This window comes from Apibacter sp. B3935 (genome assembly GCF_009827705.1).
GTDB lineage: Bacteria > Bacteroidota > Bacteroidia > Flavobacteriales > Weeksellaceae > Apibacter.
On the sequence record NZ_WINL01000002.1, the window covers coordinates 1 to 115343 of the forward strand.

Annotated in this window: 94 protein-coding genes, 4 tRNA genes, 1 pseudogene, 1 CRISPR repeat array and 1 riboswitch (1 of these 101 running past the window's edge); of the genes and pseudogenes, 39 read left to right on the plus strand and 60 right to left on the minus strand. The window is 31.0% G+C overall.

Annotation, left to right across the window (positions count from 1 at the left end; all coding sequences use genetic code 11):
* A partial coding sequence (locus GFV00_RS09760) for a hypothetical protein (protein ID WP_255450636.1) occupies positions 1–286 on the minus strand: 286 nt, incomplete at its 3' end.
* 64 nt (positions 287–350) lie between these two features.
* On the opposite strand from GFV00_RS09760, the gene GFV00_RS09765 reads away from it, so the two are divergent.
* The gene (locus GFV00_RS09765) at positions 351–545 is read left to right on the plus strand and encodes a hypothetical protein (RefSeq protein ID WP_255450637.1); all 195 of its coding nucleotides are present in this window, start codon (positions 351–353) and stop codon (positions 543–545) included.
* Positions 546–635: 90 nt separating this feature from the next.
* On the plus strand, positions 636–896 hold the full coding sequence (locus GFV00_RS09770; protein WP_255448791.1) for a hypothetical protein: 261 nt from the start codon (positions 636–638) through the stop codon (positions 894–896).
* An 8-nt stretch (positions 897–904) separates the two neighbouring features.
* Here GFV00_RS09770 and GFV00_RS09880 read toward each other — a convergent pair.
* Positions 905–1186: pseudogene (locus tag GFV00_RS09880) on the minus strand (PAAR-like protein); the annotation flags it as partial.
* Between the two features lie 605 nt (positions 1187–1791).
* Between GFV00_RS09880 and thiL the strand changes: the two are divergent.
* From thiL to GFV00_RS02965, 5 genes are all read left to right on the plus strand, one after another.
* Positions 1792–2847, plus strand: a complete 1056-nt coding sequence (thiL, locus tag GFV00_RS02945) for a thiamine-phosphate kinase (RefSeq protein WP_160557286.1) — start codon at positions 1792–1794, stop codon at positions 2845–2847.
* 106 nt (positions 2848–2953) lie between these two features.
* The gene (locus tag GFV00_RS02950) at positions 2954–3511 is read left to right on the plus strand and encodes a 30S ribosomal protein S16 (protein WP_160557285.1); all 558 of its coding nucleotides are present in this window, start codon (positions 2954–2956) and stop codon (positions 3509–3511) included.
* 8 nt (positions 3512–3519) lie between these two features.
* The gene (gene rimM, locus GFV00_RS02955; protein WP_160543366.1) at positions 3520–4038 is read left to right on the plus strand and encodes a ribosome maturation factor RimM; all 519 of its coding nucleotides are present in this window, start codon (positions 3520–3522) and stop codon (positions 4036–4038) included.
* A gap of 108 nt (positions 4039–4146) precedes the next feature.
* The gene (locus GFV00_RS02960; protein ID WP_160557284.1) at positions 4147–5100 is read left to right on the plus strand and encodes an acetyl-CoA carboxylase carboxyltransferase subunit alpha; all 954 of its coding nucleotides are present in this window, start codon (positions 4147–4149) and stop codon (positions 5098–5100) included.
* Between the two features lie 208 nt (positions 5101–5308).
* Entirely contained in the window at positions 5309–5956 is a 648-nt protein-coding gene (locus GFV00_RS02965) for an HD domain-containing protein (RefSeq protein WP_160557283.1), read from the plus strand.
* Between the two features lie 162 nt (positions 5957–6118).
* On the opposite strand, the gene purB is transcribed toward GFV00_RS02965, so the two are convergent.
* The 6 genes from purB to GFV00_RS02995 all read right to left on the minus strand — a co-directional run bounded on the left by purB (position 6119) and on the right by GFV00_RS02995 (position 15376).
* Entirely contained in the window at positions 6119–7546 is a 1428-nt protein-coding gene (gene purB, locus GFV00_RS02970) for an adenylosuccinate lyase (RefSeq protein ID WP_160557282.1), read from the minus strand.
* Positions 7547–7811: 265 nt separating this feature from the next.
* Positions 7812–9176 (minus strand): HAMP domain-containing sensor histidine kinase, encoded by a 1365-nt coding sequence (locus GFV00_RS02975; RefSeq protein WP_160557281.1) that lies wholly within the window; start codon positions 9174–9176, stop codon positions 7812–7814.
* Positions 9176–9865, minus strand: a complete 690-nt coding sequence (locus GFV00_RS02980; protein WP_160557280.1) for a response regulator transcription factor — start codon at positions 9863–9865, stop codon at positions 9176–9178. The genes GFV00_RS02975 and GFV00_RS02980 overlap by 1 nt, the downstream gene beginning before the upstream one ends.
* Before the next feature lie 31 nt (positions 9866–9896).
* Complete coding sequence (locus tag GFV00_RS02985) at positions 9897–12995, minus strand: efflux RND transporter permease subunit (protein WP_160557279.1); 3099 nt, start codon at positions 12993–12995, stop codon at positions 9897–9899.
* A 6-nt stretch (positions 12996–13001) separates the two neighbouring features.
* Positions 13002–14084: an efflux RND transporter periplasmic adaptor subunit gene (locus GFV00_RS02990; protein ID WP_160557278.1), complete on the minus strand. Its 1083-nt coding sequence runs from the start codon at positions 14082–14084 to the stop codon at positions 13002–13004.
* A gap of 5 nt (positions 14085–14089) precedes the next feature.
* Positions 14090–15376 carry a TolC family protein gene (locus tag GFV00_RS02995; protein WP_160557277.1) on the minus strand — a complete coding sequence of 429 codons (1287 nt, stop codon included), beginning with the start codon at positions 15374–15376 and terminating at the stop codon, positions 14090–14092.
* Positions 15377–15870: 494 nt separating this feature from the next.
* On the opposite strand from GFV00_RS02995, the gene GFV00_RS09675 reads away from it, so the two are divergent.
* Positions 15871–17175 carry a hypothetical protein gene (locus tag GFV00_RS09675; protein ID WP_185149978.1) on the plus strand — a complete coding sequence of 435 codons (1305 nt, stop codon included), beginning with the start codon at positions 15871–15873 and terminating at the stop codon, positions 17173–17175.
* 116 nt (positions 17176–17291) lie between these two features.
* Here GFV00_RS09675 and eco read toward each other — a convergent pair whose 3' ends face one another.
* The gene (gene eco, locus GFV00_RS03005) at positions 17292–17801 is read right to left on the minus strand and encodes a serine protease inhibitor ecotin (protein WP_160557276.1); all 510 of its coding nucleotides are present in this window, start codon (positions 17799–17801) and stop codon (positions 17292–17294) included.
* Positions 17802–18221: 420 nt separating this feature from the next.
* On the opposite strand from eco, the gene GFV00_RS03010 reads away from it, so the two are divergent.
* The 6 genes from GFV00_RS03010 to GFV00_RS03035 all read left to right on the plus strand — a co-directional run bounded on the left by GFV00_RS03010 (position 18222) and on the right by GFV00_RS03035 (position 26332).
* Positions 18222–18650, plus strand: coding sequence for a hypothetical protein (locus tag GFV00_RS03010; protein ID WP_160557275.1), 429 nt, complete (start codon positions 18222–18224; stop codon positions 18648–18650).
* 403 nt (positions 18651–19053) lie between these two features.
* Positions 19054–21504, plus strand: a complete 2451-nt coding sequence (locus GFV00_RS03015; protein ID WP_160557312.1) for a thiamine pyrophosphate-dependent enzyme — start codon at positions 19054–19056, stop codon at positions 21502–21504.
* 7 nt (positions 21505–21511) lie between these two features.
* On the plus strand, positions 21512–22591 hold the full coding sequence (locus GFV00_RS03020; RefSeq protein WP_160557274.1) for a DNA replication/repair protein RecF: 1080 nt from the start codon (positions 21512–21514) through the stop codon (positions 22589–22591).
* A 25-nt stretch (positions 22592–22616) separates the two neighbouring features.
* Positions 22617–22910, plus strand: coding sequence for a DUF721 domain-containing protein (locus GFV00_RS03025; protein ID WP_160557273.1), 294 nt, complete (start codon positions 22617–22619; stop codon positions 22908–22910).
* A gap of 364 nt (positions 22911–23274) precedes the next feature.
* Complete coding sequence (locus tag GFV00_RS03030; RefSeq protein ID WP_160557272.1) at positions 23275–25749, plus strand: M1 family aminopeptidase; 2475 nt, start codon at positions 23275–23277, stop codon at positions 25747–25749.
* A 91-nt stretch (positions 25750–25840) separates the two neighbouring features.
* On the plus strand, positions 25841–26332 hold the full coding sequence (locus GFV00_RS03035; protein ID WP_160557271.1) for a dihydrofolate reductase: 492 nt from the start codon (positions 25841–25843) through the stop codon (positions 26330–26332).
* A 1-nt stretch (position 26333) separates the two neighbouring features.
* Here GFV00_RS03035 and GFV00_RS03040 read toward each other — a convergent pair whose 3' ends face one another.
* From GFV00_RS03040 to pdxS, 10 genes are all read right to left on the minus strand, one after another.
* Positions 26334–26930 carry a hypothetical protein gene (locus tag GFV00_RS03040; RefSeq protein WP_160557270.1) on the minus strand — a complete coding sequence of 199 codons (597 nt, stop codon included), beginning with the start codon at positions 26928–26930 and terminating at the stop codon, positions 26334–26336.
* Positions 26931–26992: 62 nt separating this feature from the next.
* Positions 26993–27295, minus strand: coding sequence for a CD225/dispanin family protein (locus GFV00_RS03045; RefSeq protein ID WP_160557269.1), 303 nt, complete (start codon positions 27293–27295; stop codon positions 26993–26995).
* Between the two features lie 96 nt (positions 27296–27391).
* On the minus strand, positions 27392–28363 hold the full coding sequence (locus tag GFV00_RS03050; protein WP_160557268.1) for a Gfo/Idh/MocA family protein: 972 nt from the start codon (positions 28361–28363) through the stop codon (positions 27392–27394).
* A gap of 551 nt (positions 28364–28914) precedes the next feature.
* The gene (locus GFV00_RS03055) at positions 28915–29673 is read right to left on the minus strand and encodes a carboxymuconolactone decarboxylase family protein (RefSeq protein WP_160557267.1); all 759 of its coding nucleotides are present in this window, start codon (positions 29671–29673) and stop codon (positions 28915–28917) included.
* Between the two features lie 35 nt (positions 29674–29708).
* Positions 29709–30566: an aldo/keto reductase gene (locus GFV00_RS03060; RefSeq protein WP_160557266.1), complete on the minus strand. Its 858-nt coding sequence runs from the start codon at positions 30564–30566 to the stop codon at positions 29709–29711.
* Positions 30567–30603: 37 nt separating this feature from the next.
* A complete protein-coding gene (locus GFV00_RS03065) occupies positions 30604–31041 on the minus strand; it encodes a cupin domain-containing protein (protein WP_160557265.1) in 438 nt (145 codons plus the stop codon).
* Positions 31042–31322: 281 nt separating this feature from the next.
* Positions 31323–32057, minus strand: coding sequence for an SDR family oxidoreductase (locus GFV00_RS03070; RefSeq protein ID WP_160543345.1), 735 nt, complete (start codon positions 32055–32057; stop codon positions 31323–31325).
* Positions 32058–32169: 112 nt separating this feature from the next.
* The gene (locus GFV00_RS03075; RefSeq protein ID WP_160557264.1) at positions 32170–32991 is read right to left on the minus strand and encodes an AraC family transcriptional regulator; all 822 of its coding nucleotides are present in this window, start codon (positions 32989–32991) and stop codon (positions 32170–32172) included.
* 125 nt (positions 32992–33116) lie between these two features.
* Positions 33117–33686, minus strand: coding sequence for a pyridoxal 5'-phosphate synthase glutaminase subunit PdxT (pdxT, locus tag GFV00_RS03080; RefSeq protein WP_160557263.1), 570 nt, complete (start codon positions 33684–33686; stop codon positions 33117–33119).
* An 85-nt stretch (positions 33687–33771) separates the two neighbouring features.
* Positions 33772–34647: a pyridoxal 5'-phosphate synthase lyase subunit PdxS gene (gene pdxS, locus GFV00_RS03085; RefSeq protein WP_160557262.1), complete on the minus strand. Its 876-nt coding sequence runs from the start codon at positions 34645–34647 to the stop codon at positions 33772–33774.
* A 264-nt stretch (positions 34648–34911) separates the two neighbouring features.
* On the opposite strand from pdxS, the gene GFV00_RS03090 reads away from it, so the two are divergent.
* From GFV00_RS03090 to GFV00_RS03105, 4 genes are all read left to right on the plus strand, one after another.
* Positions 34912–35625 carry a TIGR00730 family Rossman fold protein gene (locus tag GFV00_RS03090; protein WP_160557261.1) on the plus strand — a complete coding sequence of 238 codons (714 nt, stop codon included), beginning with the start codon at positions 34912–34914 and terminating at the stop codon, positions 35623–35625.
* A 62-nt stretch (positions 35626–35687) separates the two neighbouring features.
* Positions 35688–36161, plus strand: a complete 474-nt coding sequence (locus GFV00_RS03095; RefSeq protein ID WP_146105600.1) for a DUF6702 family protein — start codon at positions 35688–35690, stop codon at positions 36159–36161.
* Positions 36162–36219: 58 nt separating this feature from the next.
* Positions 36220–36696, plus strand: coding sequence for a lipocalin family protein (locus tag GFV00_RS03100; RefSeq protein ID WP_160557260.1), 477 nt, complete (start codon positions 36220–36222; stop codon positions 36694–36696).
* Between the two features lie 30 nt (positions 36697–36726).
* On the plus strand, positions 36727–37404 hold the full coding sequence (locus tag GFV00_RS03105) for an OmpA family protein (RefSeq protein ID WP_160557259.1): 678 nt from the start codon (positions 36727–36729) through the stop codon (positions 37402–37404).
* Between the two features lie 66 nt (positions 37405–37470).
* Here GFV00_RS03105 and GFV00_RS03110 read toward each other — a convergent pair whose 3' ends face one another.
* The 3 genes from GFV00_RS03110 to GFV00_RS09860 all read right to left on the minus strand — a co-directional run bounded on the left by GFV00_RS03110 (position 37471) and on the right by GFV00_RS09860 (position 39038).
* The gene (locus GFV00_RS03110; protein WP_160557258.1) at positions 37471–37818 is read right to left on the minus strand and encodes a hypothetical protein; all 348 of its coding nucleotides are present in this window, start codon (positions 37816–37818) and stop codon (positions 37471–37473) included.
* Positions 37819–37964: 146 nt separating this feature from the next.
* A tRNA-Leu gene (locus GFV00_RS03115) sits at positions 37965–38047 on the minus strand.
* Positions 38048–38171: 124 nt separating this feature from the next.
* On the minus strand, positions 38172–39038 hold the full coding sequence (locus GFV00_RS09860; protein WP_160557257.1) for an AraC family transcriptional regulator: 867 nt from the start codon (positions 39036–39038) through the stop codon (positions 38172–38174).
* A 120-nt stretch (positions 39039–39158) separates the two neighbouring features.
* On the opposite strand from GFV00_RS09860, the gene GFV00_RS03125 reads away from it, so the two are divergent.
* From GFV00_RS03125 to GFV00_RS03135, 3 genes are all read left to right on the plus strand, one after another.
* On the plus strand, positions 39159–40298 hold the full coding sequence (locus GFV00_RS03125) for an acyltransferase (protein ID WP_306434001.1): 1140 nt from the start codon (positions 39159–39161) through the stop codon (positions 40296–40298).
* Positions 40299–40423: 125 nt separating this feature from the next.
* Positions 40424–41266 (plus strand): AraC family transcriptional regulator, encoded by an 843-nt coding sequence (locus tag GFV00_RS03130; RefSeq protein ID WP_160557256.1) that lies wholly within the window; start codon positions 40424–40426, stop codon positions 41264–41266.
* A gap of 178 nt (positions 41267–41444) precedes the next feature.
* Complete coding sequence (locus tag GFV00_RS03135) at positions 41445–42353, plus strand: nuclear transport factor 2 family protein (protein WP_221411016.1); 909 nt, start codon at positions 41445–41447, stop codon at positions 42351–42353.
* A gap of 122 nt (positions 42354–42475) precedes the next feature.
* Here the strand turns inward: GFV00_RS03135 and GFV00_RS03140 are convergent, their stop codons facing one another.
* The 9 genes from GFV00_RS03140 to GFV00_RS03180 form a co-directional block, all read right to left on the minus strand.
* Complete coding sequence (locus tag GFV00_RS03140) at positions 42476–44146, minus strand: T9SS type A sorting domain-containing protein (protein ID WP_160557255.1); 1671 nt, start codon at positions 44144–44146, stop codon at positions 42476–42478.
* 333 nt (positions 44147–44479) lie between these two features.
* Positions 44480–46264: a leucine-rich repeat domain-containing protein gene (locus tag GFV00_RS03145; RefSeq protein ID WP_160557254.1), complete on the minus strand. Its 1785-nt coding sequence runs from the start codon at positions 46262–46264 to the stop codon at positions 44480–44482.
* 214 nt (positions 46265–46478) lie between these two features.
* Positions 46479–48083, minus strand: a complete 1605-nt coding sequence (locus tag GFV00_RS03150) for a T9SS type A sorting domain-containing protein (protein ID WP_160557253.1) — start codon at positions 48081–48083, stop codon at positions 46479–46481.
* A 304-nt stretch (positions 48084–48387) separates the two neighbouring features.
* Positions 48388–49056, minus strand: a complete 669-nt coding sequence (locus GFV00_RS03155; protein WP_160562687.1) for a T9SS type A sorting domain-containing protein — start codon at positions 49054–49056, stop codon at positions 48388–48390.
* Positions 49057–49093: 37 nt separating this feature from the next.
* A CRISPR array of direct repeats spans positions 49094–49748; the repeat unit is 19 nt; unit sequence AAATTAACATTTTTAGAGA.
* Positions 49749–50393: 645 nt separating this feature from the next.
* The gene (locus tag GFV00_RS03160; RefSeq protein ID WP_160557251.1) at positions 50394–52178 is read right to left on the minus strand and encodes a T9SS type A sorting domain-containing protein; all 1785 of its coding nucleotides are present in this window, start codon (positions 52176–52178) and stop codon (positions 50394–50396) included.
* Positions 52179–52399: 221 nt separating this feature from the next.
* Positions 52400–54121, minus strand: coding sequence for a T9SS type A sorting domain-containing protein (locus tag GFV00_RS03165; protein WP_160557250.1), 1722 nt, complete (start codon positions 54119–54121; stop codon positions 52400–52402).
* A gap of 828 nt (positions 54122–54949) precedes the next feature.
* Positions 54950–55022 (minus strand) — tRNA-Lys (locus GFV00_RS03170).
* A gap of 46 nt (positions 55023–55068) precedes the next feature.
* Positions 55069–55141, minus strand: a tRNA-Lys gene (locus tag GFV00_RS03175).
* A 39-nt stretch (positions 55142–55180) separates the two neighbouring features.
* Positions 55181–55253 (minus strand) — tRNA-Lys (locus GFV00_RS03180).
* 114 nt (positions 55254–55367) lie between these two features.
* Here GFV00_RS03180 and GFV00_RS03185 point away from each other — a divergent pair.
* Positions 55368–55886: a shikimate kinase gene (locus GFV00_RS03185; protein ID WP_160557249.1), complete on the plus strand. Its 519-nt coding sequence runs from the start codon at positions 55368–55370 to the stop codon at positions 55884–55886.
* Positions 55887–55899: 13 nt separating this feature from the next.
* Here the strand turns inward: GFV00_RS03185 and GFV00_RS03190 are convergent, their stop codons facing one another.
* The gene (locus GFV00_RS03190) at positions 55900–56277 is read right to left on the minus strand and encodes an RNA-binding S4 domain-containing protein (RefSeq protein WP_160557248.1); all 378 of its coding nucleotides are present in this window, start codon (positions 56275–56277) and stop codon (positions 55900–55902) included.
* A gap of 72 nt (positions 56278–56349) precedes the next feature.
* Between GFV00_RS03190 and GFV00_RS03195 the strand changes: the two genes are divergently transcribed.
* Positions 56350–57048 (plus strand): hypothetical protein, encoded by a 699-nt coding sequence (locus tag GFV00_RS03195; protein ID WP_160557247.1) that lies wholly within the window; start codon positions 56350–56352, stop codon positions 57046–57048.
* A gap of 408 nt (positions 57049–57456) precedes the next feature.
* On the opposite strand, the gene GFV00_RS03200 is transcribed toward GFV00_RS03195, so the two are convergent.
* Complete coding sequence (locus GFV00_RS03200) at positions 57457–58017, minus strand: 1-acyl-sn-glycerol-3-phosphate acyltransferase (RefSeq protein ID WP_160557246.1); 561 nt, start codon at positions 58015–58017, stop codon at positions 57457–57459.
* Between the two features lie 505 nt (positions 58018–58522).
* Between GFV00_RS03200 and GFV00_RS03205 the strand changes: the two genes are divergently transcribed.
* Positions 58523–59476: a glycosyltransferase family 2 protein gene (locus tag GFV00_RS03205; RefSeq protein WP_160557245.1), complete on the plus strand. Its 954-nt coding sequence runs from the start codon at positions 58523–58525 to the stop codon at positions 59474–59476.
* 3 nt (positions 59477–59479) lie between these two features.
* Positions 59480–60511 carry a glycosyltransferase family 2 protein gene (locus GFV00_RS03210; RefSeq protein WP_160557244.1) on the plus strand — a complete coding sequence of 344 codons (1032 nt, stop codon included), beginning with the start codon at positions 59480–59482 and terminating at the stop codon, positions 60509–60511.
* An 84-nt stretch (positions 60512–60595) separates the two neighbouring features.
* Here GFV00_RS03210 and GFV00_RS03215 read toward each other — a convergent pair whose 3' ends face one another.
* Positions 60596–60832 carry a hypothetical protein gene (locus GFV00_RS03215; protein WP_160557243.1) on the minus strand — a complete coding sequence of 79 codons (237 nt, stop codon included), beginning with the start codon at positions 60830–60832 and terminating at the stop codon, positions 60596–60598.
* A 19-nt stretch (positions 60833–60851) separates the two neighbouring features.
* Entirely contained in the window at positions 60852–61184 is a 333-nt protein-coding gene (locus tag GFV00_RS03220; protein WP_160557310.1) for a MerR family transcriptional regulator, read from the minus strand.
* Positions 61185–61303: 119 nt separating this feature from the next.
* A riboswitch (cobalamin riboswitch) is annotated at positions 61304–61503 on the plus strand.
* A gap of 112 nt (positions 61504–61615) precedes the next feature.
* On the opposite strand from GFV00_RS03220, the gene GFV00_RS03225 reads away from it, so the two are divergent.
* The 3 genes from GFV00_RS03225 (at position 61616) to GFV00_RS03235 (ending at position 66519) form a co-directional block, all read left to right on the plus strand.
* Positions 61616–63652 (plus strand): TonB-dependent receptor, encoded by a 2037-nt coding sequence (locus tag GFV00_RS03225; RefSeq protein WP_221411015.1) that lies wholly within the window; start codon positions 61616–61618, stop codon positions 63650–63652.
* Positions 63649–64779 carry a YncE family protein gene (locus GFV00_RS03230; protein WP_160557242.1) on the plus strand — a complete coding sequence of 377 codons (1131 nt, stop codon included), beginning with the start codon at positions 63649–63651 and terminating at the stop codon, positions 64777–64779. The genes GFV00_RS03225 and GFV00_RS03230 overlap by 4 nt, the downstream gene beginning before the upstream one ends.
* A 345-nt stretch (positions 64780–65124) precedes the next feature.
* Positions 65125–66519: an NADH-quinone oxidoreductase subunit N gene (locus GFV00_RS03235; protein WP_160557241.1), complete on the plus strand. Its 1395-nt coding sequence runs from the start codon at positions 65125–65127 to the stop codon at positions 66517–66519.
* A gap of 255 nt (positions 66520–66774) precedes the next feature.
* Here GFV00_RS03235 and GFV00_RS03240 read toward each other — a convergent pair whose 3' ends face one another.
* Positions 66775–67863: an agmatine/peptidylarginine deiminase gene (locus tag GFV00_RS03240; RefSeq protein WP_160557240.1), complete on the minus strand. Its 1089-nt coding sequence runs from the start codon at positions 67861–67863 to the stop codon at positions 66775–66777.
* Positions 67864–67962: 99 nt separating this feature from the next.
* Here GFV00_RS03240 and GFV00_RS03245 point away from each other — a divergent pair, with 99 nt between their 5' ends.
* A complete protein-coding gene (locus tag GFV00_RS03245) occupies positions 67963–68421 on the plus strand; it encodes a GtrA family protein (protein ID WP_368733470.1) in 459 nt (152 codons plus the stop codon).
* A gap of 170 nt (positions 68422–68591) precedes the next feature.
* On the opposite strand, the gene GFV00_RS03250 is transcribed toward GFV00_RS03245, so the two are convergent.
* The 9 genes from GFV00_RS03250 to GFV00_RS03290 form a co-directional block, all read right to left on the minus strand.
* Entirely contained in the window at positions 68592–69512 is a 921-nt protein-coding gene (locus GFV00_RS03250) for an LD-carboxypeptidase (protein WP_160557238.1), read from the minus strand.
* Positions 69513–69612: 100 nt separating this feature from the next.
* Positions 69613–70059 carry a heme-binding domain-containing protein gene (locus GFV00_RS03255; RefSeq protein WP_160557237.1) on the minus strand — a complete coding sequence of 149 codons (447 nt, stop codon included), beginning with the start codon at positions 70057–70059 and terminating at the stop codon, positions 69613–69615.
* 43 nt (positions 70060–70102) lie between these two features.
* The gene (locus tag GFV00_RS03260; RefSeq protein WP_160557236.1) at positions 70103–71710 is read right to left on the minus strand and encodes an Ig-like domain-containing protein; all 1608 of its coding nucleotides are present in this window, start codon (positions 71708–71710) and stop codon (positions 70103–70105) included.
* Between the two features lie 286 nt (positions 71711–71996).
* Complete coding sequence (locus tag GFV00_RS03265; RefSeq protein WP_160557235.1) at positions 71997–73103, minus strand: DUF3810 family protein; 1107 nt, start codon at positions 73101–73103, stop codon at positions 71997–71999.
* 2 nt (positions 73104–73105) lie between these two features.
* Positions 73106–74335, minus strand: coding sequence for an FtsX-like permease family protein (locus GFV00_RS03270; RefSeq protein WP_160557308.1), 1230 nt, complete (start codon positions 74333–74335; stop codon positions 73106–73108).
* Between the two features lie 270 nt (positions 74336–74605).
* A complete protein-coding gene (locus tag GFV00_RS03275) occupies positions 74606–75310 on the minus strand; it encodes a VIT family protein (protein ID WP_160557234.1) in 705 nt (234 codons plus the stop codon).
* Positions 75311–75350: 40 nt separating this feature from the next.
* On the minus strand, positions 75351–76004 hold the full coding sequence (locus GFV00_RS03280) for a DUF2461 domain-containing protein (protein WP_160557233.1): 654 nt from the start codon (positions 76002–76004) through the stop codon (positions 75351–75353).
* A gap of 155 nt (positions 76005–76159) precedes the next feature.
* The gene (gene guaA / locus GFV00_RS03285; protein ID WP_160557232.1) at positions 76160–77692 is read right to left on the minus strand and encodes a glutamine-hydrolyzing GMP synthase; all 1533 of its coding nucleotides are present in this window, start codon (positions 77690–77692) and stop codon (positions 76160–76162) included.
* Between the two features lie 497 nt (positions 77693–78189).
* On the minus strand, positions 78190–79368 hold the full coding sequence (locus GFV00_RS03290) for a sigma-54 dependent transcriptional regulator (RefSeq protein ID WP_105297927.1): 1179 nt from the start codon (positions 79366–79368) through the stop codon (positions 78190–78192).
* Between the two features lie 157 nt (positions 79369–79525).
* Here GFV00_RS03290 and ribA point away from each other — a divergent pair, with 157 nt between their 5' ends.
* From ribA to GFV00_RS03305, 3 genes are all read left to right on the plus strand, one after another.
* The gene (gene ribA, locus GFV00_RS03295; RefSeq protein ID WP_160557307.1) at positions 79526–80116 is read left to right on the plus strand and encodes a GTP cyclohydrolase II; all 591 of its coding nucleotides are present in this window, start codon (positions 79526–79528) and stop codon (positions 80114–80116) included.
* Between the two features lie 267 nt (positions 80117–80383).
* A complete protein-coding gene (pepT, locus tag GFV00_RS03300) occupies positions 80384–81631 on the plus strand; it encodes a peptidase T (RefSeq protein WP_160557231.1) in 1248 nt (415 codons plus the stop codon).
* Positions 81632–81650: 19 nt separating this feature from the next.
* Positions 81651–83207 carry a S8 family serine peptidase gene (locus GFV00_RS03305; protein WP_160557230.1) on the plus strand — a complete coding sequence of 519 codons (1557 nt, stop codon included), beginning with the start codon at positions 81651–81653 and terminating at the stop codon, positions 83205–83207.
* A gap of 59 nt (positions 83208–83266) precedes the next feature.
* Here the strand turns inward: GFV00_RS03305 and GFV00_RS03310 are convergent, their stop codons facing one another.
* The 9 genes from GFV00_RS03310 to GFV00_RS03350 form a co-directional block, all read right to left on the minus strand.
* The gene (locus GFV00_RS03310; RefSeq protein ID WP_160557229.1) at positions 83267–85198 is read right to left on the minus strand and encodes a site-specific recombinase; all 1932 of its coding nucleotides are present in this window, start codon (positions 85196–85198) and stop codon (positions 83267–83269) included.
* Positions 85199–85334: 136 nt separating this feature from the next.
* Positions 85335–85814, minus strand: coding sequence for an ankyrin repeat domain-containing protein (locus GFV00_RS03315; RefSeq protein ID WP_105297932.1), 480 nt, complete (start codon positions 85812–85814; stop codon positions 85335–85337).
* 85 nt (positions 85815–85899) lie between these two features.
* The gene (locus GFV00_RS03320; RefSeq protein ID WP_160557228.1) at positions 85900–87339 is read right to left on the minus strand and encodes a catalase; all 1440 of its coding nucleotides are present in this window, start codon (positions 87337–87339) and stop codon (positions 85900–85902) included.
* 680 nt (positions 87340–88019) lie between these two features.
* Entirely contained in the window at positions 88020–90341 is a 2322-nt protein-coding gene (locus GFV00_RS03325) for an ATP-dependent helicase (protein WP_160557227.1), read from the minus strand.
* Positions 90342–90505: 164 nt separating this feature from the next.
* On the minus strand, positions 90506–92098 hold the full coding sequence (gene pckA, locus GFV00_RS03330; RefSeq protein WP_160557226.1) for a phosphoenolpyruvate carboxykinase (ATP): 1593 nt from the start codon (positions 92096–92098) through the stop codon (positions 90506–90508).
* 209 nt (positions 92099–92307) lie between these two features.
* Positions 92308–93498 (minus strand): ABC transporter permease, encoded by a 1191-nt coding sequence (locus GFV00_RS03335; RefSeq protein ID WP_160557225.1) that lies wholly within the window; start codon positions 93496–93498, stop codon positions 92308–92310.
* Complete coding sequence (locus GFV00_RS03340) at positions 93491–94657, minus strand: ABC transporter permease (protein WP_160542024.1); 1167 nt, start codon at positions 94655–94657, stop codon at positions 93491–93493. The genes GFV00_RS03335 and GFV00_RS03340 overlap by 8 nt, the downstream gene beginning before the upstream one ends.
* On the minus strand, positions 94657–95649 hold the full coding sequence (locus tag GFV00_RS03345) for an HlyD family secretion protein (RefSeq protein ID WP_160542023.1): 993 nt from the start codon (positions 95647–95649) through the stop codon (positions 94657–94659). Before GFV00_RS03345 ends, GFV00_RS03340 begins: the two co-directional genes overlap by 1 nt.
* Before the next feature lie 9 nt (positions 95650–95658).
* Complete coding sequence (locus GFV00_RS03350; RefSeq protein ID WP_160557224.1) at positions 95659–97032, minus strand: TolC family protein; 1374 nt, start codon at positions 97030–97032, stop codon at positions 95659–95661.
* Positions 97033–97198: 166 nt separating this feature from the next.
* Here GFV00_RS03350 and GFV00_RS03355 point away from each other — a divergent pair, with 166 nt between their 5' ends.
* The 7 genes from GFV00_RS03355 (at position 97199) to GFV00_RS03385 (ending at position 104778) form a co-directional block, all read left to right on the plus strand.
* Positions 97199–98266, plus strand: a complete 1068-nt coding sequence (locus GFV00_RS03355) for an NADH:flavin oxidoreductase/NADH oxidase (RefSeq protein WP_160557223.1) — start codon at positions 97199–97201, stop codon at positions 98264–98266.
* Positions 98267–98385: 119 nt separating this feature from the next.
* A complete protein-coding gene (locus GFV00_RS03360) occupies positions 98386–98748 on the plus strand; it encodes a DUF1573 domain-containing protein (RefSeq protein WP_105297941.1) in 363 nt (120 codons plus the stop codon).
* A gap of 29 nt (positions 98749–98777) precedes the next feature.
* Complete coding sequence (locus GFV00_RS03365) at positions 98778–99182, plus strand: DUF1573 domain-containing protein (RefSeq protein ID WP_160557222.1); 405 nt, start codon at positions 98778–98780, stop codon at positions 99180–99182.
* A gap of 158 nt (positions 99183–99340) precedes the next feature.
* Positions 99341–100381: a hypothetical protein gene (locus GFV00_RS03370; RefSeq protein WP_160557221.1), complete on the plus strand. Its 1041-nt coding sequence runs from the start codon at positions 99341–99343 to the stop codon at positions 100379–100381.
* Positions 100382–100397: 16 nt separating this feature from the next.
* Positions 100398–101906 (plus strand): bifunctional phosphoribosylaminoimidazolecarboxamide formyltransferase/IMP cyclohydrolase, encoded by a 1509-nt coding sequence (purH, locus tag GFV00_RS03375; RefSeq protein WP_160557220.1) that lies wholly within the window; start codon positions 100398–100400, stop codon positions 101904–101906.
* 71 nt (positions 101907–101977) lie between these two features.
* Positions 101978–102385, plus strand: a complete 408-nt coding sequence (locus tag GFV00_RS03380; protein WP_160557219.1) for a hypothetical protein — start codon at positions 101978–101980, stop codon at positions 102383–102385.
* 143 nt (positions 102386–102528) lie between these two features.
* Positions 102529–104778: a TonB-dependent receptor plug domain-containing protein gene (locus tag GFV00_RS03385; RefSeq protein ID WP_160557218.1), complete on the plus strand. Its 2250-nt coding sequence runs from the start codon at positions 102529–102531 to the stop codon at positions 104776–104778.
* Positions 104779–104865: 87 nt separating this feature from the next.
* Here the strand turns inward: GFV00_RS03385 and GFV00_RS03390 are convergent, their stop codons facing one another.
* The 6 genes from GFV00_RS03390 to GFV00_RS03415 all read right to left on the minus strand — a co-directional run.
* Complete coding sequence (locus GFV00_RS03390) at positions 104866–105141, minus strand: RNA-binding protein (protein ID WP_160557217.1); 276 nt, start codon at positions 105139–105141, stop codon at positions 104866–104868.
* 396 nt (positions 105142–105537) lie between these two features.
* Positions 105538–105921 (minus strand): VanZ family protein, encoded by a 384-nt coding sequence (locus GFV00_RS03395; RefSeq protein ID WP_160557216.1) that lies wholly within the window; start codon positions 105919–105921, stop codon positions 105538–105540.
* On the minus strand, positions 105890–106267 hold the full coding sequence (gene gcvH / locus GFV00_RS03400) for a glycine cleavage system protein GcvH (RefSeq protein WP_160557215.1): 378 nt from the start codon (positions 106265–106267) through the stop codon (positions 105890–105892). Before gcvH ends, GFV00_RS03395 begins: the two co-directional genes overlap by 32 nt.
* Before the next feature lie 27 nt (positions 106268–106294).
* Positions 106295–113383 (minus strand): cell surface protein SprA, encoded by a 7089-nt coding sequence (gene sprA, locus GFV00_RS03405; RefSeq protein WP_368733473.1) that lies wholly within the window; start codon positions 113381–113383, stop codon positions 106295–106297.
* Positions 113384–113392: 9 nt separating this feature from the next.
* On the minus strand, positions 113393–113974 hold the full coding sequence (ruvA, locus tag GFV00_RS03410) for a Holliday junction branch migration protein RuvA (protein ID WP_105297951.1): 582 nt from the start codon (positions 113972–113974) through the stop codon (positions 113393–113395).
* Positions 113975–114000: 26 nt separating this feature from the next.
* Positions 114001–115343: the 3' portion of an NADP-dependent malic enzyme gene (locus tag GFV00_RS03415; protein WP_160557213.1), read on the minus strand. 937 nt of this gene lie beyond the right edge of the window; only the last 1343 of its 2280 coding nucleotides appear in the window; its start codon lies beyond the right edge, outside the window; it ends in the stop codon at positions 114001–114003.

Genomic DNA, 115343 nt, shown 5'->3' on the forward strand with positions numbered 1-115343 from the left:
CTTTTCGTATCTTGTCGCTTCCCAGGTTTTTTATATTTTCTGCCGATCGGTTTTTTATTTTTACGGTCAACACACGCCGATTAGGCGACGTTCCCATCGGGATAAGATTATGGTCTTCCAATTCTATAACATAAGAGCCGCTATTGCGAAAAGAAGCCAGCAGGCTTCCCGAGAGAACCTGTGCTCCCAAAGGGCTGTTTTTATGATCGGCAGAAAATCCCGGAGCATTGGTATATAAGATCGTTCCGTTCAAATATTTGATGCGCCATCGCATGCCTTGCAACATAAAAAACTTGGTTTTTTCCGAATCGGGAAAGGTATAGCGAGGGGTAAAATAGGCGGGGGTATTTTTGGGAAGTTCCACGATTTTCTCTTTGGAAACCTGCTTTGCGTTGACAACAATTTCCTCGAGTTTGTTTGCTTTGCGATGGATGATTATTTTGGTAGAATCGCCGATGGGAACCTTTCCGTATCCGAAGATGGTGGTCTTGCCTTCAGGTAACTCTTCCAGATTTACTTGGTGTGTGCTTCCGTATTCCAGATAGGTTTTTATTCGGTCTTTTTGAGTATCTCCTTTGTAGTAGGCCCAATTGACCAGGCTGGCATCGTCTTTTTCCCTTACCGTGGCCTGAAGGGTGATTGTTTTAACCGCTCCGCCTATTTCAAAGCACACTTCTCGATGGGAGGGAATCGTTTGCTTGGGAACGCTTGAAGAAACCAAATCTATTTTGCTTACCGAAGGAATGGTATTTCCTAATGAAGCCGCAACCTTCGGACTTATCATAAAAATATCATACGATTCCCTGAGGTGTTTTTTAAAAATTTTAGCCGAGAGTTTGACCCTTTGGCCGTGGTTTTTTATGGTGATTTTCCCCTTATACTTACACTCCCCGTAGGAAGCTTCCGTTAGTGGTTTTTGTTTGCCGAATTCGGCGTTTTGATAATAATCTTTCCATGAAATTTGCGGGGTGCAGGCCGGCTGAGGGCTGCTTCGGTTACACAATCCAAAATTCATGTGGTCTTGGTCATCTTCCAGCCAGGTGGCTATTTTCTTTTGGTTGGCCAGGTACTTGTCATCGTCCTTATGCTTTACTTTTAAAATACATTCGGGAAGGCTTCCTCGGTTGCAGCTTACGCAAGCTCCTTCTACTACTAAGGCTAAATGATCGGGTTTTTTATCGGGCATGGAGTTAGTTTTTTTTAAGGTTGAGTTAGTGGGGGAGTAAAGGAATTAAAAATTTCCTTTACTTTTTTATTTTTTAAGCTTTACAAGCGGAAAAATTCCATAAGAATTAGATTCCGACTTACACTAGATAAACTATACACGAAACAACGAGACGTTATATTCATAAGTTAGGCTTTGTGAAAAATTATTCGGCTAAGATAAAGATTTTTTTATCAGAATTTGTAACTTTTACGGTTATTTTTACTTTAACTTATTGATCATCACAAAGATGCTGTTGGGTTGTCTGAACAAAGTTATGGATTGGTTTCAGGGTTTCTTTGAAAATATGTATGGGCTATCTGTTTGTAGTTTATTGAATTACGGGGATTGGAATGTTGTTATTGTTATGGGTAACCGCCTTAAAAATTAATCTTTGAATCTGTATGGATTTTTTTTCTAAAAAAACTTTATATTATTCAATCCTTGTAAAATATTTTAATTACACTCCTACTATTTAGTAAAAAATCGAAAAAATTACGGATCGCAATACAAATAATAAGGCATATACCCGAAAAAGCCGTAAATTCGAAAATCGAATTCAAAATAAATTAATAGATATCCGCAGTATGCTTGATAATAAGAATCCATATAAAACTTCAATTTCAGAATATGGTGAATTTGGACTGATCGAACATCTTACTCAAAATTTCAAACCCAAACATCCCTCTACTCTACAAGGAGTTGGAGACGATGCCGCCGTGTTGGATCCAAAAGATAAAAAGGTGTTAGTTTCTACCGATATGCTATTGGAAAATATTCATTTCAATTTGGCTTATACCCCTTTAAAACATCTAGGTTATAAGTCAGTAGTTATCGGACTCAGCGATTTGGTTGCCATGAACGCCGTTCCGGAACAAATACTGATTTCCATAGCCGTTTCTAATCGTTTTCCGGTAGAAGCATTGGAAGAAATATATACCGGAATTCACCTGGCGTGTAAACACTACTCTATAGATTTAGTCGGAGGAGATACCACTTCATCCAACCTGGGATTGGTAATAAATATTTCTACCGTGGGTTATGCTCATAAAGACGAGATTGTCTACCGAAAAGGAGCAAAACCCAATGACCTTTTGGTTGTCAGCGGTGATTTGGGCGGTGCTTACTTCGGATTACAAGTATTGGAACGTGAAAATTCTGTTTTTAAAGTAAACCCAAACCTTCAACCGGATTTATCGGGGTATACTTATATTTTGGAAAGGCAATTAAAACCTGAAGCACGTACGGAAATTAAAGCGTTACTTAAAGAAATGAACGTACATCCTACTTCTATGATCGATATTTCCGACGGGTTGGCCTCTGAAATCATTCATCTTTCCCAACAAAGTAACGTTGGCTTCTCCATTTATGAAGAAAAAATCCCGATGGACAGCCAGGTAATTACCACGGCGGAAGAATTCGGTATCAATCCCGTAACAGGGGTACTAAACGGAGGAGAAGATTATGAAATTTTATTTACCATCCCTATTGAAGATCATGATAAGATCAAACATAATCCTAACTTCACCATTATCGGTCATGCTACCGAAACGGTTGAAAATGTTTTGATAACCAAAGGAAATACACAGCGCATTCCGTTGAATGCTCAAGGCTGGGATGCTCATTTTTCCAAGAAAAACTAAGAGTATAAAACATTAATTTGTATACAAAAATTTGCAGCAATAGTAAAACAAGTAGTATATTTGCAAACTTAACTAATAACGGGACGGGATCCCAAAATAAAAAATTATGGCAGTAAAAATTAGATTACAAAGACACGGTAAAAAAGGAAAACCGGTTTTTCACATTGTTGTAGCAGATTCTAGAGCTAAAAGAGATGGTAAAAACATCGAAAAATTAGGAATTTACGTTCCTACTACCAACCCTGCAACCATTGAATTAAATGTTGACAGAGCAGTGAACTGGTTAGAAAAAGGAGCTCAACCATCAGATACAGCAAAATCTATCCTTTCTTACAAAGGTGCTTTATTAAAAAAGCATTTGAACGGAGGGGTTAAAAAAGGAGCTTTTTCGGCTGAAGAAGCAGAGAAAAAATTCCAAGCTTGGTTGGAAGACAAAGAAAAAGCTATTCAAGCGAAAAAAGACAAATTGGCCTCTTCTAAGCAACAAGCGAAAAAAGAAAAGCTTGAAGCTGAAAGAAAAGTAAATGAAAGCCGTATCGCTGCTCAACAAAAAGCAGAAGAAGCAGAAGCTAATGATGCAGAGGAAGTAGTAGAAGCAATCATCGCAGAAGATGAAGCAGCTACTGATGCTCAGGCTGAAATTAATGAAGAACCTAAAGCCTAATTAGATTCATGCAATTGGAAGATTGTTACTACCTAGGCACAATCACTAAAACTCATGGTCTGAAAGGTCATCTGATTGTTAAACTAGACACAGATGAACCGGAGGCTTACAATAATTTGGAATCGGTATTTATTAATATCAATGAAATGCCGGTTCCTTTTTTTCTAAATGAATGTCAACTCTATAATAAAGATTCATTACGTGTAAAATTTGAAGATACTTCTATCAATTCACAAGACTTAATAGGGACGCAGCTGTACCTTCCTTTAAATACATTACCTAAATTAAAAGGAAAACAATTTTATTATCATGAAGTTATACACTTTTCTTTAGTAGACGAAAACCTACAAAAGATTGGAGAAATTACTGAAATAAATGATAACAGCGCACAAGCTCTTTTTATTATAAAACTATCGAAAAATGATAAATTTATTTACATTCCTATTATTAATGATTGGATTATTGAAGTAAACAGAAATGATCATTACATTTCAATGACTTTACCTGAAGGAATTTTGGATTTATAATTCATTGGAAATTTATTTTTGAAAATACCATTTCTAAGTAGTTTCAAAAATGAGAATTTAATTTGATTTATTTAAAAGTTAGTATATTTAGTCACTAATACTCATAAAATGGAATATTTAGATTTTGAATTGCCTATAAAAGAATTAGAAGACCAGCTTAAAAAATGGATCGAGCTTGGTAATGAAAGTGGAGTAGATATCAATTCTACTTGCAAAGAAATCGAAAAGAAAATCGAACAAACCAAACATCAAATATACGATAACCTTACCCCTTGGCAAACCGTACAATTATCCAGACATCCCTCTCGTCCTTATTCGTTAGACTATTGCAGTGCCATCACTGATAATACGTTTATTGAATTACACGGAGACCGCAACTATGGCGATGATAAAGCCATGATTGGAGGATTGGGAAGAATTGACGGTAAAACTTTTATGATTATCGGTCAACAAAAAGGTAAAAATACCAAAGAAAGACAATACCGTCGTTTTGGTATGCCCAATCCTGATGGCTACCGAAAAGCGTTACGCTTGATGAGAGTTGCTGAAAAGTTTAACATTCCTATTCTAACCTTAATAGACACTCCGGGAGCCTATCCGGGACTTGATGCCGAAGAAAGAGGACAAGGAGAAGCCATCGCGTATAACATCGCTCAGATGTGCCAAATTAAAGTTCCGATTATTTGCGTAGTTATTGGTGAAGGTGCCAGTGGCGGTGCGTTGGGAATCGGTGTAGGAAATAAGGTTTACATGATGGAAAATACTTGGTATTCCGTAATTTCCCCGGAAAGTTGTTCCTCAATTTTATTCAGAAGCTGGGAATACAAAGAAGTTGCTGCCGAAAATCTTCGTTTAACTCCTAAAAATTCTTTGGAATTAGGCATTATTGACGGAATAATTAAGGAGCCGCTTGGCGGTGCTCATTACAACCCGGAAGGAGCTTTTATGTCTTTAAAAAATCAAGTTTTAGAGGCCTATAATGAGCTTTCTAAAATGTCTCCTGATGAGTTGGTGGAACACAGACAAAATAAATTTATAAATATGGGTGTATATAGCGAATAGTTATCTACATACATTTTCCATATTAAAAATAATACAAGCCCCTCTTTTTAAAGGGGCTTTTTTCTTTTTTATTTTTCATTTCAATACTTTCAATTGAAGTGGAAAAGTCCTATTCAATATCTTTATACCTCTCTAATATAATAAAAGGGCTGTTAAATTTTTGAACTTATATTTACCTATAATTTTTATTAAAATTCTATATTTAAGCATGGAATTAGACCAATCAATATTAATCATTAGTGGTTATATAAAAAATAAACATTCTTCGGATAAAAGTGGACATGATTATTGGCATATTGAGCGAGTAGTAACCAACGCCCAAAATATTCTCCTTCACGAAAAGGCTGATCGTTCTAAAGTTTTATTGGCAGCCTGGCTTCACGATGTCGGAGATTATAAACTCCATAATGGAACGGACCGTACTGAAGAACTTGTATTTCCATTACTGTCTTCTTTATCATATTCGAAAAGTTTCGTTGAAGATATCATTAAGATTATTAACGAAGTTTCGTATAAGGGCGGACATAATCTCCCTCCTACTTCACTTGAAGCAAAAATTGTTCAGGATGCCGATCGATTGGATGCAATAGGTGCTGTAGGAATAGCCCGAGCATTTGCTTATGGTGGTACCAAAGGTCGAGAATTGTTTGATCCGAACGAAAAACCGACCGAATATACGGAAAGTACTTCTTATCAAAAAAGTACCTCATGTACGATCAATCATTTTTATGAAAAGCTATTGAAGCTGAAAGACTTGATGAATACCAATATTGCTAAAGAAATGGCTGAAGAAAGGCATTTATTTATGCTGAAATTTTTGGAAGAATTTTATAAAGAAATCGGATACCCTAGATAAAAAAACCGAATTAAAAATAAACTCTATACTGAAAACCACCGGGCACGAAGATCGTTACTTTGCCATATAATCGGCGAATAGAATAAATATTTAGTTTATGTTTAGTTTAAATTAGTTTAAACAATCAGAACTGCCACAGTGGTTATTTCAGTATATATATTTTTAGACTCTAAGATCGGAATTTATTCCTAGTAGATGTTCATATTTTAGTAAAATAGGATTTACTTCCTGATCTAAAAACTCTTCTGTTTGTTCCGGAGCAAAGCCAATAAAATTGGATGGATTGATCAATTTCATCAATTTTTCTTTGTCAATATTTATTTTTTCATCCTTGATAATTCGCTCGATTAAATCATTCGGCTTTCCTTCCATTTTTACTTTCTTGGCTGCTTCCATAGAATGTTGACGAATGATTTCATGAAGTTCCTGTCGGTCTCCTCCGTTTTTAACTCCTTCCATAATGATGTATTCGGTTGCCATAAAGGGCAGTTCTTCATTAATATGCTTTTCAATCATTTTAGGATATACGACCAATCCGTCCAGGATATTATTCCAGATTAATAAGATGGCATCTATGGCTAAAAATGCTTGAGGTATGCTCAATCTTTTATTTGCGGAATCGTCTAATGTTCTTTCAAACCATTGAGTGGACGCAACCATTGCTGGAGAAGTTGCTAAAGAGATCACGAATTTAGCTAATGAAGCAATTCTTTCAGATCGCATCGGATTACGCTTATAAGCCATGGCGCTGGAACCTATCTGATTCTTTTCAAACGGTTCTTCTATTTCTTTTAAGCTTTGCAACAAACGCAAATCATTCGTAAACTTATGTGCAGATTGTGCAATATTGGAAAGTACTTCTAGTGCCTGAGCATCTATCTTTCGGTCATAGGTTTGTCCACTTACTTTAAAAACTTTTTTAAAGCCGAAACGTTCTGATAATTTCCGGTCCAATTCTTTGACTTTTGAAAAGTCCCCGTCAAACAATTCTTTAAAACTGGCAGCCGTTCCGGTAGTACCTTTTACACCTCTGAAACGCAATGTTTCCAAACGATATTCTAAATCTTCCAAATCTAATAAAACCGATTGCAGCCAAAGAGTAGCTCGTTTACCAATCGTTGTTAATTGTGCCGGTTGAAAATGAGTAAACCCTAAGGTAGGATGGTCTTTATACTTAAGTGCAAACGAATGCAATCCTTTAATAACATTAATCAATTTTATCTTCACCAGTTCGAAACCGTCACGTATTTGGATAAGATCCGTATTATCCCCTACAAAGGCAGAAGTTGCCCCTAAATGAATAATGGGACGTGCTGCCGGTGCTGCATCTCCATATGCATGTACATGGGCCATAACATCATGACGAAATTTTTTTTCGTATTCGTCTGCTTTCTTAAAATCTATTTTCGATACTTGCTCTCTAAGCTCTTTTATTTGCTCGTCCGAAATATCTAAACCAAGCTCTTTTTGTATTTCTGCCAGGGCTAACCATAATTTTCTCCAAGTAGTAAATTTTTTTTCAGGAGAAAAATTGTACAACATTTCATCACTGCAATAGCGGCTTTCCAACGGATTTTGATACGTATTCATTTTATCTTCTTGGTTATATGGATTAAATCAGCTCAAAAATAAGGATTTAATTAAGATGCTCCTTTAAAAATTTTAAATTATAAAAGTTTACTAACTCACATTGTTTTTTGTAATTATTAAAAATATCTTTTTTGGAAAGATTCTATTGTTAAAAAATGAAAAGGTGAATTACTTAAAATTCACCTTTTCCAGCTAAGTGAATTAGTATTTAATTGATACTAATTTTACTTAACAATAAACAGCTAAAACAAATATGAGTGTAAATTTACTCCTGATTCATGCCGAAAAAAGTTAAGGTAATTTTAGTTCCTTTGTTTTCTTCGGATTCTATGGTATATTCTATATGGTTTTTTTCTAAAATACGAAGGGCAATGGAAAGCCCTATCCCCGATCCAGATACTTTTTCAGCATTTGGGGCTCGATAAAACGGACGACTTATTTGGCTTAATTGCATTTTGGGAATTCCAATCCCATGATCTTGTATCAAAAGATGTAATTTTCCTTCACGTTCATACAGTTGAATGCGTACTAATTTTCTTTGTGAGAATTTAACGGCATTTTCAATTAAATTGAATAAGGCTATAAATAATTGCGTTTTATCTATATTAATGTAAAGCAACTCTATATTTTCCGAAGTAACATCTAAAGTATAATCTATGATCTCACTACAATCGGAATATTTATCTGAAACCCGTTTAATAATTTCAAATATGAGTTCGTCAATACGTATTTGTTCTGAAATGTCTGTATTTTTTCGCAAATCGGAAACAATGAGCAAAATATCTAATATTTCTTGAAGCCGGTCTATTTCCTCCATCAATGTTTGGGCTAAGGCTTGATATTCTTCAGGTGAACGGTTTTTCATGGAAAATACCTCCAAATTTCCTTGAATCGCTGCCAAAGGTGTCTTGAATTCGTGGGAGACATAGCTCACAAAATTTTGTTGTATTTTAATTGAATCGGAAATTTTTTTTAGCAATTCATTAAAGGTTTCAGTTAGATCGTACAATTCGTCTTTAACTGTATTTCGGCTCGTCTTCAATTCCATGGAATCACCCGGAGTCATTTGTTTTACTTGATTGATTGCTTCTCTTATGGGACGATAGGCTATATGGGCTATCCAACGGTTTAGCAATATGGTAGCCAATAACCCGAAAATAAAGGCGGATACTAATATTCCAATAAGGGGATTGATGTATTGATACACATCCTGTTTATTTTCCTTTGCAATGATTACGAAATTGCCTTCGTTGTCATTATAATACATTCCATAACATAAAAAGTTATCGGTGGTAAAGGACAATTTCTTTTGATAGCGTATTTCATTAATTACCGATTCGGGAACATCTTGTATATTTCCATATTTTAATTGATTCAGATCGTCGTAAATTTCAAAGTAGGGATTGTTTATTTTTTCGTATTGCTTTTTTATTTTTTGAAATTCTTTTGCGCTTATTTCATCTTCTTCAAAAAAGTAATAGCCGATAATTTGAGCAGTCTTTTGTAAATTCCTGTAAACGGAGTTTTCAATGCTCCTTTTGTAGAAGCTGAATATCAGAAGCGCTACGGCAATAAAGACAATTCCCCAAAAACCGGAGCTTAGTAAACTTAATCTTGTCTGTATTTTCATTATTCAGCTAATAAAGATTTAATACGATATCCCCTTCCTTTTATGGTTTCTATGATTTTTGTTTCAAACTCGCCATCAATTTTATTTCGTAAATAAGAAATATATACTTCTACTATATTGGTGTTTATATCATGGTTAATTCCCCATACACTGGTTAGAATTTGGGTTCTTGAAACAACTTTATTTTTATTTTCCATTAAGAATTTTAATAATTTAAATTCAAGATGGGTTAGAACTATTTCTGTATCTCCTCTTAGAATTTTATGCTCATCCAAATACATTTTTAAATCTCCGCATACCAATACATTGGAAGAAGAATCATAATTCATTTTCCTTCTTCTGTCCAATGCATGAATTCGTGCTACCAGTTCTTTAAAATGAAAAGGCTTAGTTAGATAATCATCGGCACCGTAACTAAGGGCTTTTACTTTATCATCGGGATCTCCTAAAGCACTGATTACTAAAACAGGAGTGGTTATTTTTTTATAGCGGATATATTGCAACAACTCCATTCCGTCAATATCAGGCAGCATAATATCCAATAAGATCATATTCCAATTGGTATCATTTAAACGACTTCTTGCATCCACACCATTCTCAACCAAAGTGACTGAAAAACCGCTTTCTTCTAATCCTTTGATCATGAACTCACTGATTTTTTTATTATCTTCTACCAATAACAACTCCATATTTTACTTTTTGCTTTATAAAGTTACTATTTTATGATTTAATTTTTCTTTTCTTGCGGTAAGCAAAATAAAAAACTTGCGGTAAAATAGTAAAAGATAAAAGCATACAAGTGATTATACCCCCAACAATCATAATTGCCAAAGGCTTTTGAACTTCAGAACCCATTCCATCGGACATGGCGGCCGGTAATAATCCCATCGATCCCATAAGGGCTATCATCAACACCGGACGTATCCTGCTTTTAACTGCACTATCTATGGCTAATCTTAAATTTCCGGTTGAATTCATCTTTTTCTTCATCAATGCAATCAACAAAATGCTGTCAATAGCGGTAATTCCAAAGAGTATAATAAATCCTATTCCTGCAGAAATTCCAAAAGTGGTACCGGTTATCCACAGGGAAATAAAACCACCGATAAAGGCATAAGGCATGGCGCTTGCTGCAATTAAAGTGTCTTTGATGGTACTAAAATTCATATAGAGTAAAAATAAGATCAATAATAAGGCACAAGGAACAATAATCATCAATCGTTGTGTTGCTCTTTGTTGGCTTTCAAATTCTCCTGCCCAAACCATGCGATTTCCTCGTCCTAGTTTGACCTCTTTATTTACTTTTTCTTGGGCTTCTTTGATAGTAGACCCTAAATCACGGTCGCGAACACTAAACCCAACTCCGATGTACCTGCTGCTTCCATCTCGATAGATAAACGTCGGACCGGTTACAAATTTGATATCGGCAATTTCTTTTAACGGAACATGCTTTCCATCCATGGTTGGTATTAAAATTTCCCCGATCTTATCTTCATTATCTCTGTATTCTTTTTGAAATCGTACTCTGACATCAAATATTTTTTCGCCTTCATAAAACTGGGTGGCAGCTTTACCTCCTATTGCCATTTCCACTACTGCCTGAGCATCTGCCATGGACACCGCATAACGGGCCATGCGATCTTCGGATAAACGGATTTGTAATTCAGGTAAACCGATGCTTCGGAACACATTCACATCTTCTACTCCTTTCACTTTTTGTATGATAGAAGCTGCATGATCTGCCATTTGTTCCAACTTTTGTAGATCATCTCCGTATATTTTAATTACTAAGGAACTTTTTACTCCTGCTACATATTCTTCTACATTATCCTGTATGGGTTGGCTAAAGCCGAAAACTGTTCCGGGATAAATATCTAAAGAATCTTTCATTTCTCGGATAAGCTCTTCTTTTTTAACTTTTTTCTTCCATTGATTTTCCGGCTTCAACTGGGCATGGAATTCTATGTTAAAAAACCCGGTTGGATCTGTTCCGTCATTCGGACGTCCGGTCTGTGACAATACAAATTGTACTTCATCAAAACTCCTCAACTTCTTTTTCATTTGCTGAGTGATTTTTACTGATTCATCCAAATTAATGCTGTTAGGTAAGGTAGCACGTATATAAATTGCTCCTTCGTTCATACTGGGTATAAATTCCGTACCCCAAAAACTAAATCTTGCGATGCAAAGTACTAACAGTATACAGAAGGTTATAATACTTCCTTTACGATGTCGGGATGCAAATAGATATATTTTATATAAATGGGAGGAAAAGAATTTGCTGATTGCATTTGATTTTTCTTTAACCGGTTTGGTAAGCAAAATTTTACACATAACCGGCACATAGGTAAGAGATAAAATTAATGATCCCATTAATGCATATCCTAAAGTAAATGCCAACGGTGAAAACATTTTACCTTCCACTTTTTGAAATGAAAAGATAGGAAATAAGGCAACGACCAAAATAATCTGAGCAAAAAATATGTGAGAAGCAACTCCTCCGGCACTTTTTTTAATTAATCCCCCTTTAGACGATTTTATAAATCGTTCTACTCCCAACTCTTCCGTTCTCTTTACCATCGAGACAAATATAATTTCAACAATAACCAATGTTCCCTCAAGCAACAATCCAAAGTCTAGCGCTCCCATTGAAATAAGGTTCGCCGGAAGTCCTTGTATTCGAAGCATAATAATGGCAAATAAGAAAGAAAGCGGGATAACCGTAGCCACAATCAAGGTGGTTCTCCAGTTAAACAGGAAAATAAATACTACAATGGAAACCAACACAATACCCTCGATCAGGTTTTTCATTACGGTATGGACAGTAGCATCTACTAGGGTTGTTCGATCTAAAAAAGGTACGATTTTTACGTTTTCTGGTAATATACGATCATTTAAATCAGCTATTTTAACCTTTAAATTTTTAATCACGTCTCCCGGATTTTGTCCTCTCAGCATTACCACAATTCCCTGTACAACATCATCTCTATCATCCAACCCTACTTGTCCCAAACGTGGTTTTGAAGAAACAGAAACGTTGGCAACTTGTTTTACACGTATAGGAGTGCTACCTTTTACTTCAATAAGTATATTTTCAATGTCTTTGATATTGTCCAGTAAGCCAACTCCGCGTACTACATAGGCTTGACTTCCTTTTTGTATGACATCTCCGCCTACATTTATATTACTCTTTGAAATAGCTTCGTAAACCTCCAAAGGTGAAAGTCCGTAATTTGCTAATTCTGTAGGATTTACTTTTATTTCATAGCATTTTTCTTCTCCACCGAAACTTACAATACTGGCTACTCCGGGAACCGATAAGAGCTCACGCTCTACAACCCATTCGTTAAGAGCAGATATTTCGCGAACAGGAAGGTCACTTTTAATAGTATAACGGTATATTTCACCGGTAGCACCGGAAGGCGGTTCTATAGATGGATCGGCTCCTTCCGGAAGATCCATATCCTGCATACGATTTGAAGCATATTGCTGAGCAAAGAAATCATCTACTCCATCTTCAAAAATTACGGTTACCACCGAAAGACCAAAGAGAGAAGTAGAGCGTACTTCCGTTTTTCTGGGAATGGTATTCATTTCCTTCATTATAGGAAGAGTAACAAATTTTTCAATTTCTTCCGCACTTCTTCCCGGCCATTGAGTTATAATTCGTACTCTTGTGTTGGTTACGTCGGGATAGGCCTCAATAGGTGTGTTTAGATAACATACAATTCCGCCGATAAATAAGAGTACGCTAAGAAATAGTATTAGTATGTGATTCCTTAATGAAAAGGCAATACATTTTTCAACAAACTTATGCATGTTTTGTTATTTGTTTTTTAAAGCTGAATAAATTAGTAATTGATTGTTAACCACTACATTTTCTCCTTCGGAAAGACCGGAAAGGATATATGCGGTTTCTTCGTTGTGACCTTGAAGTTGAACTTCTTTAACTTTGAAATTTTCTTTGGATTCTTCAACGATTACATAGTATTTATCGTCATCGAAAATGAGTGCGTTTACCGGAATTGACACATGGGTATTTTCTGTATTGTTTTTTAGTTTGATGGTCATGGACATTTCGGGCTTAAATTTCAAATCTGCATTTTCCATAACTATTCTTGCTTTCAAAACTCTTTCTTCAGAATCAAAAACTTGAGAAATGGATTGTATGGTTCCGTGAAATATTTCACCCGGATAGGATAAAGAACTCATTTCTACGGGCATTCCTACTTTTACAAATTGTAAATTACTCGCGTATACATTGGCTATCACCCATACTTTACTTAGGTCTGCAACCGTAAATATAGGCTCAGCATCCGGAGATATAGTGCTGCCTGATGTTATATTTTTGTTGATAATATACCCGGTCATAGGAGAAACGATGGAAGAGCTGCCGCTTCCGTTGGATCCTACCACAGACATATCCGTATGTACCCTTGCTAATGAGGCCTCAGCTTGTTTAACTTTAGCTCTTGCTTCAACCAATTCGCTTTCGGATAGCATGTTGTCTTTATACATGGATTCCGCACTTTTTAGTTCTCTTCTAGCGACTTCCAATTCAGATTGTAACCCGGATTTTTCGGAATGTAAAGAATTTACTTCTAAACTTCGAACATTTGCCAATACTTGTCCTTGTTTTACTTGGTCTCCTAATGAAAAATAGGTTTTTGTTACCACCCCATTAATTAATGGAACATAATTAACGATCTTATCCGGATCATATTCTACTTTACCTGTAAGTGTTAACTCTTCTTCTTGTGGCTTTAATTCCGCTTTTATGGTTTTTACATGTTTAAAAAACGACCGGTTTATTGCAGCTTCTTCCTGAGTTTTTGATTGGTTGTCTTTTACATTAGTGCAGGATAGGGCAAGTGCCAGAACGGAAAGTATGTATATATTTTTTTTCATGAGATTTATCTTATTTCTTTTCCAACAGTATATTGTAACTCTTCAAATTGTGTATAAAGATTTTTTTGGGTATTTAATAGGGTCTCTTTATTGGTTTTATAGGCATCCATGAAATCTATAAATTCCAACATGCTAATGTTTCTTTTCATCAGGTTTCTGGTATAAGCATCTAACATATAGTCCAAATCTTCGGAAATATTTTCTTTTTGTATATCTTTAAACAGGTGGTAGGTGTCGGAATAGTTAGTATAAGCTTCAGTAATTTCATGCTGTGCGGTAGTTACTACTTGTTTTGCTTGATATTTGCTTTGCTCTTTGTTAACTTGAGCTAACTTTATATTTCCTTGATTTCTATTGAAAAAGGGCAAATCAAAGCTTACGCCGAACCCTATAAAATCTTTCCATGGGGCACTTATACGATCATAATTGACAGCAAAGGTTAAATCAGGAACTTTTTGTGCTTTTTCATATAATAAATCTTTATCAAAATACTCAATTTGAAGGTTAGCAATTTTAATATCAGGTCTGCTTTCAGATGCCTCTTCTAAAATCTTAGGTAATAAGATATCATCCGGATTTTTTACTTCATTGTCTCCTTCGAGTATTTCAACAGTATTCAGGGGAGGAATATTCAATAAAGATTTTATAATTTTCTGTTGTTCGTTATAATTATTTTTAACCTCATATATTTCTCCACTAAGCTCTAGTTGTGAGGATTGCAAACGAATTAAATCTTTTTTTGCTATATTTCCTTCGGCAACCTGATTTTTGTAGGCCGTAATCAGCTTTGAAAGCGCTTCTTGCTGGTGATTTAATATTTTTTGATAGGATTGTAAATAGATAAGCTCTTGCAGCGATTTTCGTACTTCTAGTTTTAAGCCCCGTAATGTCTCCTCAAATTCCTGAACAGCGATTTCTTTTGATACCTTTTCTCTATTTATTAGTTTACCTCTTTTTCTGGCTGTTTTAACCATTTGGCTAAGTTCCATCGTAAACTCCGTATTTTTAGCAAACTTTCCAAAGAGTGCCGGAATTTGCTCTTGTTCTCGTTGAGATTTCGTACTCCATAAATTAACATCACCTAACGAAAAGTTAGGATTGTCCCAGAGTTTTGCTTGTACAACAGCAGCTTCGGCAGCATCTATATTCATTTTTTCTGCCAACAGCTGTAAATTTTGTTTGAGAAACAAACCTTCTGCTTGTTCCTTGGTTAATTGAATTACTTCTGCTTTTTGTGCAAAAACCATACTTGTAAAGAAGGTACAAACCAGTAAAGAAACGTATTTACGCATTATATAAGCATTATTTTTTGTCTTAAGACAAATTTATTTACCTAATATTAGAGTGCTATTTGACCCAAGTTATTTTTATATTAAAGGAACATTAGAATTATATTAGAAAAACTGTACATCTTCAAATAGTATATTTTATATTCTTGTTAGAGATATATATAATTATTAAAACATAATATATAAGTCATACTATTTTATAAATAGAAGGGGTGTGAATTTCGACTAGAAAAATATAGTAAATTATAATAACTTCCAATTATTTTAAAATATTATATAATTATTAAAATTATTATAATAAATATAAAATAAATATTTACATTTGTATTCAATATTATTATAACACATAGATACTACTTTCACTAAAAAACTTATGTAAACGTTTTTTGACAACATACTATCGAAAAAATTTTAAAGCTTGAAATTATTTAATTAAATACTTAATATACTTTTAAATACATATTAATAAAACACAAATCATTAAATGAATCTTATTTATGAAAACTAAATTTATTTTTTTAGGGATGTTATCAATTCCCATACTAGCATTAAGCCAAGTTGGCGTAAATACTAATAATCCACAAGGGATCTTTCATGTTGACGGCGCGAAAGATAATCCGGCCTCTGGTTCCTCTACCCCGTTTCAAGATGCGAACGATTTTATTGTTACTTCAGATGGTAGTGTGGGTATTGGTACTACTTCTCCCGATGCTTCTTCCATCTTGGAATTAAATGTAGACGGACTTAATTCCGGCAGTAAAAAAGGGTTTCTAGGACCTAAAGTGTCTTTAACTTCAAATTCTGATACTTTAACTATTCCTAACCCTGCCAAAGGATTATTAGTATATAATTTGGGTGATAACCCCAATTTTAAATATAATGGATACATTTACTGGAGTGGAACAGATTGGAGAACTTTAGCCGGGAATCCGTTGGTTCCAGGTTCCATTCAAAATTTAACGTGTAATGCAGTAATGGCTTATCCAAGTTTTTATAGTAGCGGAACTCCCTATTCAGGAATTATGACTATACCATATACCGGAGGAGACGGAGGTTTTTTTCCTGAACAAACTATAGGTCCTGTTAATGGCCTCACAGCAAGAATTGAAACTGGTCAATTTAGTATTGGTAATGGTACCTTGAAATACTATGTAACCGGAACTCCTACGGTAAGCACTCCTGATATTACTACATTTAACATTAATATTGCCGGAAAAAATTGTGCAGCTAAAATCGGTGAGGGTGAAGGTATAGCTCCCGGTGAACACATTTACTATAAATCCCCTGGTGTACCAGGAGATATTGGTGAAAATGTTGTAGGTAATCTGACTACCGGTACTGTTGATAATTATTGGTTAAGTTATTATGCTAAAGATCTACCCGTAATTGGTGGAAAATTAAGACTAGATGCATATTTTTCAAAGGGTATTAACGGCTCAAGTTATGCGGTTACTTATAATCCAAGATTAGTAAACATAAGTTCATCTCCAGTGAAATTATGGTTTGCTGCCATTGCTACTATTAACAACAAAAGTAGCTCTAACATAGTAATAAAACCTAATGGGTTTGTTAATTTGGATGATGGTTTATTTGATTCTGTAGGCGAAAATATGGTGATGAGTGAAGGTGGTACTCAGGTTATTGCCAGTTTGGTTACGGTAAATGAAATCATTACCATTGATGTTGCTCTTGATGATAAATGGTATAGAATTTATTATTATGGTTATATTGATAATATGGACACTAAAGATTTTTCGGATAACCAAAGAGTATTTTTTATTTCAGTTCAAAGATTATATTAAATTATATATATTGAATTACCAATAATTTTCAACTAAAGATATTTAAAAGTTAAACTTTTATATAGTAAGGAATTCTTTTCAAATTGAAAAGAATTCCTTTTTTCTAGCCCTATTAATTATTTAACTGATGCTGTTTTTTCTTTTCCGGCTTCCCAAACTTTGTATTTGACAATATATCCTTTTGGGGTATAAATTACTATGGGAAGTTTACTGTTATATGTAATAATGATAGATTCAGAAGAAATAAATTTTTCTTTTTTTACTATCTGTGGACAAGCCATTCGTGTAGAAATAGTCTTTCCTTCTGAAGAAAACTCATAAAAGCTATATCCCCACCCCTCTAACTCTTTTTCTTCTGTTTTCCCTAGTAAAGTATGTTTATTGCAATCCACTTTCATTATTTTTCCGGGAATAAGTTCTACTTTATAAAATTCTTCATTATTTTTCTTATCTAAAATAATCACATGACGCATCATGCCGGGTTTTGCCTCTGGAAAATGTACTAATTCTTTTCCGGGATCATTTTTTACTTTTTTTTGATGCATTGATTCTCCACTTATTTGGGTAAAAGATACTAAAATACTGCCTAAAATAATTCCTGTTAAAATTTTTTTAATTGTTTTCATTATATTACTTTTCAATTTTTTGTTTTATTCTTATAGATGTTTTTCTTACTATTTTTCCATAAAAAATTTTAAATTTTTTTTTTATATATTATCTAATTAAAATTTAAGCACTTTATACTTATATAAAATAGTATTCAATCGTATATACAATAAAAAAATGTAGCCTCAAGTACTATTTCAATCTACAATTTTAAATGAAGTTTTTAGAAAATATTTTTATAGTAAATTTATTAAATACTAATTTTTGGTTGCTTTCTCAAAATTAGATATTTTTATTTCTGTTATATTAAAATTCAATCATTTTAAAACCTCTAAAATTTTTAGATTCCTTCAATATATCTGCTTTATTATTTCATGATTTCTTAGTATTTTTACTTTGTTGGATTTAAATTATATTTCCTCTTTATAAAATTTTATGTAATGAAAAGATTATCTTTATTAGTACTTTTCGAAGCGATAGTATCCGTTTCCATTGGCATATTAATGTCTAAAATGTCTTGGATCGGTCGAATGGGAATTAATTTATTTCGAGGTGAATATAAAATATTAAAAATATGGTGGAAAACCGCTCTTATTGTTTTTATTATTTTACTCATGCTAATGCTTGTTCAATACCTCATCAAGCGTATATGCCATTTGACGGTCTCTCGGCTTTTCTTTTTTTTATTTTTATTACTCGGTTGTTTGGGACTTGCCTATACATATCATGATTTTTCTACAGTTTATGAACATAAAATCATGAAAGAACGTTTTCACTTAGGTGGTTATTTATTTTGGATCGGTTGGATTGCTTCTAATTTATATTTTCTTGTAACTCCCTATCAAAAATCAGTTCAAGTCAGCGAATAATAATATTTATAAATGACTAACTATTCTTCCTAATATTTAACGATTATATTAAATATTTTAATCCACTAATTATTTCGTTTGAAAATTATATACTTAGGCTACAGAAATTTAACTTTACATTGCCTAAATGTTTTATTTTATTTGATTGCTATTTTTTTATTTAAAATGATTTGTGAGATAGCTATTTTGCGAAAATATGTATGTAATAAAATCTCTCCATGATCCTAAAATAAAACCATTTCATTCCATTTATTTTTATAAATACTTGAAATTATATCTGTTAAAAGGCAAGTAATTTTATAACTTAAACTTTTAAATACATTGCTTTTTTCAATAGGTTTAGGTTCGAATAAAATCTGTAACTTTGTTTCTGCTAAAAATATTTATAGGAGTGATTAAAGATATAAATTCTACTATCTCAGATGCTAATTTAAGCTTCCAGGAATTTAAAAAAGAAGTATTAAATGATTATAGATTGTGCTTAATCAGCCGTTATTCCAGTTTATTGGCAAGAAAGGAAGTTCTTTCGGGAAAAGCAAAATTTGCCATTTTAGGAGACGGAAAAGAACTTCCGCAAATAGCCATGTCTAAAGTTTTTAAGAATGGAGATTTTCGTTCCGGGTATTATCGCGATCAAACCCTAGCATTTGCAGTAGGTGAAATTACTATTGAAAATTATTTTGCACAGTTATATGCTGATACCGATGACCAAAGAGAACCGGAATCAGGGGGCAGAATGATGAATTGTCACTATGCCACTCATTTAATTGATGAAGAAGGTAATTGGAAAGTTCTTACGGATCAAAAAAATAATGCTGCAGATTTATCACCCACAGCCGGACAAATTCCACGTTTATTCGGATTAGCTTACGCTTCTAAAATTTACAGAAATTGTCCCGGACTTGAAGATAAAATACAATTTTCCCATCAAGGCAATGAAATAGCCTTTGGTACTATCGGGGATGCGAGTACATCAGAAGGACATTTTTGGGAAGCATTAAATGCTTCTTGTGCTTTGCAAATCCCTATGGTTCTTTCCATCTGGGATGACGGTTATGGCATCTCCGTTGAATCGTCTAAACAGAGAGCCAAAGACGATTTTTCTGAGCTTTTGGAAGGATTTAAAAGAACCAAGGAAAAAAATTCCAGAGGATGTGAAATCATTACGGCGCGTGGATGGGATTATGCCGAATTAATTGAATCCTATGCGCGTGCAGAAAAAATAGCCCGTGAAAAACATATCCCCGTTATTATACACGTAAGTGAACTTACTCAACCTCAAGGACATTCCAGTTCGGGGTCTCATGAAAGATATAAATCTGCTGAACGTTTGGAATGGGAAAAAGAACACGATTGTATTAAGAAATTCAGAGAATGGATCATTGATTATGAAGCGTACGACCAAACGAACAATCAAAAAATACAAGTTGCAACCGAAGAAGAATTATTGAGTTTAGAAAAAGAAATTAAACAATTGGTTAAGGAACATCAAAAAAATGAATGGAATAAATTCCGTACAGATATGGATGCTCTAAGTAATCAAACGGTTTCTTTAATATCCGCCCTAGCTGATGAAAGTGTTAAAAAGGCTTTTATAAATTTGGAAAAAGAAAACTTTCAACAGCTGTCTTTGCCTTATAAAAAAGATATTTTCCATTTTATACGTAAAGTTCTTCGAATAGTCAGAGAAGAAAATACACAGGCCAAAACGAATTTGCTTACTTGGTATAATCAAATTTCTGATAATGAAAGCCTTAATTACAATTCCAAATTATATACAGATACCCGATATTCAGCACTTCATGTTCCGTATATTGCCCCTGTTTATGGTGAAAATCCGGAATCAGTGGATGGAAGAATAGTAATTAGAGACAATTTTGATAAACTTTTTGAAAAATATCCTGAAATAATAGCCTTTGGTGAAGATGTAGGAAAGATTGGCGATGTGAATCAAGGATTTGAAGGATTGCAAGATAAATACGGATCCTACCGAATATCCGATACCGGAATACGAGAAAGTACCATTATAGGTCAAGGATTGGGAATGGCTATGAGAGGACTGCGTCCTATTGCTGAAATTCAATATCTGGATTATGTGTTGTATGGTATTCAAACTTTAAGCGATGATCTGGCTTCTTTAAGTTATCGTACGAAAGGAAGGCAAAAAGCTCCGTTAATTATCCGTACTCGAGGACACAGATTAGAAGGCATTTGGCATTCGGGATCTCCTATGGGCGGAATCATTAATTATATACGGGGTATTTATGTTTTGGTTCCCAGAAATTTTGTGCAGGCAGCCGGATTTTACAACACCATGCTACAAGCTGATGAACCGTGCCTGATTATTGAATGTTTAAACGGTTACCGACTGAAAGAAAACTTGCCGATTAATTTAGGTGAATTTACAACTCCGGTCGGAAAGATTGAAATTACCCGAGAAGGTAAAGATATCACTGTGGTGACTTATGGAGCAACATGGAAAATTGTTTCAGAAGCTGCCAAAGAATTACAGACATTAGGCATAGATATTGAAATTATTGATATTCAATCTTTAATACCGTTTGACCTAAGCCATGAAATTGTGGAAAGTCTTAAAAAAACCAACCGTTTGGTTATTGCTGATGAAGACGTTTCCGGAGGGGCAAGTTCGTATATTTTGCAAAAAATAATTGAAGAACAAAACGGTTTTCAATATTTGGACTCAGCTCCTAAAACTATCACGGCTAAGGATCATCGACCGGCTTACGGTTCTGACGGAGATTATTTTTCAAAACCTTCTGTGGATGATGTGGTTGAAAAAATATATGAGGTTATGCATGAAGTAAATCCCACCGAATATCCGAAAATAAGTTAACCCGTACATGTATCTTAAAAATCTTAGATTATTTAATTTTAAAAACTTTTCTGAAAAAAATTTCACTTTTTCCGAAAAAATAAATTGTTTTGTAGGAAATAACGGAGTTGGAAAAACGAATGTATTAGACGCAATTCATTATCTTTCATTGACTAAAAGTTACTTAAATTATTCTGATCAAAACAATATACGTTTTCATGAAAACTTTTTTTCGGTGGAGGGCAATTTTTCGGATGAAAAAACAGAAGATTCGATCAGGATTGTAGTTCAAGCGGGACAAAAAAAAGTTATTAAAAGGAATTCTAAGACGTACGAAAAGCTTTCCGATCATATTGGTAAATATCCTTGTGTGATGATTTCTCCCTATGATCGAAACTTAATTAGTGAAGGCAGTGAGTTTAGACGAAAATTTATGGATGGAATGATCAGTCAAATTAACCCTGATTATCTCCATCTGATTCTTAGGTATCAAAAAGCTCTAGCCCAAAGAAATGCTTTATTGAAATTGTTTTCAACGAACAATTATTTTGATGCCATCAGCTTAGAAATGTATGATTCTGAATTGATTGAACACGGAACAAAAATATATCAAATCAGAAAAGAATTTATCTCGTCTTATGTGCCTAAATTTTGTAGTTTTTACTCTGCACTTTCCCAAGGTGAAGAAGATGTAACCATTGACTATACATCGGATTTAGAACAAAAAGAATTAGGCAGTCTCTTAAAAGAAAATTTAGACAAAGATCGAGCTGCTGCTTATACTACTCGAGGGATACACAAAGATGACCTCATTTTTAAATTATTTCAATACCCTATAAAAAAATTTGGATCTCAAGGGCAACAAAAATCTTTTTTAGTTGCATTAAAATTAGCACAGTTACAAAATATCAAAGAATATTCGTCTAAAAGTCCGGTTTTATTAATGGATGACATATTCGATAAATTGGATGATCATCGAGTGGCGCAATTGGTAAAATTGGCTCATGAAGAACAATTTGGACAAATATTTCTTTCCGATACGCATAAAGACCGAACGGAAAAAATAGTCCGACAAATCAGCTCGGATTATCTGATTTTTGAACTGTAATTTTCTAACCAACAATCCTATATATATGAGTCTTAGAAGAAAAGAGCAAACGAGCAATTCTGCCATTAAAAACCTCATAAAAAAATTAGGAATGGAAGAAAAACTTCTTATTCTTGAAATGGAAGAAAAATGGAGAACGATGATGGGTAACCCTATCGCTAAGCATACTCAACGAATTTTTATAGACAATGAAACTTTATACATACAACTGGACTCGTCTGCTTTACGACATGAGTTAAATTACAGTCAAAACAAAATTCTTGCTGAATTAACTAAAGATTGTTCACAAACCTTTTTTACTAAAATTAAATTTATCTAGTCTTTTTATCTTACTTTTTAACTATAACAAGCATCTATACAAACTTTTTAATTTTTAAAAAGTAAGATTATGAGGGATCTTTATTTAAAAATTAACAAGTGGATAGTAGTTATTGTAGAAAATCTTAAAGTTCCAACCTTCACTTTTTTTAAGAACATATAAAATTTCGCCAACGTACTTAATTGATAAGTATTAATACTTTCTTAACTTAACTTATTAAGATAATTAGTTAAATTAGCCGATAGTATTTTTTATCATACTTATAAAACTCCTTTAATGGGATAGAAACATAGGGTTCGAATAAAAATTCAGATTTTTCTTACTGTATGTTTTCTTAATATATAATTAATTTAAATAAATTTTAATGAAAAAAGGTATTATTATTCTGATTTCCATTCTAACCATTGGTTATACTAGAGCTCAGGATTATTCAACGTATCATCCTTCTGCTACTATGGTTAATGATTTAGTTCATACGAAGCTTAAAGTGGGTTTTGACATTCCCAACGAAAAGCTATTCGGTGAAGCCTGGATAACTTTAAAACCTCACTTCTACCCTACCGACTCTTTGACTTTAGATGCAAAAGGTATGGAAATTTCCTCGCTAACTTTGAATGGAACTAAAGCATTAAAGTATACGTATACTAACGATCAGTTAAAAATAAAATTAGACAAAAGTTACACTAAAAACGAAAATTACACGGTTTACATTAAATACGTAGCCATTCCCGGTTCTATTAAACAAAAAGGAAGTGAAGCAATTCAAGATGCCAAAGGTTTGTATTTTATTAATCCGCGAGGAGAAAACAAAGACAAGCCCACACAAATTTGGACACAAGGTGAAACTGAATCCAACAGTTGTTGGTTTCCGACTATAGATAAACCAAATCAGAAAACTTCAGAAGAAATATATATTACGGTTCCTGATAAATACGTGACTTTATCCAATGGAACTTTAAAAAATCAAACCAAAAATGCTGACGGTACTCGTACCGATTATTGGAAATTTGATAAAAAACATGCCCCTTATTTATTTTTTATGGGTATTGGAGAATTTTCTATTGTTAAAGACAAATGGAAAAATATACCGGTAGACTATTATGTAGATAAAGAATATGAGCCCTATGCAAAGCAAATTTTTGGAGATACTCCTTCGATGATTGAATATTTTTCAACCCTGTTACAATATCCGTATCCGTGGGAAAAATACAGTCAAATGGTGGCAAGAGATTATATAAGCGGTGCCATGGAAAATACCACTTGTACGCTTCATGAGGAAAGTGCCTTACAAAAACCCGGACAGCTTGTAGATAAAAACATCTGGGAACCGGTTATCGCCCACGAATTATTTCATCATTGGTTTGGAGATTTGGCTACTACGGAAAGTTGGTCTAACCTTCCGGTAAATGAATCCTTTGCCAATTATTCGGAATATTTATGGCTGGAACATAAATACGGAAAAGATAATGCGGAAGAACACAGGGATAATGAAAGAGACGGGTATATGTTTGGTGGTGAAAATTTTGACAAGGATTTAATCCGCTTTAAATATAAAGATCGTGAAGATATGATGGATGCCGTTAGTTATAATAAAGGGGGATTAATTTTACATATGTTGAGAAATTATTTGGGCGATGATGCATTTTTTGCCGGTATGAGCTTATATCTTAAAAACAATGAATATAAGGCAACCGAAGCCCACCAACTCCGTTTGGCATGGGAAGAAGTTAGCGGGAAAGATCTTAACTGGTTTTTCAACCAATGGTTTTTTGGCAATGGACATCCTAAGTTAAAAGCAGCCTATGCATACAATGAAGCTAAAAAAACCGTAACTGTAACATTAACTCAAAGTCAAGAACCGAAATTTCAGTTTCCTTTGGATATTGATGTTTATGAAAACGGAAAACCTACCAGGCATCATGTTTGGGCAAAAGCTGCCGAAACTAATTCTTTTGAGCTTCCTTATAAATCTAAACCTCAATTGGTAAATATAAATCCTGATAAAATTCTACTTTGCGAGTTAAATGACGATAAAACTACTGAACAATATATAATTCAATATAAATATGCTCCTGAATACAGTTCAAGAAAAGAAGCTGTAAGTAAATTAGCGGATGCTCAAACTTCAAATGCTGAAGCGTTGGAAACATTATTGAAAGCGGCTTCTTCTGATAAATTTGAAGGATTGCGAACATTTGCCATTTCAAAATTGGATGAAACTAATCCAACGGTTAAGCAAAAGTCGGCATCAGTACTGGAAAAAATAGCAACTTCAGACTCAAAGACACTGGTTCAGGCTAAAGCTATTAAACAGTTAGCCTCAATTGATGCTTCAAAATATAAGGACTTATTTATAAAATCTTTTAATAGTCCCTCCTACAGTGTGAAAGCGGCCTCTATACTTGGAGTTTTAAAAGTGGATAAAAACGCGGCATCTGAGTTGGTTTCCAAAATAGATGACAAAAACCCGGGTAGTGATTTATCCCTAGCTATTGCCAAAACAGCAATTGTAACAAAAGATAATTCTAAATTATCCGTTATTTCAAAAAATTTCCTGAATCTTTTACTTTCGGCTGAGTCTCAAGATGAAGCAGACACTTATTTTGAAGGTCTGCAAACTATTATGATGGGAGATTATCCTAATGAAACACAAACTGTTGTTGATTCTATTTTAAAAATTTACCCGCAAGCTAAAAAATACAGCTTTGGTGAAGTGATGCTTCAAATTATGCAAGGTTCTTTACAAATGAAACAACAGGCTTCGAATGCATCACCTCTTAATAAAAGTCTTAAAGATCAAATAAACTATATTACCAACGGATTGAATAAAATGAAATAAACAACCATTTTAAAGTTGCATGAAAAAAGAGTAAAGATTTCATCTTTACTCTTTTTTTTATATATTTAAATTTCATTTAACATCCATTTACATGACAATTATTGCAGCTCTAGATGAAAATAATGCGATAGGAAATAACAATCAATTACTTTGGCATCTTCCCTTGGATTTAAAAAGATTTAAATCACTCACACAAAATCATGTGATCCTTATGGGTAGGAAGACTTTTGAATCGTTAGGACGGCCTCTTCCCAATCGTCAAAATATGGTAATATCTTATAAAGCAGATTACCAGGTTCCGGATAACGTATATTTGTTTTCTTCTTTACCTGAAGCCATCGAAGTTGCACGTAGTAAAGATTCCAATCCGTATATTATTGGAGGAGGAACGATCTATTCACAAGCTTTAAAATATGCCGATACGTTAGAACTTACATTAGTACATACACAAATAGATAAGGCCGATACTTATTTTCCTGAAATTGACTTTTCAGAATGGAATAAAACTTTTGATGAATTTCATCCAAAAGATGATAAACACCTGTATGATTTCCGCTTTGTAACTTACCAAAGGAAAATATAAGTTATTTACTTTTAGTAACTATCCAACCTTTATCTTTTTTATAATTTAAATTAAACGTTTTTACTATAAAATCGGTATGAGGATTTTTATCATATCCCAATATGGAAAAGTTATTAGCTACCTTTTTAAGGGTAAGTACAGCTTTAGCTGTTTTTTTACCGGTCAATTCGATTCGAGCTTGTTCTTTGTCTCCTAATTGATATTCCAAAGATTTTACTTCAACTGTTTCTTTTTTTTGTTTTAGCACAAAAGGACGAGCTTTTTCGGTAAGCTTCACTTCATAGGTAAAGACACTGTCTTTACTGAGAAATTTCTTTTTTTGTTTAACCAAATTCAGATTTACATATCCTTTCTCTTCTAATTCTTTATAGGCCTTAAGGTCGTTTTTATCTTTTTTAAGACTAAATTTAACTTCACCTATGTTTATTTCCACTGTTTCAAAAATGGGATTGGATTTTAAATAGGCTTCAATTGAATTTAAAGCGACATCTTCTGATAAGCTTGCTTTATCTCCACAAGCCGTAAAACTCAAACTTATTATAAAAAGGAAAGCAGCTTTCCATAATAAATTTTTTAAATTAATATACGTGGTATTCATACTGATTCTAACAATAAAATGAATAATCAATCAAAAATCATGCATTTCACAGTTTGCTTATGTCAATGTTGGAATTTTTGTCCAAAGATATTATAAATAGCCCCTGATAAGATACCTAGCCAAAAGACTATACCCGCAATAATTGTCCAAATACAAAGAATGCGTGTAATGATGGATGATCTTCTTGCTTTATCATACATTTTTTGTTCCCAATATTGATTAACTCGTAAAGAATAAAATAAGGCAAATATACCCACCGGGGCAAAACAAGCCACAGTACAAATAATAGCAAATGCCAGATAGTTATCCGGAGCATCCTCTTTTAAAACTTCATCCTCTTCTTGGTCTACGGTTTCATTACTCATAACCTATTAATTTTGGCATATAGAATAATCATGTAAAAAAAATTTAGTCCTCCCTTTTCTATGGCCAAAATTTTTTCATTCAAATTAATTCTAATTCTATTTTTTACCTTCTATTTGTCTCATCACTTCCAAAGCTACATGTAAAGCCTCTCTACCTTGCATTAAAGTTACCTTGATCGGTAGTTTATTTTCAATGGAATCAGCTAAAGATTCTAATTCATCCAAAATAGAATTATTGCTTTCAATTTCAGGATATTGAAATATAATTTGTTTTTTTTCGCCTTCTGCATTTTCTATAATCATATCAAAAGGTTGTATTTTTTCCGGTACTTCCTTGATTCTTATGATTTCGGATTTTTTCTCTAAAAAATCTATTGAAATGTAGGCATCTTTCTGGAAAAACCTACTTTTCCTCATATTTTTCATGGAAATTCTGCTGGTTGTAACATTGGCTACACATCCATTTTCAAATTCAATCCGAGCATTGGCAATATCCGGTGTATTGCTGACCACAGCAACTCCGCTGGCATGAATCTCTTTTACTTTTGATTCAACTATGGATAAAACAATATCTAAGTCATGGATCATTAAGTCTAATACTACCGGAACATCTGTACCCCTCGGATTAAACTCAGCCAAGCGATGTATCTCCAAAAACATGGGATTTACTATATAGGGTTTAGCCGCTGTGAAAGCTGGATTAAAACGTTCCACGTGTCCAACTTGCCCCTGAATATTATGTTCTTGAGCTAACCGAATTATTTCATCTGCTTCTTGTAATGTACCCGCGATAGGCTTTTCAATAAAAAAATGCTTACCTGCTTGTATGGCTTTTTTAGCATATTCAAAATGTGCAAAAGTGGGTGTTACTATATCCAATAAATCAATCTGATGTAATAATTCATCAAAATTTGTAAAAAATTTATATCCAAATTCTTTCTCTAATTTTTTCCCGTTTTCTTCATCACTATCGTAAAAACCAATTAGATTATATTTTTCAGATTGTTGTAATAATTTTAAATGTATTTTTCCTAAATGTCCGGCTCCGACTAAACCTGCTTTTAGCATAATATCTTAGTATTAAATTATCTATTTTTTTTCCAACATTATTTACGGATAACTTATTAAATCAATTCATCAGATGAAAGGTAAAAATCCGTTATATTAATTTACAATAGTAAAATTGATACATCGTTGTTGTTTAATTTCAACAATCTATTTTTTATAGTTTCCTATTGGAAAATTAAATGATGGAACAACTACAATTATTTTAAAGTTTTTAGTTAAAAAAACTTAGCTGTACTTGTATTCTTTATCATATTTACTTAACAAATGTAGTGTATTTTAATGATAGAATCGACCATTATTTGTAAATCAAAGACTAATTATCTAAAAAAATCGGAAATAATTTTTTATGAAAAAACAGGTGAGTAAACAGGCGATTATATTAATAGATTCATCATGCAACTTAATTTATCTTTATTGAACGTTATTCGGCATTTTAACTATTAATTACTATTGATTGACTATAACCTTTCTAAGATGTAAGCAAAAGTGCCGGAAAATCAATTTTATTTAATCGTTTTTAATAAGCTTTTAAAAATCTTTAAAAAAAGATATTATTGCCATTTCTCAGGCAAATCCCTGATGATTTTCAATGCATTAATTGCAAGCGGAAATCCAATATAAGGCAATGTCTGAATGATAGCTGCTACAATCAGTTCTTTATTATTGCCATGTTTAAGATTTGCAAAGTAATGAAAAGTAAGTTGATCTTCCGCTCCCAGTGAAACTAACACGCAATAACTTAATAACTCACGTATGGCAAGGTCAAGTCCTTTTCTTGTATAAAAATCTCCAAAATAAACTTCAGTAAGAAATTTGGCAACCTCTTCACCCATACCATCCGGCAAAGCAGACATTAACTCTTTCATATGATTTCCATATAGAGGAATCTGAATTTTTTGTCCTTCTTCGAATCTGGTTTCCTCTTGTACGGTACTTTGTTTTTCTAAAGGGAGAGAGATATTATTTTCGGTAAAAGCTTCATTCATACTAGCAATAGCATTTAGAGTTTTTGGAAAACCAATAATCGGAGCACATTGATAAATAGCTTCTCTTAATTCTATCGGTGTTACCTGAACGTTCAATGCGGCATGTACATGAGATTTTAATTGAGGCAATTGCTGCAACGAGGCAAGAACTACACAAGTTATCAATTCTCGGGTTTTTATACTTAATTTTCCAACCGTAAAAACTTGACCAAAAATTAATTTTTGAAGAATTTCCATCATTTCGGGATCATTGCCTTCGCCATTTAAGGCATTTCCTTTAAACAGCTTTTTAAAGTTATCTTTACAAATCTCTGTTCTATTCATATGATTGATTTTTACTTATCAATTGTCTTAAGTTCTTAGGATAGATGATGTTTCTTTTTAAAATCTAAAATAAATCGTACGGTTTCATGGTCGTTATGTGAAAAGAACAAGGATTTTTCTTGATCTAAAGATTCTAACGAATGGATATCTTCTTCTGAAAGTTTAAAATTAAAAACATTAAAATTTTCAATCATGCGTTCTTTATGTGTAGATTTTGGAATTACAATTACCTGTTGTTGTATTAAAAATCTGAGTGCAATTTGAGCGGGTGTTTTATTGTATTTTTTACTTATAGAAACTAAAGTTTCATTCGTAAAGAAATTATTTTTTCCTTCTGCGAACGGACCCCAGGATTCAATTTGAGTGCCGTATTCTTTCATTACTTCTTTAGCTATTTTCTGTTGATTGAAAATATGGGTTTCAACCTGATTTACTGCCGGTTTTATTTCTACATGTTCGCAAAGGTCTACCAATCTATCCGGATAAAAATTACTTACCCCGATAGCTTTTGCTTTTCCCGATTTGTACATTTCTTCCAGGGCTCGATACGTACCGTAATAATCTCCAAAAGGTTGATGTATTAATAAAAGGTCCACATATTCAGTTTGCAATTTTTTCAATGATTCTTCAAATGATTTTTTAGCTCTTTCATATCCTGCATTTGAAACCCAAATTTTTGTGGTTATAAAAAATTTTGAGCGATCTATATTACTGGATTTTACCGCCTTACCCACTTCTTCCTCGTTATAATAGGCTTGTGCTGTATCTATGGAGCGATACCCCACCTCTATGGCTTCTGAAACCACTCGTTCGCAATCTTGAGGGGGTATTTGATAAACTCCAAACCCTAAGATTGGCATTTCATTTCCATTGTTTAATTTAATATAATCCATTTGAATATGATTTTTTATTTATATATAAAGTTGTTATTTATTTCAGATTAATTGCTTGTTCAGAGGTTGTATGATAGTCTTCGTCTGATACCGGCTCCAACCAAGTATTTTCATTGGTTTGAGGATTACAGGTAATAGCTAAATGAGAAAACCAATCATCAGGTGCTGCACCGTGCCAATGCTTAACGTTAGAGTCTATTTCAATAACATCTCCCGGTTTCATTCGTATGGCTTTTTTGCCTTCTTCCTGATATAATCCAACCCCACCTACAGCAATTAGTATTTGACCCCCGGAGTGCGTATGCCAATGGTTTCTACAACCGGGTTCAAATGTAACGTTGAATAAGGGAACATTTAATTCCTTATGGTTGGTAAGAGGTTGCAGCCATGATTTTCCGGAAAAATATTGTTCATATTCTTTATTTTCATTTCCAATTGGAAATTCACTGATTTTAGGTATTTCTGAATTATTCATTTGTTAACTAGTTATTTTGTTTAAATATTAATTTATTGGCTTATTCGGTGAAATCAATCATGCTTGTATTTCATTTAGCGTGTAGAAATTAGTAGGTTTTAATTTGGATAATGAACTACTATAATTCTTTTATATAGAACTAATTATCCGACAAATGATTAACTAAAAAATAATTTTTATTTAAATTTTAGAAAATTTGCAATAAACTAAAATCTTTTGTCGGATAAATAGTTTTAAAAATTAAATTTTTATATTTCTCTGTAATTTTTTATTACAATAAATTAGAGAGATTGCTTAGTAGGACGAACAATAACTTCACTTACAGATACATGTTGTGGAGTATTTATCGCATAAACTACTGCTTCTGCTATATCTTCCGGATTCAAACCGTAACCCTCTGTATCCTGCATTTTGCGTTGATCTTCTAATAATTTTTCATCTTTCATTGTTTTGTACAGGTCTGTACGAACAGCACCCGGAGAAACCATGGATGATTTTATGTTATTTTCTCTCTGCTCTTGACGTAGCCCTTCCATTACGGCACGGATAGCTGATTTAGTAGCACAATATACTACAGACCCCGGATATACATAATGTCCTGCAACGGAATCGGTAGTGATGATATGACCGGATTTTTGTTTTACAAAATGAGGAAGAACCGCGGCTATTCCATGTAAAACGCCCAATACATTTACATGAAGCATATCATGCCAATCTTGAAGTTTACAATCTATAAGATAGGATGAAGGCATGGTTCCGGCATTATTGTAGATAACATCTATTTTTCCAAACTTGCTTATAGCTAAATCTACTACCGCTTTCACTTCTTCGAATTTGGCAACATCGGCTACTTTATACTCAATTTGAGCATTTGGAAGAGAATCTTTAATTGCTTTTAATTTTTCTTCTCTTCTGGCAGAAATAACCAATTTAGCTCCCCTTTCGGCAATTTTCCTTACGGTAGCTTCACCAATTCCACTGGAAGCACCCATCACAACTATTACTTTTTCTTTCATAACTTTTTAAATTAAGATTTTTTAAGTTTATAGTCATTTATAAACAAAGTTAATGCCAGTTCAATATTGGGCTTTTGTCGGGAAGATCAATTTTTTTTGTTCTGAGGAACGGTCACAGTTCTTCCGAAGGAGAAAATCCGTATAATTTTTTAAAAGCTGTATAAAAATGAGATATGTTTTTAAAACCTACTTCCCAACAAACATCTTTTACTTTCCACTTTTTTCTGTCTTTCAGCATTTCAAAGGCAACTTCGAGTCGTTTACGTATTAACCATTTTTGGGGAGGTATATCGCTGATTTTTGCAAAGTCTCGTTTGAAAGTTGCTAAACTTCTTCCGGTATAAGCAGCTATTTCATTCATGGAAAGGTCATACATATAATTTTCATTGAGAAAATCAAGAATGTCGATTTTCCAAGGTTCTGTAAAATCGAAAAGTATCGAATAAAAATTCTTATTGATGTTTAACAATGCTAGTACGGCTTCTTGTTCTTTTAATTTAATGATTTCATCAGAAGGTTGTAGCGTTGTGTCGAAATAGGGATTTAAGGATTGAAAAAGACTTACAATTTCAGGACGTAAAGGTAAAGTAAAAACATTTTCTTTGGGGAGACTAACCTCTTCGGGTTTCTCTTTACTTACCTTTGTATAATAAAAATCTCTTAAAAATGAACGTTTCAACGTCATGGTTATTCCTTTATATTGCTGATCGCCGGAATAAAATTTAGTCATTTTTATATTATGATTTCTCCGTACAAATGCACAAGTTCCTGCTTTTAATACTTTTTCTTTTTTTCCTTTTTCTTCAATGATTAATTTCCCTGAATATATATAGATCAAACAGTGGTCTTGAGCGGAATGTACACAACTGGTATTGTTATTGGCATAATAGGTTAGAAAAATTCCTGAATAATTTATAGTTTTCGAAGTGTCCATAATTGGATATTCATTTTAAGACAGACAAGATAAGAATTTTCTTATGTATTAGTTATTAGTTATCTTAATTTAATTCATACAATTATTGATCAATCTTAAGCCATAAGATAAATAAGATTAATTTATCATTTCTTTTTACATAATTCTTCTATAAAATAATGATGAACTTTAGCAGAATCCGTTAATTCCGGATGAAAAGATGTAACTAGCATGTTTTTTTCTTGAGCTGCAACTATGTGACCGTTCACACGGGATAAAATTTTAACATTTTCTCCTACTTCTGTTATATAGGGAGCTCGTATAAATGTCATGGGAATAGCACCGATTCCTTCAAAATTTTCTTCTATTGAAAAGCTGCCCAACTGACGGCCATATGCATTTCTTTTTGCGGTAATATCCATAACTCCCAGATGTACCGTAACTTCTTCCACCCGTTTAGCCAGTAAAATTAATCCGGCACACGTTCCGAATACCGGTAATCCTGTTTGTATTTTGTTTCTGATTATCTCGAGTAAGTCTAAATCTCTCAAAAGTTTACCAATGGCGGTACTCTCCCCTCCCGGAATGATTAATCCATCCATAGATTCATCCATGTCTTTTTTCTGCCTTATTTCAAAGGTTTCTACCTTTAGTTCTCGTAGTTTCCAAATATGCTCTATAAATGCTCCTTGTACTGCTAATACCCCTATTTTCATAATACTCTATTTTTAGAATTAAAAAAGTCATTTGGAAAGTTTACACTTTTCAAATGACCTTATATTCATTTGTTTTATAAAAAAATTATTTTCCTCTTTCAGCCATTAGTAATTCAATTTCTGCTTCATTTATTACAACCATCGCTTCTCCTAAGTCTTCAGATACTTCCAATAAAATAGTTGGATCATTAAAATTAGTAACTGCTTTAACAATGGCCTGAGCTCTCTTTATCGGATCACCGGATTTGAAAATACCTGATCCAACAAAAACTCCTTCTGCTCCCAATTGCATCATTAATGCCGCATCGGCAGGAGTTGCCACACCTCCGGCCGCAAAATTAACTACCGGTAATTTTCCGTTTTCGTGTACGTATTTTACTAATTCATAAGGCACTCGAAGATCCTTTGCCTCATTGAAAAGTTCATCTTCCTGCATACCTTGTATCTTACGTATGGCTTCATTCATTGCGCGTAAATGTCTTACGGCTTGAACTACATCACCGGTTCCCGGTTCACCTTTGGAGCGAATCATGGATGCCCCTTCTTGGATTCTTCGCAGGGCTTCACCTAAATTTTTAGCCCCGCATACAAAAGGAACTTTAAATTTGGTTTTATTTACATGATAGGTATCATCGGCGGGTGTTAAAACTTCGCTTTCATCAATATAATCGATTTCTAAAGCTTCCAGTATTTGTGCTTCCACAAAATGTCCGATTCTGATTTTAGCCATAACCGGTATACTTACTGCCGATTGAATTCCTTTAATCATTTTGGGGTCACTCATCCGCGAAACACCTCCTACAGCGCGTATATCTGCAGGAATCCTCTCCAAGGCCATTACTGCAACAGCTCCTGCTGCTTCAGCTATTTCTGCTTGTTCCGGAGTGGAAACATCCATAATGACTCCTCCTTTAAGCATTTGCGCTAAATTTTTATTTAATTCGTATCTGTTATTTTCCATACTCAAATTTTATCTTAATTATACGTACAAAAATAGCATAATATACGGTTACATTCCCTAAGTTTCCTTTTTTATTTTCTACCCTTTTTTTTCAAGAAATTGATATATTATTTTCTTATTTAAAAAAATCTCAAATATTTTGCTAAAAAAATTGATACTTCCTCGTGAAAATAGTAAAATTTTAATAAAATGATTAACAATTTTATGACGCAGAAATCGTAATAAACAGTAATTTTGCTGTACATGTAATTAAAATATTAAAAAATGCATAATTCAGAAAATAAAGAGTTTATAGCTCAAAATTTTAATCAAAAAAATTGGAATGAAATAAAAACGCGGGACAGTTGGATGCTTTTTAAACTTATGGCTGAGTTTACCAATGGTTTTGAAACAATGACTAAAATAGGCCCTTGTGTATCCATATTCGGTTCTGCTCGAACTAATCCTGATAATAAATATTACCAATTAACGGAAGAAATTTCATATAAGCTTACTAAAATAGGTTTTGGTATTATTACGGGAGGAGGACCCGGAATTATGGAAGCGGGAAATAAAGGAGCACAGGCTGCGGGAGGAAAATCAATTGGTTTAAATATTGAATTACCTTTTGAAACAGGAAGTAATCCGTATGTTGATCATAAATTAAGTATGAATTTCAATTATTTTTTTGTCAGGAAAGTTATGTTTCTCAAATATTCGCAAGGTTTTATTGTTATGCCCGGCGGTTTGGGTACCATGGATGAGCTGTTTGAAGCGTTAACTTTAATTCAAACAAAAAAAACAAGTAAATTCCCGATTGTATTGGTAGGTACGGACTATTGGACCGGATTATTGGAATGGATGCGAAAGTCTATGCTTGAAGATAATTATATTAAGGAAATTGATTTTAGTTTGTTCCGACTTGTTGATACTGCTGATGAAGCTGTAGGACACATCCATGCTTTTTATAATAAATACAGTATTAAACAAAATTTTTAAAACTATTTGGCATTAAATTTGTTTGCAGTTGCAGAATGAGTGATAATATAATTCAACCTATAATGAAAAAGTTTATTCTTTTTTTTGTTTTATCTTTTATATGTTTAGGTTTCTATAATTTTTATTCTTCGGATTTTTTTACTTCGATAACTAAAGTGGAATATGTTTCCAGCAGCAAAACATTAAAAGTTTCTTCAAAAGTTAACCTTGAACATATTGAACAAACCATTGGTAAAAAAGTAAATTCCAACGATTTTGATATTGCACTTAATAAATATCTTCAAAATAACGTTAAAATAAGTATAGATGATACTCCCGTGAATTTTACTTTTTCTTCTAAAAATCCGGATGGAAATGTAGTTTGGATTTATTATGAGGTATCGGGTATCAATTCGGTTTCATCAATCACTATTAAGAATTCTTTGTTATTGGATAAATTTCCTGATCAGCAGAATTTTATAAATTTTATTGTCAATGGACAAAAGAAATCTTTAGTGTGTAAAAAAGGTTCTGAAAGCGGAAAGCTAACGTTTTAATCGTTTGATTTAACTACGTTTTTTAAATGATAATTATAAATTAAAATAAATTTCTTTTATGAAAAAATTAATGATTTTAGGAATTTTGAGCATGTTTATTTTTTATTCTTGCTCTTCTTCAAATTCTGTTGCTCTGGACAGATCTTCTCAAAGAGATGTAAGAGGTACATGGAATCTTGACCGCGTTTCATATTCTGAAAACATGGTAAAGGTTAAAGCTTTTGATGAATATGATGCTCAGTGTTTAAAAAACAGTGTGTGGAATTTTATCGCTAATAATAACAGAGGTAATTTTACTTTGCAGGGAGGCAATACTTGTCCAGCTTTAACTCAAAACTTTACTTGGTATATCGACAAACAAAATATGTTTGTTTTAAAATTGCTTAATGAAGGTGATAAAGCTAGAAAAGTAACTACAGGAACTACGTATTTATATGAAATTCTTTCTGAAAATGAATTTAAATTAAGTCAAGTTATCAGCGGGGTTACTATTACTTATCATTTCAGTAAATTATCATCCGGTAAATTAAAATAATAACTTGAAATACACTATATAATTATAATTATGAAATCAATATTTACAAGATTAACTTTAATCTTATTATCTGTTAGCATTCTAATGTCTTGTAACACCAATGATACCCAAAAAGGTGCCGGATTAGGAGCTGTTGCAGGAGGTGTTTTAGGTGCTGTAATTGGAAATAATGTAGGTAATAAAAACAATGCTGCTTTAGGAGCCGTTATCGGTGCTGCCGTGGGTGGAACTACCGGAGGTTTAATTGGACACAAAATGGATCAACAAGCACGTCAAATACAGGAAAGTGTACCGGGTGCTTCTGTTGAACGTGTAGGGGAAGGAATTAAAGTTGTACTTAATGAAAATGCTATTCGTTTTGATTTTGATAAAGCTACTTTAACTCCAACTGCTCAACAAAATTTAGATAAAATTGTATCTGTTTTTAAACAATATCCGGATACTAATATTGGTATTTTCGGATATACTGACGCAAAAGGTGCAGATCAATATAATTTAAACTTATCTGAAAACAGAGCAAAAAGTGTTGCTAATTATTTATCCAGTAACGGTATCAGCTCCGGCCGATTTACCATTAAAGGTTTTGGTAAAGCGGATCCAATTGGAGATAACAGCACTGAAGCCGGTAGAGCTTTAAATAGAAGAGTTGAGTTTTCTATTACTGCCAACGAAAAAATGATTCGTGATGCAAAAGCTGAATCCAACTAATTAATATATTTTATACTTTATATAATTTTGAATAGAAAGACAGACGAAAGTTTGTCTTTTTTTATTTTAAATATCCAGTAATTTTTCATCCATGAAATATTGGATGATCGCTTTTTTCATAAGCAAAGTTTGCTCATTAGGCTTCAAATCGGGCAGCTTTTCAATTAATTTATAATGCGGCCAGTTATCTTTATCATATCCATCGAGTTTATAATATCCGAAAGGTTCCAATAACCTGCATACGGCTATATGTATCAGGTTCATTTTTTCGTCTTTTTTGTACTTTTTATATCCTAGTCCTAATTCTTGCAAACCAATTAAAAATATCATCGTATTTAAATCGGGAATATCCTCATGTGCAAACTTCTCTTTGAAAAATTGTTCAATTTTACTCCAAAGTTGGGCCTCGTTCATTTTCAAGTCAAATTTTTATTTACGTAAATTTATAATAAAATTTAATATTTGTTTACAATTGTTGTAACTATGCTATGGATGGGGATATTAAAAATTAAGTTATTTAGCTATTTATTGTAAAAAGGAGTTATTATTTAGAAGAAAAGTACTCACGACCGGATTCGAACCGGCACATCCTATGGACACCACCCCCTCAAGATGGCGTGTCTACCAATTCCACCACGTGAGTTTAAAAGTTGTTTATTTTTAGCTTTGCAAATATACTAATATTAGTATTTCAACTCTAAGGTAATTTTAAATTTTTCCACACTTAGATAAGCAATTTTTTTATAGTGTAATCTTTCGACAGTTACTTACCTTCCCGTTTGAAAAAATCTTTTTCGATATTCATTGGGTGTGCAATTTTTAATTTTCTTAAAAATTCTATTGTAATAAGGCACATCCTTGAAACCTGAATAATAACATACTTCTGCAATGGTCATATTGGTTTTTTGAATCATTTGACAGGAAGATTCCACCCTAAATTCATTTAAGTAAGTCATCAAAGATTTACCCATCATCTTTTTAAAGAAAATACAAAAAGACGATTTATTCATATTCACTAATTGGGACATTTCTTCTAAAGTGATGGTATTTTGATAATTGTTCATTATATAGAGTTGTATTTTTTGCAACCGAAGGATTTGTTTATCTTCCTCTATTCGGTTACCTGCTAATATTCTATGATCGGAATTACCTAGTAATGTTAATATTTGAATGAAAGATGAAATCCTTTCAATTTCCGATTGATTAATCATCTGTTTCAAAATATTTTGAAGTTTCGCCAGATGAGCTCCTATAAATGAAACTGCTTGTTTATAATTTTGTATTTTTTGGATGTATGGGTGCAATTCGCTAAAAGTTAATTTACAATTATCAAGAAATCGATCAGAAAATGTAAGGGTAATGTTCTCAATCTTACCTTCTGCATTATAATCGGATTCTTCAAAAAGCCAACAATGAGGGATATGAGGGGGGATAAGAACGATTTCGTTGCATTGAAAGGGTTCGAGCCGATCCCCCATTTTTCTGGTTCCACTGCCGGTTATTATGTAGGATAATTCCCATGTTTTTTGTTCATGGAAAGTTACCTGTTCATTCCAATATATTTTTACATGATCAAATCGAAAAGATTGATTTCCAAATGTTGGCAAGTGAATGTATTTGATGTTTTTATACACTTACTAATATTACGCATTATTTGTATACAAATATAAGACAATAATAATAGAATATATTTCAATAGTTCAACTAATCATTAGTTTACTTTTGTTATCCAAATAAGAAATCAATATCTTCTAATGATGAAAAATATAACGGATTTAAAAGCTTCCAAGCCACATTATGTAATTCTTGACGGTTTACGAGGAGTTGCTGCTATTATGGTGGTTTTATTCCATGTTCTTGAAATTTATACGGGCGGTGATCATAGCTTACAAATTATAAACCATGGATACTTGGCTGTAGATTTTTTCTTTATGTTATCCGGATTTGTCTTGGGATATGCATACGATGATCGGTGGGGAAGCATGACTTTAAAAGATTTTTTTAAACGCCGTATCATTCGACTTCATCCTATGATTATTGCCGGGATGCTTTTAGGGGCTTTATTATATTATTTCCAGGATGCTCCTTCATTAGGATGGAAAGCTACTTCTGATGTTTCTCTTTTGAAATTAGTTCTATTGATGATTATCGGCATGTTTTTAATTCCTGTCGGAAAAGGCTTAGACATTCGCGGTTGGAATGAAATGTATCCTCTGAACGGTCCTGCCTGGTCTCTATTTCTTGAATATATAGCCAATATCATTTATGCCCTTATTTTACGAAGAATCAGCAAATTAATGCTTTTTATTTTGGTACTTGTTGCTGCCGGAGTTACGATTCAATATGCGTTTACAAATCCGATAGGTGACATCATCGGGGGATGGTCCATTGATGACCCTATTCAGTTAAGAATCGGTTTTACTCGTTTGGCTTTTCCTTTTTTAGCCGGATTATTGTTAGCCAGAATTGGAAAACTTCGTTTTATTAATCATGCATTTTTGATAACTTCTCTTTTGTTGATCATACTTTTATCCGTACCTCATTTAGGCGGTGAAAATAACCTATGGAATCGCTGGTATGAGTGTATATGTTTAATGATTTTCTTTCCTTTGATTATATGGCTGGGCGCAGGAGGAAAAATAAAGGATCCGAAAGCCATGACAGTATGTAAATTTTTGGGAGACATCTCCTACCCTATTTATATTACCCATTTTCCATTTATTAATATTTATATGGCTTACATTGCCAATCATCAACTTTCATTGGAGCAATCATGGCAATATGGATTGCTGGTAGTTTTAATTTCCATCATTGTTGCTTATTTGTCCATGAAATTTTATGATATGCCGATTAGAGAATGGTTACGTAAACGATTTTTAAATTATAAAAAATAATCAATTAGTTTTTCGAAACAGAGATATTTTTTATGCAAAAGCATAAAGAGTATCATAAAAATGTGTATAAAATAATGCGTTGCTTATATGACTTCGATTTTTTTATCTTTGTATAAAATTTTCTTTTGAAATCTTACACCTTTAATGAACTTTTACCTTTTGGTTTTGAAATAAAAAATTTGACTCAGATGAATCAAAGGGCATGTTCTATAACCAGTAAGCCGCATAGAACAAATTTTTATCAAATTATACGGATTACAAGCGGTAAAACAATTCAAAAAGTAGATTTTAGTCCGATTGAACTCAGGGAAGGACAAATATTATTTATCGGCAAAGATCAAGTTTTATCTTTTGATGTGGAATCTACTTATACGGGTGAAATTATTTTGTTTACCGATGATTTTTATATTCGTAATGAATACGAAAGGCGCTTGATTAAGCAATCAGAGCTTTTCAACCCTTTTACAAAAAATTTACCCATTGCAACGCATGAATATTTAGATTCAATTTGGGAATTGATGAAAAAAATCTATTCTCCTGAACAAGATTCTTATATTCCCGATATTTTACATCATTTACTGAGTAGTTTTCTAATTTATTCAAAAAAAATTACTAGTCATTCGTTAAATATTCTTTCTTCTTCGTGTTATTCTGTTACTTTAGAGTTTTCACTCGCAGTAGAAAAAAATTACAAGATCCTGCGAAAAGTAAATGATTATGTCTCCAGTTTGGGTATATCGCCCAAAGCTTTATCAAAAGCTCTTAAAAACACTGTCGGTAAAAGTCCCAAAGAATATATTGATGAACGAATTTTATTAGAAGCAAAAAGACTTTTGGTTTATAGTGAACTCAATATAAAGGAAATTTCTTTTGAACTGGGATTTGACGAACCCACCAATTTCAGCAAATTTTTTAGAAAGTGGGTAGGTATTAGCCCTATCGATTTTAAAAAGCAACACCTTTCTTAAATTTATCAGCTTTGGCATACTTTTTATCATTACACTCATAAAATCCACACTTACCTTTACACGAATAAAATTCTTACAACAGTTGAAAAACAGTAAGTACTCAGGTTTTTATAAACATAAAAAATTAAAAATGCCTATAAGTGAATTGATGAATAATAAATAATTAATTTATAATAATATGAAAAAAATAAGTTATCTAGCAGCGGTAGTCGGAATAGCTTTGTTGGCAGTTTCTTGCAACCAAACTAAAAAAGAACCTGTTGAAGCTACGGATCAAACAAACACTGAAAAGGTAGAAGATCCTACCACAGAAAACAAAGAACCTTCTAATAAAGAAAAAGTTAGGGAGTTACTTTCTTCATTTAGTACAGGAAATGAAGAACCGTTGAAATACATTAATCCGAATAAATATATTCAACACAATTTGGAAGCGGCTGACGGTGTTGAAGGGTTTAAGAGCCTTATGAAAAGTTTATCAGCCTCTAAACCGAGTGTTAACATTGTACGTATGTTGAGTGACGGGGATTATGTTGTTGCCCAAACGGAATATGGGTATAAAACTCCAACCGTTGGATTTGATATTTTCCGTTTTGAAAACGGATTAATTGTAGAACATTGGGACAATTTACAAGCTGAACAACCGAAGAATCCAAGCGGACATACATTGATAGATGGTGATACTACTATCAAAGAAACCGATGAGGCCGGATTGAAAGCAAACAAAGCGTTAGCCGAAGGTTTTGTAACGGATGTATTGATGGGTAAAAATCCTTCCAACTTGGAAAATTATTTTAACGGAAATAATTACATTCAACACCACCCACTCATTGGTGACGGGTTAGACGGATTAAAAGCCGGCTTAGAGAAATTGACTAAAATGGGACTTACTTTCAAATACACTCAAATTCATAAAATCTTAGGAGAAGGAAATTTTGTATTAGTAGTTTCTGAAGGCGTTATGGCCAATAAACCCACTTCATTCTATGATTTATTCAGAATTGAAAATGGCAAAATTGCTGAACATTGGGATATTGTGGAAACCATACCTGCAAATGCTGAACATAAAAATAAAAACGGTAAATTCTAAATTTATTCATTGAGTAAAAAGGATTTTAAACAGTAGTATAAGTTATCTATTATATAGTTTTAAATAATATTTCAAAATAAAAAAACCTGCATCAAGTGCAGGTTTTTTTACATTTTTGTAAATTATTTTTTTATGATTTTCTTAGTAACTATACCTTGATCGGTTGTAAGTGTTACTATATAAATTCCGGGAGCCAGGTCTTGCACATTTATTTCGTTATTTTTAAGCGATGGAAAAGTTTTTACTAATTTTCCAGAATAATTATACACATCAATAGATAAAGTTTTAAAAGGTGATGTGATCTTTACAATATCAACAACCGGATTAGGATATATTAAAACTGATTCAGCCCAATTTTTTGAAGGATTTTCTGATTTAATTTCTTCAATAGCAAACGCATTCGTATTATTTTCAACAAATCTTGCGGAATTGGCTATGGTTACTTCGTACCTTAAATTTAGATCGGGAATTAAATCATTTTTCATTTCACAAATCAATGTTTTTCCTGCATTTTTTCGATTTGCATAAAACTTACCTCTACTTCCATTCACTTTTACCTCTTTTTTGGTAGCTTTATCATACCAAACATAGGTTGTTTTCTTTCCTCGAATATTATATTCAGAAGAAAGATCCAATATATCTAAGTAACCCTTTGTACCTCCCTGTAGAGTTGATTGTGGATTAAATGCGACAATTGCTACTTTAGCGTAATCACCTTTAAGGGTTGAAATTTTAAATTGATTATCATATGCAACTAATATAAATAATTTATTAGCCGTAATGTCTAACGAGCTTAATTGATTATACGCACAAACGAGATCACTTAATTTACTATTTTTAGATGTATTTAAAGAAGTAAGCTTATTATCATAACAATATAAGTCTACCAGCTCAGTATTATTGAGTACGTCTAATGTAGCTAGCTTATTTTCATGACAATATAATTTTTCCAAAGAAATAGCATTGGATACATTTAAAGTTTTAAGTTCATTTTTAGAACAATCTAAATATTCAAGTTTTTTATTCGATACATCTAAAGTAATTAGTTTATTTTCAGAACAATTTAATCTTTTTAATTTAAGATTATTTGATAAATCCAACGATGTTAATTGATTATTATCACAGTATAAATCTTCTAATTCCACATTTTTTGATAAATCTAAAGTGGTAAATTGATTATTAGAACAATTCAAACTTACTAATTTAACATTTTTTGACAAGTCCAAATTATTTAATGAATTTTCGCTACAATCTAAAAATTTTAAGTTAATATTCTTAGATACATCTAATGAAGCTGAATAATTTTCTTTAAAAACTAATCTTGTTAACTTTAAATTTTTAGATAAATCAATTGAGGTTAATTGTGTTGAGTTTATAGATAATTCTTTTAAATTTCTAAAGTATTTCCCATCAAATTCTCCGTAAAATTTAGTTCCAATTAAATGTCTGTAATTACTTAAATCTAAAAAAGTTAAAACTTTAATACCATTTTTGTCTTCCCACCCAAATCTGTTAAAAAATTTTAAGATAATGGAGTGAGGTTTACCATTTATGGCATCAACCATATCTTTCCAGGTCAACCCTAACTGTTCATAATTCCATTTGTTATCCTCTTCAGAATATTGCATTAAAAAATTCAAAATTCCTAAAACATCCCTTGGATCATAAACAGAGATTTTTGAAACATCAAAATTACTTACTAAATAATGTCTTTTTTCCAAAACAGGATCTTTAGCCAGCATTGTTACGCTTAATAAGGCACATAACAACATAAAAAATAAATTTTTTTTCATAATATTATTATTTTATAAATTTTAATATGCTAATATATCAATAATTATTTAAAAAATTAGTTATTAAAAATAAAATATTTTTTATTTGTAGATCCTAACATGGATCCCGTTTAATTTTTGAGAATCAATTATTTCCATGATTATCTATAGAATATGGCACAGCTAATTTTTAGCAAAAAAACATACGTAATAAGCAGGGAATTATATAAGCAATTGAACTATAAACTTTATTTTAAATCGGTCTTTAATGAAGTGTTTTTTTAATATCTAATTTTACCAACTTATAAATAAAAAAACCTGCACTTTATGCAGGTTTTTTTACACTTTTCTAATTTATTTTTTTATGATTTTCTTTGTTACTATACCTTGATCGGTTATAAGATTCACGATATAAATTCCCGCAGGTAAATCTTGTAAATCCAATTCATTATTTATTACCCTTGGATATCTTTTAACTTCTTTACCTGCATAATTGTAAACACTTGCCGATGTTACATTTGCTGTAGTATTTATTTTTAATATATCTATTACCGGATTAGGAAATAGTTGTATCGATTCTGTTTCATTTTTTTGAGGACCTACCCATACAAATCCTTCCGATATATTTTCATTTATATTTCTTGATGCAAATGATACGGTATTTTTTATCGTTACTTCATATTCTAAAACAAAGTTTGGAAATAATTCATTTTTCATCTTACAGATCAAAGTTTTGCCTGCATTTTCCGGACCGGCATAAAATTTACCTTTTAGCGCATAGACGCCGACTTCTTGTTGAGTTGTTTTATCATACCAGGTATAGGTAGTATATTTTCCATCAATATTATATTCTGAAGATAAATCTAACACTTCAAAAATTCCTTTATCTCCTCCTTGAAGCGTTGCTTGTGGGTTTAATTTTAAAGATTTAATTGTAAGAAAATTTCCTTTTAAAGTGGATATTTTTAAATTATTATTAATTCCATTTAATTCACTTATCTTATTTATTTTCGGAATTAACAATTGAGCTATCTTATTATTACTACAATTTAAGTATGTTAAATTAATATTTTTAGAGACATCTAAATTTGTTAATTGATTGTAATCACAACCTAAATGTATTAAATTTACATTTTTAGACATATCAAATACTTTTAGTTTATTGGAATAACAATATAATGTTATTAAATTAATATTTTTAGACACATCCAAGGTGGTTAATTGATTGTTATAACAATTTAAATTTGTTAAATTAACACTTTTAGACACATCCAAGGTGGTTAATTGATTCGAAAAACACCATAAAGCATTCAAATTAACATTTTTAGACACATCCAAGGTGATTAATTGATTGTAATCACAACCTAAATATATTAAATTAACATTTTTAGACATATCCAATGCTTTTAGTTTATTGCGACTACAATATAATTCTTTCAAATTAACATTTTTAGACACATCCAAAGTTGCTAATTGATTGTTATCACAACTTAAATTTGTTAAATTAACATTTTTTGATACATCCAATGTGGTTAATTCATTCAAAATACATTCTAAATACTTCAAATTAACATTATTTGATACATTCAAGGTTGTCAATTGATTCCAATAACATCGTAAATTAGTTAAATTAACATTTTTAGATACATCTATAGTTTTTAACGGATTCATGGAACAATTTAATTCTGTTAGATTAACATTTTTAGATAAATCTATAGCTTTCAATCGATTGTCATAACAATTTAAATATTCTAAGTTCTTAAAATATCTTCCATCAAAAACTCCATTAAATTTCCTGGAACTTAAATTTAATTTAGTTAAAACTTTAATATTATTGCTAGCTTTCCAACCAAATATCCAGGATAATTTTGTAAAAATAACCTCCGGATTTTCATTAATAGCCTTAGCCATTTCTTCCCAGGTTAACCCCGCCAGTTCATAATTCCATTTTTTTTCACTTTCCGAATATTGCATAAAAAAATTCAATATTCCATATACATCCATCGCGTCATAATTAGTGGTAGTGGATGCTACAAAATGTTCTCTCAAGTAATTTTCTTGTTTGGAAATATCTATTGTTGCCAACAGTGGTGTTGCTGTAAAACACCACAATAAAATAAAAAGTAGATTTTTTTTCATAACATTTTTTTATTTTTTATTATTTACATATGCTAATTTAATATATTTATTTTTATTTTAACCTTATTTAAAAATAAATAGTTAATTATTTATTTTATAAATTATTTTAAATAATTCTATTTTTATTAAAAAAATTTATCTATTTCAATATCCAACGCAATATTTTTCTTATAAAAAAAACCTGCTCTTTAGCAGGTTCTTTAATTATTATAATTTACTTTTTAATAATTTTCTTAGAAAGTATTCCCTGATCGGTTGTAAGGTTTACGATATAATTTCCCGCAGGTAAATCTTGTAAATCCAATTCGTTATTTATTACCTTTGGATATCTTTTAACTTCTTTTCCTGCATAATTGTAAACACTTGCTGATGTTACTTTTGCTGCTGTACTTATTTTTAATATATCTATTACCGGATTAGGAAATAGTTGTATCGATTCTGTTTCATTTTCTTGCCCTCCTATGAGTTTAAAATTTTCCGGTATGAAGGTTGTTAAACTTTTGGCAGAAAAAGGTAAAATTTTTTGTATAGTTACTTCATATTCTAATTTAAAATATAAGAATATGGAACCACCTCTCATCTTACAAATCAATGTTTTTCCAGCATTTTTCGGACCTGCTATAAATCGCCCTTTATATGCATACATAGTTACCGGCAAACCGGTTGCTTTATCATACCATAAATAATATGTTTGCACCCCATTTTTAGATTTGAATTCCGAAGATAAATCTATGATCTCATAAAAACCTTTACTCCCTCCTTGTATTGTTTCCTGAGGTTCCACATAAGCATTTACTAAGTTTTTACTATTTATATTTAAAGTTGAAAATTTCAAAAAATTATGAGAACAAGATAATTGAAATACATCCATTGCTACATCAAGACTCGTTAGCTTATTATAGGAACAATTTAAAACATGCAATTTAGAATTCTTTGATAGATCTAATTTAGTCAATTGATTATTATGACCGTATAAAACTTCTAATTTTGAATTATTAGATAAATCTAAAGCTGAAATACTATTATTGTAACAATCTAATCTATATAATTCAAAATTCTTTGATACATCAATTTCAGTAAGCAGGTTTTTAGCACATAACAGATGTTGCAAGTATGAACAAACGGATACATCTATAGTTGTTAATTGATTTGCATCACATGCTAAAAATTTTAGATATTTTGAGTTTGATAAGTTTAATTGGGTAAGTTTATTTTCTTCACAGAACAGATTTACTAAATTTATATTATTAGATACATCTAATATAGACAAATTGTTATTTCTACAATATATTTCATATAAACTAATATTTTTAGATAGATCTAATGTATTAATTTGATTATTTGAACAATATAAATATTTAAGAAATATATTCTTTGTTATATCTAAGGATTCTATTTTATTGTCATTAATATGTAATTTTTTTAAATATCTAAAATTTCTACCACTAAATTTTCCAACAAGTTTCCTATCTTCAAAACCATTAAAATCAATTTCAGTTAAAACATTAAGACCCTCTTCCTTTTCCCATTTCAACCTTGAAGATAATTTATCAATCAAAACTTCGGGTCTACCCATTAAAGCGTTATAAATATCTTTCCAGGTCAACTCGAGTATCTCATAATTCCATTTTTTTGTTTCTTCTGAATATTGCATTAGAAAATTTAATAATCCATAGACATCTCTTGGGTTATATTTTGAAATAAATGAGACCACATTGTTATTTACATTGTAATCTTTTTTATCCAGAATTAAATTTTTAGCCGGCATATTGGCACTTACAAACATGAACGCCAAAATAAATAATAGATTTCTTTTCATACTATTAATATTATATATTTTTATGCTAATATAATATATTTAATTAAATATATTATATTTTTAAAAAATATATTTTACATTTTTTCTCATAAACTATTACCATATAATAATCTTTTATAGATTTCTTAATGAAGAAAATGCGTTGATAAACATAAAAGATAAACAGTAATATATACGAATTATAACAGATATTTATTTTTAACGAAGTGGTTTTGAATACAGTCTTTAGTTGTAAATAATCAATTCTATACTTACATAAAAAAAAACCTGCTTAAGAGCAGGTTTTTTTTTTATTTATTATAATTTATTTTTTAATAATTTTCTTAGAAACTATTCCCTGATCGGTTGTAAGATTTAGGATATAAATTCCTGCAGGTAAATCTTGTAAATCCAATTCATTATTTATTACCCTTGGATATCTTTTAACTTCTTTTCCTGCATAATTGTAAACACTTGCCGATGTTACATTTGCTGTAGTATTTATTTTTAATATATCTATTACCGGATTTGGAAATAGTTGAATCGATTCTGTTTCATTTTTTTGAGGACCTACCCATACAAATCCTTCCGATATATTTTCATTTATATTTCTTGAAGCAAATGATACGGTATTTTTTATCTTTACTTCATATTCTACAACAAGGTTTGGAATTAATTCATTTTTCATTCTACAGATCAAAGTTTTGCCTGCATTTTCCGGACCGGCATAAAATTTACCTTTTAGCGCATAGACGCCGACTTCTTTTTGAGTTGTTTTATCATACCAGGTATAAGTAGTATATTTTCCATCGATAGTATATTCTGATGATAAATCCAACACTTCAAAAATTCCTTTATCTCCTCCTTGAAGCGTTGCTTGTGGGTTTAATTTTAAAGATTTAATTGTAAGAAAATTTCCTTTTAAAGTGGATAATTTTAAATTATTATTAATTCCATTTAATTCACTTATCTTATGAACTTTCGGAACTAGCAATTGAGCTATTTTATTGTTATAAAAATATAAATTTATTAAATTAACATTTTTAGTTACATCCAACGTTGTTAATTGATTATAAGAACAATTTAATTCTTTCAAATTAACATTTTTAGATACATCCAAGGTGGTTAATTGATTAGAATAAAAATTTAAATATATTAAATTAACATTTTTAGATACATCCAAAGTTGTTAATTTATTGGAATAACAATTTAAATATGTTAAATTAACATTTTTAGAGAGATCCAAGGTTGTTAATTGATTGGAATAACAAGTAAAATATATTAAATTAACATTTTTAGAGATATCCAAGGTTGTTAACTGATTGGAACCACAATATAAATTATTCAAATTAACATTTTTAGAGACATCTAAGGTCCTTAATTGATTGTCATTACATTCTAAATATGTTAAATTAACATTTTTAGAGACATCTATATTTGTTAATTGATTCAAATGACATTGCAACTTAGTTAAATTAACATTTTTAGAGACATCCAAGGCTTTTAGCTTATTGGAATTACAAGATAATACTTGTAAATTAACATTTTTAGAGATATCCAAGGCAGTTAATTGATTCGAATAACAATATAATTCTTTCAAATTAACATTTTTAGAGACATCTATAGTTGTTAATTGATTCGAAGAACAAAATATATTTTTCAAATTAACATTTTTAGAGATATCTATAGTTGTTAATCGATTCGAATGACAATGTAAAGATTCTAAATTCTTAAAAAATTTTCCATCAAAAACTCCATTAAATTTTTTGTAGCTAAAGTTTAATCGAGTTAAAACTTTAAAATTATTGCTTGCTTTCCATGTAAATACCCCGGATAATTTTGTAAAAATAACCTCCGGATTTCCATTAATAGCTTTAGCCATTTCCTCCCAGGTTAACCCCGCCAGTTCATAATTCCATTTTTTTTCACTTTCCGAATATTGCATAAAAAAATTCAATATTCCATATACATCCATCGCATCATAATTGGTGGCGGTGGATACTACAAAATGTTCTCTCAAGTAATTTTCTTGTTTAGAAATATCAACGGTTGCCAACAGTGGTGTTGCTGTAAAACACCACAATAAAATAAAAAGTAGATTTTTTTTCATAACATTTTTTTATTTTTTATTATTTACATATGCTAATTTAATATATTTATTTTTATTTTAACCTTATTTAAAAATAAATAGTTAATTATTTATTTTATAAATTATTTTAAATAATTCTATTTTTAATTAAAAAATTTTATAGTTTTCAACATCTAACCCATTATTTTTCTTATAAAAAAAACCTGCTAAATAGCAGGTTTTTTACTTTATTTTTGTTTAACTTATTTTTTTATAATTTTTTTGGATAGTCTTCCTTTTTCGGTATCTATATTCACGATATAAATTCCTGCAGGCAAATCTTGTAAATCCAATTCATTATTTATTACCTTTGGATATCTTTTAACTTCTTTTCCTGCATAATTGTAAACACTTGCTGATGTTACTTTTGCTGCTGTACTTATTTTTAATATATCTATTACCGGATTTGGAGTTAGTTGTATCGATTCTGTTTCATTTTTTTGAGGACCTACCCGTACAAATCCTTCCGGTATATTTTCATTTATATTTCTTGAAGCAAATGATACGGTATTTTTTATCGTTACTTCATATTCTACAACAAGGCTTGGAATTAATTCATTTTTCATCTTACAGATCAAAGTTTTGCCTGCATTTTCCGGACCGGCATAAAATTTACCTTTTAATGCATACGTGCCGACTTCTTGTTGAGTTGTTTTATCATACCAGGTATAGGTGGTATATTTTCCATCAATAGCATATTCTGATGATAAATCTATCAATTCAAAAATACCTTTAGCTCCTCCTTGAAGCGTTGCTTGTGGGTTTAATGTTAAAGATTTAATTGTAAGAAAATTTCCTTTTAAGGTGGATAACTTTAAATTGTTATTAATTCCACTTAATTCACTTATCTTATGAACTTTCGGAACTAGCAATTGAGCTATCTTATTATCACTAAAATATAAGTATAGTAGATTAACATTTTTAGATACATCTAAGGTTGTTAATTGATTGGAATAACAATTTAATGTGGTTAAATTAACATTTTTAGAGACATCTAAGGTGGTTAATTGATTCAAATTACAATGTAATGTTATTAAATTAACATTTTTAGTGACATCCAAAGTTGTTACTTGATTGGAATAACAATATAAATCTGTCAAATTAACATTTTTAGAGACATCTAAGGCTTTTAGCTTATTGGAATAACAATCTAAAAATATTAGTTTACTATTTTTAGATACATCTAAGGTTGTTAATTGATTAGAATTACAATTTAAACTATACAAATTAACATTTTTAGAGATATCCAAGGCTGTTAATTGATTCGAAAAACACTTTAAAACTAATAAATTAACATTTTTAGAAACATCCAAGGTTGTTAGTTGATTTGAATAAATATTTAAAAGCATCAAATTAACATTTTTAGATACATCCAAGGCTTTTAACTTATTGGAATAACCATATAATTCTTTTAAATTAAAGTTTTTAGAGATATCCAAGGTTGTTAATTGATTGGAAGAACAATTTAAATATGTTAAATCAAGATTTTTAGAGATATCCAAGGTTGTTAATTGATTCGAATTACAATATAAACCTTTCAAATTAACATTTTTAGTAATATCTATAGTTGTTAGTTGATTGCCAGTACAATACAATGTTTCTAAGTTCTTAAAATAATTTCCATTAAAAACTCCATTATAATTTTTATAGTTTAAATTTAATTGAGTTAAAACTTTTAAACCATTGATATTTTTCCAACCAAATTTACCGGATAATTTTGTAAAAATAACCTCCGGATTTCCATTAATAGCTTGAGCCATTTCTTCCCAGGTTAACCCCGCCAGTTCATAATTCCATTTTTTTTCACTTTCCGAATATTGCATAAAAAAATTCAATATTCCATACACATCCATAGGGTCATAATTGGTGGTTGTGGATGCTACAAAATGTTCTTTTAAGTAATTTTCTTGTTTAGAAATATTAACGGTTGCCAACAGTGGTGTTGCTGTAAAACACCACAATAAAATAAAAAGTAGATTTTTTTTCATAACATTTTTATATTATTTATTATTTACATATGCTAATTTAATATATATATTTTTATTTTAACCTTATTTAAAAATAAATAGTTAATTATTTATTCTATAAATTATTTTCCAAATTCAATTTTTAATAATAAAATTTATCGCTTTCAATATCAAACCCACTATTTTCCACATAAAAAAAACCTGCTATACATAGCAGGTTTTTACTCTTTTAAATCTTTATATTATTTTTTTACAATTTTTTTGGACACAAACCCTTGATCTGTTTTAAATATTATAAAATAAGCTCCAGCGATGAGATCTTCTAAATTTATTATGTTATTATTAATAATTGGTATTCTTTTTACTTTTTTTCCGGAAAAATTATATATATCTGCGGATTGAACTTTAGATGATGTATTAATCTTAAGGTTGTCTATAAAAGGATTGGGAGAAACATGGAAAGAATTTAATAAATCTTCATTTACTCCTACCATTTTGAAACCTTCAGGTATAGAAGCATTCATATTTTTAGCTGTAAGAATCATAGAATTTGAAATTGTAACTTCATATTCCTGCTTAAATCCGGGAATAAAATCATTTTCCATATAACAAATTAAAGTTCTGCCAATATTTTCGGGCCCGGCATAAAACATACCGTTAGATGCAAAAATATTCACTTTTTTATTAGTTGCTCTATCTAACCAAACAAATGAGGTTTTTTTACCATTAATTATATATTCAGAGGATAGATCGATTAATTCTAGAAAACCTTTCGTTCCTCCTTTTATTATGGATTGAGGATTTATATAATTATCTTTAATTTTAAGAAAATTTCCTTGTAAAGTAGAAAATTTGAGTTGATTGTAATATGCATACAAAATATCTAAATTTGAGTTATTAGATATATTTAATGAAGTTAACTGATTGTAATGACAATAAAGATTTCTTAATTTACTATTCTTAGATACATCTAACTTGGATAACTGATTGGAAGAACAATATAACGTAATTAAATTAACATTATAAGTTAGATCTAAGTCTTTCAACTGGTTATTATAAATTATTAATTCTTTAAGATTTTCATTATTGGTTACATCTATGGATTTTATCTGATTATTATAACACAACAAATTCTCTAATTTAATGTTTTTCGTAACATTTAATGTAGTTAATTTATTATATCCGCAACTTAATTTAATTAAACTTGAATTATAGTATACATTTACATTAGATAATTGATTATTACTGCAACTTAATTCTTTTAAATTAAAATTTCTATAAACATCTAAATTATTCAGGAAATTATTATCGCAAGATAAAACAGTCAAATTAACATTTTTAAATACATCTATTGTATTCAATTTATTATTATTACAATTCAATTCTTTTAAATAATAATTTTTCGTTAGATCCAAATTTTCTAATAAATTTTTTGAACAATTTAAATAAACTAAATTAGTATTTTTGGTAATATTCAGTTTATTTATTAAATTATTAGAACAATTAAGCTCTTTTAATTTATTATTACTCGTTAAGATTAGATCATTAAATTTATTAGATGAGCAAGATAAATATTCTAAATTCTTAAAATATTTCCCTTCAAAAACTCCGCTAAATGATTTACTATTTAAATTTAATTTTTGTAAAACTTTACTATTATTTATTTCTTTCCATGTAAATAAATAAGATAATTTACTTAAAACATTATCCGGACTACCATAAATAGCTTCCGACATTTCGTTCCAACTTAAGCCAACCAATTCATAATTCCATTTTTTGGATAGATCCGAATATTGCATAAGAAAAGTCATGATCCCAAAGACATCCATGGAATCATAATTTGAGTTAGCGGAAGCTACTAAGCTTTTTTTTAATTGAATTTCTTGTTCAGGTTGATGATCTAAAGCGAAAACTCGTGAGCTGATAAAGATTCCGACTAAAACAATAAGTACATTTTTTTTCATATTATTATTTTTATTTTAAAAATTTAAAATGCGAATATAAAATATTTTTACTACAATATACATTGTTACAGAATAAATTTAAGCATATTATTAAATTTTAAATTGTGTTAAATTAATTTTTATCACGGTTTATTGTTCAATTATTTTATATTCTTTATTAAATAATTTATAATTTTTATTAATAACTTATTATTTTACCAATGAAATTCTTATTTGAATTAAAATTAATACTCAAATGAAGCAAAAGAATACGCTTTATATTTTTATCAGAATAATATTTTTGATATAATAAAATTAAATAGTTAAATTATTATTTTATCTTATCGCATATTTATATAGAAATTCATATAAATAACTATCCATCCAATTTTTTATTTTATATAATCATAAAAACACTATATTTTAGGAATTTCTCTATAAAATAATTTACAATTAACTTTTTAAAACTTAAGTTTTGCAATAATGAAAAAACACCATTATATATGAAATCCTCTATAAATATGTAATTAATTTTATTTTTTATACCATTACACCAAAAAGTAAATCATTTTGAATTTATAATTTAATTGGTTGAATTATCAACACTATTCAGATATTTACTTTGAAAATTTTAAAAAATATAAGTTTATGGCTTAAATTAAAGTTTTCGTAATTTTAAAAATAAAATATGCAATCAAGGTTCAAGTTTTGATCATAACCTTAAATAAATATGAAGAAATGCTTATAAATTAGCAAGGCATATACGAAAAAAAAGGAGATGTTTATGATTTGTTTACGTACGCGAAATAAAAAGAGCTACAAAAAATTTGTAACTCATTGATTTTTAAGTGACCCCGGAGAGGCTCGAACTCTCGACCCATTGATTAAGAGTCAATTGCTCTACCAACTGAGCTACGGAGTCATAAACAAGAAAAGCTTGAGAATCTCAAGCGCGAATTTTCAAAATGTGACCTGGCTGGGGCTCGAACCCAGGACCCCAACATTAAAAGTGTTGTGCTCTACCAACTGAGCTACCAGGTCTCCCTAAATGTATATATAATCTATTCTTTGAATAGATTGTGACCTGGCTGGGGCTCGAACCCAGGACCCCAACATTAAAAGTGTTGTGCTCTACCAACTGAGCTACCAGGTCTTTATTTAGTGTTTGCTAAGCATTTTCGTTTAGCGAGTGCAAATATAATGACTTTTTTTGGGTATGCAAATATATTTGATAAAAAAATATGATATTTGTAAAAAATCTGAACGTATGATTATTTCTTTATTGGGTTATATGGGAAGTGGAAAATCTACTGTTGGCAAATATCTTGCGAAATCTCTCAACATAACATTTATTGATTTAGATGAGTATATTTCAGTTCAAGAAAATAAGTCCATTCAAGAAATTTTTTCCATCCATGGAGAAATTTATTTTCGTAAAAAAGAAAATTTTTATCTGAATGAATTATTAAACGGTGACAATATAGTGTTGAGTTTAGGAGGAGGCACTCCCATTTATCATCGCAACATGAATAAGATCAAAGAAAAAAGCTTCTCCTTCTATTTAAAAATGAATGCTTCGGAATTGGCAAAAAGGTTAAGTAAAGAAAAAGAACACCGCCCTCTTATTGCTCATTTAGAAGACGAATCTTTACCGGAATTTATTGCCAAGCATTTATTTGAACGTTCAACATTTTATGAGTCGGCAGCTTATAAGATAGCGGTTAACCAAAAAACTCCGGAAGAAATAAGCAATGAAATCATTACCGTACTAAAAAATACTAAATAAACTTTTAGTGTATTTATTCATCCTCCCATTCCAGAGTATAATCGTCTAACTCTCTCCTATCCTTTTTGGTGGGCCTGCCTAACCCTTTTTGTCTATAATAGTTTTGCGTTTGTGTTCTTGATTTCATCATTTCAATCTGCTCAGGATCTGTCAGGTCTTTAATATATAAAGGAACCAGTTTTGCTCCTACCCGATTGGGAGGAATTTGTATAACTTGGATCGTATAGTCAATCTGATTTTTTCTAATTTTATACGTTTCACCAACTAATATTTCTTTTGAAGGCTTCAAGGGAGCTTCATCTAAAAATACTCGATTTTTCTTACATTCTTCGGTGGCAATTGCCCGCGTTTTATAGAAACGCACACACCATAAAAATTTATCTATTCTCATTGGTTGAAAAAATTGGTCTTTAAAATTAAATTTAATTGTAAATTAGCAACTAAATTAACATATTTTATTTACATGATTAAAAAATCCCTTTTAGCCGCCTGTATCTTTTCTCTTTTATTTTTTGTTTCGTGTGGAAGCGATGATAATAACGCCTCAACCTTATCCGTTGATGAGCAAAATACAGCTGATGATATGGCTATTGTTAATTTTTTAAATAATTATTATTTTGATGATCTTGGGAAAGTAACCAAATTTTCTGATACGGTTACTCCAACTGATAAAGAGCCTTTGAGCAAAAATGCAATAAAATCTCCTTTAGGATACTGGGTAGTTAAAAATCCAAAGGCGGATCAGGGCATAAACACCTCGAATATAGCTGACGGTAAAAACAATATACTTATTCATTATTCATTAAAATATTTTGTTGCAACTGAAGGAGGTAATGGATATTCAACCTTGAATACTTCATCAAGTACAATTGATAATTCAGGGATTGCACAAGAAGACCCTTTCTTTTACAAAAAGCCCAAAAACGATACGATTCAAAGTGAAAACTATTATGTAATTAAAGGTATTGTTGACGGATTAAAGGATTTCAAACCAACTAATAAATCTAAAAATGACCTTTACCATGTCTTACAAGGTTTAATCATCGTGCCTTCTCGATTGGCATACGGTAGAGAATCCAATTATATAAACAGTAAAGATGCTACGTTTATTTTAAATTTTGAATTGTATAAAGTTTGTCCTCAAGATCAAACATGTAATTAAACTTATATATTGTTTGAATGTTTTGTTCAAACAATTGTATAACCATTTGTTATCAACAATTATGTACTGTTGATTATTGATGGTTACTAATTTTAAGTTATTTTTATACATCATATAGAATAGATTTGCAGCACAGAATCAGTAAAATGTTTTTCTATATAATGCGGAAAAACATAGAAATCAATGACGTTTAATACGGTGCAATTATCCAGATCAGAGACTTATTACTATCATCCATAACGTTGATATATGTTATATATCCATTAAAATTGCAGGCAATAGTCATAAACAGAATATTCTTGCCGGAAATCTGATTTTTACAAATAAAATCTTAAAGTTGCTGACTTGTTCCGGCAATATAAGAAGTCAAAAAATATTTTTAATGCCTAAGAATTTAGATAATCTAATTTAATAAATCTTAGGATTATAGTTTTCTGGAAATTTAGCCATTTCCGGTTTATAAAAGTCTTCTATTTGGTCAAATATCTCTTCAATCGTTTGATTGCCAATATAAATTAATTTGGAAACACCGGTTACTTTGTTTTTATAATCGGCATAGGCTAGAGCAATCGGAACGTTCGCTTGCTTAGCTATATAGTAAAAACCTTTTTTCCATTGTAAGGCACGGGAGCGAGTGGCTTCCGGAGTATTTATTAAAGCCATCGAATCAGAATTTTTTATTAGTTCCGATGAATACTGAACCAAATTATTCCATTGACTTCGATCGACTCCTAAACATCCGAGTGCTTTGAAAAAGAATCCATACCATGGCTTGGTATAAGCATCTTTAATCATTACTTTATAAGGAATTTTTAAACACCAAAAACTGGCTAAACAATAATATAAATCCCAATTCGAGGTATGGGGAGCACAAATTAATACGCATTTTCTTAATTCATTAACAGGCACTTCATTTTTAAATTTCCATCCCATTACTAACAGCATTAACCTTCCTAGTAATTTTTTCATAATTTGATTACTTATTAAAAATAATTAAAAAGTTCAGTTAATTTACATTAACTGAACTTTTCACATGTATATAATTTTCTAATTAACTGAACATTGACATTATGTAATCCATAATAACTAACACCATCTTAAAGAGAATTTGTACCATGATCTTTTTATTTTTTTTCTGAATTAATTAAAACACTAAACTTTAAAAAAGATATATTCAGGTGCACTACATACAGTTATAAAAACCTGAGCTTTAATTATCAGAATCTCTATTATATATGAACGCCCTAAATTTTTTGCTAAATTAAAAATTTTCTTTGAATTTAACTCAAATTATTAAATTAATTATTAATACTTTATCGAATTTTATTTACATTTTTAATAATCAATATTCATTTATTGTTCTGTTATCCTATAGATGACGTAAGAATGAATTTCCAAAACTTTTTTATTAAAAAAAAGCCGCTATACACAGTTTAATTAAAAATATTTTACTTTTGTATTTATATATAATTTTATGACTCCCCTCGTATCAGTTATTATGGCTGCTTACAATGCAGAAAAACATATATCTGCATCAATTGAATCATTGATCAATCAAACGTATACAAATTTTGAATTGCTGGTTATTAATGATGGCTCATCCGATAGAACTCAATCGATTGTAGAAGAATTTTGTATAAGAGATTCACGAATCAAACTTATTAATAACGATAAAAACCTATTTGTTATAAAATCCCGTAATATCGGAATTGAAAATGCTAAAGGTAAATATTTGGCCATATTAGATGCTGATGATCTTGCACTACCCAATCGATTGGAAAAACAAGTTGAATTTCTGGAGAATAATCCGGATGTATTTTTAATAGGCAGCAGTGCTCATATAATTGATGAAAACAATACTATTTGTAATGATTTTATAGCTTTAACCGATTATCATGAATTAAAAAGAAACATTCTTAAAAACAATTTATTCTATCATTCTTCTATAATGTTTAGAAATGAAAAAGTTTTTTATCGAGAAAAAATGATTTATACGGAAGACTATGATCTCATTTTACGGTTATTTTCAGAAGGTAAAAAAATTGTAAATATACCTGATACTTTAATTTCATACAGAAAAACCAATCATTCACTTTCAAAAACCAAAAACAGACTAGTGCAATGGTTGTTTATCTATAAAGCCCGTGAATTTTATCGAGAAAGTCTAGATAATGGTAAAGACAGTTATGATGCGTTTAATCCACAATCATTTATTAATATAGAAGATATAGATTTTCCAATTAATAAAAATGATTTGTTATATGCCATGAAAATTTGTTTTTACAGAAAAGATGCAGATCAATTAAAATTTTTAGTAAAAAAATATCGTAACAATTATTCTATTTCTATTAAATATTTACTTTATTTCCTTTTTTCTAAAAATAAATATATTTTTACTTTTTTATATAAAATTTATTCAAAATTATAAACCATGGATATATTAATTAAGTCTTTCAATCGTCCTTTTTACCTTGATAGATGTTTAACTAGCATTCAGAAATATGTTATAGGAGATTATACTATCAAAGTTTTAGATGATGGAACACCTGAAAAGTATCTAAACAAAATAAAAAATAAATATCCATTTATTAAAATTATAAAATCTGAAAATTATAAAGAAAAAGAAGAAGCAATTAAAGAAAATTTAAGGTCAGGAAAAGATATAAATGGTTTTAAAATTCCTACTCAACTTTGGATAAACTCAGTTAAAGAATCAACTCCTTATTTTATAATTACTGAAGAGGATGTTTGGTTTACTAAAAAAATAAATGTAAATGAATTAAATGAAATAATGAATAAAGAAAATATTTCTTTACTCAGACTTGGATGGTTGGGAAATCATAATTTTATGGAATATCATAAATTTGAACAATTTAAAATTAACTCCTACATATCTTCAATTTGTCCAAAACTTATAACGGCACCCTATTTTATTATGAAATCTTTTTTTTATAATAAATATAAATTTTATAGTATATTATATAGATTAAAATTAGCAAATAATAGTACTAGAGCAAAATATTGGATACTTAATTCAATTCTTATGGGAATGTATAAAAAAGAGTATTGGCTTAAAATATGGTATGATATAGATGGTGTTAATGAAAAAAAACAATTGTTAAATGCAGCAATGTATTTTAGAAAAAATAAACATAATAAAAATCTAATCGCTCAAATGAATGAAGAGGTTATGAAAACAACTTTCACTTCATCGGCAACTAATTCTTATCACAAATATGGATTCAATTTCGATGTAAATCAATATAATTATCTAATCAATGAAAAATGGTATAATGATGAATTTGATCCCATGCAAAACTTTCCTAAGGATTTTTCAGAAGATTACATCCTATCATTTTTGAAAAATGATAATAATCAAAAAATAAAACCTGAAGAATGGAAAAAATGGGCAGAAAAATTTAAACATCAATATCGAATTCAAGGTTGTGAAATTGATGATTAAAAGCAAAATAGATAAATTATAAAAAAATAAGCAGTGATTTAACTGCTTACTTTTTTTAATATCATAAATAAATCTAAGAAGTCATTACTCCTCTTCATCATCATCGTATTTTTCGATTTCAGCATCGCAAAAATCGAATGCTTGTTGAATCAATGAATTTACTTCATTAGCAACCTCTTCCTCTTCTCCTTCCAAATCATCAAACCATTCAACCTCTTCTTCTTCTACATTTAATATAAATCTAGGAAACTCTGTATGCACAACAAATAAATCTTCAGGAAAATCCGAATTGTCTGCCATTAAAAACTTAGGTAATTTCATATTGTCTTTATTTAAATTTTTATTCGTCTAATAATTCTTTTAACTTAATTAATTCTGCCTTCACCAACTCTAAACGAGCAATGATTTCAACTTTTTTGGATAAATTTTTTTGAGATTGTAAAACAACTTTTGCTCCTTCTAAAGTATATCCTTTTTCTTTTACTAAATGAAAAATTATTTTAAAATTATCAATATCTTTTGGAGTAAAGAAACGGTCTCCTTTTTTATTCTTTTTGGGTGAAATACTATCAAATTCTTTTTCCCAAAACCTTATAAGTGAAGTATTAACATTAAAAGCCTGTGCTACTTCACCTATGGAATAATATAATTTTTCAGGAAGTTGTACGTTCATCATTCAAATCTAATGATTTTTTAATTCAACTTACTATAGTTCGTTTAAAAAATTGATCTTTTTTTAGAATTAATTGATACTACCCAAATAATCAATACGGATGCCCTAAAAATATTTATTTATATTTGCCTAAATTTGGTGATTGCTATTTACCGGTAAATAGGCAATCTTAAAAGGGAATTCGGTGAAAATCCGAAACAGGCCCGCTGCTGTAATCTTCTAGTACGTTTTAAGAGATATACCACTGAGGAGTTTCTTTCTTGGGAAGGTTCTTAAAATGAAGTAAGTCAGAATACCTGCCAAATTTAACTATAGTTTTACAAGCTTTCGTGGAACAAGGCTGAAACATTAAAAGCATTTCATATTCACTTTTCCTGTTTACTTTTCCGGAAACTAGTTTACTATATCTGTAATTTAAGATATTCGACTCCATGATGATGAACATCAATCATAAATATAGTGTATTTGCTTTTTTATTAAGCCTGATGAGTCCATTATCTTATTCCCAAGAAAAAAAAGACAGCATTACTGTAACAGAATTACAGGAAATACTGGCAACGGGAAAAAGAAATGATAAAGGAATAATTCCTTTCCAAGAATTGAAAGGAAAAGAATTAGAAAATCGAAACAGCTCTTCGGTAGCTGATGCCGTACGATTATTTTCAGGAATTCAACTTAAAGATTATGGAGGTGTAGGAGGAATGAAAACAGTTAACATTCGAGGAATGGGAAGCGAACACGTAGGTGTATTTTATGATGGAATAGCCATAGGAAATGCTCAAAACGGAATGGTTGATTTAGGAAAATTTTCCATGGATAATTTAGAATCAATATCAGTATACAACGGACAAAAAAGTCAAATATTCCAACCCGCTAAAGATTTCGGCTCTGCCGGAAGTATCTATTTAACCACCAAACGCCCTGTTTTTACGGGTGAAAAAAAAACTAATATAGGCGCTACTTATCGTTCCGGATCATTTCATTTAATTAACACCTCCCTCCTATGGGAACAAAAATTATCCTCATTAATTTCATCTTCTCTTACTATGGAATATATTAATTCAGATGGAAAATATAAATTTCAACAAAAGAAAGGTAATTGGGATACGATCGCTGTAAGACAAAATGGTAACATAAGTGCTTTTCGAACAGAAGGAAATTTATTTGGCATCCTACCTCATGGTAAATGGAATCTGAAAGGATATTATTATGATTCAAGCAGAGGAATACCCGGTGCCGTTTTAAAAAATTCGTATAAAAGGTATCAGTTTGCTCAACAATGGGATCGTAATTTATTTTTGCAGGGTTCTTTTGAAAAAATAATCAGCACAAAATACAGAATAGCATTAAACGCTAAATATGCTCATGATTTTACCCATTATAAAAATTTAGAAGTTTTTAATGATCCTATTTGGGGAAATAAATTTTCCAATCGTATTAACAATACTTATAAGCAAGATGAACTATATATTACATCCTCACAACTGGTTACTTTATTTTCTTTTTGGGATATTTCTTTATCTGCAGATTACCAACATAACGGAATGAATGCCGATTTAAAAAATTTTGCTTCTCCTTCGAGAAATACAGAAATGATCGCTTTGGCTACAGCTTTCCATTGGGATAAACTTAAAATTCAAACAAGTGTTTTAGGTACATTTGTGCAAGATAAAACGAAACACATGAACAGCATGGGTACAGCTTCAGACAAAAATGAATTTACCCCTGCTGTTTTCTTAAATTACCAACCTTTACATTCTAAAGATATTAGCATTCATGGTTTTTACAAGAGAATTTTTAGAATGCCAACATTTAATGATTTATACTATACAGATTTTGGAAATTCAAATTTAAAACCGGAATATACTAATCAGTTCGATGCAGGTATTCGTATAAATAAAAACTTTACTTCCGGTAGTTTTACTCATTTTGATTTAACTATTGATGCCTATTATAATACGGTCAAAGATAAAATTATAGCTTATCCTAAAGGACAACAATTTCGTTGGACCATGTTAAATTTTGGTAAAGCACGTATAAAAGGGTTAGACTTATCTTCTAAGACTTCAATAGTAATAAAAAACGTTTTAGTTTCAACCCTGATAACCTATACGTATGAAGATGCACAAAATTTATCTTCTCCTATTTTAAATTATAAAAATCAACTTCCTTATATACCTTGGCACAGTGGGACATTTACTTTAGAAGCTGCTTACAGAGATTGGAATCTAAATTACAGCTTTATGTATACGGGAGAACGGTACAATTCTCCTTCTAATAATCCTGATAATCATGTAAAAGCTTGGTATACTCATGATATACAACTTTCAAGAGAATTATTTTTCACTAATATCAAATGCAAAGCATCTTTACAAATCAATAATATTTTTAATAAATATTACGACATAGTAGCCAATTATCCCATGCCGGGTAGAAACTATACGATCATCATTAAATTAAACATATGAAAAAACTAGAAACTATGGTAGCAAGGAAATTTTTAGTACCAATTTTAGTAATTATTACAGGGTTTATTGTTTCTTGTAGTAATGACGATTCATGGTATGAAGATGATTCAAACATTATATCCCAACCGGATGCCAAAAAAGGGTTATATATTTTGAATGAAGGTAATTATCAACAAAACAACTCTTCTCTATCCTATTTTGATTATGATACAGCTGATTTTTTTAATAACTATTTTACTAAAATCAACCCTGATCAAGGTGGATTGGGCGATACCGGTAATGATTTAAAAATTTATAAGGATAAAATGTATGCCGTAATCAACGGTTCTAATTATGTTGAAATTATGGACGCTAAAACAGCCAAGCATATAGGAAAAATAACTATTCCAAATTGCAGATACATTACATTTAACGGTGACTATGCGTATGTATCTTCATATGCCGGTTCTACTCCCAACGGACAAGGATATGTTGCCAAAGTTGATCTTACTAACGGCACCATTGTAAATGAAGTTACTGTCGGACGCAATCCGGAAGAAATGACTATTGTAAATAATAAGCTTTATGTTGCTAATTCAGGAGGATATTATTCTCCGGATTATGACACAACGGTTTCTGTAATTGACATGAACAGTTTTACAAAAATTAATGATATCGAAATCGGTAAAAACTTACATAGAATACGTAAAGATAAGAATAATCATATTTGGGTTACTTCAAGAGGCGATTATGCTAATTTAAAGCCTTTCGTTGCTGTTATTGATCCATCGACTGATCAAGTCATTAATAAACTGAATTTAGCGGTTTCAGACTTCACTTTTTATAAAGACAAACTTTATTTTTATGGATCAGAATATTCATCAGGAAAAACTATAAATAATTATGGTATTATAAATATAGATACGCAAAAAGTGATAAGTTTCCAATTAATCAAAGAGGGTTTAAAGTCTGAAATTATGGCTCCGTATGGGATAATTGCCGATCCTGAAAATGGCAGCTTTTATATTGGAGATGCTATGGATTTTGTTTCCAATGGAAAAATATATTATTTCTCAAAAAATGGCGACTTACAATGGTCGAAATCAACCGGCGTATCTCCCGGACATTTTGCCTTAGTAAGTAAATAAATTTTTTAAACTACTATAGCTTTAAAAAAAGTAAAAAGATTGTTTTTCAACAATCTTTTTACTTTTTGGTACTGTATCTTAATATCCTACCTATTATATAGCATAAAAATATTGTAGGAAAACTGATGAAAAATGGGTAAATAAATAATACAATTACTTAGTGTTAAGATAAAATCTATAAATTAGCAAGGCATCTGAAATTTAAAACAACTTATTATATTTCATAAATTTATCAAATATATCGGCGTTATTATAATACGTTACTATTTTCATTTTTTAATTTCACAGTTTAATCAAAAATTGTAACTTTGGCAGCAAAACTTTACAAAAAATACTAAAAATATAATGAGCATCATCATCATTATTTTCGCAGCAGCCATTCTGAGTTTATATTCAGGTGTTTTCGGGCAAGGAAAATACTCTCAACCATTTGCAATTTTAGGATTACTTATCGCTTTGATCGTCTCTTTTTACGGAGATAGTCCTTTTTTCACACGATATGCATCCATGTTTGCTTTTGATCAAACGGCCAAAATATTTACTCAAATATCTATTTTGACCACTTTGCTAATCGTATTCTTAGGAAAATATGCATTTCGTCTCATAGATCATCATCAGGCAGAGGTATATAGCTTAATGCTTTTTGCACTTTGTGGCGGTATAGTCCTTTTCTCCTACCAAAATTTAATTACTTTATTTTTAGGTATTGAAATTTTATCTATTCCTTTATATGTATTAGCAGGAAGCAATAAGAATGACTTACGTTCCAATGAAGCTTCCATCAAATACTTCCTATTAGGAGCATTTGCAACCGGATTTTTACTTTTCGGAATTGCATTAATATACGGTATAACCGGATCTTTTGATTTACAAACTATTCGTTTGTACAGTATACAAGCGTCTCACTACCCTACTATGTACATAACCGGTATAATTCTATTGTTAGTCGGGTTACTTTTTAAAATATCCATAGTTCCTTTTCATTTTTGGGCTCCGGACGTATACGAAGGCTCTCCTTCCCTAATCACAGCTTTTATGGCTTCTGTGGTAAAAATATCAGGTTTTGTTGCTTTATATAAATTGGTTGAAACAGCTTTTATCGGTCAACTAAACCAATGGCAATATATAATTTTCTATGCAGCAATTTTAACATTACTATCTGCCAATATTGTAGGTGTATTGCAAAAAAATGCTAAAAGAATGTTGGCATATTCCAGTATTTCGCATGCCGGTTATTTATTGCTAATTTATTTTAATACAGATGCTAATTCTATCTATACATTAGCATTCTATTTATTAGCTTATTCACTTTCAACTATAGGTGCTTTTATCAGCCTTATTTACATCGAAAGAATTTCAAATGGTATTACCGATATAAATGCTTTCAACGGGCTGGCCAAGAAACAACCCATCTTAGCTTTAGTAACTACAATCTCTCTATTATCAATGGCAGGTATTCCGTTAACTTCCGGATTCATTGCTAAATTTACGTTGTTTTCACAAGCATTATATACTCAACCGATATTAGTCATTATAGCTATTATAGGATCTGCAATCAGTATTGGATACTATCTTAAGCTTATCATTGCCATGTATTTTAAACCGGGTTATAAAGAATTAAATGAAGCTAAAAAAGCTCCCATTATTTACAATGTTATAGCTGTTATATTGGTAATTTTAATAATCCTTTTGGGAGTTTATCCTGAACCTGTGTTTTCTTGTTTAGCTTTGGCTAATTAAGAAATAAACAGTTTTTAATGTTGAGTATTATAAGATTAGTTCAACAATATTATTTAAAAAAGACACGCATAATTATATCATACAAATAATTAAAGTCGCAATATAATTGCGACTTTTTTATTTACTTTAATTTGCTAAAAACTAGTATTTTTTTATCTCTTCATTTGTAAAATACAAAGTGTTATTTTTTTAAGATAATTTGGGTTAAAATTAAATCGTTAAAGAGATTCATTCCACTTTTTTAATTGATAGCTATTAAATTGCCGGTTCCTGTTGACTCAAACAATGGAAACTACCTAATCCCCAAATGATATCAGTGGAATCTATTCCTATTACATTTCTATTCGGAAAACATTTTTTTATGATATCCAACGCTCGTTTATCATTTTCACCATTAAAAATAGGTACGATCACTGATTTATTAGCTATGTAAAAATTTGCATAAGAAGCAGGTAAACGACATCCATCGTAATATACCGGTTCTGGCATAGGTAATTCTATAACTTGTAAAGGAGAACCATCAGGAAGCTTCATAGCTTTTAATTGTTTTAGATTATGTTGTAATATATGATAGTTTTCATCATTTTTATTATCTTCTACCACAGCAAGTACGGTATTTTCATTTATAAAACGTACGGTATCATCTATATGACCATCTGTATCATCTCCAACAATTCCCTCATCGATCCAAAGGACTTGATTTACTCCATAATAATTTTTCAGATATTCTTCGATTTGACTTTGATTTAAATGAGGATTTCTGTTTTTATTAAGTAGACATGACTTAGATGTTAGTACCGTTCCTTTACCGTTAAATTCAACGGAACCACCTTCCATCACTATGCCCGGATTAAAAACAGGTAATCTTTCTTCTTTGGCTATATGAAGAGGTATTTCATTATCCAAATCATAGGGAGGATATTTATCACCCCAGGCATTATAATTCCAATTTACAATGGCTTTTTTATGTTCTAATGAATGGGGATTAATTACAAACGCGGGACCATGGTCGCGACACCATGCATCATTAGTCGGATGAATATAAAAATTGATCATATCCAAATTAGCATTTGTTTTTTCTATATAACTCATGGCAAAGTCTTTCATTTCAACACTAACCACATTTATATTAACTTCTTCTCCTTTAGATACCTCTTCTATAAATTGCGCATACGGGGCATAGATTTTTTCAATTTTACCCGGCCATGATAATTCTTTATGCGGCCAAGATAACCAAGTAGATTTATGAGGATAAAATTCAGCCGGAAAAAAGAATCCCAATTCTTTAGGAGTTTTATTTAAAAATTCTTGCGGAGTATATTTCATATAATCTTTGCTTGACATATTCAGTCTATGTTTTAAATTATTATTTATTTAATCCAAAATTACAGAAATAAAAAAAATTAATCTATTTTTGTAAAAATTTTTAATAATTTCTATTAAGTGATCACTTCCATAAATAAGCACAAAAAACAATTAGTTTTGTTTTTTCTAGCAGGAGCCTTAAGTGCCGTAATTGAAATTTTTTGTATGAAATTACTAAGCTTGCCTAATATGCTGCCTCATTTTTTTTCTTTTGAAAACAAGTCCAACGCTTACCCATTATCCAATCTTTTATCTACCGGAGCGGGTATTTTGAGCAATTATTTTTTTAGCATTCGCTATGTTTTTGAACGAGGTAAACATTCCAGAAGAAAGGAATTTGTACTATTTTTTAGCCTTTCTATAATTACTATGTTTATGAGTTGGGGAGCATTTGCGTTTTTTCATTTCTTCGTTAACAAACCCATTAGTTTTTACTTTTATACTATAGGAGACATAGTATTTTGTAAAGCTGCCGCTATTTTCGCAGTATCTATAATTAATTATGTAGCAAAAAAGAAAATAGTATTTTCTAATTAATAATAATTTATAATCTTATAATCTAAATACAGTATAATATTTTTACTGTATTTAGGATTTTCATGCCTTGAGGTAAGTTTTAAGCTTACAGATGGTATTTCCTTTATATAGTGAAAAAAAGATCGTAATTCGATCTGATATATTTATTTTCTATTAACTATATCTATTGATTAAATTGTATTTCTAAGAAAAACCTTATCTTTTTGTATATCTAGAATTATGTTTCCTCCCATCATTAAAGCGCGTGTATCGAAAATATGTCCCCCGGGAAAACCAAATGCCATGGGAATATTGTATTTTTGAAATCGTAAAGCAATAATTTTATAGGCTTCTTGATCAAACGGTTCATCATAGAATTTATTTTCATCTTTTGAATCCATTTTCGTAAAAGCTCCTACCAATAATCCTTTAATTTTATTAAATACTCCCGCTCTTTTCAATCCGATCAGCATTCGATCAATATGATAATAATTCTCATACCAATCCTCCATAAATATAATTTTATCTTCCCAATGATCTAAGGATCTACTTCCTAACAGACTGTATAAAATCGATAGGTTGCCTCCCGTCAAAATTCCTTCAACTTTTCCTGTTTTATTAAAAGAAGTGCTTTCTATTTCATATTCAAGTTTTCTATTCTCTAAGGCATCCACAAGGGTTGTATAGGTTTCATCTGACTGTCCTTGCGGTAATGATTTACAAACGGTTGCATGTAAAGTAGGAATTCCTCTTCTATTAAAATGCTGATGAAAAACCGTATTATCCGAATATCCGATTAACCATTTAGGATTTTCTTTAAATTTATTCAATTTTAAAAAATCCACTAGTTGTACACCTCCATAGCCGCCTCGGGCAAACCATATAGCCTTAGCACGGGGATGATCTAATGCCCATTGCAAATCTTCCAACCTTTCTTTTACTGTTCCCGAATAATTATATCCGAAATAATAATGATTGAATGTATTTTTACCTATTTCATACTTCCAGCCTTGTTTTGTAATTATATCTATCGCCGGTTGAATGTCCTCTTTTTTAACTGCTCCTGCCGGTGCTACAATTAAAATAGTATCTCCTTTTTTAATAGGTTTCATAAAATTATGATATAAACTCATTACTATCCTGTTCTGTTGATTGATTTAATTTTCCTTTTACATTTTCCATCTAACAGGTATCTACAAAATGTATGCATTTTTAATTTTTTATGCTACATTGTGTCTGAAACCAATTGAGTAAAAGGATATAATCTTTTTCCGATAAATTTGCCTCTTTGTGCATCCAAAGATAACTGTTGAGGGGCATGGTTTTATTTTCAATTACTCGGTATAGGGATGAATTAATATGTTCTTTCTGATAACGATTATATTTTCCATATTCTGAAAAATTAACATATTCTTTTCCTTGATTTACATGTTCTTTAATAAACCAAGATATAGGAGCAATGGAAGAATACCATGGATAATTTACTTCATTAGAATGACAATCGTAGCAGGCTTTTTTTAAAATTTTTTGTATTTCCGGAGTTGCATGTGTTACCCGGTTATAGTCTATTTTTTTGTTAACCGATGGATTTTCTTTATCTATTTGAATTAATTGGAAAGATAAAAAAATGATAATTCCATAAAGCAATATTTTTTTCATCAGTAATGAATTATCGTTTATAGTTTAAATATGGATACTGAATTTATAAAATCCAAACTTCATTAATATCCCATAAGGGCCTGACATCGATAACATTGGGATATAAATAGGTAGGTTCTGCCGGTTTGAAATTTTCCAGATCTGCCGGATCCCAAATTCCGTTATTATTTTCATCCACCAATATACGAATCAAATATTTTCCCGGTTTCATGTTTTGAAATACAAAAGTATCTTGAGATCCATAAATATTTTCCAATACTTCGTATTTTTCATTTACCAGTTGAAAGAAAAATTTTGAATCAGGCTTATTTTGTAATCTGATACTTAAATTTCCAAATTCATTCTGCTTTTTTGTTTTAATAACATATGACAACGTATCTTTATTAGTTTGATTTAAAAAATCTTTAAATGATTGATCTTTGATGGTTACCTTGTATTCCGTATCATAAGCTACAGGAAATTTAATAGCAATATTTTTAGCATTTAAAGAATCTATTTCCGCATTAAAATTTATGGGTTCATTATTTTTACTTACTTCTATTCTGTTTTTGTCAATCCGATCAATATAATTGGATGCTTTTAACATAAAACAGGTAGTGGGTGAAACTTCTTTTTCGATGGGTGTAATTGACAACTCAGACTTTAAGGTATTATCATATAATAAATTAAGCGTATCTACTTTTTGAAGGTATTTTAAAAGTAATTTTAATCTAAATTTCTTCTCTGTTTTTTTTAATTCTGCATTGTTAAAATATACATATAAACTGTCAGCAAAGGGCTGATGTTCTATTTTATAAGAAGGAAAATCATGATCAACAGGAGTTATACTTAATTTATCGGGGTGTCCTTTAAATTTAACTTTTATTATGCCCTGACCCTCTTGTTCTGCTTTTAAAAATTTGTACGATTGCTTTACAGGAGACAAAACTAATGAATAAGTTTCCGAATACAAGGGATTAATATCTTTTGCTGCAAATCCTACCATTTCTTTATCCGTGTCAGGAATTAAATTTGAATTTAGATCATTAAATGCCAATAATCTATACTTTCCTTCATGTAAATGTTTTAATTTGAAATTTCCTGCAGAATCTACTCTTGAAATGTAATAGGGTTTATTTTTTAAATTTACGGAATCTTTACCTGATTTATCTTTTTCAATCTTATACAAGGATACGATCGTCGGGTTTGCCAATTCTTTTTTTAAACTTTGCCTAACCGTACCATTAACTTGTAGACTATCAATTGTATTTCCCGTAGAAAATGTATAGGAAAAATTGTTTAATTTATTTCCTTCGTTATTATCTTGAATACTCGATCCAAAATTGATAGTATAGGTAGTATTCGAAAGTAACGGTTCATAAAAACGAACGGTTACGTATTTCCTTGCTGTACCAACCGGAGAAATGGTTGGGGTAATTGCGGGAGGTGGTGAAATGATGACCTGCTGTGCTATGTCTCTCAAAATCACATATTCATCAAAATTTAATACAATTTCTTTAGTATTAGGATTAACATTTGTAGCTAATGTATCCGGTTTAGAGCCTAAAAATTTAGGAGGTGTAATATCTTTAGGACCTCCGCTTGGACTCCCAACTCGTGCACATGAAATTATTAGGCTGCTTACTACAAGAATTTTAATTATTTTATACATATACAAAGTTTAGTATAGTGTTTACAAATATACTTATTGTGTCCCATTGTCAAGTATTTAATTCTTAATTTATCTTCATCGATGTAAATTTTTGTTTTATACTTGAAAATACCAGATTTTATTGATTCAATAAATCAGGATAATCTGATGTATGACCGGTCAATAAAGTAAAGGGAGGAACCGGATATGATTCAACTATAACCGGTTGATTATATACAAAGTTTATGAGTTTAGTGAAGATATAAATTTATATAACTATAAACTATTGCTTCTCTTAATTTTTATTTTATTGAATTAAAGGGTTTTCTTTTAAAAACAAGGAAGGATATTGTTTTTTGTAATAGCTGACAATCATTTGAGATACAAGATTATAAGCAATAATTCCCTCTTTTTGCGAATTTGATTTAAGGTATATATTATTCATATAAGAAAATACATCTGATCCTAACCCTGACATTCCCAGATAATATTTTTTTTCTTTTTCTCGATCTAATTTCATTCCTTCCGAATAATTTCGTAAAAGTAAATGCACAAATGCAGAATCATTTACATAGATTTCTCGCAATAGATAATTTAAAGCTTTATATTTAACACTATATTGAAAATCTTTATTAGGTGAAGATTCTCCCATATAAAAGGAATAAAAGTTTGCTTCATCTTCTCTAGCCACTCCTACCTGATGTCCCATTTCATGTGCTATGGTAAAGGGGATCGATGTATCGGGAATTCCTTTAGCTACTTGAGCTTCTCCTGTAAATGGATTATAATATCCCAATATTCCCAATTTAATTAAAATGGGATTAAAGATTGATTTTTTAACGTTTTCTCTTTGCCTCGGAATACCATAAAAAGCACTTTGTTCTTGATTAATTATTTGAATCATCTTTTCACGGTTGACCGTAAATTCTCCTTTTTTATTGTTGGAAACTTCCTCCTTTAATTTAACACATTCATTTAACAAATGACCCGCAACAATTTTATAATCAATTAAAAATAATTTTTCTTGAGAATTTTCATATTGGGAGAAATTTCTATAGTTGTATAAAAGCCCAAACGACAACATAAACCATCCGTATAAAATGTTTAAAAGAAGTAAGATCTTTATAAAACATGCTGTTATTTTTTCTTTCTTCTTTTTTATAAAAAAAACGAATGCTTGTATCAAACATGCTAAGATAAATACGGCTAAAATTATATAAAATATATCTCCTATTGAAATTGAAATATTTCCGAATACTGAATTAAAAAAAAACTTTACTTTTATTATAAAACGATAATACCAACTATCCGTCGGATTTAAACTCAATTTTATAACTTGAAATATGAAAAATTGCAACAAAAGTGAAGATAATAAACCGCTTATACTTACTTTTATTTTCTTCTTATTTAACATATTTATTGAAATTTTATAGCTTTTATAGGAGATATTTTAGTTATTAAATAAGAAGGTAAAAGTAACACTATTCCGCTAATAACTAAAGAAACCAAAGATATAATAAAAATATAAAAGAAATTTATGTAAACCGGTACTGAACTTACATAGTAATTATCAGGATTCAATTTTATAACCTCAAAATACTTTTGAATATATAACAATGCAATAGCAATACAATTTCCCACCAATAATCCCGGAATCATTATGAAAAGAGTATAATTTATAAAAATTTTTCTAATTTGTTTATTTGATGCTCCCAACGTTTTTAACATTCCTATTGAATTGGTTCGCTCAATAATCAGAATAAGAAGCACCATAATAATATTTATGACAACTACAACCATCATAATCGACATGATTATGAAAATATTGGTATCAAAAATACGTATCCAATCATTGATTTGTGAAAATGTTGTTGTTGCCTTTTCTGCATAATTATTAAATCCGGCACATTCTTCAATTTTAGGGAAAACCGTGTCTAATTCTTCAATATCTTTTATAAAAATATCATATCCTCCTATATCATCTCCGTTCCAATGATTTAATTTTTGGATATGTTGTATATCTCCTATCAAAAAGACATCATCAATTTGTTTTATATCTGTCCTGAAAATTCCCTTCAATGTAAATCGTCTGTAAATAGGTGTTTGATTTTCTCTTACAAAAAACATGACAAAAGTTGAATCTATATCCAGCTTCATTTCTTTGGCAATTTTTTCGGACAAAATCACCTCATTACTTATCGAATTTTTAGAATAGTTGGGAATTTCCCCTTTAATCATGAACTCTTTAAATCGTTTGCGGTCAAAATCTTCCGAAACTCCTTTTAAAATAACTCCGGCAAAACTTATATTTGTTCTAATTACGCCGCTTCGGGTAGCATATTCTTGAATATTGGAAACCTCAGGATTATTTTTTATTTTTTCAAGCTGTACATTTTTTCTATTTAGTTTGGAACTGTTGAATGAATTGTTACTGTCGTAACTTCTAATGGTGATATGACCGTTGAAATCGGCCATTTTTTGTTTAATGGCTTTTTTAGATCCAAGCCCTATAGCCATAGTTAAAACAGACACTACGATACCTATTGCAATAGCCGTTTGACCGATACGAATGATGGTTTGCGAAAGATTATTTTTATTACTTTTTGATAAAGCTATTTTTTTGGATATAAACCAGGTAAAATTCAACTCGGAAATTTTTTTCAAATATAAATAATTGTTTACTATTTTAATCTTTTTTAGCCTATTTCGTTATATAATCGAGGATTTTAAATTTATGTGTATAGATATTTTCTATAAATTGAATCGTTCCATATTATTTTTAGTAGTATTTTTTGTAATCATTAATGATTTAAAGGTTTAATCGTAGCTTAACTAAAATATAGATAATACACTTAATTTTAGAAACATTCCATTAGATAAAAACAATTTAACAGATTAATTCTTATAAAATTTACACTATCCGACTTGAACGCCAAAAAGATGCCCAACGAAGGCTGCTAAACCCATCGAAAGAGTGCCCCAAAAAGCAATTTTGAACATTCCTTTTAGCATGCTATACCCGCCGGTCTTTGCAGATATGGCTCCAAGTATAATAAGAAAGATAATTGAAAATAAATATTGCATTAAAACCATATGAGTGAGAGGTGCAAAAATCGAAAGAAGTAAAGGTAAAATTCCACCCGATAAAAAAGAAAATAAGGATGCTAAAGCTGCTTGTAAAGGTCGAGCTTTAGATATTTCATTAATTCCCAGCTCATCCCTTGCATGGGCTGCTAACGCATTATGATTCGTAAGTTGTTCAGCTACTTTAATTGATAGTTCCTTATCTAATCCCCGTTTTTGATAAATTTTAGCTAGTTCTTGTAATTCTACCTCAGGTGTCGCATCTAATTCTCTTTGCTCTCTGATTAAATCCGATTTTTCAATGTCCTCCTGGGAACTCACCGAAACATATTCTCCTGAAGCCATAGACATGGCTCCGGCAATTATCCCCGATACGGCAGATAAAATAATAAATTCTCTATTGGTACTAGCTGCTGCAACTCCTATTACTAAACTGGTTGTAGAAAGTATACCGTCATTTGCTCCTAAAACTGCTGCACGCAACCAACCGATCTTATGAACATAATGTTTTTCTGAGGTATAAGATTTTTTTTCCATCATAATGAATTAATCATCAATCATTATACCTTAATTGGATTTATTCGTGCGCGAATTCTTCTAAAAATTCATAAATCGGATGCATAATTTTATATAGATTCGTAGTATATTCTATAAAGTTATCAGAAAATAATTTTTCTTGGGCGAAGGGTTTGGTTACATAAAATCGTTTTAACTTCAAATATTCAACAGCCGGGCTTTCTATATCAAATCCTGCAGGTACTCTTTTTAAAACATCGGAATCTCTGGATAAATCGCCGATTTCTTTTTTGAATTTGCTTTCAGATAGAATCGATTTAAATTCTTCAAAATTTTCTTCAATACCTTTTCGAACGTTCTTTACTTGTTTCGAAGTTAAATCATAAAATCCGCAGCTTAGAAAATTATTATTCGGTTGTATGTGTATATAAAATCCTGATCCTTTTTTTTCATTGAATACCGCTCCAAAATGAGTTTTATAAGGAGTTTTGTCTTTTGAAAATCGTATATCTCTATAAATCCTGAATATACATTTTTTAGGGTTTAAATATCTAGTTTGGATATCAAATTGAGAAATTGATTGAAGCAACTCAGTCACTAATTGCTCAAAATCTTTACGTGAATTTTCATACCAATCTTTATTTTCAGCAAACCATTCTCTATTATTATTTTTAGTTAATTCTGATAGAAAATTTATAGATTCTTTATGCAGCATGCCATTTTATTTACTATATACAAATATATCAATAAACATTATATTTAATTACAAAAATATAAACATTTATTTATCTTGTCCATTTATGCATGAAATGTTAAAATAAAAAACGTCCTGAATTGAATTAATTCAGGACGTTTTTTATATATACTATTTTATTCCCATTCAATAGTAGCCGGTGGTTTAGAAGAAATATCATAGGCCACGCGATTTATACCTTTAACTTCATTGATAATACGATTAGAAACCAATTCTAAAAATTCATAAGGGAATTTTGACCAAGTAGCCGTCATAAAGTCTACAGTATTTGCTGAGCGTATCACTGCTGTATATTCATAAGTCCTTTCATCCCCCATAACCCCAACCGATTTCACGGGCAAAAGAACTACAAATGCCTGACTTACTTTATCATATAAATCGTGTTTATTTAATTCCTCAATAAATATATCATCTGCTTCCTGTAAAATTTTTACTTTTTCTTCATCAACTTCACCTATCACGCGTATTCCCAAACCGGGTCCGGGGAATGGATGACGGTATACCAATTCTTTTGGAATGCCTAATTCAATACCTACTTTTCTAACTTCATCTTTAAATAATTCTCGCAAAGGTTCTAATAATTGGAGATTAAGCTCATCGGGTAGACCGCCTACATTATGATGTGATTTAATTACTGCTGAAGGTCCTTTTATAGATTTGGATTCTATTACATCGGGATATATAGTTCCTTGAGCAAGGAAATCTATATTTTCCATCTTAAAAGCTTCTTCTTCAAAAACTCGTATAAATTCATTACCAATAATTTTTCTTTTTCTTTCCGGCTCATCTACACCTTTAAGTTTAAAGAAAAACCTTTCTTCTGCATTTACTCTTTTTATATTCATATGGAAATGCTCTCCGTACACTTTCATCACTTTGTCTCCTTCATTTTTACGCAATAAGCCCGTATCTACGAAAATACAGGTAAGCTGATTTCCTATGGCTTTATGTATTAAAACAGCTGCAACAGAAGAATCTACCCCTCCAGAAAGTCCGAGCATTACTTTTTTGCTGCCAACTTTCTCTCTGATCTTTCTGACTTCTGTTTCTATAAAATCAGAAATCTCCCAGTTTTTACTGCATTGACAAATATCAAAAACAAAATTTCTTAATATATGCTCTCCATAGTCACTGTGGGAAACCTCAGGATGAAATTGAACAGCATATATTTTTTTATTTTCATGAGCAATACATGCTATAGAATTAGTGGATGTTCCAATAAGTTCAAAACCTTCAGGTAATTTAGTTACTTCATCAAAATGACTCATCCATACTGTAGAGTTTTCAGGTAAATTAGTCAGTAACGGAGTATTCTTAACAATTTTAAAATCAGACTTCCCATACTCTCCTTTTATTCCTTCCGATACTTCGCCTCCTAAAATTTTAGCCGTAACCTGCATACCGTAGCAAATTCCCAAAACGGGTATATTTTGCTCGTATAGTTCCTTTTCAATCAGATGAGCATCCTTTGAATTAACAGACGAAGGACCTCCGGAAAGTATAATTCCTTTAGGCCGGTGTGATAATATTTCTTCTAATGGAGTATAGTAGGGTAAAATTTCAGAGTATACACCAAATTCGCGGATTCGACGTCCAATCAATTGATTATATTGGGAACCGAAATCCAAAATGATAATTCCATTTTTCATTAAGTATCGTATAAATATATTTTTAATGCCACCGATGAACTTTATTAAAATAAAAACCTTATGATAGGTATGTGTGTACTTAAAATCAGTTTTTACTAAACTGAAATTAATGTATATATTTTTGAATCATTGGTTTAAATATTTCAAAATGAGTTCCGGCTGAATTTTAAATTAAACAGAGTTTTATTTTTAAAATTTTGCAAATTTAAAAAATTTATAATAGATCTCTACATTCAGCATTTATGGCTTTATAACATATTTACTCCATATAATAAATATATGTTAAATTATGGTAAAATGCATTTAATTAATAGCACTATTATTTACAATTAATTAAAACCAAATAATTATTTAAAATAACATAAATAATTCAATATTCAGCCCTATTAAATATATTTTATAAATATATTTTAATTTATATTATACAATTTAAAATTAGTAAAAGAAAATAAAATTATAGATTTTATAAAATAAAAGTCTTTTTAGCTTGATTAGTATTAACAAAAATTTATAACATCTTGTTTAGTGATTGTATCTCCTCCCAAAATAATTAATCTCTCCACAACATTCCTTAATTCACGGATATTTCCGGTCCATTCAAAAGTTTTTAATAATTCAATAGCTTCTTTATCAAACTTTTTAACTTTAGAACCCTGTTCTTCTGCTATAATTCCTGAAAAATGTTCAATTAACAGAGGGATGTCTTCAATTCTATCTTTCAATGCCGGAACTTTTAGTTCAATAACAGACAATCTATGATATAAATCTTCTCTGAATCTTCCTTGTTTAATTTCTTCTTTTAAATTTTTGTTCGTTGCAGCAATTACACGAACATCCACAGAAATTTCATTATCACTACCCACTCTGCTAACTTTTCCCTCTTGTAAAGCTCTTAAAACTTTTGCCTGAGCCGATAAACTCATATCACCTATTTCATCCAAAAACAAGGTTCCTTTGTCAGCTAATTCAAATTTACCTTGCTTATCTTTTACTGCTCCCGTAAAAGATCCTTTCATATGACCGAAAAGCTCGCTTTCAATTAATTCAGAAGGGATAGCAGCGCAATTTACTTCGACGATAGTCATTGCGGCTCGATCACTTTTTTCATGTATGGAATGAGCTACCAATTCTTTACCTGTACCATTGGGACCGGTAATTAATACCTTGGCATCTTTTGCAGCTATTTTATCAATTATTTCTTTAATTTCGTTTAGCTTTTTAGAATTTCCGATCATTTCATACTTCTTGCTTACTTTCTTCTTTAATATTTTATTCTGAGAAAATAACTTTTGGTTTTCAGTGATCAAATTTTTCTTATCCAATGCGTTTCTTACTGCACTTAATAACCTGCCTAAATCCGGGGGTTTAGGAATATAATCAAAAGCCCCTTTTTTAATACAATCAACTGCAATTTCAATAGTACCGTGTCCCGAAATCATAATAAAGGGCAATAAAGGTTTTTCTTTCATGACCTGACATAATAATTCCTCACCGTCCATCTTTGGCATTTTGATATCACAAATTACGAGGTCATATTCATTCTTGTCAATTAATTGCTTAGCTTCCAATCCATCTTTAGCCTCATCAATCTCAAATTTTTTATTTTCTTCAAGCAGTATGTTTTTTAAAACTCTTCGTATAGTTTCCTCATCCTCAACAATTAAAATTTTTGTCATAAATTAATTTATTTGTACTTACAAAGATACTGCTTTTAGGTTAAAAATTGATTGCTATATAGTTACTCATTTAGATTTATCCTAAATAAAGTTAATGAATACTGTCAATTTCACATATCAATAATTGTATTAATTTTGCTATTTGTAAACAATGAAGATGAAAAGACAAGCGGAAGCTAATTTACCCACCGAATGGGGAGAATTCGAAATAATAGCATATTCGGAAAATGAAAACGATTGGATGCCTCATCTGGCAATGATCAGTAAAAATACGGATTTAAGAAAAACCGTAAATATTCGTATACATTCTGAATGCATTACAGGGGACTTATTTCATTCGAAACGATGTGATTGTGGAAAGCAATTAGATGCAGCCATGAAATATATCCATGAAAATGGTGGGGTTCTCCTTTATTTAAGACAGGAAGGTAGAAATATCGGAATTATTAACAAACTTAAAGCATACAATCTTCAAGACAAAGGTCTCAATACTGCTGAAGCTAATATTGAATTAGGATTTCCAGCCGATGCAAGAGATTTTAAAATTGCCGTGGAAATTTTGGAGGACTTGGGTATCCAATCTGTAAATTTATTAACTAATAATCCGGAAAAGATATCGTTTATAAAAGATAGTTCGATTAAATTAATCCATAGAATCCCTCTTGAAATTAATCCGGAAAAAGAAAATTTGGAATATTTAAAAACTAAAAAGGATTTCTTCGGTCATTTTCTGAATAATATTTCTTAAAAAAATATATTTACTCCATTAAAGGAAAATTATTTACAACGAGAGTATTTATATTATTTTTTATATTTTATACTAAATTTTAGGAAATATGGGTTTTCATTCAAATTAAAATCCAATGATTTTAATTAAAAATATAACTAATTAAATGATTTAATTCCATTAGACTCAATAAAAAGTTTAAGTGTTCATCTATATCATTTATTAAATCTTTTAATAACAAATATATTTTTTTATAAATTTGATGAAATTATCACTATCTATTAAATAATGTCAACAAATTTAACCTCACAATGGGAAGATAAACTTCTTAATCGTTTTTTAAAATATGTTAGCTTTCATTCTACCAGCGAAGCAGGTATAGAAAAAATACCCAGTACTGAAAGACAATGGAATATAGCCAACTACATTTTCAATGAATTAAAATCCATAGGATTGGAAAATGTTTCCATTGATGAAAACGGTTATGTTATGGGTTTTATTCCTTCAAACAGTTCTCAAGAATTACCAACCGTGGGATTTATATCTCATTATGATACTTCACCTGATTTTTCAGGAGAAAACGTAAAACCTAAAATTTGGAAGAATTATGATGGTAATGATTTACTTTTAAATAAAGTCACCGGTTTTACATTAAAAGTTTCTGAATTTCCTGAGCTTAAAGATCACATGGGAGAAACTTTGATTACTACCGATGGAACCACCTTACTAGGAGCTGACGATAAAGCCGGAATTGCAGAAATAGTAACCGCTGCGGAATATTTATTACAGCATCCCGAAATTAAACATGGAAGAATAGCCATTGGATTTACTCCCGATGAAGAAGTTGGAAAGGGTGCCGATTTGTTCGATGTAAAAAAATTTGGTGCTAAATGGGCGTATACTGTAGATGGCGGTGAAGTTGGTGAACTGGAATTTGAAAATTTTAATGCCGGAGGAGCTGTCATATCAATTACCGGTAAAAGTGTTCATCCCGGATCTGCAAAAGGAAAAATGATTAACGCGTGCTTACTGGCTGTTGAATTTGCAAGTGCCATGCCTTCAGATGAAACACCGGCAAATACCGATGGCTATGAAGGATTTTATCATTTGACAAAAATTACCGGTAACGTGGAAAAAGCTCAATTGCAATATATCATTCGTGATCATGACTTTAAAAAATATGAATCAAGAAAAGCCTTTATGAAGGATGTTAGCACGAAACTTAATTCCAAATATGGCGAGGGAACTTTTAATATTGAAATTGAAGATCAATATTTCAATATGAAGGAAAAAATTGAAGATAAAATGTACATCATTGACATTGCAAAAACCGCAATGGAAAAGGTTGGAGTTACCCCTAACATTAAAGCAATCAGAGGAGGCACGGATGGTTCTAAACTTTCCTATATGGGATTGCCTTGTCCGAATATATTTGCCGGAGGTCTTAATTTTCACGGACCTTATGAATTTGTACCTTTAGAATCTATGATTAAAGCAACTCAAGTAATAATAGAGATTTCTCAAAATATAAAGTAAAAATTAAAATTCACTCCGTATGAAAAAAAAATATGCTGTTCTTTTTTACCTTTTTTCTCTACTTTTTATAAATGCTCAAACAGGTAACAAAATTATTGTTAAGCTGAAAGATAGTTCTCATGGAGAATTGAATCGCGCGAATAAAGAATCCGGCATAAATAGATTATTTTCGTCGAGTAAAGCAGAGAAAATCGTACTGAGCGAAAAAGACCATAATACCATTTACACCGTAGAATTCCCGGAACATTCTGATTTAAAAAAAATTATTGAAGAATATTATAAAACCGGAGAAATTGAATACGCCGAACCGGACTATATTTACACTACTCAAGTTCAATCTACAACTGTTCGCCCAAATGATCCGTATTATAAATATCAATGGGGATTACATAATGATGGATCGATTTCAACCGCTATAAATAATTATCCTTCCAAAATAGGTGCGGATATAAATATGGAAAAAGCCTGGGAAATTGAAAAAGGGAGCGATTCTATAATTGTGGCAATAATTGATACAGGATTAAATGTAAATCATCCGGAACTTAAAAACCGATTCTGGTCTAATATAGGTAAGAATTTTATCGAGAATCAAAACCCAAACGACTTATCTTCCACCAATGACCATGCAACCAATATTGCGGGTATTATCGCAGCAAATGCTAATGATGGTATGGGATTTGCCGGAATTGATTGGTATTGTAAGCTTATGATTCTAAAAACTTTGGATAACGACGGTTCCGGGTATACAACTGCTATTGCCAATGCAATACATTACGCCGTTGATAATGGCGCAAAAGTAATAAATTTGTCATTGGGAAGTAGAAATTATTCCCAATTAATGAGCGCGGCGATTGAAAAAGCCATAAAAAATAATGTAGTCGTAGTAGCAGCTATGGGAAATGATAATAGCATTCAAGAAAACTATCCCGCAGCCTATCCCGGTGTTATTGCGGTTGGAGCTATAAATGCTGAATCTAATCGTTCTAAACCTTTTTTTCGCACATGGAATACCGGAAGTAATTATGGAAATCATATTTCTGTTGTAGCTCCCGGAGATGTTATTTGCAGTATACATGATAATTCAATATTTAATCTAAATAATTGCTTAAGTGGCACTTCACAGGCTACTCCTCATGTAGCAGGATTGGCTTCTCTACTTTTGGCTCAAGATTCACGCAGAACTCCTGCCGATATTAAAGCTATTATTGAAAATACAGCTGACGACCAAATGGGTAATCCTCTAGAAGATACACCCGGTTGGGATAAGTATTACGGATATGGAAGAATCAATGCTTATCGTGCTCTTTCAGAAAAAATTATTGATGAAAATGATGATTTAAATAAAAAAAGCGTAAAAATATATCCCAATCCGGCTAAATATAAATTTACTTGTGATTTTCCTTCAAATACTACACAAATTACCATTTTTACTAATTTGGGACAGATTATTCAATCTAAAACTATTAACGGATTGACTAGTGATAGCTTTTATATTTCCCAACCGGGAATATATTTTATACATTTTCAATTAGATGACGGTAAAAAAATTTCCAAGAAAATAAGTATTATAAAATAAATCCTAAGAGATAATGGATTTTAAAAACAACTTTCGGAAGATCACTGAAAGTTGTTTTTTTATTCTATTGGTAAGAAAAAACGAGCCGGATTTTTTATAAATAATTTTAATGCTGAATAAAGTATTTTTCCCATTTCTTTAGTCGGCACATTAACGGATTTCATAGCAACCCATAATGATAACGAAAAGCTTACCAGAAAGTTAAATAATCCTATCCCGAAAATCCCAACAAATCCTAAAATAAAGTCTCCGCATGAAATATCAAAGTTAAAAAATGATAAGGCCATTGCATAATTACCTCCTGAAAATGTAATATGGCGAATATCGAAAGGTACGCCTAAAAAATTACCGATCAGAAATGCGCTCCCCAAACAAAAACCTAAAAAAACATTTCCCGAAATACCTCCTATTTTTTTATTATACCAATTGGCCCAACTCCTTCTTCTTTTTTCTTTGACAAAACGTTTTAGTAAAGGATGATTATAAAGCCTTTCCGGTATATTGTGATAACGGGTATAATTTTCTGTGATTCCTGATATTAAACCGGATATAAACAAAAATAGACCGGCAATGGAAGCAAACCAAAAAATTTTAAAATCAAGATGAACCACTTCATCTCTAAAATCGGTTGCTTTATGTAAGTTTAATAGCTGAATTCCAGTAAAATACGACAAAAAGTAATATAATCCAACGCCAACAATAAAAGCTGCAAAAACATTACCAATAAAAGCGATAAACTGGCTTCTGAATATTCTTGAAAATAACAATCCAAACTCTGTATAATCATTGGCAGATTTTTCATCTTGATTTAAAGCATGAGCCAATGTAGCCGCTGTCATGGCGGGTTGCTTGGTTGCTAAAGTCCAATGGATTAAGTATATAGAAACAAATCCCCAGGAATAATTTAGACTGTACAATAAGGCTTGGATAAAAGGCGTATACGTACGCATACCTATTTGAGCTTTTATAAAACACAAGATAGCCACCAAAAAACCTCCTCCCATTGCAGAATAAAGCATTTGGATGTATTCTTTTGATGTATTGGTTATGTATTTTTTACCCGCTTGTCTATTGTGCCATGTAACTAAAGAAGCGACTACATAAAGTGTACTTTGAAATGAGTTCGTAACACTACTTTTTGTTGAGTATATACCCAATAATTTTTTAGTAATGTTAGCCATTGCAAGGGATAAAGATTTATTATCCAGTAGATAAAGAGCATTTAAAAGTATAAGTATACGATCCAATTGTTGTCTTAAACAGGTTACTTTAATCGTAATCGGTAAAGATATACCTTTACTTTCTTTTTGATCAATGATATTATCTAAGTAAATTTTACATAATTTGATTTGATCGGATAAAGTATCTATTTTTTCTTGATTTATAATTTCATGATCTTGTAATATCTTTATAAGACTGCTGGTTAATTTTTGAAATGGGTTTTCTTCAATATTTCTTATGTAACTCATTTTAAAAACTTCAGTATCCGCAGCTCCTCCTATAACCCTATCAATTAATATGAGTGCTCCTTCTCTGATTTGTTTAATTACATATCCCCTATTACAAATAATTACATCATCGTTAAATAAAACTTCATAAAATTTTTCCCATCGGTCCAGCGGAATCAATTTCATGAAATTATGGTTTACATTAGAATAAAGAACTTCATTAGCTAATGAGAGCAGCGTTTGGTCATCAGAAATTTGAGGTAAAATTTTGTTACCTATTTGTCTGAAAAATAATGATATCAGTTTATCATTAGTAAATATTCCAAAATCCGTTAAAAATTTCTGCATGTATATATTCCTGAATAAAGGAATAAGACGCCCGATAAATTTTTCTTTTATAGAATCATTAGTATGTAATAAGTTGGTAATATAGTCTATAAAATCAATAGAGTTATCAAAATTTTTTCTACCATATTTTAGTAAACTCAGTAAAAAATTACGCTCTTCTCTATTATTTAAAATCTTAATTAATTTCTCTTCCATCTTTATCTTCCGACTAACTTTAATATCTCATTTTATATATTGTATTTTTATCTGTAAACTCTATGAACAAGTGCATATCGTCATAAAATAATTATAACGATATACAAGTAAAAATAAATATATTGAATTTATAAAGTTAATATATCTTTTCCAATAAAGCGGATATTTCTTTTAAACCTTGAATTTTTGCATGAATAGCAGGGGTATTCCCTCTTAAATCTGCGATCGATGGATCTGCTCCACTTTCTAATAATAATTTAACAATGGAAGGACGATTAAATGAAGCAGCATATATTAGTGCAGTAGCTCCGCTATAATTAGTTTCATTAACGTTTGCGCCTGCATTTATTAATTTATCAGCAATGGTATCAAACCCTTTAAAACATACTCCCATTAATGCGGTATTACCCGAAGCATCTTTTTCATCTACCCTAGAATCAAATTCCAATAAATAATCAACGATTTCCTCATGACCATAATAAGTAGCTAAAAGTAAAGGATTATAACCGCGTCTGTCTTTATAGGTTAATAGAGATAAATCTTTTTTCAAAATTTCAGTTACAAGATCTAAATTGTTATCTCTTATTGCTTGAAATAATACTTCTGGATTTCCCATATAAAAAATATTAAAAAAAATCTGCCGAATAGTATTTCGGCAGAGTAAAAGTTTATTAGTGAATATTAATTTTTAGTGTATTTTTTTAAATTCCAAGTGCTTTTCTAACACCATTTCCGTATTCAGGATCTGCTTGATCAAATAATCTTAATTGTCTTTCAATTATTTCTCTGGATACACCTTGCATAGCATCTTTGATATTATTAAAAAGTCTCTGTTTTTCTTCTTCCGTAAATAATCTAAATAAGTCTCCGGGTTGCTTAAAATCACCATAAGTATCATTTTCCTCAAAACGATTTATATCACCATGGATTTTATAAGGCGGTTCTTGAAACGAGCGATCTTCAACCGGTCCATTTTTAGAATTTGGCTCATAATAGGCATCCGGATTTTCGTTTAAATTTTCAAAAAAACGCATTTGTCCGTCTTTATAATAGGGATTGTTCTCTGATAAAGGATGATTTGCTGGTAAAAACTCATAATGAGTTCCTAATCTATAACGGTGCGCATCAGCATAAGAGAAAATTCTGGCTTGTAAAACTTTGTCCGGTGAAAAGGATATTCCGGGAACTATATTAGATGGTGAAAATGCTGCATTTTCAATGTATTGAAAATAATTGCTCGGATTTTCATTTAATTCCATAACTCCAATTTCAATTAAAGGATAGTCTGAATGAGGCCATACTTTTGTTAAATCAAAAGGATTATAAGGAGTTTTTAAGGCATCTTCTTCCGGCATGATTTGAGCATAAACGGTCCATCTGGGAAAATCTCCTTTTTCGATTGCCCCGAATAATTGTTCTTGATAATATTCTCTGGTTTTACCGGTAATATCTTGTGCTTCTTGATTGGTTAAGTTTTGTATCTCTTGTTGAGTTTTGAAATGAAGTTTAAACCAAAAACGTTCTCCATTATTATTCCAAAACGAAAAAGTATGTGAACTGAATCCATGCATATGCATCGGGCTTTTAGGTATACCTCGGTCTGACATCAATATGGTTACTTGATGTAAGCTTTCCGGAGTCAATGACCAGAAGTCCCACATGGCTTCACTTGATCTTAAATTTGTTTTAGGGTGTCTTTTTTGTGTGTGTATAAAATCAGGAAATTTATAACCGTCTCTAATAAAGAATACCGGTGTATTATTTCCAACCATATCCCAATTTCCTTCTTCTGTATAAAATTTCAGTGCGAAACCTCTAACATCCCTATCTAAGTCTGATGCTCCAGATTCACCTGCAACCACAGAAAAACGTGCCAACATTCTGGTCTTTTTCCCGATTTCTGAAAAGATTTTTGCCCGTGTGTAGCGGGTAATGTCATGAGTCACCGTAAAGGTCCCGAAAGCCCCCCAACCTTTAGCGTGAACTACTCGCTCCGGTATACGTTCTCTATTTTGATTGGCTAATTTTTCAATTAGTTGATAATCTTGTATTAGAACCGGACCTCTTAAGCCTGCCGTCAATGATTTTTGATTATTAGCTATCGGATTTCCAGCAGTAGTAGTCAACTTCTCGTTGCTCATTTGAATTGCTCTTTAAGTGTTAATAAAGTTTTTTTTGAGTGTTTAATAAACCTTTACATCAAATCAATTGATTGATTTTAATATAGTATAAATATTCCTCATATTATAATATTTATATGCAATATAGCTATTACTATGCCAAATTACAAATTATTATCCAATATTATTTTCACTTTTAAATTTTAACATTTTGTATATAAAAAAATATTAACAGTATAATTAACATATTAAAATACATATAACAAATATTATATTGATTATAATAATAAAACATAATATTATAGTAATTAGTAAAAATTATATGATTTTTGTTAGTAATATAAAATTTTAACGTTTAAATAAATCAATTTTTCAATTTCCTTTAAAAATTAAAAAAATAATTTTTACAATCTTACCCATTTTTATACTAGATATTTCATTTTTAATTTTTTATAAAGACATAAGAATAGATAATTTGAATTATTTAGATATTAGGTTTTAAAATTAGGTAAGTCAACATTCATAGATATTTTATTGAAATCCGCAACTCTAAATAGAGTGAAAATAATTCAAAACGATTAAACAAAAAAAAACGGTTTTATCAACCGTTTTCATTAACTACATATTATTATTAATTTTTCTTTCTTTATGGTGTGAATTTTTTTTGCAAAAAGATTAAATATATTTTTGAAAATAGTTATTTATTCTAAAACCTTGAGTTTAGCAAATTTTAACAATAATTTTTTATCTCCCTCATTTTCAAAATTTATAAGTGCTTTAGCATTTTCGGTATCTCCTTCAATAGATACTACTGTACCTTTACCGAAACGGTCATGCAAGACATGATCTCCTATTTTTAAGTTGGCAACCGAACCACCTACCGGATTAGCTAATTTTGCATTAGATATAGGCTTTAAGTTTTGCGGTGATTTGATCGGATCTTTCGACTTCTGATAAATAGGATTGGGTCCTTTAGGATATCTAGGTGCGAAATCATCGGAAAAGATATCCGAGTTCAATCCCGAATTATTTCTTATCGAATTCGTAAAACTGATATTCAAAACTTCCAAATGCTTTTCACTGATTTCCTCCAAAAATCTACTCGGCTCTCCATCCACTATTTTACCCCATCTGAAACGTGTGGTGGCATACGTGAAATAGGCTTTTTCTTCAGCTCTTGTTAATGCTACATAAAATAATCTTCTTTCTTCTTCTAATTCCTGACGGGTGTTTAATGACATTTGAGAAGGAAATAAATTTTCTTCTAAACCAACTATAAAAACCACCGGAAATTCCAACCCTTTGGCTAAATGGATCGTCATTAATGAAACTTTATCATCGTCTTCTTCACCTGAATCTAAATCTGAAGCCAAAGCTATATTTTCCAGGAAAAAATTTAAACTTGGATCCCCATCATCCAGCTGTCTTTGTTCATCTACAAATCCTTGTAAACTGTTTAATAATTCTTGTATATTTTCTACTCTTGAAATTCCTTCTGGTGTGTCGTCTTCTTTTAATGTTTTTAGAATTCCTGAGGTAACGGCAACTTTCATGGCAACTTCATATACGTCTTCCGTCTTCAGTAAAACTTGAAAACTTTTAATCATAGTCCAAAAGTTGACTAATTTATCAATGGTTGGTTTGTTTAAACCTAAAGAATTTCCTAAAAACTCAATCTGTTCCAGAATTTCATCCAAAGACTTTTGCTGTTGATCTGCTCCTACAATTAGCTTGTTTACAGTTGTATCTCCTATACCTCTTGCAGGATAATTTATAATTCTTAATAGGGCCTCCTGATCTTTTGGATTCACTAATATTCTTAAATAAGCCAAGAGATCCTTAATTTCTTTTCTTTGATAAAAAGAAAGTCCTCCAAATACTTTATACGATATATTTTTCTTTCGTAAGGCTTCTTCTATAGCTCTTGATTGGGCATTGGTGCGATAAAGTACGGCAAAATTTTTATTTTTTTTCTGTTGAGACATTTTCAATGAAAATATCTCTGATGCTACATAATTTGCTTCATCCGCATCCGAGAGAGCTCTATAAACAGGAATTTTATCTCCTGAAGGATTTTGCGTCCATACATTTTTTTCAAGTTGATCCCTATTTTTGGCAATCACCTCATTCGCTGCTTCCACAATAATTTGTGTGGATCGATAATTTTGTTCCAATGGAATTATTTTTGCATCCGGATAATCTTTTTTGAAATTTAGGATATTTCTAATATTTGCTCCCCTAAATGCATATATAGATTGTGCATCATCTCCAACTACACATATATTTTCAAATCTGGATGCAAGTGCTTTTACAATTAAATATTGTGAATGATTCGTATCTTGATACTCATCGACCATAATATAGCGAAAACGGTCTTGGTATTTGGCTAAGGATTCCGGAAAACGGGTAAGCAATTCATTGGTTCGAAGCAAAAGGTCATCAAAATCCATCGCTCCCGATTTGAAACAACGATCTACATAGGCTTGATATATGTGACCAATTTTTGGTCGCATAGCGGCAGTATCTGCTTCAATTAATTCCGGTTTATTAAAATATGCCCGAACCGTGATTAAATTATTTTTGTAACTTGATATGCGTCCTAAAACTTGCTTGGGTTTATATATATCAGTATCAAGCTGTAGTTCATTTATTATTTTTTTTATAACATTAAGACAATCCTGTTGATCATAAATAGTAAAATTAGAAGGAAACCCTAATTTATTTGCTTCTGCACGTAAAATTCTCGCAAAAACGGAATGAAATGTTCCCATCCATAAATTTTTAGCTTCAGTTCCTCCAATTAATGCAGCTATTCTTTCTTTCATTTCTCGTGCTGCTTTATTCGTAAATGTAAGCGCAAGAATATTAAAGGAATCTACTCCTTTATCTATTAAATGAGCAATTCTGTAAGTTAAAACCCTGGTCTTACCTGAACCTGCACCTGCTATTATCATTAAGGAGCCTTCTGTTGTACTAACTGCCTGTTTTTGAACTTCGTTTAAATCTGCAAATAAATCTTTCATACGAAGTCAAAGTTAGGAATTATTCATTAAATTTCTATATAGTGATTTTGAAGTTAAATCAAATTTCAACGTTTTTAAATTTCTAATGTTAACAATTTTAATTCAAAAAAAATTCTCTGATTTTAACTAATCAGAGAATTTAATAATGTGATTATTTTTGTTATTTATAATTTCGGTCCTGCTGCTACTAATTTTTTACCTTCTTCAGTATCCGTATATTGTTTAAAATTTGCAATATATTTAGCTGCTAAGTCTTTAGCTTTTGTTTCCCATTCTGATACATTAGAATAAGTAGTTCTTGGGTCTAATATATCGGATACGTTTGGTAATTTAGTAGGGAAAGTCAGATTTAAATATGGGATTGTATTAGTAGCTGCTTTCTCAATAGATCCATCAATTATAGCATCTACAATAGCACGAGTATCTTTTAAAGATATACGTTTTCCTGTTCCGTTCCATCCGGTATTTACTAAATATGCTTTAGCTCCATGTTTTTTCATTTTAGAAACCAATGTTTTTGAATACATGGTTGGGTGTAACGAAAGAAATGCTTCACCAAAAGCCGGTGAGAAAGATGGTAAAGGTTCTGTAATTCCTCTTTCAGTTCCTGCTAATTTGGAAGTATATCCACATAGGAAGTGATATTGTGCTTGTTCTTCATCTAAAATAGAAACCGGAGGCAATACTCCAAAAGCATCTGCTGATAAATAAATTATTTTTTTAGCATGTCCGGCTTTAGAAGGAAGAACAATCTTATTGATATAGTAAATAGGATAAGATACACGGGTGTTTTCTGTAATAGATTTATCTTTAAAATCTACTTCTCCATTTGATTTTACAACAACATTTTCTAATAAAGCATCTCGTCTGATAGCTCTCCAAATATCCGGTTCTTTTTCCTTGGAAAGGTCAATTACTTTTGCGTAGCAACCTCCTTCATAGTTAAATACTCCATTATCATCCCATCCGTGTTCATCATCACCGATTAGATAACGTTTCGGATCAGCAGATAGAGTAGTTTTTCCTGTACCTGATAAACCAAAGTAAATGGCTACATCTCCGGCTTCTCCAACGTTTGCTGAACAGTGCATAGAGGCCATTCCTTTTAAAGGTAAATAGTAATTCATCATGGAGAACATTCCTTTTTTCATCTCTCCTCCATACCAAGTTCCTCCAATAATTTGTACTTTTTGGGTAAGGTTAAACATAACAAAGTTTTCTGAATTAAGCCCTTGTTCTTTCCAGTTTGGATTGGTAACCTTAGATCCGTTCATAATAAAGAAATCAGGCTCTCCATAGTGTTCAAGTTCGTATTGAGATGGACGTATAAACATATTGGTAACAAAATGTGCCTGCCATGCTACTTCCATAACAAATCTGACTTTCATTCTTGTATCTTTATTGGTTCCACAATAAGTATCAACCACGTACAATTTTTTATTAGAAAGTTGTTTAGCTACTAAACCTTTTAGATTATCGAAAGTTTGTGGAGTTGTTGGTACATTAATTTTACCATCCCACCATATAGTATTTTCGGTTACTGAATCTTTTACAATATATCGGTCTTTTGGCGAACGTCCGGTGAAAACTCCTGTTTTTACGGCTACGGCTCCTGAAGTAGTTAATTCTCCTTTTTCATACCCCTCATTTTTAGGATCCATTTCCGCTTGATATAGTTGTTCATAGGTTGGATTGTGAACAATTTCTTTAATACCTGAGATTCCATGTTTCTCTAGTGATTTTATTAAGTTTTCCATAATTTAAAATAAATTAATTTCTTTTTTTTTGTATATACAAATCTAACAATATAAATCTACATATTTTTTTCTCTTATATATGATATAACTCACTAGTCGAAAAAATGTAATTATTAAAAAATTAAAATTTATGGCAAATTATCAGAATATTAAAATAACAGATCCCTGCTTAGTTTGAGTATTATGTTTTAAAGTGGCTTATTTTTATCTTATTTGCTTAAATTCACATAAGCTAATCTTTTTAATGTTAACGCAGCAATTACAAAATAAATCAGACACATGATCCACATTTGAAACCATAGTTCTTTTATTTCTATAAGTGAAGCTCCCGATTGGGTTATTTCCAAAAAGCCTTTTACGGCTAACGTTGTCGGAAATATATAGGATATTACTTTTATCCATTCTGGAAATGCCAGTGTAGGCCAAGATACCCCGCATAGAAATAATGAGGGGATAGAAAATATAGTGACGATCATAATGGCATCTTCTCGTTTTTTAAAAAAGTTCATCAAAAATATTCCTAAAAATGTAACGGAAAAGAGAAAGGGAATTAAAAATACAAATACCTCAAAAGGATTACCCCGTTGTGGAAATTTAAAAAGTCCCATAACCAATCCTACTTGAATTACCATCAAGATCATTGATATTAACAAATAAGCACCTGATCTACCCAACAATACCGGAATAGTTCCCAACGGCTTTTTAATAAAAGGGTATAATTTCGTATATGATTTTCGTTCTCTTTGTGTTCCTCCCAAAACTCCCATAGCAGAAATTTGCAGCGTTTGTATGGCAATTAAAAATACAACCGGCATAACAAAAGTTGCATACCCCGAATCTATGTTAAATAACGGAACGGATACCGTATCAATAGGTCTTCTTGAGGCAACTGCTTGTTTTTGAGGCGTTCCACCTGCCATCAATTTATTAACTTCAATTTGAGCACTATAAGTTCCTATAGAAGCGGTTACAGAAGTTAAAAACTGTTTGTAATAAAGCATGTATGATGCATCACAATATACGGAAATAGAAGGCACTTCCCCTTTTTGTAATTTTCTGGTAAAATCTTTAGGTAAAAGAATAATACCTTTAACCTTTCCTAAATTAAAAAGATTTTCAGCTTCTAATAAGCTGGTTGCAGAATGATCTATTTTAACCTGTTGAGATGAATTTACCATTCGTGTAATGGTATGAGTCATCTGTGACTGGTCCTGGTCTACAACAGCTATGGGTATTTTAGTAACTATTTCATTAGAATAAATATATGAATATAAAAAGCCAACTATTATGGGACTAATAAGATAGGATGATTTTACGGCTGCATCTGAAAATATAAGACGAATTTCTTTTACAAATGTTTTGCCTATTACCGATATATATTCTACTACATCTTTAAACATAATATCCTCCTTTTTTTAATAATCGATTATAGCCGGGCATGGACGCAAATCCTATCAGACAAAATATCATAAAAGCTATTATATAACCGAAGTTAAGACTACCTATCGCAATTCCTCTAACGGCATAATCAATAATAAACCGCAAATAAGAAGTAAATGGAAACGTATAACTCAAATATTGTATCACATCCGGTAAGCCTTCCTTAGGAAAAGTATATCCGGTAAAGGAAAATGCTATGGCTGAATAAGAACCGCCTAGGGTCAAGGCCGAACGCAAATCTTTATTAAAGCTGACGTAAAATAATCCAAATAACTGACAAACGATTACAAATACTATAAAATAAATATTCACAATAAGAAAATTACCTCTTAAAGGAATTCCTATTTTATAGTACAATAAACTATTCATAAAAAAACCGATTAAAGAAAACAAAAGGGTATACGGTAAAGTTTTGGCCCAAAATGAAACCCATACATTTCCTCTACTTTTTACATATAGTTCTCTGCCTTTTCGGTCTTTCAGTACTGATCCTAACACATAGATTGATACTACCATGACTATTATTTGCAAGGCCATAGGCATTAAAGCAATAGTAAGATAATAGGAATAGTTTGTGTAGGGATTAAACAGTATATGTTGTTTTGAATTTATGGGAGATGTAGCTGCTAAAGCTTGTTTTTGAGTTAGTCCTTTTTGTGTTAAGCCACTGATGTGAGCTCCGGCAGCAAAAGATCCTACCGTTGATTGAAAGGCTTTATTAATCAATCCACCGGCTAAGAGATAGTTATTATTGTAATAACAAGCTACCTGAGTATCGATGTTTCTATAAATATCATTTTCAAAATTTGCCGGAATAATTATTAAGGCAAAAGCCTTATCCGTTCGTATCATTTTCTCCCCATCTTGTTGATTCTCCACTTCAGCCACGATATCCATAGAAGATGTAGCATTGAGCATCCTTCCCAATTCTCTGGATGTATTCGATTTGTCTTGATCTAATAAAACAACGGGAAATTTTCGTGGTACTCCTTCCTGCAAAAGACTAGCATAATATAAAAACAATCCACAAGGCAAAATTACAGCCAAAAACATTAATCTTGGACTGGTCAAAAGCCTTTGAACCTCATTTAAAAATATGGAAAAAAAGCCTTTTTGCATTAATCTTTTTTCAATGATTTTTCATCAACTAAGGCACTCATACCGGGTCTTAAGCCTTCCACTTTTTCCATGGGATATGCTTTAATCTCAAAGGTTTTCATATCAAAATCGCCTTGAGTTTTGGTAGCACTCCATGTAGCAAAGTCTCCTTGAGCGGCAATATATCGAACTTGTAATTTTATTTTTTTATTGTTTAACGCGGGAATTTGTGCTTCGAAAGTGGAACCTTTTTTAAAACTTGACATTAAATTCTCTTTGATGTTAAACACCACCCAAACATCATTTAAATCAACCAGATTTACAATTGGATATCCCGCACTTACAACCTCTCCTCTATTCGGAATTATTTTTAATACTTCGGCATTTGAAGGTGAAAGTACTTTAGCTTCTTTTTTATAAGCTAATACCTCTTCTATTGCTCCTTGCGCTTGGTTAACTTGTGCAGATGCTGCTTCTTTATCCTCACTTCTTGACCCATTTATTGCCATTTTATAATTTGCATAGGCTGCTTTCTCTAATTCTCTGGAAGCCTTACTTTGAGTATAAGCTTCATCTCTTTTTTGCGCAGATATTACTTTATCGTTATATAAATTCTGCATTCTTTCATAAGTCTTATCTGCCAGCTCTGCTGATGCTTTTGCTTGTTGCCATTGATTGTAAGCTCCTTGTATTTGTTCTGTTCGAGTTCCTTTTTTAGCTTTTTTGTCTTGTGCTTCAGCTGCAGCTTTTGCAGATTCTGCTTGTACTAATTTAGCATCTAACTCCGGTGTACTTAAGACAGCCAACAAATCTCCTTCTTTTACCATGTCTCCTTCTTTGATTAGCACCTGTTCTAGTCTTCCCGCAATTTTAGGTGATACATTAATTTGAGTAGCATCTACTTGACCTTGAATGGTTACTTGGGTCGGTTTATTCATAAACCATATAGAAAGGCCTATTATGGCTACAATTATTATGATACTTATGATGGAACTTATAAGTTTACTTTTCATATAAAATGATTATTGATTCGTATATTTTATAAAATCTTGACTTAATCCGCTATATTCTAATAAAGACGCTAAATCGACCACATAATTATAACTGGCTTGTATTTTTTGCAACTTTATACCCGATAAATTAACTTCAGCATCGACCACATCTGTTGAGGTTTGAACCCCTTCTGAAAATCCTTTTACTCTCACTCGAAGTAATTCTTCTGCTTGAACTATTTGAACATCTAAGTTTTGTATTTGTTCTTCTTGTTTTTGTATGTCTTGAAATATTTTTTCAATCAGAGTCCGAATGTCTTTTTTAGCTTTATCTTGAGAATATAACACACTTTCTTTGGTTGCTTTTGCTGATTTTATTTCATTTTTGTTTTGCAGACCGTTAAAAATAGTGTAGGTCATTCCTACTCCCAAAGACCAGGGTTTTCTATTTTTTTTCATACCTCCTATCGGATTGTTATGAATTAAAATTGAATTTCCTAAGGCTGATATGGTTGGATAATAGGTTGATTTTTTAGATTTAATTGATTGTTCGGTTAATTCAACTTGAAGTTGAAGCTTTTGTAATTCCGGATAATTTTCAACGGCGAAATCCTGGTAATAATCTAACGGATGTAAATAAGGAACAATAAAAAATGGAGTTGTTAATTCTTCATTAACTTGATCTATTCCTAAGGTATTTGCCAATGCTACCCTTGCCAATTCAGCATCTTTTTGAGCGGCAAGATATTGTCGATTAGCTTCTGATACGGCAACATCTGCTTGAAGTTTTTCAACAGGTGCTATCAATCCTTGTTGTTCCATTTTAGTTGCATTATACAAATGTTGATTCATTCCGTCCAACACTTGTTTTCTTACTAAAAGTGCATCTTCAGCTAGTTTAACTTGAAAATATCTTTCGGCTAATTCCGAAATCAGCTTATTTTTAATACTTACTAACTCTTTATTTCCTATTTCTGCCTTTAATTTTGAAGCTTCAATTGCGGCATTAATTTTGCCCCCTGTGAACAATGGCCAAGTAAATTTAACTCCTCCTAAGGCTATATCTCTTTTGAGGAGATTTACATCCCAATTTCCTAATTCTTCAGGATCTGAAATATTTAAAGCATCCGCAACTTCTGATCTGGCACCATTTAAATTTGTTCCAATTTTTTTATCTCGGTATATACCGGCACCAAAAATGTCTAATTGAGGAAAACGTAATCCTTTATAAGATTTTAAGTCAAATTGATAGGCTTCTTCTTGCTTCTCGGCTGCTTTAATCAGATTATTTTCTTTATACATAATAATCTGAGATTCAGAAAATGATAGTGATTGAGAACAGAGTCTTAAAGATATGCTAAAAGCTAACACTAATGTCAAGGAATTTCTGATATATCCTATCATACTTTTATAAATATTATAATTACAAAAATATAATATTTTTTAATATAATTTATTTTTAATTGGGGTATCCATTGTAAAGTTATTAACTTTGATTTATATATATTTTAAAAACAACATCATAGTTATTATATATTATCTAAAAAAACAATAAAAACCTAAAAATAGTATGTCAAAATTATTTAAACCTTTATCTTTAGAAGGTAACACGCTAAAAAACAAGATCATAATGTCTCCCATGTGTCAATACTCTGCTCATGATGGTTTTGCCAATAATTGGCACTTAATACACTATGGAACCCGTGCGGTGGGAGGAGTTGCGGCAATTATTCAAGAGGCCACTGCTGTTTCCCCTCAAGGTAGAATTACCTATAAAGATTTGGGTATTTGGAAAGACGAACATATTCTTAAATTAAGTGAAATTGTACAATCAATTCACGATAATAACTGTTTAGCGGGTATCCAATTAGCTCATGCAGGACGAAAGGCCAGTACTCCTATTCCTTGGCTTCCCAATGAAAAACTGGATGAAGGATATAAGAAATGGGCTATAGTTGCGCCTTCACCTCTTCCTTTCGACGGCAATTCCCAAAAACCAAGAGAACTATCTATTGATGAAATAAATATCATTATCAATGATTTTAAAGAAGGAGCAGAAAGAGCTGTGAAAGCAGGTTATGATATTATTGAAATACACGCAGCTCATGGATATCTTATTCATGAATTTTTATCTCCTCTTAGTAATGTAAGGAAAGATGATTACGGAGGTAATTTTCAAAATAGAATTCGATTGTTGGTTAGAATTATAGAAGCAATTAAACAAATACTTCCTAAAAGAATTTCTCTATGGGTTAGAATTTCTGCCACCGATTGGATAGAAGGCGGTTGGAGTGTAGATGAATCTGTAGAATTGGCCGAAATAGTAAAAAATTTAGGTGTAGAGGTCTTGGATGTCTCATCCGGTGGTTTAACTCCCCATGCTAAAATACCCAATAAACCTAATTACCAAGTGCCTTTTGCCAATAAAATAAAAAATAATTCTGCCATAATAACCGGAACGGTTGGATTGATAACTCAAGCTGTTCAAGCAGAAGAAATACTCGAAAATAACGAAGCTGATTTAATTTTCCTGGGTAGAGAGCTGTTACGTAATCCATATTTTGCTTTGGAAGCCGCCCATATTTTAGAAAAAGACACCTTATGGCCCCTACCCTATGAAAGAGCTAAATTTAGATAAGACCTTCTGTTTATGATTTCAAAAAATTCATTTTTATTACCAATTATATTACCAGATGGTATTATTTTTGAAAATAAAATTAAGCTAAAGTGAATTTAAAATTTTATATCTTTACAAGTATGAAAAAAACTGCTATATTAGTTTTTCTCCTATTTTTAGGAAGTTTCATTTCCGCTCAATCTATAACATTCAGTCAAGATCAGATAGATTATGGAATAATTAAAAAAAATTCTGACGGTAATCAAATTTTCAAATTTACCAATACAGGTGACAAACCTTTGATTATTTCCAACGTTAAATCATCATGTGATTGTTCTGTACCCTCATGGACCAGAACTCCTATTTTACCGGGTAAATCAGGTGAGATAAACGTTAAGTATAATACAAAGAATCTTGGTAAATTTTCCAAATCAATTGAGGTATTCAGTAATGATCCTAAAATTTCAAGAAAACTTTTAAAAATTAAAGGGGAAGTTCAATAGTTAAAAAAATAGTTAAATATATATCAAACATGAAAAAGTTCGTTTTAAGTTCGGCATTCCTATTGGGAGCATACATTTTCAGCAATGCTCAGGAAATTAAAATTACCAATTATGAAAATAATACGGTAGATTATGGGAATGTAAACAAAGGATCTAATGGCAAAAGAATTATAAAAATTCAAAATGTGGGAGATAAACCGTTAATTATTTCCAATATAAACACTTCTTGCGGATGTACGGTACCTCAATGGACTACAGAACCTATCGCTCCCGGAAAAAAAGGAGAAATTACGGTTACCTACAATACTTCTAATGTAGGAAGATTCAGCAGAACCATTACCATATCTTCTAATGATGAGAAAAAACCAAATTTACCGGTAAGAATAGAAGGTGTTGTTTTAGCTCCTGAAACCAATCCTAGTACTGATAAATAATTGTAATAATTTATAATACTTAAAGTAAGGACATTGCATAGTTCAGTGTCCTTTCTTTTTAAAATTAATAGTCTTTTTATACGTCTGTATATATGTTTTTTGTAGCTTTGTGTTTTCACACTAAATTCATTATTTACGTCTAATAATTTCTTATTTACATGAAAAAGATTGTTAATATTTTTCTTTTTTTAGTTTTTTTGATAATTGTTGCCGGATGCATAATGCCATCTTTTCTTCCCAAAAAAATAGAAATTATAACTACTAAAGAATTTAACAATCCAATCAGTGAAGTCTTTGCGGAATTTAATGATCTTGAAAATTACGCTTCTTGGGGGTTATTAATTAATGAAGATTCTGTTAATACTCGGATAAATTACTTTGCCCCTTATAAAGGTACAGGAAGCAGTTTAACTTGGAATAATGCTAAGGACCATTCCATAGGTAAAGGAGAATATAAAATTTTAAAAAGCAAAGTAAACAACACCATAAAATCTCAAATAATTTTTGTTGAAAACGGTGTAGTTTGTATCGAGGATATAGATTTTCAATCAAATGGAGGAGTGACCGATGTAACCATCCACCTCACAACAGAAAATTTTACTTATTTTACTCGCATTTTTGCTTATTTATATTCTCATAAATTGGAAGAAAGCTTAAATAAAAGTCTTGATAAACTTTCTATACTATTACAGAATGGGCGATCCAATAAACAACTCCACGAAGGTGATGCTGAATATATTGATTTTAAAGGAATTCAAATGATAGCCATTAAAAATGAAACTTCCACAAATGCCGAGGAAGTTTATAAAGCTATGTATAAGTCTTTACATGAAATATCAAATTATTTAACAGATAGTTTAAAATATTCATATAAAGATATTGAAAATCCTATTATTTATTACAGTACTTTTGACACATTGGCTAAAAGTACTATTTTTTATACAGGTTATCCCGTGGAATCTAATATAAACCCTCCTAATTCTGTTATGAGCTTGATAACTCTACCTGCCGGAAAAGCAATCACTACTCCTATAAATGAAAACGTTCATACCCTTTTTAAAACCCGTTACACTTTAGATAAATATGCTAAAGAAAATGGAGTTAAACTTAAAAATAGTTACTGGGAAGAATATCAGGATATCCCTCAATCTGTAGATGATGATGTAAAAGGAAAAGCCTTTTATTTAATTACCGAATAAATGTAAAATCAAAGTAATGAAAAGAGCTTTAATAAGTGTTTCAGACAAAACCAATATAATTGATTTTTCAATTTTTTTACAATCTCAAGGGTATGAAATTATTTCAACCGGTGGAACTTATAAGCATCTTAAAACCAATGGCCTTAATGTCACCGAAGTTAGTGAATATACCGGTTTTCCTGAAATATTGGATGGAAGAGTTAAAACGTTACATCCATCTATTCATGGAGGGATACTGGCTTCCAGAACAAAAGAAGAACATTTACAATCCATTCATGATCTTAAAATAAAAACTATAGATCTGGTTATTGTGAACTTATATCCGTTTTTCGATAAATTAAATAAAGGATTATCAGAGCAGGAAATGATAGAATTTATTGATATAGGCGGACCTACTATGCTACGATCTGCAGCAAAAAATTTTCACTTTGTAACGGTTATATCTCAAATTGAAGATTATAGTTTAGTAATAGAAGAGTTAAAAAAAGATGGAAATACTTCTTTAGCTACACGAAAAAAATTGGCCGGTAAAGTGTTTAACCTGACATCTTCTTATGATGCAGCCATATCCGCATATCTATTGCAGGATGATTATCCTCAGTATTTGAACACTTCTTTTGAAAAGGTTGAAAATCTAAGGTATGGAGAAAATCCCCATCAAAAAGCAGCCTTTTATATAGATAAAACCAAAAACGGAGCTATGAAGGACTTTGAACAATTACAAGGCAAAGAACTTTCATTTAATAATTTCCGAGATATGGATATGGCATATAAGGTTGTTAATGAATTTTCAGAAATTTCCTGTTGTGCGGTAAAACATTCTACTCCCTGTGGAGTAGCACTGGGTAATACTATAGTTGAAGCTTATCAAAAAGCTTTTGAATGTGATCCAATTTCAATTTTTGGAGGGATCATCGCTTTTAATCGAACAGTTGATGAGGAAACGGCTCGTTTATTGGTAACCGTTTTTTTAGAAATAGTTATTGCTCCATCATTTACGGGTGAAGCTTTACAAGTATTATCTTCTAAAAAAAGTTTGCGCGTTATAAAAGTAAACAACCCTGTATCGGATTCAGTTGAATTCGTTAAGGTCGATGGCGGTTTATTAGTTCAAGACGTGGATCATGCTTCAGCTACTAATTTTACACAAGTAACAAATTCAGCTCCTGACAAAAAACAATTGGAAGATTTGATTTTTGCTCAAAAAATAGTTAAACATGCCAAATCCAATGCTATTGTGGTTGCTTCTGATTTCCAAGCCCTGGGTATTGGTTCGGGACAAACTAATAGAATATGGGCGGCTCAAGAAGCAATTGAACGTGCCAAAGAAAAAAGAACCGATCATTTGGTTTTAGCTTCTGATGCATTCTTTCCCTTTCGAGATGTAGTAGATACCGCCGCAAAGAATGGTATAACTGCTATTATTCAGCCCGGAGGTTCCATACGTGATAAAGAAAGCATTGAGGCTTGTAATGAATACAATATTCCTATGATATTTACGGGAATACGTCATTTTAAGCATTAGTATCATTGATTTTTATATCATGCAATTAATTTCAACCGGCCAATCCAAATAATTTTTTTTATCTTTACTTGATGAAATTAATTCAGTCTATACTTTTGATTTGCTTGGTTTTATTTGCAAATCTTAATCTCTTCATATATCAAAATTGGTGTCACGGAGAAAATATTGGCTATACCATTAATTTTAAAAAATTTTCCAACGAATTAAAACATTCTGAGAAAAAGGATTATCCTTCTTTTGAAAGAGATTTTTGCTGTAAGGACGTCCTAATAAAATCGAACGAAAACAGCTTTTTTTCATTTGATTCCAATTTTCAACATTTAATTTTTACATTTTTAGGAATTATTCCTAATGTAAATTGGAATCTATTTAATTGGGTATCTTCTCAACAAGAGGGTATAGCACAACTTTATTGTAACCCTCCTCCCCCTGTTTATCAATTATATAAATTTTATTGTCGTTATACCTACTACGGATAATGTATATTTTTTCATGGTTCAGCTTATTCTATTTTATATAAGATAGGATAAGATGCATTATTGTTTATAATCAATATTCAGTAATGCCGGTTTAAAAATCAATTTTTATAACTAAATAACAAAAAATGAAAAAATATATAAGTATGTTTTTACTCGTTTATGGCCTATTGGCTGTAGCCCAGCATAAAACATTAAAAGGTCGTATACTAACTACTTTGGAAAACGGAGAAAATATACCCGTTCGGGGAGCTGATGTAAATTGGAAAGAACACCCGATTATGAAAACTGTTACCGACAGCTTAGGCAATTTTGAGCTGATGTACCACGACGGTCTCTATACTATTGAAGCTGCAAAGGACGGCTTTATTTCTCAAGAAATTAAAATCGATGATGTTGATCATCCCCTAGATATTTTTTTAGAACCCAAACCTTCTTCTTCAGAGAAAGTATTGGATGAGGTTGTTGTCCGACAAAGAGCCAAGGCGGTAAGTATAAAAGCCAATTCTGCTGCTCTTTCCTATACAATTAATAAAACGGAATTGTTGAAAGCCGCCTGTTGTAATTTGGCTGAAAGTTTTGAAACAAATCCTACTGTGGATATTTCTACAACCAATGCAGTAACGGGTTCAAAACAAATTAAAATGTTAGGACTAGATCAGAAATATACTTCCTTAACCGTTGATAATATGCCGGAGGTAAGAGGATTGTCCACCGCCAGTGGTATAAATTTTATACCAGGCACATGGATAAACAGCATTCAACTTACTAAAGGAGGCAGCACAGTTACTAATGGCTACGAGGCTATAACCGGTCAAATAAATACTGAATTGATGAAGTATAAAGATAAAAATTTTACCACTATCAATTTTTTTGCAAATCAAAATGCTCGTTTGGAATTTAATGTTGTCAATGCATCTTCTATTTCCAATAATTGGAGTAATACCACATTAACTCATTTGAGCGGAAGGTTTGCTAAAGAAGATATGAATCATGACGGATATCTTGATAGTCCTCTTTCCAAACAACTAAATGTAATGGATATCATCCATTATGACGGTATTAAAAAAAACGGATGGGGTTCTCAAATAGGTATTCAGGCGCTTTATGATAAACAAATCGGAGGTCAAAAAAAATTTAGAGAATCAACTGACCGTTTGACTCAAAATCATTATGGACTAGGTATTGAAAATACACATTTTGAAATTTGGAATAAAACCGGATTTGTCTTTCTTACTAAACCTTATCAAAGTATTGGTTTACAAACTAAATTTATTCATCATACTATTGATAGTTATTTCGGTCAAAGAGTATATAATGGTAATGAAAATTCATTTTTTACCAATTTATTATTTGAGAGTATCATTGGTAACACGAATCACAAATATACCTTAGGTGCAAGTTATCTTCATGATGCTTTCAATGAGGATTTTGAAAATTCCAATTATAAAAGAACTGAAAATGTACCCGGGATTTTTGCCGAATATACCACTACAGCAATTAAAAATATAACTTTAGTGTTGGGCGCCAGAACTGATTTTCATAATTTGGCGGGAAACCAGGTATTACCAAGAATTAATATTAAATATTCTTTCTTGCCTAAAACAACCCTTCGATTAGCTGCGGGAAAAGGTATGAGAACAGCCAATATATTTGCAGAAAATATGCAGTATTTTGCTTCGTCTCGTAAGGTACATATTCAATCAAACCATGGCGATATTTATGGTTTAAAACCTGAAATTGCATGGAACTATGGAGGTAGTTTAATTCAGGATTTTAAAATTGGAGCTATCAAGAATACATTTACAATCGATTTTTACCGAACGGATTTTAAAAAACAAGTTCTCATAGACTTGGATCGATCGTCTCAAGCGCTTTGGTTTTATAATTTAGATGGAAAATCTTTTTCAAATACTTTTCAGGCAGTATGGGATATTGTTCCTATTTCCAATCTGGAATTGCATTTTGCTTATAAATGGTATGATATTAAAGCCGATTATATGGATGGCAGGCGACAAGTTCCCTTTACTTCTAAAAACAGAGGTTTATTTTCTATATCATATTCTACTTTAGAAAATGAAAACAAAAGTAAATGGGCATTAGACTTTACATTGCAATATATAGGAAAACAAAGACTTCCGGATACTTCTAAAAACCCGATAGAATTTCAGCGAAAATCGTTTTCGCCTAATTATACTTTAATAAATGCTCAACTATCCAGATATTTTACAGATAAGTTTAGATCTTATCTAGGAGTGGAAAATTTGGGAGGCTATAAACAAAGAAATCCTATTATAAATCCGGAAAACCCTTTTGGTTCTTATTTCGATACTTCTTTAATTTATGCTCCTATTGTATCTTCAATGTTTTATTTGGGATTTGATTTTAAATTATAAAAATTATTTACATTGACCTGTAAACAAAAAACGACTGAATAAAATTCAGTCGTTTTTTATTTTACTTATTAATTAGTGAATCCATAATTAATAACTTCTTCTAAAGTTATTTCTTGGCTTTTCATCTCTTGGTCTAGCTTCTGAGACATTAATAACTTTACCGTCAAATTCTTTTTGATTTAATTCCTGAATTGCCGTTTTAGCTTCTGCATCTCCCATTTCAACAAATCCAAAACCTCTGGATCTTCCGGTTTCACGATCTTGTATTATTTTTGCTGATTCAACTTCTCCGTACTCTGAAAATAAGTCATGTAAATCTTCGTTGGTCAACCTGTAATTCAGGTTTGAAATAAAAATGTTCATATAAAAATTTTAAAAAATTGGTAAAAAATTAATTGAGAAGAAATCAGACTAAAAACTAGCTATTCAAATTAAAAAGTAGAAGGAAGTATAATAACAATCTCAACGTGCTAATTTACACAATTTTATCAATAAACTCTAATTTTATTTTTTATTTTTTATAAGAATAAAAAAATGATTTTCATACTTAGTTTTTACACTTATCTTAAGTTTTAAGAGTATTTTATTATAAAATTTAAATGCAAAATATTTTTATTTTATCTAATTTAGAAGTAAATCTGCTATATGTTGCGAACGGGTGTATTTTTAAAATTCTAAAATTTCTATTGATTTATGAAATTTTAACTTTGATTGAAATTATATTTTCGAATAATTATTGATTTCAAGTAAAAAAATAGCTTATAATATTTTAATCATTTTTTTTGCCATATAATAACCAAATATACAACCTATGCAATCAGCCACCATATCAGAATATTCAAAGGTTCTTCCCAATTTCATATATTCTTGTAAAAATTCGATCAAAATTCCATATAAAGTACTTGTTCCTATTATTAGCAATTGATTTTTTTTAGGAAATGAAATTTTAGCTAGAAATGATAAGCCAATAAATGAAATGACATGAACTACTTTATCATTTAGTTGTGAAAAAATATTAAAAAATTTAACTTCATTTTGAGGAGCTCGTAGCAATAACCATGTCAATATTCCAAAATATAAGAAAAGTATAATACGTACATTTTTATACCGTTTAGGTAACCAGTTTTTTATAGTCTTCAGCATTCAATAGTTGATCTAATAAAGTATTATTTTGTATTTGAACCTTTATAATCCAACCTTTTCCATATGGATCGGTATTTACTAAATCCGGCAAATGTTCAAGCTCAAGATTCATTTCAAGTACTTTTCCATCAACAGGCATAAAAAGGTCTGATACAGTCTTTATAGCTTCCACAGTTCCAAAAATTTCACCCAACTTTAGTTGATTGCCGAGGCTATTTACATCTATATATATAACATCTCCCAATTGTTGTTGTGCGTAATCAGTTATACCGATAAGTGCTGTGTTACCTTCAATTTTTATCCAAACATGATTAGAACTATAAAGTAAATCCAATGGAGTCTTCATATAAAAGTTTAATCTTTACAAATATAATTAATTTCCAAAAGTAAATGTAGCACTTAATCCTGCTCTTATCGTTGAAAGCGGATATGCAGTTGAAACCTTATATTTAGTTATCATTTGCTCATAGAAGAATTTAAGATTAAAATTCTTAGTAAAGCTATAATCTGTAGAAAATTTCAATGAAACTAGCTTTTGTCCTCCCGTTACCTGTGAATCCAACTCTACCAATCGTCTAATGGTAGTTTTGTTATCTCTAATAGAAACGTCTCCTCTAATATTTAAATCGCCCGTTACCGGTTTAGTAGCTCCTCGATAACGCAATTTTAACTTAACATCTTTTACAATATATCCCAGACCGAAAACTACTTCATTGCCATAATCTTCTTGTAGGGTGTAATTTGTTAATCCTAATGAATAGATTCTATCTTTATTGTAAGCTATTCTAATTTGGATATTATTTCTCATAGTGACATCTACTCCTGCAAGTGGACTGAACCCTTCTGACATGACTACTGTTCCGTAGGTGTAATAGTTGTATCTGTTTCCGTTTAAATCTCGTTCAGGTGCTGTTGAATCGTTTTGTGCCAAATAATAATCGGGATTAGTTTGTACCCCATTAACGGTATAGTTTGAAATATAACTATGATTAATTCTAAATTCTTTGAACCAATAATTAATAAATGGAATATTTTTTAATCCTCCATAGGTAATTTTCCAATTTGGAACCGGCATACTGCGTTTATAACCTAACTTTTGACTTCCTGCACTTCTTCCTGAAAATGCAGATACAAAAGAAGGTAATAAAACTTCTGAATTGGTTAACCCATAACCATCAACATATCCGTCATTATTGGTATCGACTATAGGTTGACCTTGTTTTGCAGCCACTCTTTGTGATAAAATCATTGAATTGCTAATCATTTTATTATAGACATAATCTCCTGATTTGAATGCAGTCGCAAAAGATATAACTGAAGAACTGAACATAGCAGATCGATTGACGAATGTATTAGCAATTTGTCCAGTTATTGGATCTATAGAATTAAATCCTGAGTGAGATAATGTCTTTTGATGATTACGCATGATATTTAAATCAATTTGTAAATGATTAATCGGTTCTAATTGCAAGGTAGCTGACAATTGCGAATTATTTGTTTTAACATATGGACTGGTCATATATTCATTTAAAGAAACCCAGCCTTCTGTTACTGCTTTATTCCTTAAATCGAATTGAGAACCAAATAAAAACCCGAATGTAGGACCACTTGTTGAACCGGCATACCTACCAACTCCAAAAAAACTTGGTTCAGGCAAGAATCCCGGTAAAATTGTTCCTTTATTCTCGTTTACCTGAATTTGACCTCTTTTAAAACTACTTGCAATCATCCATAAATAATCTGTAGCCTTATACTTATTTTTAATAGTATATTTTTTAAAGGATTTAGGTTTTTTTAAGGCAAAATTTGTTTCATAAGCCCTATTTAAAGAATCTATTTCTCTTTGTCTCTTACGTTTTTTTTCTTCAAATTTTTTATAGTTTGAGAAATAATTATAGAATTTACTGAAATCAACATTTCCTACGACTGTTATAGTTTGTGCATTTTGTGCGGTATTTCCCAAACTTCTTTTTCTTGGATCGGCATTTGTAGGATCGTATGAAGTTTGGAAATTAGAACCCGCCTGCCATTCGTATTGACCTGTATATCCTACTTCCATAGAAGTGAACTCTAAATAAGGAAGTAAATGTATAGGTACTCTATAATTTAATTGGAATCTTTGATTGAAATTGATAGGTCTTCCTGAAGTAAACAATCCATTCCAGATCATTCCGTCGTCCGGTACTCCGTTTCCTATATCATCTAATATGGTTCTTGTTCCTGAAGAGAAATCTAATTTAAGCGAACGTGTTAGATTAAATCCTATATTGTATTGCCAGCCGAACAAGAAATTATTGGCAAAAATAGGAGTATAACTGTTAGGATTATTATTGAGATAAGCATTGATGTCTCTGTATTGGAATTCATTATAAGTTCTCGCAATATCAGCTTTAAAAGATAAACGAGAAGGAACCGGATTAAAGTTAACTTCTTTTAACCATTTTAAATATTTAGCAAATCGGCTAGTATCTTGCACCGCTCTCATTTTTTTAAATGGTTGATAATAAACACCTTTAGGTGAGAAGTTATAATCAATATAGGCTTGTAAATTTTGGTATATGTTATAAGTTGTATATATATCTCTAAAATAATCAGTGGAATAAGAAAAAGAAGCCGATAAGTTTTCTACATCATAAAATCTAGGCGTTTTACTGGTAGTTCTGTCTTTTCTTAAATTCGAAATAGAAATATTTTTTTGTGAGGAATAGCTTCTCACCACTTTTTTAAGTTCATTTTTTCTTGGATCATTTTTTAACTTCACATCATTATCCAACGGATTATATTTTGGATCTATAAAAGTTTCAGACATACTAATACTAACCGGTATTTTCATTCCCCATTTATCCGGAAGAACTCTATCTACATTTACGGCAGCACTTACCATATATTGTTTGGTTTCGTCTTGGCTTCTTTCACTCGGTTTACTATCGATTGCTCCAAAACCAACCGATTGATACGTTCCGGACGCAGATACTTGAGCAAAATCAGCCAAATTAAAATTGATACTTGCATTGGCTGCATATCCTCCTTCGTTATCAATATCAGATAAACGAAGTTCATCCAGCCATAAAACAACATGCTTGTCTATGCTGGATGTATTTCTTACCCCCATCATTATGGAATTAACATTTCCTATGGAAGGTCTACCTTTAACATAGATAATTTTATCATCACTACCGGTTACATAACTACGATATCGAACAGTACTATTATATAAGTTATTCTTATCTTTTTCATTTTTTGCAGCTACTAAATCTTTTAATTTTAATTCAATCGTATTTTCAATCGGCCATATATCAACAGCAGACGTAGCAGTATTCGGAGTATATTTTAATGGGAATTCATATTCATAGTAATTATCTGACAAATCACTACCGATACGGATGAAAAACTTAGCTTCTTTGTCAACTATATTACTTGAGGCATCTTGCATATTTTCAGCGTGTACAAACATTTTTAATGTTTTGTAACGTCTCATGTCTAATGCAATATTTTTATAAATACCTCTAGGTTCTGAATTTTTTAAATCTTTTATTTCTAACTTTAATGAGGATTCATTTTGCATTTGAGTTCCGGTAGTATTACCTAAAATTTCTCTGCTTATTCCCGGAGGCAATACATACGGTGGACGCGATGTAGAATTTTCTTCTAAGTTTACAGCGCTGATGATGACATTTGATACCGGTAATAGGGTTGCATTTCCTTCGTCTGTATCTTGTTTGCTTTCTCCACTAACCGAGGAAATATTTTTTTCGTATTTTCTCCAATCACTTCTAACTAAATCTAGAGTTGCAAAACGTAACGTTGCAGTATTGGAAAATCCTTTCATTAACATACGTATATATCGTACGTTATTTAAAATTTCAGCGGAACCAAATTCATATGCACTCACGGGAATTCGAACCAAATACCAAGTTGTATTTCCTTTTTTTCCGTTGGGTAGTGAAACTTCAACCTCTTTTTTATCAACAACCAATGGATTTTGATTATTTCTTAAATCGGAATCTAGTAAAGAAAGACGATATTGTGTATAATTTTCTGTCTCATCTAAGTTAAAATCTTTGTTCAAGTCTTCTGTATCCGGAGACGCTGAAGAAGCATCCATAGAGTTTGAAGGTGAGTTTCCTTCTAAATTCCTGTAATATTTATATCTTCCTATGATTGAATTTTTTTCATTGGAAGAATCCCATGCGCCATGTAAATAAAATACGTAATCATCTGCAGACGGGTCAATTTCACCCGTTATAGGATTTACATAATTGGCATTACTACCTATATCATATCCTTTATTTTTATAGTAATCTGCTTCTTCAAAACTTGTTAATCCGTCATATCCAACGTCTTGTTTTCTTCTGGCCTCTCCTTCTGTATCAAAAGCATATACTAACGGATAATTTTTAGGTTGTTTCCCAAGATTAGTGGTTGTCATTTGACTCATATCGTCACTGATACCATTTTCATATTGCATAAAGCCATCTTTTAATACATCTTCAGACACATTTCCTAACTGAAGAATTAATTCAGGCTTACTACCTAATGGATTAGATCCTGGTGTTTTACTGTCAGCATACGGGTCCATCATCCAAAATTCAAGATATTCAATATTCGCTTCAGCGAAATTTGTTACCGAGATGGGTCTCATTAAACCTCCCCATCGTTCTGATTCAGGGTCTTCATTACGGGTATTAAAATTATACGGTCCTCTTTCTTTGGGATAAAAAGATACATCAAACGTATTCATGTATAATTGTTCTCCGGCAATGTAATCTCTATCCGTGAATATTTCTTGATATTTAACTCTTCGTTGTAAGTGTAAGGATAATGCATTATTATCTATACCCGCCGGTTGACCTCCACCAATTCCAAAAAATCTAGGGTCAATATTATACCAACTAATCAATGCCCTTCCATCGCCATTTCTTATATCATTCATATAAGTATTACCAAATCCACCTTTTTCGGGTTTACTTGCGATTCCCCAATAGCCGGGTTCTTTGAGACTTATTTTTGATGCAGTTGTTTCAAAATCATCAATGTAAGAGTTATCATTTATTGTTTTATTTTCACCCGGTAATAAAGCTGCTCCTTCTACTTTAAAACTTACATTGGATTCTGCTTCCGTTTTAATTCCCGGAATCCAGTTGGTAAGCTTTGTTAAAAAAGGAAATTCTTTATTCAGCATCATGTTAAATCCGATCATTGAATTATTAACCGGTTCAGAACCAAATTGTACTTTTTGCGTTAACGGTCTTTCTTTATAATTAAGAAAGGTCGCTCCCACTATAAATTCATCACTGAATTTATGTTCCACGTTTAATCCCATGAACCTTTTTTTCTGCATATTGAATGCAAATTGATTCTCCAAGCTTATATTGATTGGAACTCCTGAATTTTTGTAGGTTTCATTAATAATGGTTACCATTCCCATTTGGTAGTCCACTACATAATCAATTCCTTCATTTAATGTTTGACCGTTTGCCGTAACTTTAACTGACCCTCTCGGAACGTTAAATGCTCCCAGGGATATGCCGTTTCCTATACTTCCTTTGAATCTACCTTCAATAGTGTATCGATTGGCTAGAGGATCTGATGTGACTACATTACCTCCTTTTAGATTTTTGTATAAATTTTCAAATATAAATTTTTCGTCTACTGATTTACTTTTTAAGAATTCCCCGAATGGTTCTACTTTAGTAAATATCAATTTACCTTTCTCTGAGTTTATGGTAATTCCTTCTACAAAGTCAAATATACCATCTCCTTTACCTGTACCGGTAGCATCGTTATTTTGATTTAACCTGTCCCAATTTAATAATTGCAATAACTGTAAATTTCTTACATGGGGATCCGGTAAATAATTGATTTTTCCTTGAGAGGCATCTTGGTACATAACATTAACCATAAAACCATCAGGAGAAATTTGAGATGCATCCATTGAATAGATGTTTTTCATCATCAAATCCCACATAGGTGATTCGGGAGAGACGATTTGATTAGGTTTTAGCAATTTTAAGATCAATACTCCGGTCACTTCATTGGAAAATTCCCCAACTTTATATATTTTGCCCGGATTTTTGGAATCTGTATATTGAAATGCTACCGCTAAAAGTTGATCATTATTTAGTTTTTGATTTAATGATATATATCCTAATTGTGGATTATAAGTATATTCTGATTCAGAAAGTTTTTTTACTCTTTTATGAACAACAAATTCTTTTCCACTTTCATAATTCTTCATAGTTGCTGAAGAACTTGAGGTGGGTACAACCGGTAAAGAAACACCATTTACGCTATTGTATGCTGTGGAAGCGTCCCTGATTCCCGATAGATTTGAAATGGTACTATATAAATTTATATTTGAATTATCGGGAAGTTGTCCCGTAGTACTTTCTCCTAAGTCTCTTAATGCTATAACGGGATGCTGCTCTTGAAGGTTTGAGTTTCCTAAATCGATTCTCCACACTTCCATCTTAGTGATATTAATGGTTGAACCTATTACCGGATAATTCTCCAGAGCTTTATCGTAATTGTTTCTAAAATAGTGCGTTAAGAAATAATGTTGATTTTCATCATAATCAATTGCTTTAATTTTAAATGTATTGATTACTCCTCCTCCTTGAACTGTTATATTTCGTGCTTCGGATTGTTGTTCTGAAAATACGGTAGTCAAAAATGTCCTCCCGAATTGAAATTCCCCTTTGATTCCAAAAAGTGATTCAGCGCCTGTAATTAAACTGGTGCTAAGGGGCATATTTACATTACCAAATTCAATTTTCTTAATTATATTATCCTCTCCTCCGCTTGTTCCATTGGGTAAGTTCGCTCCACTTCCTGAACCCGGAATCCATGCTAAATTTAATTTATTTTCGAAGTTGAAACCTGCCTGGGTATCATAGTTTACCCCTAAATGTACATTATTACCAACATTTCCTATAAGACTCATTTGTATTCTTTGCCTTAAATCGATGGTAAAGTTCTTTCTGTTTTGTGGTAAAATTTGCGGATTGTCTATTTTTTGATGCAATATTCCTAAATCAAAGGATGCAAATCCTGAAGGTTTTAGTTCAATTTTATTACCTCCGAATATTTGCTCAAATAATTTGGATTTAACCGTAATTCCCGGAATAAATCCTTTTTTTTCTACTTCTCTTCCTTCTTTTTTCGCTCTTCCTATTTCATCTTGTAAACGTGAACGTTCTTTGTAATATTCATCAAACTTTTGTTGCATTACATATTTAGTATAGTCCTCGGCTGTCATAGTTATCGGAGTACCGACAACTACACCTCCCAGCTTGGGGTATAATATGTAATTTCCACTTTTATAATCATAATACGCCTCATATTTTACAGGGTCATCCAATTGCAAAACTTGTTCATCATCATTTTCCTGAGCAAATAAAACACTACCACTTAAACAAAATATGGTTGCCAATAGCAAATAGTCACGAATATACCTTAACACTTTCAACGTTTATAGTTTTTTTAAAGTATCCTTGATAAGCTCTTCTACTTCGATATCCGGATTATCCTTTAAAATTTTATCAATTATTTTTTCGGTAATTTTTTTAGAAATACCTAACACCTCCAATGCACTTAACGCTTCAGATTTGTTTTTATTGCCTAAATTATAATCTAATATTTCAGACGTTTCAAATATAGAAATTTTATCCCGCAAATCAACTATTATTCTTTGAGCGGTTTTAGCTCCTATTCCTTTAATTTTTTGAAGTGCCAGGTTGTTGCCGCCGGAAATAGCCGAGGTTATTTCCGATACAGACATTGAAGACAACATCATAATGGAGGAAGCCGGACCTACTCCATTAACACTTATTAAAAGATTAAATAAGGATCGCTCGGTTTTAGTTGAAAATCCATATAACGAATGGGAATCTTCCCGTATAATTTCTTGAATATATACTAGGGCTTTTTTTTCGTTTTGAATGTCTTTATAGGTTTGTAAACTTATAGTGGCAAAATACCCCACTCCATTGCAATCTATAACTACACTGGAAGGGGATATTTCAAAAATAATTCCTGACAAATGGGTTATCATTTTTGTTTATTTTACGGAAATACTAATTATTTTCTTTCTTGAGCAGCAAGGGCAGCAAGGGTTGCCAGATTTACTATATCTTCTACCTTAGAATTTTCTGTAATTATTTGAATAGATTTATCTAATCCTAATAGAACCGGACCAATAGATTTTATAGACCCAATACCTTTTGCTAAACTCGCACTTAAATTAGCTGAGGTTATGTCAGGGAATATTAAAACATTTGCCGATTTACCTCCTAATTTGCTAAAAGGAAATTCACTTATTAATTGTTCATTTAATGCATATTCGGGCTGAATTTCTCCATCAATCAGTAAATCAGGATTAGTTTGGTTAAGTTTCTTAACCACTGCATCAACACTTTTAGATGCTACTGAATTTCCAGCAAAATTTTCATTAGATACCATAGCTATTCTAGGTTCAATACCCATTTTCTTTACGAAATCGGCTGTAATTTGAACTGTTAAATCTAAGTCATTACTGCAAGAATTTCTGCTTAATGAAGTGTCCGAAATAAATATCGGTCCATTTTTAGAAAGAAGAACCATAGCAGATGCTACTTTTATATTTGATGATTCAGAATAATCTACCACTTTTATAATTTGATTTAAAGCTTCCGTATAATCTTTAGTAAATCCGGTTAAAAATGAATCTGCTTCACCCATTTCAACAGCAATGGCTCCTAAATATTCGCTGTTATTCAATAATTGAGCGGCTTGTTGTTGAGAGGCTATTCCTTTTCCATTTTTTTGTTTTATATCATAAAGATACTCTACATATTTGTCAAATTTATGAGTAGACGAAACTGTATCAATATCCAATATTTCTGCCTCAATTTCTAAATTATAGTATTGCTTTGTTTTTTCAATGAGATCTTTTTTACCTAACAAAATTGGTTGAGCGATCTTTTCCTCAGCAATGATTTGCGCAGCTTTTAATACATTGTACTCTTCAGCATTGTCGAAAATTATTCTTTTTGGATTACTTTTAGCCTTTGCCTTAAATTGTCTTATAATTTTTTCATCGTTACTTCCCATTCGATCTAATAATTCTTCTTCATACGCATTCCAATCAGTAATAATGTGTTGTGCTACCCCACTATCTATTGCAGCTTTAGCCACTGCCATCGAAACTTTAGTTATTAATCGCTTATCAAATGGCTTAGGGATGATATAATCTCTTCCAAACTTCATATTTTTAACATTGTAGACTTGTATCACCTGCTCAGGAACGTTTTGTTTAGCCAAATCAGCTAAGGCTTTTACTGCAGCTAATTGCATTTCTTGATTTATGTCAGTTGCTCTAACATCTAATGCTCCTCTGAAAATATATGGGAAACCTAAAACATTGTTTACCTGATTAGGATAAT

Bases quoted from the DNA above. Each gene is read 5' to 3' on its own strand.
- GFV00_RS02990 (WP_160557278.1), bottom strand. From the start codon at position 14,084: ATGAAAAAAAATATATACATACTTTCCGTTCTGGCACTTGCCCTATCC.
- pdxT (WP_160557263.1), bottom strand. From the start codon at position 33,686: ATGAAAATAGGGGTATTAGCAGTACAAGGAGCATTTATAGAGCATATT.
- GFV00_RS03030 (WP_160557272.1), top strand. From the start codon at position 23,275: ATGAAAAAAGGTATTATTATTCTGATTTCCATTCTAACCATTGGTTAT.
- GFV00_RS03390 (WP_160557217.1), bottom strand. From the start codon at position 105,141: ATGAACATTTTTATTTCAAACCTGAATTACAGGTTGACCAACGAAGAT.
- GFV00_RS03145 (WP_160557254.1), bottom strand. From the start codon at position 46,264: ATGAAAAAAAATCTACTTTTTATTTTATTGTGGTGTTTTACAGCAACA.
- GFV00_RS02980 (WP_160557280.1), bottom strand. From the start codon at position 9,865: ATGGAGTTGTTATTGGTAGAAGATAATAAAAAAATCAGTGAGTTCATG.
- GFV00_RS02975 (WP_160557281.1), bottom strand. From the start codon at position 9,176: ATGAAAATACAGACAAGATTAAGTTTACTAAGCTCCGGTTTTTGGGGA.
- GFV00_RS03250 (WP_160557238.1), bottom strand. From the start codon at position 69,512: ATGAAACCTATTAAAAAAGGAGATACTATTTTAATTGTAGCACCGGCA.
- GFV00_RS02950 (WP_160557285.1), top strand. From the start codon at position 2,954: ATGGCAGTAAAAATTAGATTACAAAGACACGGTAAAAAAGGAAAACCG.
- GFV00_RS03095 (WP_146105600.1), top strand. From the start codon at position 35,688: ATGAAAAAGTTTATTCTTTTTTTTGTTTTATCTTTTATATGTTTAGGT.
- GFV00_RS03255 (WP_160557237.1), bottom strand. From the start codon at position 70,059: ATGAAAAAAATATTGCTTTATGGAATTATCATTTTTTTATCTTTCCAA.
- rimM (WP_160543366.1), top strand. From the start codon at position 3,520: ATGCAATTGGAAGATTGTTACTACCTAGGCACAATCACTAAAACTCAT.
- GFV00_RS03235 (WP_160557241.1), top strand. From the start codon at position 65,125: ATGAGCATCATCATCATTATTTTCGCAGCAGCCATTCTGAGTTTATAT.
- GFV00_RS03040 (WP_160557270.1), bottom strand. From the start codon at position 26,930: ATGAATACCACGTATATTAATTTAAAAAATTTATTATGGAAAGCTGCT.
- GFV00_RS03010 (WP_160557275.1), top strand. From the start codon at position 18,222: ATGAAAAGATTATCTTTATTAGTACTTTTCGAAGCGATAGTATCCGTT.
- GFV00_RS03380 (WP_160557219.1), top strand. From the start codon at position 101,978: ATGAAATTAATTCAGTCTATACTTTTGATTTGCTTGGTTTTATTTGCA.
- GFV00_RS03125 (WP_306434001.1), top strand. From the start codon at position 39,159: ATGATGAAAAATATAACGGATTTAAAAGCTTCCAAGCCACATTATGTA.
- GFV00_RS03025 (WP_160557273.1), top strand. From the start codon at position 22,617: ATGAGTCTTAGAAGAAAAGAGCAAACGAGCAATTCTGCCATTAAAAAC.
- GFV00_RS03260 (WP_160557236.1), bottom strand. From the start codon at position 71,710: ATGTATAAAATAATTAAAATTCTTGTAGTAAGCAGCCTAATAATTTCA.
- GFV00_RS03070 (WP_160543345.1), bottom strand. From the start codon at position 32,057: ATGAAAGAAAAAGTAATAGTTGTGATGGGTGCTTCCAGTGGAATTGGT.
- GFV00_RS03230 (WP_160557242.1), top strand. From the start codon at position 63,649: ATGAAAAAACTAGAAACTATGGTAGCAAGGAAATTTTTAGTACCAATT.
- GFV00_RS03100 (WP_160557260.1), top strand. From the start codon at position 36,220: ATGAAAAAATTAATGATTTTAGGAATTTTGAGCATGTTTATTTTTTAT.
- GFV00_RS03365 (WP_160557222.1), top strand. From the start codon at position 98,778: ATGAAAAAGTTCGTTTTAAGTTCGGCATTCCTATTGGGAGCATACATT.
- GFV00_RS03280 (WP_160557233.1), bottom strand. From the start codon at position 76,004: ATGCTGCATAAAGAATCTATAAATTTTCTATCAGAATTAACTAAAAAT.
- thiL (WP_160557286.1), top strand. From the start codon at position 1,792: ATGCTTGATAATAAGAATCCATATAAAACTTCAATTTCAGAATATGGT.
- GFV00_RS03370 (WP_160557221.1), top strand. From the start codon at position 99,341: ATGAAAAAGATTGTTAATATTTTTCTTTTTTTAGTTTTTTTGATAATT.
- GFV00_RS03335 (WP_160557225.1), bottom strand. From the start codon at position 93,498: ATGTTTAAAGATGTAGTAGAATATATATCGGTAATAGGCAAAACATTT.
- GFV00_RS02965 (WP_160557283.1), top strand. From the start codon at position 5,309: ATGGAATTAGACCAATCAATATTAATCATTAGTGGTTATATAAAAAAT.
- GFV00_RS03185 (WP_160557249.1), top strand. From the start codon at position 55,368: ATGATTATTTCTTTATTGGGTTATATGGGAAGTGGAAAATCTACTGTT.
- GFV00_RS02960 (WP_160557284.1), top strand. From the start codon at position 4,147: ATGGAATATTTAGATTTTGAATTGCCTATAAAAGAATTAGAAGACCAG.
- GFV00_RS03225 (WP_221411015.1), top strand. From the start codon at position 61,616: ATGATGATGAACATCAATCATAAATATAGTGTATTTGCTTTTTTATTA.
- GFV00_RS03340 (WP_160542024.1), bottom strand. From the start codon at position 94,657: ATGCAAAAAGGCTTTTTTTCCATATTTTTAAATGAGGTTCAAAGGCTT.
- ribA (WP_160557307.1), top strand. From the start codon at position 79,526: ATGAAAAGACAAGCGGAAGCTAATTTACCCACCGAATGGGGAGAATTC.
- GFV00_RS03320 (WP_160557228.1), bottom strand. From the start codon at position 87,339: ATGAGCAACGAGAAGTTGACTACTACTGCTGGAAATCCGATAGCTAAT.
- GFV00_RS03345 (WP_160542023.1), bottom strand. From the start codon at position 95,649: ATGAAAAGTAAACTTATAAGTTCCATCATAAGTATCATAATAATTGTA.
- GFV00_RS03275 (WP_160557234.1), bottom strand. From the start codon at position 75,310: ATGGAAAAAAAATCTTATACCTCAGAAAAACATTATGTTCATAAGATC.
- GFV00_RS03105 (WP_160557259.1), top strand. From the start codon at position 36,727: ATGAAATCAATATTTACAAGATTAACTTTAATCTTATTATCTGTTAGC.
- GFV00_RS03020 (WP_160557274.1), top strand. From the start codon at position 21,512: ATGTATCTTAAAAATCTTAGATTATTTAATTTTAAAAACTTTTCTGAA.
- GFV00_RS03200 (WP_160557246.1), bottom strand. From the start codon at position 58,017: ATGAAAAAATTACTAGGAAGGTTAATGCTGTTAGTAATGGGATGGAAA.
- GFV00_RS09675 (WP_185149978.1), top strand. From the start codon at position 15,871: ATGAAAACTAAATTTATTTTTTTAGGGATGTTATCAATTCCCATACTA.
- GFV00_RS03140 (WP_160557255.1), bottom strand. From the start codon at position 44,146: ATGAAAAAAAATTTATTTTTTATGTTGTTATGTGCCTTATTAAGCGTA.
- GFV00_RS03310 (WP_160557229.1), bottom strand. From the start codon at position 85,198: ATGGAAGAGAAATTAATTAAGATTTTAAATAATAGAGAAGAGCGTAAT.
- GFV00_RS03075 (WP_160557264.1), bottom strand. From the start codon at position 32,991: ATGGACACTTCGAAAACTATAAATTATTCAGGAATTTTTCTAACCTAT.
- GFV00_RS03190 (WP_160557248.1), bottom strand. From the start codon at position 56,277: ATGAGAATAGATAAATTTTTATGGTGTGTGCGTTTCTATAAAACGCGG.
- purB (WP_160557282.1), bottom strand. From the start codon at position 7,546: ATGAATACGTATCAAAATCCGTTGGAAAGCCGCTATTGCAGTGATGAA.
- GFV00_RS03395 (WP_160557216.1), bottom strand. From the start codon at position 105,921: ATGCTGAAGACTATAAAAAACTGGTTACCTAAACGGTATAAAAATGTA.
- GFV00_RS03150 (WP_160557253.1), bottom strand. From the start codon at position 48,083: ATGAAAAGAAATCTATTATTTATTTTGGCGTTCATGTTTGTAAGTGCC.
- GFV00_RS03220 (WP_160557310.1), bottom strand. From the start codon at position 61,184: ATGAACGTACAACTTCCTGAAAAATTATATTATTCCATAGGTGAAGTA.
- GFV00_RS03050 (WP_160557268.1), bottom strand. From the start codon at position 28,363: ATGCTAAAAGCAGGTTTAGTCGGAGCCGGACATTTAGGAAAAATACAT.
- GFV00_RS03350 (WP_160557224.1), bottom strand. From the start codon at position 97,032: ATGATAGGATATATCAGAAATTCCTTGACATTAGTGTTAGCTTTTAGC.
- GFV00_RS03165 (WP_160557250.1), bottom strand. From the start codon at position 54,121: ATGAAAAAAAATGTACTTATTGTTTTAGTCGGAATCTTTATCAGCTCA.
- GFV00_RS03135 (WP_221411016.1), top strand. From the start codon at position 41,445: ATGAAAAAAATAAGTTATCTAGCAGCGGTAGTCGGAATAGCTTTGTTG.
- GFV00_RS03045 (WP_160557269.1), bottom strand. From the start codon at position 27,295: ATGAGTAATGAAACCGTAGACCAAGAAGAGGATGAAGTTTTAAAAGAG.
- GFV00_RS03265 (WP_160557235.1), bottom strand. From the start codon at position 73,103: ATGTTAAATAAGAAGAAAATAAAAGTAAGTATAAGCGGTTTATTATCT.
- GFV00_RS03035 (WP_160557271.1), top strand. From the start codon at position 25,841: ATGACAATTATTGCAGCTCTAGATGAAAATAATGCGATAGGAAATAAC.
- pepT (WP_160557231.1), top strand. From the start codon at position 80,384: ATGTCAACAAATTTAACCTCACAATGGGAAGATAAACTTCTTAATCGT.
- GFV00_RS03355 (WP_160557223.1), top strand. From the start codon at position 97,199: ATGTCAAAATTATTTAAACCTTTATCTTTAGAAGGTAACACGCTAAAA.
- gcvH (WP_160557215.1), bottom strand. From the start codon at position 106,267: ATGAAGACTCCATTGGATTTACTTTATAGTTCTAATCATGTTTGGATA.
- GFV00_RS03065 (WP_160557265.1), bottom strand. From the start codon at position 31,041: ATGAATAATTCAGAAATACCTAAAATCAGTGAATTTCCAATTGGAAAT.
- GFV00_RS03195 (WP_160557247.1), top strand. From the start codon at position 56,350: ATGATTAAAAAATCCCTTTTAGCCGCCTGTATCTTTTCTCTTTTATTT.
- GFV00_RS03090 (WP_160557261.1), top strand. From the start codon at position 34,912: ATGCATAATTCAGAAAATAAAGAGTTTATAGCTCAAAATTTTAATCAA.
- pckA (WP_160557226.1), bottom strand. From the start codon at position 92,098: ATGGAAAACTTAATAAAATCACTAGAGAAACATGGAATCTCAGGTATT.
- GFV00_RS03110 (WP_160557258.1), bottom strand. From the start codon at position 37,818: ATGAACGAGGCCCAACTTTGGAGTAAAATTGAACAATTTTTCAAAGAG.
- GFV00_RS03305 (WP_160557230.1), top strand. From the start codon at position 81,651: ATGAAAAAAAAATATGCTGTTCTTTTTTACCTTTTTTCTCTACTTTTT.
- GFV00_RS03385 (WP_160557218.1), top strand. From the start codon at position 102,529: ATGTTTTTACTCGTTTATGGCCTATTGGCTGTAGCCCAGCATAAAACA.
- eco (WP_160557276.1), bottom strand. From the start codon at position 17,801: ATGAAAACAATTAAAAAAATTTTAACAGGAATTATTTTAGGCAGTATT.
- pdxS (WP_160557262.1), bottom strand. From the start codon at position 34,647: ATGGAAAATAACAGATACGAATTAAATAAAAATTTAGCGCAAATGCTT.
- guaA (WP_160557232.1), bottom strand. From the start codon at position 77,692: ATGAAAAATGGAATTATCATTTTGGATTTCGGTTCCCAATATAATCAA.
- GFV00_RS03290 (WP_105297927.1), bottom strand. From the start codon at position 79,368: ATGACAAAAATTTTAATTGTTGAGGATGAGGAAACTATACGAAGAGTT.
- GFV00_RS03240 (WP_160557240.1), bottom strand. From the start codon at position 67,863: ATGTCAAGCAAAGATTATATGAAATATACTCCGCAAGAATTTTTAAAT.
- GFV00_RS03360 (WP_105297941.1), top strand. From the start codon at position 98,386: ATGAAAAAAACTGCTATATTAGTTTTTCTCCTATTTTTAGGAAGTTTC.
- GFV00_RS03060 (WP_160557266.1), bottom strand. From the start codon at position 30,566: ATGGATTATATTAAATTAAACAATGGAAATGAAATGCCAATCTTAGGG.
- GFV00_RS03315 (WP_105297932.1), bottom strand. From the start codon at position 85,814: ATGGGAAATCCAGAAGTATTATTTCAAGCAATAAGAGATAACAATTTA.
- GFV00_RS03055 (WP_160557267.1), bottom strand. From the start codon at position 29,673: ATGAATAGAACAGAGATTTGTAAAGATAACTTTAAAAAGCTGTTTAAA.
- GFV00_RS03160 (WP_160557251.1), bottom strand. From the start codon at position 52,178: ATGAAAAAAAATCTACTTTTTATTTTATTGTGGTGTTTTACAGCAACA.
- GFV00_RS03325 (WP_160557227.1), bottom strand. From the start codon at position 90,341: ATGAAAGATTTATTTGCAGATTTAAACGAAGTTCAAAAACAGGCAGTT.
- purH (WP_160557220.1), top strand. From the start codon at position 100,398: ATGAAAAGAGCTTTAATAAGTGTTTCAGACAAAACCAATATAATTGAT.
- ruvA (WP_105297951.1), bottom strand. From the start codon at position 113,974: ATGATAACCCATTTGTCAGGAATTATTTTTGAAATATCCCCTTCCAGT.
- GFV00_RS03205 (WP_160557245.1), top strand. From the start codon at position 58,523: ATGACTCCCCTCGTATCAGTTATTATGGCTGCTTACAATGCAGAAAAA.
- GFV00_RS02985 (WP_160557279.1), bottom strand. From the start codon at position 12,995: ATGCATAAGTTTGTTGAAAAATGTATTGCCTTTTCATTAAGGAATCAC.
- GFV00_RS02995 (WP_160557277.1), bottom strand. From the start codon at position 15,376: ATGCGTAAATACGTTTCTTTACTGGTTTGTACCTTCTTTACAAGTATG.
- GFV00_RS03215 (WP_160557243.1), bottom strand. From the start codon at position 60,832: ATGAAATTACCTAAGTTTTTAATGGCAGACAATTCGGATTTTCCTGAA.
- GFV00_RS03210 (WP_160557244.1), top strand. From the start codon at position 59,480: ATGGATATATTAATTAAGTCTTTCAATCGTCCTTTTTACCTTGATAGA.